The organism is Neobacillus sp. SRL179 (assembly GCF_984799095.1).
This window is the reverse complement of the sequence record NZ_OZ481792.1, coordinates 3,521,636-3,636,978: the sequence shown is the minus strand read 5'-3', so window position 1 is coordinate 3,636,978 and position 115,343 is coordinate 3,521,636. Positions and strand designations below refer to the sequence as shown.

General features: G+C 39.5%; 110 protein-coding genes, 1 tRNA gene, 1 riboswitch and 4 other annotated features (2 of these 116 running past the window's edge). Of the genes, 100 read left to right on the top strand and 11 right to left on the bottom strand.

What is annotated here, in order from left to right:
- From polA to AC4E8C_RS17955, 15 genes are all read left to right on the top strand, one after another.
- Positions 1–1,830: the 3' portion of a DNA polymerase I gene (polA, locus tag AC4E8C_RS18025; RefSeq protein ID WP_490208037.1), read on the top strand. The gene continues 807 nt to the left of window position 1, outside the view; 1,830 of the gene's 2,637 nt are visible here — the last part of the coding sequence; the start codon falls outside the window, past its left edge; the stop codon is at positions 1,828–1,830.
- Positions 1,831–1,845: 15 nt separating this feature from the next.
- Positions 1,846–2,673: a DNA-formamidopyrimidine glycosylase gene (gene mutM / locus AC4E8C_RS18020; protein WP_490208036.1), complete on the top strand. Its 828-nt coding sequence runs from the start codon at positions 1,846–1,848 to the stop codon at positions 2,671–2,673.
- A gap of 113 nt (positions 2,674–2,786) precedes the next feature.
- Positions 2,787–3,422 (top strand): sporulation membrane protein YtaF, encoded by a 636-nt coding sequence (gene ytaF, locus AC4E8C_RS18015; protein ID WP_490208035.1) that lies wholly within the window; start codon positions 2,787–2,789, stop codon positions 3,420–3,422.
- An 18-nt stretch (positions 3,423–3,440) separates the two neighbouring features.
- Positions 3,441–4,046 (top strand): dephospho-CoA kinase, encoded by a 606-nt coding sequence (gene coaE / locus AC4E8C_RS18010; protein WP_490208034.1) that lies wholly within the window; start codon positions 3,441–3,443, stop codon positions 4,044–4,046.
- 184 nt (positions 4,047–4,230) lie between these two features.
- Positions 4,231–5,262 (top strand): glyceraldehyde-3-phosphate dehydrogenase, encoded by a 1,032-nt coding sequence (locus AC4E8C_RS18005; RefSeq protein ID WP_490208033.1) that lies wholly within the window; start codon positions 4,231–4,233, stop codon positions 5,260–5,262.
- A gap of 138 nt (positions 5,263–5,400) precedes the next feature.
- The gene (locus AC4E8C_RS18000) at positions 5,401–5,799 is read left to right on the top strand and encodes a hypothetical protein (protein WP_490208032.1); all 399 of its coding nucleotides are present in this window, start codon (positions 5,401–5,403) and stop codon (positions 5,797–5,799) included.
- 185 nt (positions 5,800–5,984) lie between these two features.
- Positions 5,985–6,446, top strand: coding sequence for a transcriptional regulator NrdR (gene nrdR / locus AC4E8C_RS17995; protein ID WP_490208031.1), 462 nt, complete (start codon positions 5,985–5,987; stop codon positions 6,444–6,446).
- 120 nt (positions 6,447–6,566) lie between these two features.
- The gene (locus AC4E8C_RS17990) at positions 6,567–7,952 is read left to right on the top strand and encodes a replication initiation and membrane attachment family protein (protein WP_490208030.1); all 1,386 of its coding nucleotides are present in this window, start codon (positions 6,567–6,569) and stop codon (positions 7,950–7,952) included.
- A gap of 12 nt (positions 7,953–7,964) precedes the next feature.
- On the top strand, positions 7,965–8,891 hold the full coding sequence (dnaI, locus tag AC4E8C_RS17985; protein ID WP_490208029.1) for a primosomal protein DnaI: 927 nt from the start codon (positions 7,965–7,967) through the stop codon (positions 8,889–8,891).
- Between the two features lie 138 nt (positions 8,892–9,029).
- Complete coding sequence (gene ytxC, locus AC4E8C_RS17980; RefSeq protein WP_490208028.1) at positions 9,030–9,920, top strand: putative sporulation protein YtxC; 891 nt, start codon at positions 9,030–9,032, stop codon at positions 9,918–9,920.
- Between the two features lie 409 nt (positions 9,921–10,329).
- The gene (thrS, locus tag AC4E8C_RS17975) at positions 10,330–12,264 is read left to right on the top strand and encodes a threonine--tRNA ligase (RefSeq protein WP_490208027.1); all 1,935 of its coding nucleotides are present in this window, start codon (positions 10,330–10,332) and stop codon (positions 12,262–12,264) included.
- A 172-nt stretch (positions 12,265–12,436) separates the two neighbouring features.
- Positions 12,437–12,569 (top strand) — a sequence feature (ribosomal protein L20 leader region).
- Between the two features lie 139 nt (positions 12,570–12,708).
- Positions 12,709–13,212 carry a translation initiation factor IF-3 gene (gene infC / locus AC4E8C_RS17970; RefSeq protein WP_490212602.1) on the top strand — a complete coding sequence of 168 codons (504 nt, stop codon included), beginning with the start codon at positions 12,709–12,711 and terminating at the stop codon, positions 13,210–13,212.
- A 17-nt stretch (positions 13,213–13,229) separates the two neighbouring features.
- Complete coding sequence (gene rpmI / locus AC4E8C_RS17965; RefSeq protein WP_215044037.1) at positions 13,230–13,430, top strand: 50S ribosomal protein L35; 201 nt, start codon at positions 13,230–13,232, stop codon at positions 13,428–13,430.
- A 34-nt stretch (positions 13,431–13,464) separates the two neighbouring features.
- A complete protein-coding gene (gene rplT, locus AC4E8C_RS17960; protein ID WP_488326036.1) occupies positions 13,465–13,824 on the top strand; it encodes a 50S ribosomal protein L20 in 360 nt (119 codons plus the stop codon).
- Between the two features lie 58 nt (positions 13,825–13,882).
- A complete protein-coding gene (locus AC4E8C_RS17955) occupies positions 13,883–14,143 on the top strand; it encodes a DUF1294 domain-containing protein (protein WP_490208026.1) in 261 nt (86 codons plus the stop codon).
- A 20-nt stretch (positions 14,144–14,163) separates the two neighbouring features.
- Here AC4E8C_RS17955 and AC4E8C_RS17950 read toward each other — a convergent pair whose 3' ends face one another.
- On the bottom strand, positions 14,164–14,541 hold the full coding sequence (locus AC4E8C_RS17950; RefSeq protein ID WP_490208025.1) for a sigma-w pathway protein ysdB: 378 nt from the start codon (positions 14,539–14,541) through the stop codon (positions 14,164–14,166).
- Between the two features lie 102 nt (positions 14,542–14,643).
- Between AC4E8C_RS17950 and AC4E8C_RS17945 the strand changes: the two genes are divergently transcribed.
- Both AC4E8C_RS17945 and AC4E8C_RS17940 read left to right on the top strand, forming a co-directional pair.
- The gene (locus tag AC4E8C_RS17945; RefSeq protein ID WP_490208024.1) at positions 14,644–15,135 is read left to right on the top strand and encodes a dUTP diphosphatase; all 492 of its coding nucleotides are present in this window, start codon (positions 14,644–14,646) and stop codon (positions 15,133–15,135) included.
- A 71-nt stretch (positions 15,136–15,206) separates the two neighbouring features.
- Positions 15,207–16,292 carry a M42 family metallopeptidase gene (locus AC4E8C_RS17940; protein WP_490208023.1) on the top strand — a complete coding sequence of 362 codons (1,086 nt, stop codon included), beginning with the start codon at positions 15,207–15,209 and terminating at the stop codon, positions 16,290–16,292.
- Positions 16,293–16,414: 122 nt separating this feature from the next.
- Here the strand turns inward: AC4E8C_RS17940 and sspI are convergent, their stop codons facing one another.
- On the bottom strand, positions 16,415–16,621 hold the full coding sequence (gene sspI, locus AC4E8C_RS17935; protein ID WP_490208022.1) for a small acid-soluble spore protein SspI: 207 nt from the start codon (positions 16,619–16,621) through the stop codon (positions 16,415–16,417).
- Between the two features lie 122 nt (positions 16,622–16,743).
- Between sspI and AC4E8C_RS17930 the strand changes: the two genes are divergently transcribed.
- The 4 genes from AC4E8C_RS17930 (at position 16,744) to AC4E8C_RS17915 (ending at position 22,730) form a co-directional block, all read left to right on the top strand.
- Positions 16,744–17,493: a TrmH family RNA methyltransferase gene (locus AC4E8C_RS17930; RefSeq protein WP_490208021.1), complete on the top strand. Its 750-nt coding sequence runs from the start codon at positions 16,744–16,746 to the stop codon at positions 17,491–17,493.
- 60 nt (positions 17,494–17,553) lie between these two features.
- Positions 17,554–17,794, top strand: a binding site (T-box leader).
- 148 nt (positions 17,795–17,942) lie between these two features.
- The gene (gene pheS, locus AC4E8C_RS17925; protein WP_490208020.1) at positions 17,943–18,980 is read left to right on the top strand and encodes a phenylalanine--tRNA ligase subunit alpha; all 1,038 of its coding nucleotides are present in this window, start codon (positions 17,943–17,945) and stop codon (positions 18,978–18,980) included.
- Between the two features lie 73 nt (positions 18,981–19,053).
- Complete coding sequence (pheT, locus tag AC4E8C_RS17920) at positions 19,054–21,468, top strand: phenylalanine--tRNA ligase subunit beta (RefSeq protein WP_490208019.1); 2,415 nt, start codon at positions 19,054–19,056, stop codon at positions 21,466–21,468.
- Positions 21,469–21,722: 254 nt separating this feature from the next.
- A complete protein-coding gene (locus AC4E8C_RS17915) occupies positions 21,723–22,730 on the top strand; it encodes a nuclease-related domain-containing protein (RefSeq protein WP_490208018.1) in 1,008 nt (335 codons plus the stop codon).
- Positions 22,731–23,037: 307 nt separating this feature from the next.
- On the opposite strand, the gene rnhC is transcribed toward AC4E8C_RS17915, so the two are convergent.
- The gene (gene rnhC, locus AC4E8C_RS17910) at positions 23,038–23,997 is read right to left on the bottom strand and encodes a ribonuclease HIII (RefSeq protein ID WP_490208017.1); all 960 of its coding nucleotides are present in this window, start codon (positions 23,995–23,997) and stop codon (positions 23,038–23,040) included.
- Positions 23,998–24,152: 155 nt separating this feature from the next.
- Between rnhC and zapA the strand changes: the two genes are divergently transcribed.
- The 13 genes from zapA to AC4E8C_RS17845 all read left to right on the top strand — a co-directional run bounded on the left by zapA (position 24,153) and on the right by AC4E8C_RS17845 (position 39,156).
- A complete protein-coding gene (zapA, locus tag AC4E8C_RS17905) occupies positions 24,153–24,413 on the top strand; it encodes a cell division protein ZapA (RefSeq protein WP_490208016.1) in 261 nt (86 codons plus the stop codon).
- A gap of 5 nt (positions 24,414–24,418) precedes the next feature.
- A complete protein-coding gene (locus AC4E8C_RS17900; RefSeq protein ID WP_490208015.1) occupies positions 24,419–24,961 on the top strand; it encodes a CvpA family protein in 543 nt (180 codons plus the stop codon).
- A 126-nt stretch (positions 24,962–25,087) separates the two neighbouring features.
- Positions 25,088–26,806 (top strand): DNA polymerase/3'-5' exonuclease PolX, encoded by a 1,719-nt coding sequence (gene polX, locus AC4E8C_RS17895; protein ID WP_490208014.1) that lies wholly within the window; start codon positions 25,088–25,090, stop codon positions 26,804–26,806.
- A 14-nt stretch (positions 26,807–26,820) separates the two neighbouring features.
- Positions 26,821–29,178: an endonuclease MutS2 gene (locus AC4E8C_RS17890; RefSeq protein ID WP_490208013.1), complete on the top strand. Its 2,358-nt coding sequence runs from the start codon at positions 26,821–26,823 to the stop codon at positions 29,176–29,178.
- A 19-nt stretch (positions 29,179–29,197) separates the two neighbouring features.
- Entirely contained in the window at positions 29,198–29,605 is a 408-nt protein-coding gene (locus AC4E8C_RS17885; protein ID WP_490208012.1) for a DUF350 domain-containing protein, read from the top strand.
- 279 nt (positions 29,606–29,884) lie between these two features.
- The gene (locus AC4E8C_RS17880; RefSeq protein WP_490208011.1) at positions 29,885–31,591 is read left to right on the top strand and encodes an AMP-binding protein; all 1,707 of its coding nucleotides are present in this window, start codon (positions 29,885–29,887) and stop codon (positions 31,589–31,591) included.
- A 197-nt stretch (positions 31,592–31,788) separates the two neighbouring features.
- Positions 31,789–32,373: a fatty acid metabolism transcriptional regulator FadR gene (gene fadR, locus AC4E8C_RS17875; RefSeq protein ID WP_490208010.1), complete on the top strand. Its 585-nt coding sequence runs from the start codon at positions 31,789–31,791 to the stop codon at positions 32,371–32,373.
- 24 nt (positions 32,374–32,397) lie between these two features.
- Entirely contained in the window at positions 32,398–33,171 is a 774-nt protein-coding gene (locus AC4E8C_RS17870; RefSeq protein WP_490208009.1) for an enoyl-CoA hydratase, read from the top strand.
- A gap of 110 nt (positions 33,172–33,281) precedes the next feature.
- Positions 33,282–34,055, top strand: a complete 774-nt coding sequence (locus tag AC4E8C_RS17865) for an electron transfer flavoprotein subunit beta/FixA family protein (RefSeq protein ID WP_490208008.1) — start codon at positions 33,282–33,284, stop codon at positions 34,053–34,055.
- Positions 34,056–34,093: 38 nt separating this feature from the next.
- Entirely contained in the window at positions 34,094–35,071 is a 978-nt protein-coding gene (locus AC4E8C_RS17860) for an electron transfer flavoprotein subunit alpha/FixB family protein (RefSeq protein ID WP_490208007.1), read from the top strand.
- 231 nt (positions 35,072–35,302) lie between these two features.
- Positions 35,303–35,617, top strand: a complete 315-nt coding sequence (trxA, locus tag AC4E8C_RS17855) for a thioredoxin (protein ID WP_490208006.1) — start codon at positions 35,303–35,305, stop codon at positions 35,615–35,617.
- A gap of 148 nt (positions 35,618–35,765) precedes the next feature.
- The gene (uvrC, locus tag AC4E8C_RS17850) at positions 35,766–37,541 is read left to right on the top strand and encodes an excinuclease ABC subunit UvrC (RefSeq protein WP_490208005.1); all 1,776 of its coding nucleotides are present in this window, start codon (positions 35,766–35,768) and stop codon (positions 37,539–37,541) included.
- A 65-nt stretch (positions 37,542–37,606) separates the two neighbouring features.
- A riboswitch (Lysine riboswitch) is annotated at positions 37,607–37,784 on the top strand.
- 157 nt (positions 37,785–37,941) lie between these two features.
- Positions 37,942–39,156, top strand: a complete 1,215-nt coding sequence (locus AC4E8C_RS17845; protein WP_490208004.1) for an aspartate kinase — start codon at positions 37,942–37,944, stop codon at positions 39,154–39,156.
- A gap of 67 nt (positions 39,157–39,223) precedes the next feature.
- Here the strand turns inward: AC4E8C_RS17845 and AC4E8C_RS17840 are convergent, their stop codons facing one another.
- Positions 39,224–39,685: a YslB family protein gene (locus AC4E8C_RS17840; protein ID WP_490208003.1), complete on the bottom strand. Its 462-nt coding sequence runs from the start codon at positions 39,683–39,685 to the stop codon at positions 39,224–39,226.
- Between the two features lie 413 nt (positions 39,686–40,098).
- Between AC4E8C_RS17840 and AC4E8C_RS17835 the strand changes: the two genes are divergently transcribed.
- From AC4E8C_RS17835 to AC4E8C_RS17810, 6 genes are all read left to right on the top strand, one after another.
- Positions 40,099–40,710, top strand: coding sequence for a succinate dehydrogenase cytochrome b558 subunit (locus AC4E8C_RS17835; RefSeq protein ID WP_490208002.1), 612 nt, complete (start codon positions 40,099–40,101; stop codon positions 40,708–40,710).
- 52 nt (positions 40,711–40,762) lie between these two features.
- The gene (gene sdhA / locus AC4E8C_RS17830; RefSeq protein WP_490208001.1) at positions 40,763–42,514 is read left to right on the top strand and encodes a succinate dehydrogenase flavoprotein subunit; all 1,752 of its coding nucleotides are present in this window, start codon (positions 40,763–40,765) and stop codon (positions 42,512–42,514) included.
- Between the two features lie 21 nt (positions 42,515–42,535).
- A complete protein-coding gene (gene sdhB, locus AC4E8C_RS17825; protein WP_490208000.1) occupies positions 42,536–43,297 on the top strand; it encodes a succinate dehydrogenase iron-sulfur subunit in 762 nt (253 codons plus the stop codon).
- A 163-nt stretch (positions 43,298–43,460) separates the two neighbouring features.
- Positions 43,461–44,042 carry a class D sortase gene (locus AC4E8C_RS17820; protein WP_490207999.1) on the top strand — a complete coding sequence of 194 codons (582 nt, stop codon included), beginning with the start codon at positions 43,461–43,463 and terminating at the stop codon, positions 44,040–44,042.
- Between the two features lie 178 nt (positions 44,043–44,220).
- On the top strand, positions 44,221–44,445 hold the full coding sequence (gerE, locus tag AC4E8C_RS17815; RefSeq protein WP_160722067.1) for a spore germination transcription factor GerE: 225 nt from the start codon (positions 44,221–44,223) through the stop codon (positions 44,443–44,445).
- Between the two features lie 368 nt (positions 44,446–44,813).
- A complete protein-coding gene (locus tag AC4E8C_RS17810) occupies positions 44,814–46,664 on the top strand; it encodes a PAS domain-containing sensor histidine kinase (protein ID WP_490207998.1) in 1,851 nt (616 codons plus the stop codon).
- Between the two features lie 60 nt (positions 46,665–46,724).
- On the opposite strand, the gene AC4E8C_RS17805 is transcribed toward AC4E8C_RS17810, so the two are convergent.
- Complete coding sequence (locus tag AC4E8C_RS17805) at positions 46,725–47,024, bottom strand: HesB/YadR/YfhF family protein (protein ID WP_490207997.1); 300 nt, start codon at positions 47,022–47,024, stop codon at positions 46,725–46,727.
- A gap of 244 nt (positions 47,025–47,268) precedes the next feature.
- Between AC4E8C_RS17805 and AC4E8C_RS17800 the strand changes: the two genes are divergently transcribed.
- The 13 genes from AC4E8C_RS17800 (at position 47,269) to yihA (ending at position 61,642) form a co-directional block, all read left to right on the top strand.
- Positions 47,269–47,718 (top strand): MarR family winged helix-turn-helix transcriptional regulator, encoded by a 450-nt coding sequence (locus tag AC4E8C_RS17800; protein WP_490207996.1) that lies wholly within the window; start codon positions 47,269–47,271, stop codon positions 47,716–47,718.
- 14 nt (positions 47,719–47,732) lie between these two features.
- Entirely contained in the window at positions 47,733–48,527 is a 795-nt protein-coding gene (gene racE, locus AC4E8C_RS17795) for a glutamate racemase (RefSeq protein WP_490207995.1), read from the top strand.
- A 219-nt stretch (positions 48,528–48,746) separates the two neighbouring features.
- Positions 48,747–49,817 carry a GerMN domain-containing protein gene (locus AC4E8C_RS17790; RefSeq protein WP_490207994.1) on the top strand — a complete coding sequence of 357 codons (1,071 nt, stop codon included), beginning with the start codon at positions 48,747–48,749 and terminating at the stop codon, positions 49,815–49,817.
- 101 nt (positions 49,818–49,918) lie between these two features.
- Entirely contained in the window at positions 49,919–50,674 is a 756-nt protein-coding gene (gene rph / locus AC4E8C_RS17785) for a ribonuclease PH (RefSeq protein ID WP_490207993.1), read from the top strand.
- A 244-nt stretch (positions 50,675–50,918) separates the two neighbouring features.
- Complete coding sequence (locus AC4E8C_RS17780) at positions 50,919–51,530, top strand: XTP/dITP diphosphatase (protein ID WP_490207992.1); 612 nt, start codon at positions 50,919–50,921, stop codon at positions 51,528–51,530.
- Positions 51,527–52,036, top strand: a complete 510-nt coding sequence (locus tag AC4E8C_RS17775) for a metallophosphoesterase family protein (protein ID WP_490207991.1) — start codon at positions 51,527–51,529, stop codon at positions 52,034–52,036. Before AC4E8C_RS17780 ends, AC4E8C_RS17775 begins: the two co-directional genes overlap by 4 nt.
- A 111-nt stretch (positions 52,037–52,147) precedes the next feature.
- Positions 52,148–52,224: transfer RNA gene (locus tag AC4E8C_RS17770), tRNA-Arg, on the top strand.
- A 165-nt stretch (positions 52,225–52,389) separates the two neighbouring features.
- Positions 52,390–53,418: a tetratricopeptide repeat protein gene (locus tag AC4E8C_RS17765; RefSeq protein ID WP_490207990.1), complete on the top strand. Its 1,029-nt coding sequence runs from the start codon at positions 52,390–52,392 to the stop codon at positions 53,416–53,418.
- 168 nt (positions 53,419–53,586) lie between these two features.
- The gene (tig, locus tag AC4E8C_RS17760) at positions 53,587–54,864 is read left to right on the top strand and encodes a trigger factor (protein WP_490207989.1); all 1,278 of its coding nucleotides are present in this window, start codon (positions 53,587–53,589) and stop codon (positions 54,862–54,864) included.
- Positions 54,865–55,287: 423 nt separating this feature from the next.
- The gene (clpX, locus tag AC4E8C_RS17755; protein ID WP_490207988.1) at positions 55,288–56,547 is read left to right on the top strand and encodes an ATP-dependent protease ATP-binding subunit ClpX; all 1,260 of its coding nucleotides are present in this window, start codon (positions 55,288–55,290) and stop codon (positions 56,545–56,547) included.
- Positions 56,548–56,827: 280 nt separating this feature from the next.
- A complete protein-coding gene (gene lonB, locus AC4E8C_RS17750; RefSeq protein ID WP_490207987.1) occupies positions 56,828–58,495 on the top strand; it encodes an ATP-dependent protease LonB in 1,668 nt (555 codons plus the stop codon).
- Positions 58,496–58,736: 241 nt separating this feature from the next.
- The gene (lon, locus tag AC4E8C_RS17745; protein ID WP_490207986.1) at positions 58,737–61,064 is read left to right on the top strand and encodes an endopeptidase La; all 2,328 of its coding nucleotides are present in this window, start codon (positions 58,737–58,739) and stop codon (positions 61,062–61,064) included.
- Positions 61,061–61,642, top strand: a complete 582-nt coding sequence (gene yihA, locus AC4E8C_RS17740; protein ID WP_490207985.1) for a ribosome biogenesis GTP-binding protein YihA/YsxC — start codon at positions 61,061–61,063, stop codon at positions 61,640–61,642. Before lon ends, yihA begins: the two co-directional genes overlap by 4 nt.
- A gap of 165 nt (positions 61,643–61,807) precedes the next feature.
- On the opposite strand, the gene AC4E8C_RS17735 is transcribed toward yihA, so the two are convergent.
- The gene (locus AC4E8C_RS17735) at positions 61,808–62,296 is read right to left on the bottom strand and encodes a LiaI-LiaF-like domain-containing protein (protein WP_490207984.1); all 489 of its coding nucleotides are present in this window, start codon (positions 62,294–62,296) and stop codon (positions 61,808–61,810) included.
- 266 nt (positions 62,297–62,562) lie between these two features.
- On the opposite strand from AC4E8C_RS17735, the gene hemA reads away from it, so the two are divergent.
- The 8 genes from hemA (at position 62,563) to ysxE (ending at position 71,318) form a co-directional block, all read left to right on the top strand.
- Positions 62,563–63,906, top strand: a complete 1,344-nt coding sequence (gene hemA / locus AC4E8C_RS17730) for a glutamyl-tRNA reductase (RefSeq protein ID WP_490207983.1) — start codon at positions 62,563–62,565, stop codon at positions 63,904–63,906.
- A 14-nt stretch (positions 63,907–63,920) separates the two neighbouring features.
- Positions 63,921–64,754, top strand: coding sequence for a cytochrome c biogenesis protein CcsA (ccsA, locus tag AC4E8C_RS17725; RefSeq protein WP_490207982.1), 834 nt, complete (start codon positions 63,921–63,923; stop codon positions 64,752–64,754).
- A 14-nt stretch (positions 64,755–64,768) separates the two neighbouring features.
- The gene (gene hemC, locus AC4E8C_RS17720; RefSeq protein ID WP_490207981.1) at positions 64,769–65,704 is read left to right on the top strand and encodes a hydroxymethylbilane synthase; all 936 of its coding nucleotides are present in this window, start codon (positions 64,769–64,771) and stop codon (positions 65,702–65,704) included.
- Positions 65,701–66,480, top strand: coding sequence for a uroporphyrinogen-III synthase (locus tag AC4E8C_RS17715; protein WP_490207980.1), 780 nt, complete (start codon positions 65,701–65,703; stop codon positions 66,478–66,480). The genes hemC and AC4E8C_RS17715 overlap by 4 nt, the downstream gene beginning before the upstream one ends.
- Positions 66,481–66,664: 184 nt before the next feature.
- Positions 66,665–67,645 carry a porphobilinogen synthase gene (hemB, locus tag AC4E8C_RS17710; RefSeq protein ID WP_490207979.1) on the top strand — a complete coding sequence of 327 codons (981 nt, stop codon included), beginning with the start codon at positions 66,665–66,667 and terminating at the stop codon, positions 67,643–67,645.
- A gap of 25 nt (positions 67,646–67,670) precedes the next feature.
- Positions 67,671–68,957 carry a glutamate-1-semialdehyde 2,1-aminomutase gene (hemL, locus tag AC4E8C_RS17705; RefSeq protein WP_490207978.1) on the top strand — a complete coding sequence of 429 codons (1,287 nt, stop codon included), beginning with the start codon at positions 67,671–67,673 and terminating at the stop codon, positions 68,955–68,957.
- A gap of 121 nt (positions 68,958–69,078) precedes the next feature.
- A complete protein-coding gene (gene spoVID, locus AC4E8C_RS17700; protein ID WP_490207977.1) occupies positions 69,079–70,194 on the top strand; it encodes a stage VI sporulation protein D in 1,116 nt (371 codons plus the stop codon).
- 86 nt (positions 70,195–70,280) lie between these two features.
- The gene (gene ysxE, locus AC4E8C_RS17695) at positions 70,281–71,318 is read left to right on the top strand and encodes a spore coat protein YsxE (protein WP_490207976.1); all 1,038 of its coding nucleotides are present in this window, start codon (positions 70,281–70,283) and stop codon (positions 71,316–71,318) included.
- Between the two features lie 20 nt (positions 71,319–71,338).
- Here the strand turns inward: ysxE and AC4E8C_RS17690 are convergent, their stop codons facing one another.
- Entirely contained in the window at positions 71,339–71,533 is a 195-nt protein-coding gene (locus tag AC4E8C_RS17690; protein WP_490207975.1) for a hypothetical protein, read from the bottom strand.
- A gap of 215 nt (positions 71,534–71,748) precedes the next feature.
- Here AC4E8C_RS17690 and AC4E8C_RS17685 point away from each other — a divergent pair, with 215 nt between their 5' ends.
- From AC4E8C_RS17685 to AC4E8C_RS17655, 7 genes are all read left to right on the top strand, one after another.
- Positions 71,749–73,095 (top strand): O-antigen ligase family protein, encoded by a 1,347-nt coding sequence (locus AC4E8C_RS17685; protein ID WP_490207974.1) that lies wholly within the window; start codon positions 71,749–71,751, stop codon positions 73,093–73,095.
- A gap of 86 nt (positions 73,096–73,181) precedes the next feature.
- Positions 73,182–73,416, top strand: a binding site (T-box leader).
- A gap of 51 nt (positions 73,417–73,467) precedes the next feature.
- Positions 73,468–76,110 (top strand): valine--tRNA ligase, encoded by a 2,643-nt coding sequence (locus AC4E8C_RS17680; RefSeq protein WP_490207973.1) that lies wholly within the window; start codon positions 73,468–73,470, stop codon positions 76,108–76,110.
- Positions 76,111–76,177: 67 nt separating this feature from the next.
- Positions 76,178–77,500, top strand: a complete 1,323-nt coding sequence (locus tag AC4E8C_RS17675) for a bifunctional folylpolyglutamate synthase/dihydrofolate synthase (RefSeq protein WP_490207972.1) — start codon at positions 76,178–76,180, stop codon at positions 77,498–77,500.
- Between the two features lie 162 nt (positions 77,501–77,662).
- Positions 77,663–79,384, top strand: a complete 1,722-nt coding sequence (locus tag AC4E8C_RS17670; RefSeq protein ID WP_490207971.1) for a sensor domain-containing diguanylate cyclase — start codon at positions 77,663–77,665, stop codon at positions 79,382–79,384.
- Between the two features lie 241 nt (positions 79,385–79,625).
- Positions 79,626–80,063 carry a prepilin-type N-terminal cleavage/methylation domain-containing protein gene (locus AC4E8C_RS17665; protein WP_490207970.1) on the top strand — a complete coding sequence of 146 codons (438 nt, stop codon included), beginning with the start codon at positions 79,626–79,628 and terminating at the stop codon, positions 80,061–80,063.
- Complete coding sequence (locus AC4E8C_RS17660; RefSeq protein ID WP_490207969.1) at positions 80,054–80,464, top strand: PilW family protein; 411 nt, start codon at positions 80,054–80,056, stop codon at positions 80,462–80,464. Before AC4E8C_RS17665 ends, AC4E8C_RS17660 begins: the two co-directional genes overlap by 10 nt.
- Positions 80,465–80,473: 9 nt before the next feature.
- Positions 80,474–81,898: a pilus assembly PilX N-terminal domain-containing protein gene (locus AC4E8C_RS17655; RefSeq protein WP_490207968.1), complete on the top strand. Its 1,425-nt coding sequence runs from the start codon at positions 80,474–80,476 to the stop codon at positions 81,896–81,898.
- Between the two features lie 121 nt (positions 81,899–82,019).
- Here the strand turns inward: AC4E8C_RS17655 and AC4E8C_RS17650 are convergent, their stop codons facing one another.
- Genes AC4E8C_RS17650 through AC4E8C_RS17640 form a run of 3 tightly spaced genes read right to left on the bottom strand, consistent with a single transcriptional unit; the run spans position 82,020 to position 84,329 of the window.
- Complete coding sequence (locus AC4E8C_RS17650) at positions 82,020–83,393, bottom strand: hypothetical protein (protein WP_490207967.1); 1,374 nt, start codon at positions 83,391–83,393, stop codon at positions 82,020–82,022.
- Positions 83,393–83,887, bottom strand: a complete 495-nt coding sequence (locus AC4E8C_RS17645; protein ID WP_490207966.1) for a prepilin-type N-terminal cleavage/methylation domain-containing protein — start codon at positions 83,885–83,887, stop codon at positions 83,393–83,395. Before AC4E8C_RS17645 ends, AC4E8C_RS17650 begins: the two co-directional genes overlap by 1 nt.
- A 13-nt stretch (positions 83,888–83,900) precedes the next feature.
- Complete coding sequence (locus AC4E8C_RS17640; RefSeq protein ID WP_490207965.1) at positions 83,901–84,329, bottom strand: type IV pilus modification PilV family protein; 429 nt, start codon at positions 84,327–84,329, stop codon at positions 83,901–83,903.
- A 245-nt stretch (positions 84,330–84,574) separates the two neighbouring features.
- On the opposite strand from AC4E8C_RS17640, the gene AC4E8C_RS17635 reads away from it, so the two are divergent.
- The 28 genes from AC4E8C_RS17635 to pheA all read left to right on the top strand — a co-directional run bounded on the left by AC4E8C_RS17635 (position 84,575) and on the right by pheA (position 109,911).
- On the top strand, positions 84,575–85,594 hold the full coding sequence (locus AC4E8C_RS17635) for a hypothetical protein (protein WP_490207964.1): 1,020 nt from the start codon (positions 84,575–84,577) through the stop codon (positions 85,592–85,594).
- Between the two features lie 28 nt (positions 85,595–85,622).
- Positions 85,623–86,936 (top strand): G5 domain-containing protein, encoded by a 1,314-nt coding sequence (locus tag AC4E8C_RS17630; RefSeq protein WP_490207963.1) that lies wholly within the window; start codon positions 85,623–85,625, stop codon positions 86,934–86,936.
- A 16-nt stretch (positions 86,937–86,952) separates the two neighbouring features.
- The gene (locus AC4E8C_RS17625; protein ID WP_490207962.1) at positions 86,953–88,617 is read left to right on the top strand and encodes a GspE/PulE family protein; all 1,665 of its coding nucleotides are present in this window, start codon (positions 86,953–86,955) and stop codon (positions 88,615–88,617) included.
- A gap of 10 nt (positions 88,618–88,627) precedes the next feature.
- On the top strand, positions 88,628–89,680 hold the full coding sequence (locus AC4E8C_RS17620) for a type IV pilus twitching motility protein PilT (protein ID WP_490207961.1): 1,053 nt from the start codon (positions 88,628–88,630) through the stop codon (positions 89,678–89,680).
- Positions 89,673–90,878 carry a type II secretion system F family protein gene (locus AC4E8C_RS17615; protein WP_490207960.1) on the top strand — a complete coding sequence of 402 codons (1,206 nt, stop codon included), beginning with the start codon at positions 89,673–89,675 and terminating at the stop codon, positions 90,876–90,878. The genes AC4E8C_RS17620 and AC4E8C_RS17615 overlap by 8 nt, the downstream gene beginning before the upstream one ends.
- A 143-nt stretch (positions 90,879–91,021) precedes the next feature.
- Positions 91,022–91,444 carry a prepilin-type N-terminal cleavage/methylation domain-containing protein gene (locus AC4E8C_RS17610; protein ID WP_490207959.1) on the top strand — a complete coding sequence of 141 codons (423 nt, stop codon included), beginning with the start codon at positions 91,022–91,024 and terminating at the stop codon, positions 91,442–91,444.
- Positions 91,444–92,199: a prepilin peptidase gene (locus AC4E8C_RS17605; RefSeq protein WP_490207958.1), complete on the top strand. Its 756-nt coding sequence runs from the start codon at positions 91,444–91,446 to the stop codon at positions 92,197–92,199. The genes AC4E8C_RS17610 and AC4E8C_RS17605 overlap by 1 nt, the downstream gene beginning before the upstream one ends.
- Positions 92,200–92,215: 16 nt before the next feature.
- Positions 92,216–93,199 carry a type IV pilus biogenesis protein PilM gene (gene pilM / locus AC4E8C_RS17600; protein ID WP_490207957.1) on the top strand — a complete coding sequence of 328 codons (984 nt, stop codon included), beginning with the start codon at positions 92,216–92,218 and terminating at the stop codon, positions 93,197–93,199.
- A complete protein-coding gene (locus AC4E8C_RS17595; protein WP_490207956.1) occupies positions 93,199–94,104 on the top strand; it encodes a PilN domain-containing protein in 906 nt (301 codons plus the stop codon). The genes pilM and AC4E8C_RS17595 overlap by 1 nt, the downstream gene beginning before the upstream one ends.
- On the top strand, positions 94,101–94,886 hold the full coding sequence (locus AC4E8C_RS17590; protein WP_490207955.1) for a pilus assembly protein PilO: 786 nt from the start codon (positions 94,101–94,103) through the stop codon (positions 94,884–94,886). The genes AC4E8C_RS17595 and AC4E8C_RS17590 overlap by 4 nt, the downstream gene beginning before the upstream one ends.
- 132 nt (positions 94,887–95,018) lie before the next feature.
- The gene (locus AC4E8C_RS17585) at positions 95,019–96,089 is read left to right on the top strand and encodes an SPOR domain-containing protein (RefSeq protein WP_490207954.1); all 1,071 of its coding nucleotides are present in this window, start codon (positions 95,019–95,021) and stop codon (positions 96,087–96,089) included.
- Between the two features lie 211 nt (positions 96,090–96,300).
- Complete coding sequence (locus tag AC4E8C_RS17580) at positions 96,301–96,879, top strand: Maf family protein (RefSeq protein WP_490207953.1); 579 nt, start codon at positions 96,301–96,303, stop codon at positions 96,877–96,879.
- Between the two features lie 31 nt (positions 96,880–96,910).
- On the top strand, positions 96,911–97,600 hold the full coding sequence (gene radC, locus AC4E8C_RS17575) for a RadC family protein (protein WP_490207952.1): 690 nt from the start codon (positions 96,911–96,913) through the stop codon (positions 97,598–97,600).
- A gap of 165 nt (positions 97,601–97,765) precedes the next feature.
- A complete protein-coding gene (locus AC4E8C_RS17570; protein WP_490207951.1) occupies positions 97,766–98,785 on the top strand; it encodes a rod shape-determining protein in 1,020 nt (339 codons plus the stop codon).
- Positions 98,786–98,868: 83 nt separating this feature from the next.
- Positions 98,869–99,747, top strand: coding sequence for a rod shape-determining protein MreC (gene mreC / locus AC4E8C_RS17565; protein WP_490207950.1), 879 nt, complete (start codon positions 98,869–98,871; stop codon positions 99,745–99,747).
- Positions 99,747–100,265 carry a rod shape-determining protein MreD gene (mreD, locus tag AC4E8C_RS17560; protein WP_490207949.1) on the top strand — a complete coding sequence of 173 codons (519 nt, stop codon included), beginning with the start codon at positions 99,747–99,749 and terminating at the stop codon, positions 100,263–100,265. The genes mreC and mreD overlap by 1 nt, the downstream gene beginning before the upstream one ends.
- Before the next feature lie 172 nt (positions 100,266–100,437).
- Positions 100,438–101,118: a septum site-determining protein MinC gene (minC, locus tag AC4E8C_RS17555; RefSeq protein WP_490207948.1), complete on the top strand. Its 681-nt coding sequence runs from the start codon at positions 100,438–100,440 to the stop codon at positions 101,116–101,118.
- Position 101,119: 1 nt separating this feature from the next.
- Positions 101,120–101,923, top strand: coding sequence for a septum site-determining protein MinD (gene minD, locus AC4E8C_RS17550; RefSeq protein WP_490207947.1), 804 nt, complete (start codon positions 101,120–101,122; stop codon positions 101,921–101,923).
- A gap of 107 nt (positions 101,924–102,030) precedes the next feature.
- Entirely contained in the window at positions 102,031–102,825 is a 795-nt protein-coding gene (locus tag AC4E8C_RS17545; protein ID WP_490207946.1) for a peptidoglycan DD-metalloendopeptidase family protein, read from the top strand.
- Positions 102,818–103,684: a M50 family metallopeptidase gene (locus tag AC4E8C_RS17540; protein ID WP_490207945.1), complete on the top strand. Its 867-nt coding sequence runs from the start codon at positions 102,818–102,820 to the stop codon at positions 103,682–103,684. The genes AC4E8C_RS17545 and AC4E8C_RS17540 overlap by 8 nt, the downstream gene beginning before the upstream one ends.
- 45 nt (positions 103,685–103,729) lie before the next feature.
- Positions 103,730–105,193, top strand: coding sequence for an Rne/Rng family ribonuclease (locus tag AC4E8C_RS17535; RefSeq protein WP_490207944.1), 1,464 nt, complete (start codon positions 103,730–103,732; stop codon positions 105,191–105,193).
- 66 nt (positions 105,194–105,259) lie between these two features.
- Positions 105,260–105,344, top strand: a sequence feature (ribosomal protein L21 leader region).
- A gap of 14 nt (positions 105,345–105,358) precedes the next feature.
- On the top strand, positions 105,359–105,667 hold the full coding sequence (gene rplU, locus AC4E8C_RS17530) for a 50S ribosomal protein L21 (protein WP_490207943.1): 309 nt from the start codon (positions 105,359–105,361) through the stop codon (positions 105,665–105,667).
- A 16-nt stretch (positions 105,668–105,683) separates the two neighbouring features.
- Positions 105,684–106,025 (top strand): ribosomal-processing cysteine protease Prp, encoded by a 342-nt coding sequence (locus AC4E8C_RS17525; RefSeq protein WP_490207942.1) that lies wholly within the window; start codon positions 105,684–105,686, stop codon positions 106,023–106,025.
- A 1-nt stretch (position 106,026) separates the two neighbouring features.
- Complete coding sequence (rpmA, locus tag AC4E8C_RS17520; RefSeq protein ID WP_101652028.1) at positions 106,027–106,320, top strand: 50S ribosomal protein L27; 294 nt, start codon at positions 106,027–106,029, stop codon at positions 106,318–106,320.
- 216 nt (positions 106,321–106,536) lie between these two features.
- The gene (locus AC4E8C_RS17515; RefSeq protein ID WP_490207941.1) at positions 106,537–107,067 is read left to right on the top strand and encodes a Spo0B C-terminal domain-containing protein; all 531 of its coding nucleotides are present in this window, start codon (positions 106,537–106,539) and stop codon (positions 107,065–107,067) included.
- Positions 107,068–107,104: 37 nt separating this feature from the next.
- The gene (obgE, locus tag AC4E8C_RS17510) at positions 107,105–108,394 is read left to right on the top strand and encodes a GTPase ObgE (protein ID WP_490207940.1); all 1,290 of its coding nucleotides are present in this window, start codon (positions 107,105–107,107) and stop codon (positions 108,392–108,394) included.
- Positions 108,395–108,474: 80 nt separating this feature from the next.
- Positions 108,475–108,924: an ACT domain-containing protein gene (locus AC4E8C_RS17505; protein WP_490207939.1), complete on the top strand. Its 450-nt coding sequence runs from the start codon at positions 108,475–108,477 to the stop codon at positions 108,922–108,924.
- A 132-nt stretch (positions 108,925–109,056) separates the two neighbouring features.
- The gene (gene pheA, locus AC4E8C_RS17500; protein ID WP_490207938.1) at positions 109,057–109,911 is read left to right on the top strand and encodes a prephenate dehydratase; all 855 of its coding nucleotides are present in this window, start codon (positions 109,057–109,059) and stop codon (positions 109,909–109,911) included.
- A gap of 332 nt (positions 109,912–110,243) precedes the next feature.
- On the opposite strand, the gene AC4E8C_RS17495 is transcribed toward pheA, so the two are convergent.
- Positions 110,244–110,777, bottom strand: coding sequence for a transcription repressor NadR (locus AC4E8C_RS17495; protein WP_490207937.1), 534 nt, complete (start codon positions 110,775–110,777; stop codon positions 110,244–110,246).
- Positions 110,778–110,990: 213 nt separating this feature from the next.
- Between AC4E8C_RS17495 and safA the strand changes: the two genes are divergently transcribed.
- The 4 genes from safA to AC4E8C_RS17475 all read left to right on the top strand — a co-directional run.
- Positions 110,991–112,955, top strand: a complete 1,965-nt coding sequence (safA, locus tag AC4E8C_RS17490; RefSeq protein ID WP_490207936.1) for a SafA/ExsA family spore coat assembly protein — start codon at positions 110,991–110,993, stop codon at positions 112,953–112,955.
- Positions 112,942–113,931 carry a phosphotransferase gene (locus tag AC4E8C_RS17485; RefSeq protein ID WP_490207935.1) on the top strand — a complete coding sequence of 330 codons (990 nt, stop codon included), beginning with the start codon at positions 112,942–112,944 and terminating at the stop codon, positions 113,929–113,931. Before safA ends, AC4E8C_RS17485 begins: the two co-directional genes overlap by 14 nt.
- 91 nt (positions 113,932–114,022) lie before the next feature.
- A complete protein-coding gene (locus AC4E8C_RS17480) occupies positions 114,023–114,697 on the top strand; it encodes a YhcN/YlaJ family sporulation lipoprotein (RefSeq protein WP_490207934.1) in 675 nt (224 codons plus the stop codon).
- Positions 114,698–114,829: 132 nt separating this feature from the next.
- Positions 114,830–115,343, top strand: partial view of a BofC C-terminal domain-containing protein gene (locus AC4E8C_RS17475; RefSeq protein WP_490207933.1) — the 5' portion only. 41 nt of this gene lie beyond the right edge of the window; the window shows 514 of its 555 coding nt (coding positions 1–514); its start codon is at positions 114,830–114,832; the stop codon falls past the right edge of the window.

Below are 115,343 nucleotides of genomic sequence, written 5' to 3'. Positions count from 1 at the left end.
TTAGTCTCTTTATTTAAAGAATTAGGCTTTAACTCTCTCTTGGACAGACTGGGCGAAGATACAACAGAAATTGTGGAACAAGAGCTTACTGAAATTGAATATGTGACTCCAAAAGAAATAACAGAAGCAATGTTTGCTGATACCAATTATTTTTATGTGGAAATGCTCGATGATAATTATCACTATGCGGACATTATTGGTTTATCGCTTGTCAATGAGACAGGTAATTATTATTTACCTACAGAAATGGTACTTGAATCTTCTGTATTTAAAAGATGGGCCGAGGACGAGAATAAAAAGAAAATCGTGTATGATGCAAAGCGTACTGAGGTATCGTTACGAAGATATGATATCCACTTAAAAGGAGCTAATTTTGATATTCTTATGGCTTCTTATCTTATCAATCCCTCAGACAACTTTGAGGATTTAGCAGCGATTTCCAAACGATACGAGATTCATAATATTCAATCAGATGAATCGTTTTATGGAAAAGGCGCGAAACGAAAGGTTCCTGAACCTTCAAAATTGGGAGAACATCTAGTTCGGAAGAGTCTTGCAATGGCCAACTTAAGGGACAAACTAGAAGATGAATTAAGAACAAATGAGCAATATGAATTATTTACTGAACTTGAAATGCCTTTATCTTTAATATTAGCGGATATGGAATCATGTGGAATTAAAGTGGAACGCGAACGACTTCAAATGATGGGGAAAGAACTCAATGAACGCCTCGCTGAAATCGAAGAAAAAATTTGTGAATTAGCAGGTGAAAAGTTTAATATTAATTCACCTAAACAACTGGGCGTGATTTTATTTGAAAAGTTGGGACTTCATTCCTTTAAGAAAACCAAGACAGGCCATTCAACCTCCGCAGATGTTTTAGAAAAATTAGCGGATGACCATGAAATCATTGAGTATATTCTGCTATACCGACAACTTGGAAAACTTCAATCAACTTATATTGAAGGGCTGCTTAAAGTCATTAATCCTAAGAATGAAAAAGTTCATACACGCTATCAACAAACGTTAACTGCCACTGGCAGATTAAGTTCCATTGATCCAAACCTGCAAAACATCCCTATCCGCCTTGAAGAAGGAAGGAAGATTCGCCAGGCATTTGTCCCTTCAGAAGAGGGCTGGGTTATTTTTGCGGCGGATTATTCACAAATTGAACTTCGGGTGCTGGCCCACATTGCCGGTGATGAAAAACTGATTGATGCCTTTCAACATGACATGGATATTCATACGAAAACAGCGATGGAGGTTTTTCATGTTGAGAAGGATGAAGTAACCTCTAATATGAGGAGACAAGCAAAGGCGGTCAACTTTGGTATTGTTTACGGAATTAGTGATTATGGTCTGTCACAATCTTTAGGGATTTCCCGAAAAGAGGCTGGTCAATTTATTGACCGATACCTGGATACTTATCCAGGTGTAAAAGAATATATGGATGACATCATTCATTCAGCTAGACAAAAAGGATATGTAACTACCTTAATGCAAAGAAGACGATATCTGCCTGAAATTACGGCCCGTAACTTTAATTTAAGAAGCTTTGCGGAAAGAACCGCTATGAATACACCTATTCAAGGCAGTGCTGCTGATATTATTAAAAAGGCCATGATCGATATGGACGAAGCCTTAAAAGATAAAGGCTTAAAAACACGCTTATTACTTCAAGTGCATGATGAACTTATCTTTGAAACTCCTGAAGATGAAATTGAAATTCTTAAGGAGTTAGTTCCAGCTGTGATGGAGAATGCCCTTGAATTAAAAGTTCCGCTAAAAGTGGACTATGCTTATGGGCCAACCTGGTTTGATGCTAAATAAAAAGGGGGATCTAAATTGCCAGAGCTTCCTGAAGTAGAAACGGTAAGAAAAACATTAAAAAAACTTGTCCTCAATAAGACCATTAAGGATATTACAGTTTATTGGCCCAAAATCATCAAGAATCCAGTTGAGGTCGAACAATTTATCGATGCCTTAAAAGGGGAAACCATTGTTGATGTTGGCCGGAGAGGAAAGTTTTTAATTATTTATACAGAAGTGTTCGCTTTAGTGTCTCATTTGCGGATGGAAGGCAAATACGGATTGTATCCAAAAGAAGAGCCTTTTGATAAGCACACTCATGTTATTTTTCATTTCACAGATGAAACAGAACTGAGGTATCGAGATGTGCGTAAGTTTGGGACGATGCATCTTTATAAAAAAGGAGAAGAATTCCTAAAGCCCCCCTTGCTTGAACTGGGCCCGGAACCTTTTTCAGAAGAGTTTACGATAGAGTATTTAGCGGAGAAATTAGCGAAGACCAATCGAAAAATTAAAACCGCATTATTAGACCAAAAGTTGTTTGTAGGACTAGGAAATATTTATGTCGATGAAGCGTTGTTTCGCTCAGGGATTCATCCAGAGAGGATTGCTAGTACCCTGAATGATCAGGAAATTACAGTTCTCCACCGCGAAATTGTTGCTACCCTAAGTGAAGCAGTAAAAAAGGGCGGCAGCACCATCCGGTCTTATGTGAACTCCCAAGGGGAAATCGGAATGTTTCAATTGGAGTTATATGCCTATGGCCGTAAAGGTGAGGCATGTAAAATTTGCGGAACTCCCCTCGAGAAATCAACAGTAGGGGGCAGAGGGACGCATTATTGCCCAAGCTGTCAAAAAATATAATTAAAGTATCACCACTGACCATGGCGCTTGCGCTTTTCTAATAATTGAATAACATTGGATGGGCTCCTGCCATATACTATCGTAGTATTTCGGAGGAAGGAGTCCCAGACATTATGGTTCAATTGTTCTCACTTCTCATCTTAGCGTTTGCCCTTAGCCTTGACAGTTTCAGTGTCGGGTTTACTTATGGATTGAGAAAAATGATATTGCCTATTAAATCGGTTTTCATTATTGCAACCTGTTCGGCCGTTTCTTTAATAATTGCCGTGTCAATCGGACATGGTCTAGAAAAAGTTCTTTCACATGGAATCACAGCTCGTCTTGGTGGATTCATTTTGATCGCCCTTGGTTCCTGGGTGTTGTATCAATTTTTTCGACCTGAGAAGGAAAAAGAAATGCTAAAACATGAAAAGATAATCGTCAACTTTGAGATTCAATCTTTAGGTTTAGCGATCAACATATTAAAGAAACCAATGTCTGCCGACTTTGATCAATCTGGTACGATAACGGGGATTGAAGCCATGATGCTGGGCTTTGCCCTGTCATTAGATGCTTTTGGAGCAGGGATTGGGGCAGCCATGCTTGGTTTCTCACCTATTTATTTAGCTGTCACGGTTGCAATTATGAGCTCCTTATTTGTTGTTTTTGGGATTAAAACCGGAGCGTTTTTTCATAAATTTGAATGGATTCAAAAGTTCACCTTTTTACCAGGAATCTTACTAATCATGATTGGGATATGGAAATTATAAGCGGGGAAGGAACATAGCATGACATTAGTTATTGGGTTAACCGGCGGAATTGCCAGTGGAAAAAGCACTGTATCAAACATGTTTAAAAAAATGAATATTACCGTAGTTGATGCAGATATTGAAGCACGTCTAGCAGTTAAGAATGGTGAACCTGCTTATTACCGAATTATTGAGGAATTTGGTCAAGATATTTTAATTGAAAACGGGGAAATTGACCGGCCAAAACTTGGTTCAATCATATTTCATAACGAGGAAAAGCGACGGGTCTTAAATGAAATTACACATCCTGAGGTTCGGAAAAGGATGCTTGCGCAGGTGGAAAAAGCAACGAAAAACAACGAAAAAGTGGTTGTTCTCGATATCCCTTTATTATTTGAAAGTAAACTAACCTATATGGTCAATAAGACCCTTTTGGTCTATGTTGACCTTGACACACAATTACGGAGATTAATGGAAAGAAATAATTTATCTAGTGATGAGGCTAAGGCAAGAATTCAATCCCAGATGCCACTTGAGGAAAAGATCAAGCTTGCTGACGCAGTGATCAATAATAATGGATTAGTAACGGATACACAAAGACAGCTTGCTCACGTATTAGCTGGATGGGGAGTAAATATCAAATAATCGGAGAAGGCGGCTGCCTTCTCTTTTTTTTGAATGGATTGAACCTGCGAACAAGGAAATATTTATAAAAACGTAAAATATTAAAAATTCCGCCATTAATTCATCACAATTAAACCTAAATATGTTATACTATTTACAATAATACAAGTTAAAAGTATAACATTAATACGGAAGGGGCCGTAAAATGAAGGCGAGAGTAGCAATTAATGGTTTTGGGAGAATCGGAAGGATGGTTTTTAGAAAAGCAATCCTTGATCGTACGCTTAATATTGTAGCTATAAATGCAAGTTATCCAGCTGAAACGTTAGCACATCTAATTAAATATGACACAAATCATGGACCATTTCAGGGCGAAGTGATCCCTTTAGATAATGAATTAATCGTTAATGGAAAGAGAATTAAGTTACTCACTAATAGAAATCCTGAGGATTTGCCATGGCGGGAACTAGGGATTGATATTGTTATTGAAGCAACAGGAAAATTTAATGCCCGTGAAAAGGCTGCCCTACACTTATCAGCGGGTGCTAAGAAAGTCATTTTAACGGCCCCAGGAAAAAATGAAGATGTTACCATAGTGATGGGCGTTAATGAAGAAATGCTTGATATTAATCAACATGATATTATCTCGAATGCTTCTTGTACGACGAACTGTCTCGCACCGGTTGCGAAGGTATTAGATGAGAAGTTTGGCATCGAAAGTGGTTTAATGACGACCATTCATGCATATACAAATGATCAAAAGAATATAGATAATCCACATAAAGATTTGCGGAGAGCCAGAGCATGCGGACAATCAATTATTCCAACAACTACAGGTGCGGCGAAAGCAATCTCACTGGTGTTGCCGCAGTTAAAAGGGAAATTACATGGCATGTCACTGCGTGTACCGACACCAAACGTCTCATTGGTTGATTTAGTCGTTGATCTTAACCAAGATGTGACTGTGGATGAAATTAATCATGCTTTTATGGAAGCGGCCCATGGATCGTTAAAAGGGATCCTGGATGTGACGATGGAGCCGTTAGTCTCAGTTGATTTTAATACAAATGATCATTCTGCCACCATTGACGGGTTATCAACCATGGTTATGGGGACGCGTAAAGTAAAGGTACTAGCCTGGTATGATAACGAATGGGGATATTCGTCACGAGTGGTGGATCTTGTTCAATATGTTGCCGCTGAAATAGCTAAGTCATCTCAAGTTAAGGTTGGCTAAAAGCAGTCTCGTTTGCCCAATAAAATGATAAAAACTCGGGTTGTTCTGTCAAGAGGTGTACTAATTGTACACCTCTTTTTATATTTTTATGGTAATGTTGTAAAATAAGGGGTAAGACATATATTTGGAGGATTTAAAATGGCTAGTTTAATGGATATGTTTACTCGGTTTCAAAAACAAGTGGAAACTTCAGACCAAAATAAAGATGATGCATTGAAAACTCATTATTATAAAGCAACATTTAATCAACTGTTTCAATCAGTAGAAAAACTATTTCATGAAGATGCGGATTGTCGAGTCACCACTATATCAAAGGAGCATGGTGAAATTGCAGTGGAGATCAGTAAACCGATTCCCTGCTTCTTGATTGCTACCATAGTTTCCGTCAAGCCGATGGAGACAGCAGTGGATTTTAATATCTCATCAGAAAGATTTTCGTTACTAGGAAACTATCCTGACTTAAAAAAACGGATCATTTACTACTACGGGCAAATTGGTAAGTTACATAACCTTATCGGAATAAAGAAAAACTTGTAACACTTCTACTTGTGAAAAGGTCAGCTTTTTTATAAGATAAAAGTAGGAATTTAGTTCGGGTTTTTGATTAAGCAGATCATCCTTTCATAAATTTTAATGATTTAGTTCAAATATGCCTCTGTCTTCGCCCTTTAGGGTTCGTCAGTCGGTCAGTTTTCTCTATCAGATTTGGAGTTGATTTAACAATGAAGTGCCCTTCATGTCAAAACTATGGTACACGTGTCCTTGATTCCCGGCCTGTCGATGAAGGACGTGCAACACGGAGAAGAAGAGAGTGCGAGGAATGCGGATATCGTTTTACTACCTTTGAAAAAATTGAAGAGATCCCCTTAATTGTTGTGAAAAAAGAAGGAACAAGAGAGGAATTCAGCCGTGATAAAATTCTAAGAGGCTTAATAAAGGCTTGCGAAAAACGGCCTGTTGCCTTAAAGGAATTAGAAGATATTACACATGGTGTGGAAAAGGATCTTCGCAGCCAGGGGATATCTGAAATAAAAAGTGAAGCGGTAGGCGAAATGGTTATGGACAGGCTGGCACATGTAGATGAGGTCGCCTACGTGAGGTTCGCCTCGGTATATCGTCAGTTTAAGGATATTAATGTTTTTATTGAGGAATTAAAAGAATTAATCGAAAAAGAAAAATCTTGAGGAGCTAAAGGGGTTGTCCTTAGCTCTTTTTGTTAGAAAAGCAGAGGCATCCGGCTAGTTGCGAACTCTTAGCAGGGTGCAAATAGCTAGACAGTAACATGAAAGAAAGGTTGAATGGATATGACTCAGCATTGGCAGGAAATTCTTCCTATCGACCATTATATTGTAGCGGCTAATGGGCTGCTTCATGAGTATGACCGAAAAGTGCTGACGTTTTTATATCAGCCCTTACTTGGATCGACTTGTTTTAGTTTGTATATGACACTTTGGGCAGAGCTTGAAGAAAATAGGCTTTGGTCCGAGTCGTCGACACACCATTTACTTATGAACCTTATGGGATTGAACTTAAAGGATATTTATGAAGCCCGCCTGCAACTGGAAGGTATTGGTTTATTAAAAACCTATGTCAAGACGGATGAGGGGGGACGATCCTTTATCTATGAACTTTATCCTCCTTTAAATCCTAAGCAATTCTTTTTAGATGGTATGTTAAATATTTATCTTTATCGGAAAATAGGAAAAAAACACTTTGCCCGTCTAAAGCGATTTTTTACAGATCAAGAGAAACCTGCAGAAAACGAATATCATGATGTGACGAAGGCATTTCAGGATGTGTTTTCTTCAGCAACGCCAGGTAGTCTTCAATATATTCAAGATTTATCCGAGGAACTTGAACCAGGGGAAGATCAACAGTTTGTCGGTCGAAAAGAAACAAAGCCCATTCAGGTTGAACCTAGCACCTTTGATTTTGAATTGTTAATCGATGGTTTGAATGAGTCCCTTGTTCCTAGAAAGTCGCTAACAGCAAAAGTAAAGAATGTGATTAGTAATCTTGCATTCCTGTATAATATTGATGCCATTGAAATGAAAAATTTTATATTAGGTGCCATTAACGAACATGATGAAATCGATATAGAGGAATTGCGGAAGGGTGCTCGTGATTGGTATCAATTTGTTAATTATGACCAACTTCCAAGCCTCATCAATCGTACTCAGCCAGTTGCGCAGCATGTACAATTAACTGAGCCGAAAACAGAGGAAGAAAAGTTAATTAGATATTATGAAACGACCTCCCCGTTAACCGTCTTTAAAGTATTGTCAGGTGGAGTAGAACCTTCAAATGCGAATTTGAAAGTTTTGGAAGAAATTATGATTAAATATAAACTTCCTCCTGGTGTGGTAAATGTATTAATTGAAGTGATCTTACGAAAATATGATATGAAATTTACTAAGGGAGTAGTGGAGTCAACTGCTAGTCATTGGGCCCGAAAACAATTAAAGACGGTAAAGGACGCCATGGAGTTTGCGAAGAAAGAAGAACGAACAATAATCACAAAAGCTGGAAAAACATCGAATAAAAAGCCGATTAGAACGGAACCAATACCGGATTGGTTTGAAGAAAGCTCCAGTGCAAAAAACGGTAAAGAAACCGTACTTGAAAACCCTACGGAAGATGAAGCGAAAAAGCAAGCTATTAAGGAAAAATTAAAGGCCTTTAGGAAGTAGGAGGTGATTGGGATGGAGAAAATTAATAGAACGTTACAGCGGCTCGCATCGAATTCAAACTTTCAAAAACGCTATCAGGAGCAGCGCCAAGCTGTACTGGAAAATCGGGAAATTAAAGCATTTATAGCCGAGCATCAAGATGAAATAACGCAAGATATAATAGAGAAAAGCATGAGTAAACTTTATGAATTCACAAACCAAAGTAAGAATTGCGAACGCTGTCCAAGTCTTGAAGGATGTATTAATTTTATGAAAGGGTATCATCCTGATTTGGTTTTAACAAGAAACTCCATTGATGTAGTCTATAAAAAATGCCCGAGAAAAATGATCGCTGATGAAAAAAAGAAAAATGAAAAGCTCATTAAAAGTCTTTATGTACCAAGAGATATTTTGGAAGCAACCTTTGAGGATTTTGAAGGGGATACAGGGAGATTGGATGCAGGCGATAAGGCTGCGACGTTTTTAATGAATTATGAAGCAGGCAAAAAAGTAAAAGGTCTATATTTATATGGAAAATTTGGTGTGGGGAAATCCTATATTTTAGGGGCAATTGCTAATGAATTGGCCAACAAGCAGATTTCCTCGATGATTGTCTTTGTACCTGAATTATTAAGAGAAATGAAGAGTTCTATTGCGGATAACACGCTAAATGAGAAAATTGAAGCATTGAAAAAAGAGCCTATTTTAATGTTGGATGATATTGGTGCGGAGGCAGTATCAAGCTGGACAAGGGATGAAGTTTTAGGGCCAATCCTGCAGTTCCGTATGCTCGAAAGTCTGCCGACATTTTTTACTTCAAATTTTAATTTTCAGGAACTAGAGCATCATTTAACCTACAGTCAACGTGGAGAGGAAGAAAAAATGAAAGCTCGTCGGATTATGGAAAGAATCCGAACGCTGAGTGAGCCTGTTTTAGTTGATGGGCCCAACCGAAGATAATAAGTAATTAAGAATTGCCACTAAAATGGCAGTTCTTTTTTTATTTTATAATGCAAAAGCATGTCTCTCCTCACTTCTATTTTGGCCAAGTCCCCCATATATATTTAAAACAGAGATTTGCTCAAAGGGGGGATTTGGTTGACGGAAATCATCTTCCAAAGCAAGATGGATGCTCGTAAGTTTTATAACCACTTGCTGAAGTATGTTAAGTTTAATCCAAATGAAGACTTTATTCTTCTAATCGAAGATCGACATATAGTAAAAATCGTAGATGGAAGCTTTTCTATTGATTGTTTTCATCTGATAAAAAAAGCGTTTAATAAGTTTATTACCACAATAAAGCGTGACGAATGGCTAAGAGAAATTATTAAGAATCAATATTATTTTCAGGACGTGGATGAACAACAACAAATAATGGATATCATTTATTCTGTACTGGAAGGTCAGAGGGAAGATCTGGCTATTTTCTTAAAAGAAACAAAAGATGAGGCTGAAATGATTGAGGCGGCCATTCAGCCAGTTTTTCAGGAAAATGTCTCGTTTACTTTTGATTCTTTACTTAAATTTCGCTTACGGCCATACCTTCAAATGCTTGAAGAGTATGTGGAACTAGCTATAGATGAATATAAAATGGAACAAGAATATCAAATGTTTGTGCACATGCTTCGTGAGTTTTTAATCAACCGTGAACCTAAAATCAATACGCTCCATTTATTATTTGATGAGGAAATTACTTTTTATAATGAACAATTTGAAGAAATAAAGCGAGCTGAATTAACAAGAATGATTGACCGAAAATTGTTAGTCAACCATCCTGTTTATGTTGATTCTGCTTCCATTGCTCCGTTATTATCGCTTGCTCCAACGAGTATTATGATTTATACAAATGATTCGGATGAACCACTTGTAAGAACCATTAAAAATATCTTTGAAGAACGTGTTACAATTAAGACATTTGCAGCTCTACAAGAGGTTAAGAAATCAATATCTGCAAAGAAAGACATGGAACATCAAACAAAAAAAATATAATTATGTCAATATTTAGTTTAATGGACCTTGCTTTTTTTAAAGTAAATCATTATAATAACGTACATAGCAAAATCAATCGCAAAAGTAATGATGAGGACAACAGTATTTCTGATCCAGTTTTAGAGAGGGAGTCCACCGGCTGAAAGTCTCCTACCACGGAAGAATTACTTACCACCTTTAAACTTCAACAGTGAACACTTTATTTTGAAGTTAGTAATTGTTGACGGTCTACAGCCGTTACCTGACCAAAGTCATTTTCAGTGGGTTACAAGGAAAATGAAAAATTGGGTGGAACCACGTGTTAATCATAACTCGTCCCTATTCCAGGGACGGGTTTTTTTATTTTTTAAAAAGCTGCTTTTAACGACATAACAGTTCAAGGCACGCTTATATTAAAGGAGGAGTTATTATGTCAGACGTTGTTAAGATTTCGTTTCCTGATGGGGCAGTAAAGGAGTTCCCAAAAGGTACAACAACCGAAGATATTGCCGCTTCCATCAGCCCAGGCCTTAAGAAAAAGGCAATTGCCGGCAAATGGAACGGACAAATGTATGATCTTCGCCGTCCTATCGTGGAAGACGGTTCTATAGAAATTGTAGTACCTGATTCAAGTGATGCTTTAGAAGTATTACGTCACAGTACCGCACACTTAATGGCACAAGCCGTTAAAAGGCTTTATCCAAAAGTAAATCTTGGTGTCGGTCCAGTTATTGAAGGTGGTTTCTATTATGATATGGATCTTGAAGAATCCTTATCACCCGAAGACCTGCCAAAGATTGAAAAAGAAATGGCGAAAATTGTGAATGAAAATCTTGAGATTATTCGTAAAGAAGTAAGCCGTGATGAGGCAGTCCAACTATTTAAGGAAGCGGACGATCCATACAAGCTTGAATTAATTGAAGCTATTCCTGCTGAGGAAACGGTGACGATTTATGAGCAAGGTGAATTTTTTGACCTTTGCCGTGGCGTCCACGTCCCGTCTACTGGGAAAATTAAAGAGTTTAAATTATTAAGTATTGCGGGTGCTTACTGGCGGGGGAATAGTGACAATAAAATGCTTCAGCGCATTTATGGCACGGCCTTCTTTAAGAAGGAAGACTTAGCTGAACACCTGCGATTACTTGAAGAAGCAAAAGAACGTGATCACCGTAAAATTGGTAAAGAATTGAGCCTATTTACGACTTCGCAATTAGTAGGACAGGGGTTGCCGCTTTGGCTTCCAAAAGGCGCAGCCATTCGCCGCGTAATTGAACGCTACATTGTCGATAAAGAAATTCGTCTCGGTTATGATCATGTGTATACACCAGTGATGGGAAGCGTGGACTTATATAAAACTTCTGGACACTGGGATCATTATCAGGAAGATATGTTCCCTATCATGGATATGGACAACGAACAACTAGTACTGCGTCCAATGAACTGCCCGCATCATATGATGATCTACAAAAATAGCATCCACAGCTATCGGGAACTGCCAATTCGTGTAGCTGAACTTGGTTTAATGCACCGTTATGAAATGTCAGGTGCTTTAGCCGGATTGCAGCGCGTTCGCGGGATGACATTAAATGATGCACATATTTTCGTCCGTCCAGATCAAATTAAGGATGAATTTAAACGAGTTGTTAATTTAATTCTTGATGTATACAAGGATTTTAATATTAACGATTATTCCTTCCGTCTTTCCTACCGCGATCCACAGGATACGGAGAAATACTTTGATGATGATGCAATGTGGGAGAAAGCACAAAGCATGCTGAAGGAAGCAATGGATGATTTAGGTCTAGATTATTTTGAGGCGGAAGGCGAGGCAGCTTTCTACGGACCTAAGCTCGATGTTCAAGTTAGAACAGCGTTAGGTAAGGACGAAACATTATCAACTGTACAATTAGATTTCTTATTACCAGAGCGCTTTGATTTAAATTATGTGGGTGAAGATGGTAAGCAGCACCGCCCGGTTGTTATTCACCGTGGTGTCGTATCCACAATGGAACGGTTCGTTGCCTTCTTAATCGAAGAATACAAAGGGGCATTCCCTACATGGCTTGCTCCCGTACAGGTTCAAGTCATTCCTGTATCACCAGGTATCCATTATGATTATGCGAAACAGGTTCAAGACCAGCTGAAAGCTGAAGGCTTCCGCGTGGAATTGGATGGCCGTGATGAGAAAATCGGTTATAAAATTCGTGAGGCCCAAATGCAAAAAATACCATATATGCTGGTGGTTGGTGACAAAGAAGTGGAAGACCAAGCCGTTAATGTACGGAAATATGGGGAACAAAAATCTGAAACTAAGCCATTTGCAGAGTTCTTAGCAGGAATTCAAGCTGAAGTAAAAAGAGGATAAACCTGACAAAGAGAGAGAGGAGTTCTCTCTCTTTTTGTATAGAAATAAAAATTAACTATTGAATAATTTGTTGTTTCTTGTTACAATAAGTTTCGTTGTCAAAGAAATAGTTCATTTGACAACACATCTTTGCTTATGATATAGTAACAAGGTGAAAATTGAATACTTGTTTTTGAAAAAGAAGAAGCACCCGCTTCTCACCTGATTGACGCAACGATCGCAGTTGGCAGGTTTTACGTGAACTTTTTGTTTATTACTTTTGTTTCGTAAAGTGTGGGTGTATTCATCCGCACTTTTTTGTTTGTGTACGTAAGCAATAGCACTTATAAAAAGTAATTCATACCTGTCGATTCAACTGTGTTGTCAACTAAAGGTGAATCCTTCTTTGAACTAGACGTTGTATTCGAGAAAAAACCTTGGAGGTGGCTAATTATTAGCAAAGACATGTTGTTAAATGAGGGCATTCGCGCTCGTGAAGTTCGTTTAATTGATCAAAATGGCGAACAATTAGGAATTAAATCCAAAATAGAAGCGTTGGAGATTGCTGGACGGGTAAATCTTGATTTGGTACTTGTTGCACCAAATGCAAAGCCTCCAGTAGCCCGAATTATGGACTATGGCAAATTTAAATTTGAGAATCAAAAGAAAGAAAAAGAAGCTCGAAAGAACCAAAAAGTCATTACGACTAAAGAAGTGCGTCTCAGCCCAACGATTGATGAGCATGACTTTAATACAAAGTTGCGCAATGCCATTAAGTTCTTGGAAAAAGGCGATAAGGTAAAAGCTTCAATCCGTTTTAAGGGCCGGGCGATTACCCATAAAGAAATCGGTCAACGTGTATTAGACCGTTTTTCCGAAGCGTGCAAGGAAGTTGCGACGATTGAATCACATCCTAAGATGGATGGACGCAGCATGTTCCTAGTTTTAGCACCTAAAATCGAAAAGTAATAAGGAGGACAATCACAATGCCAAAAATGAAAACTCACCGCGGCGCTGCAAAGCGTTTTAAGAAAACTGGTTCTGGTCAACTTAAGCGTGACCATGCTTATACAAGTCACTTATTCGCTAACAAATCTACAAAAGCTAAGCGTAAGCTTCGCAAATCAGGCCTTGTTTCAAAAGGCGATTTCAAACGCATTCGTCATTTATTAACTTACGTAAAATAATCAATTCGTGATCGATTTATAGGAGGGAAATTACATGCCACGTGTAAAAGGCGGTACTGTTACGCGCAAGCGTAGAAAAAGAGTTCTTAAATTAGCAAAAGGTTATTACGGTTCAAAACATACATTATATAAAGTTGCTAACCAACAGGTTATGAAATCATTACAATATGCATTCCGTGACCGTCGTCAAGTAAAACGCGACTTCCGTAAACTTTGGATTACTCGTATCAATGCAGCAGCTCGTATGAACGGTCTTTCTTACAGCCGTTTAATGCATGGCTTAAAACTTGCTGGTATCGAAGTAAACCGCAAGATGCTTTCTGAATTAGCAATCAGCGATGCAAATGCTTTTGCTGAATTAGCTAATGTTGCAAAACAACAATATAACAAGTAATAACTAAAAAGCCATTCTCATTGTGAGAGTGGCTTTTTCTATAAAGGGGATAGTATAGATGGCCATTTTGTTAGGGGCTTTTTTAATCATGAATATAATCGGACTTCTCATAATGGGAGAGGATAAGAAGCGGGCAATAAAGCATCAATTTAGAATTCGGGAGCGGACTTTGTGGCTTGTAGCCATTTTTGGAGGCGCAATTGGTACAACAGCGGGTATGCAGTATTATCGTCATAAAACCAAGCATATGTCCTTTAAAATTGGTTTCCCTGTTCTGGCCTTCGTGGATGTTATTTTGTTGCTAAAGTTTTTATTATAAAAAGCCGCATATCATGGCGGCTAATCCTGTAGGAATTCTTTTACTGGACTTTTCCAGTGTATTTCAGCATTATGGTAATGCTCGAGGATCATTTGATTGATATAAAAGAAATCTTCTTTTACTAATCCTTTAAGGGCAGCTGTATCTTCTGGCCAAATGGAGATGGAGACCACGTCAAACATGTTATTCGCTGTACCCATATATTTTTCGCCCATAAACACAGCGCCTTTATAGGTAACAACAAAATTTTTTCTGACGTCTTCCTCATCAATGAATAAAAATCGTTTCTGTTTTCTGGCTGCTTCAAGTTTTCGAGTTGATGTAAAAAAGTATTTTACGCCGATGTAGAATAAAAAGATAATCATAAATAACAAGATGAAGCACAGCAACCAAACCATGGTTAATCCTCCTACACCTATTTTCCTTCTAATACGAATCAGCAGGAAAAAAGTTTCAACCATGTTTGCTTTTGATATAATTTTTCCATGGGAGTGATGATGATGAATCTTGAAAAACTGTTTCAGATGCAAAAGGCATTGGATGGCCATATTGAACAGAAACACGGTCTTAAGGACGAGGATTTATTTGGCCGGAAAATTCTTGCTTTGCTTGTGGAACTTGGTGAATTAGCGAACGAAACGCGCTGCTTTAAGTTTTGGAGCATAAAGCCTGCTTCCGACAGGGCGGTAATTTTAGAGGAGTTTGTTGATGGCATCCATTTTATTTTGTCGTTAGGAATTGAGCTCGGCTTTAATCAAAAGAAAATGAATGTAATGGCGACAGAGTCCGCTTTAAGTGTGACTGAGCAATTTATTCATGTTTATGAGAAAATACATATTTTTCAAAAGAGCAAGCATTATGAGGATTATATAGAAGTATTTGAATCCTATTTGCAATTAGCCGCCCTTCTCGAGTTTAATTCTACGGAAATTGAAGAAGCATATTTTGATAAAAATGAAGTAAATTATCAAAGACAGCAAAACAACTATTAGCTGAAAGTTTGTAATGATTAGACGATTATTTGTATAATGAAGGGTGTACATACAGATTTGGGGGCGAACCTATGGTAAAACTAGATGAAACATTAACAATGTTAAAAGACTTAACGGATGCTAGAGGAATAGCCGGTAACGAGCGTGAAGTACGCGAGGTCATGACTCGATACATAACTCCATACGCTGACGAACTATCAACGGATGGATTAGGAAGTTTAATCGCAAAAAAAGTGGGCAAGGCCGATGGCCCGAAAATTATGGTCGCAGGGCATTTAGATGAAGTAGGCTTCATGATTACAAAAATTGATGACAAGGGATTCCTTCGTTTTCAAACGGTCGGCGGCTGGTGGGGCCAAGTAATGCTCGCACAGCGTGTAACGATCGTAACACGTAAAGGTGATGTAACCGGTATTATTGGTTCAAAACCACCACATGTTTTATCAGCAGATGCTAGAAAAAAACCAATTGAAATTAAAGATATGTTTATTGATATTGGTGCTTCAAGTCGGGAAGAAGCGGCTGAGTGGGGCGTTTGTCCTGGAGATATGGTAGTCCCATACTTTGAATTTACGGTGATGAATAACGAAAAAATGCTATTGGCCAAGGCTTGGGATAACCGCATTGGCTGTGCCATTGCAATTGATGTGTTAAAACAATTGCAGGGTGTTGATCATCCTAACGTGGTTTACGGAGTAGGAGACGTTCAAGAAGAGGTTGGATTAAGAGGAGCAAAAACAGCTGCCGCAAAAATTAAACCAGACCTTGCCTTTGCAGTCGATGTAGGTATTGCTGGGGATACCCCTGGAATTTCCGAAAAAGAAGCAATGAGTAAAATGGGGAAAGGACCGCAAGTAGTCATTTATGATGCATCGATGATTGCACATAAGGGCTTGCGCGATTTCGTAACGGACACTGCGGATGAATTAAACATCCCGTATCAGTTCGAATCCATTCCTGGTGGCGGTACCGATGCAGGCTCCATCCATTTGACTCATAATGGTGTGCCTGCCTTGGCCATTACGATTGCGACCCGTTATATTCATTCGCATGCCGCTATGCTCCATCGCGATGATTATGAAAATGCAGTGAAATTAATTGTCGAAGTGATTAAGCGTTTAGACCGTGAAACAGTAGATAAGATTACATTTGAATAATTGTTGGAAATCCCCGGTTTGATACCGGGGATTTTTTTAACAATAGTAGTTCTTGCGGCGCTCCGCCTCTTTGCCAAAGAAAAAGCTGCCGATGAGAGCTCGGGCAGCTTAATCAACTATTATTACTTCAAACCATTTTCTAGTGTGGACAGCATTTCTTTTTTCTCGTCTGCAGAGGAATTATTCCAGATCACTTCAAACAGGACGCCAAGTCCCGGAAGCATTTTTTCCTGGCCATTTTGAATCGCATCTACAATCGTATCTTCTAATTGGTCTTGCGTATTCCCAGAAACGTTTTGAATTATGGCATTGCGTAAATTTAAATCCATACTACACACTCCTTTTGTTTACCTTCATTCCTTACTATCATTTCTAGTTTTTGGTTTTATTATGTATGAAAAATGGGCTATAATGAGAAAATCAACACAGCAATTTAAAAGGAGAACCGGTTTTGAAATATATTGAATCTGTCAATAATCCTAAAGTAAAACAATGGAAAAAACTTTTAACGAAAAAAGAACGGGATAAGACTGACTCGTTTTTGGTGGAAGGTTTTCATTTAGTAGAGGAAGCGCTGAAACAAGGCGAGCAAATTATCGAAATCATTATTTCTGAAAAAGTAGAAATACCGCCGCGTTGGGATATTGGCTCAACACTTGTTACTTCGGTTACGGAGGAAATTTCAGACCTTTTATCGGATACAGAAGCCCCACAGGGCATTTATGCTGTATGTCGGCAGCCAAATCCAAAAATTCACGACGCAAAAACCTATCTTTTCATCGATGCCGTTCAAGATCCAGGTAATCTGGGGACCATGATTCGAACAGCTGATGCCGCCGGGATTGAAGCTGTGGTAATTGGTCAAGGAAGCGTTGATATTTTTAACTCAAAAGTGCTAAGGTCGGCTCAAGGCAGTCATTTTCACCTTCCCATTATTAGAGGCAACCTTCATGAATGGATCGAAAAACTTCAAGAAAAAAATATACCTGTTTATGGAACAGCTTTAGAAGGGGCCTCTGTCTATACAGATATTACTCCTGAAGATTCGTTTGCCTTGATTGTCGGCAATGAGGGCAATGGTGTTGGCAAAGATATCCTTGCTAGTACCACAACCAACCTTTATATTCCGATCTTCGGTAAAAGTGAGTCACTTAATGTAGCCGTAGCAACGGGAATCTTACTCTATTATTTAAAAAAATAGGCGAAAGCACGTTTGACCTTTTAAGGAAAAATATTATATAATAGTGAACAATTGATTATAGTAAATACAATGACGGAGAAAAGTACCTTATCATGACCATTTAGGGAGAAAGTGCCTGGACTGGAAGCACTTTTATGGAATGGGTAAGCGAAGTTCACCTCCTGAGTAGGCATCGGGACCATTTGTTATAAATGTAAAGATGCATCGGCATAAGCCGTTATCCGAATGAAGCGAACACAATATCTTTATACATATCGTGTTTACAAGGGTGGTACCGCGAATAGTAAACCTCGTCCCTTTCCAGGGATGGGGTTTTTTTGTTTTTCGGTGCCTGACACCCTTTCTACTGCATTCAGGTTATTAATGGTGCCTGACACCCTTTCTACTGCGTTCGCGTTATTAATGGTGCTGACACTCATTCTATCGATAAAAATTAAGGAGGAATAGACATGCAAGAACGTTTAAAGGAATTGCAAGGAGAGGCTATTCAAAAAGTTGAACAGTCGACTAGCTTAAAAGAATTAAATGAAATTCGTGTGGCGTATTTAGGGAAAAAAGGTCCGATTACAGAAGTATTGCGTGGAATGGGCAAGCTTTCTGCAGAGGAGCGTCCGGTTATGGGGGCGCTCGCGAATGAAGTTCGTGAAGCAATCGCAGTAAAGATCGAATCAAAACAAAAGGGATTAGAAGAAGCAGCTGTTCTTGAAAAATTAGCATCTGAAAGCATTGATGTGACCCTGCCTGGCCGTCCAGTGAAAGCTGGAAACCATCATCCGCTCACAAGAATTATTGAAGAGATTGAAGATTTATTTATTGGAATGGGCTATCAGGTTGCTGAAGGACCAGAAGTAGAGCAAGATTATTATAACTTTGAAGCTCTTAATTTACCGAAAGGGCATCCAGCTCGCGACATGCAGGATTCTTTCTATATCACAGAAGACATTCTTCTTCGTACCCATACATCACCCGTTCAGGCTCGGACGATGGAAAAGAACCAAGGAAAGGGTCCAATCAAAATCATTTGCCCTGGTAAGGTATACCGTCGTGACAATGATGACGCGACACACTCACACCAGTTCATGCAAATTGAAGGCCTCGTTGTCGGTGAGAACATTCGCATGAGTGATCTTAAAGGAACACTAGAGATTTTTGCTAAAAAGATGTTTGGTGAAGATCGTGAAATCCGCTTAAGACCAAGCTTTTTCCCATTCACGGAACCATCTGTTGAAATGGACATCTCTTGTAAAATTTGTGGTGGTCATGGCTGTAATGTTTGTAAACAAACAGGCTGGATTGAAATTCTTGGTGCAGGGATGGTTCATCCAAACGTACTTGAGATGGCAGGTTATGACTCTAAAAAATACACAGGTTTTGCCTTTGGAATGGGACCTGAGCGAATTGCTATGTTGAAATACGGTGTTGATGACATCAGACACTTCTATACAAATGATGTTCGTTTCTTAAAACAATTTTCAAAACACGAGTAAGTTGAACGGCTGAAGCGGAATTTTTTACAAGAGGCTTCAGTTTTATAAAGGGATAATAAAGGAGGATGACGACATGTTTGTTTCGTACAAATGGCTCGAGGATTATATCGATTTAACTGGAGTAACAGCAACAGAGTTAGCTGAAAAAATCACCAAAAGCGGGATTGAAGTTGAGGGAGTAGAAGTTCTTAATGAAGGTATTAAAGGTGTTGTAGTCGGTCACGTATTAGAGCGTGTACAGCATCCGAATGCTGATAAATTAAGTAAATGTCTTGTCGATGTAGGCGAAGAATCTCCCGTTCAAATTATTTGCGGCGCACCGAATGTGGCGCAGGGACAAAAGGTTGCCGTTGCGAAAGCCGGAGCGGTATTACCAGGTAATTTTAAAATCAAACGGGCAAAATTGCGCGGAGAAGAATCAAACGGAATGATTTGTTCTTTAACTGAACTTGGTATGGAAGGAAAAGTGGTACCAAAGGAATACTCGGAAGGAATCTTTGTTTTCCCTGCGGATGCTGAGGTCGGAGTAAATGCTCTTGAACTTTTAGGCAGAGATGATCAAGTTTTAGAGCTAAGCTTAACACCAAACCGGGCGGATTGTTTAAGTATGCTGGGTGTAGCCTATGAGGTGGCAGCAATCCTCGGCAGAGAAGTAAAACTTCCTGAAACGAACCTAAATTCTGCAGCTGAGAAAGCAACTGATTACGTAAGTGTTGTGGTGGATTCACCAGAAGATAACCCGCTATATATTGCAAAAGTGATTAAAAATGTAAAAATTGGCCCATCACCGCTATGGATGCAAACGCGCTTAATGTCAGCTGGAATTCGTCCACATAATAATGTAGTTGATATTACCAATTACATTTTATTAGAATATGGCCAACCGCTTCATGCGTTTGACTATAACCGTTTGGGCTCCAAGGAAATCTTGGTTCGACGTGCGGCAGATGGTGAAAAATTTGTAACACTTGATGATGTGGAACGGACATTAACATCCGATCATCTTGTAATTACAAATGGTAACGTTCCAGTAGCACTTGCAGGTGTAATGGGTGGAGCCAATTCAGAGGTAACTTCTGACACAACTACTGTTCTATTGGAATCAGCCTATTTTGCTGGAGGCACGATTAGAAAAGCATCAAAAGACCACGGTTTAAGAAGTGAAGCAAGCGCACGTTATGAAAAAGGTGTTGATCCAAACCGGGTACGTGCTGCCGGTGAACGTGCTGCCTACTTAATGGCAAAATACGCTGGCGGTGAAGTGTTAGAAGGAGAAGCTGTGGTTGATACCCTAAAGGTAGAACCTGCTGTAGTTTCGATCACATTAGAAAAAATCAATCGTGTACTTGGTACTGAGTTGCAAATGAACGATGTTAAAGAAATTTTTGACCGTTTGCAATTTGCAGCAAGTGTTGAGGGAGACTCAATCACGGTAACGGCTCCTACACGCCGTGGCGATATCAGCATTGAAGAGGACCTAATTGAGGAAGTGGCTCGACTTTACGGATATGACAACATTCCTACGACATTACCATTTGGCTCAACCACTCCTGGAAAGTTGTCTGAGTATCAAAAGAAACGCCGCGTTGTGCGCCAATACCTTGAGGGGACAGGCTTGTATCAAGCAGTAACCTATTCGCTGACGAGCGAGGAAAAGGCTGCCCAATTTGCCTTAGAAAAGCGCGACACAATCCGTTTAGCGATGCCAATGAGTGAAGAGCGCGGTATTCTTCGTTTAAGCATTTTGCCACAGCTTTTAGAGGTAGTAAAATACAACGGTGCCCGGCAAAATGACAGCTTAGCTGTATATGAAACCGGAGCTGTCTTCTTATCTAATGGGGAAGAAGCACTTCCTGTTGAAAAAGAACATTTAGCTGGGGCTATTACCGGCCTTTGGCACAGCCATTCTTGGCAAGGGGAGAAGAAAGCAGTAGATTTCTACGTTATGAAAGGTATTTTAGAAGGTATGTTTGCAAAACTTGGACTGCTTGAAAAGGTACAATTTGTTCAAGCACAGGTAGAGGGCATGCACCCAGGTCGTACAGCTGAAATTCTTTTAAACGGTGAAAAAATTGGCTTCGTTGGTCAAGTGCACCCTACTGTGCAAAAAGAGCTTGATTTAAAAGACACATATGCCTTTGAACTATCATTAAAAGCTGTACTTGAAGGAGACACAACAGCCTTACGCTATCAATCCATTCCACGCTTCCCATCCATCACAAGAGACATTGCCCTTGTGGTAAACAGAGAAACGGTGTCAGGCACCCTACAAGAAATTATCTTAACTGCCGGTGCGCCGCTTCTGAAGGAAGCTGATGTGTTTGATTTGTATGAAGGTGACAAAATGGAGGAAGGTAAGAAATCCCTTGCTTTCTCTTTGAAATATTTAGATCCTGAGCGTACTTTAACGGATGAAGAGGTAACAAAGGTTCATGAGCGTGTGCTTGCAGCCTTGAAAGAAAAAGCTGAAGCTGTGCTAAGAGGATAATTATTAGGTGAGAGGCTGGCTCGAGTGGTTCGAGCTGGCCTTTTTATTTAGAAACAACCGCTGGTGGGGAAAAAATTACGATTCGCTGATAAAACGAAAAATTCGCTGATAAATGGTGGAGAATCGCTGATATCCATCGCCAAAGCGCTGATAAAAGGAAAGAGTCAAAAATTATCCGCAATTTCCGCCATAATTCGGCAGGATTCCAGCACGGATATTAGAATTTTATTAGAAAATAGAAGGGAGTGATAAATTTGATTATAAAAGAAAGGAAAATTCCAATAGCTATTCTTATTTTAGAGGCATTATGCCGGCGTTTGCCCATAAATCACCATAAATATCAACAGATTTTAGAGGAGTTGGGAAGAAGGCAAGCGGGTTACCAAGGGGAGGTAGCTCTTGATTATTATTTACGTCTCCTGCCGATTAAAAGATATTTAATCCTCCATGATTTAAACCTTCCAGATGGTGATTATAATTGCCAGATCGACACCCTCCTTTTAACAGAAGAATTTGCCTTAATAGTAGAAGTTAAAAATATGGCAGGTAAATTAATATTTGATACCGAAAACGAGCAGTTTTTGCAAATAAATAATGAAAAGGAAAAAGGTTATAACTACCCCATTGCTCAGGCAGAATGGCATCAGTTTTATTTGAAAAAACTGATGGAGGAACATAATTTCCCCACACTTCCTGTGGATTATTTACTTGTCCTCAGTAATGGATATGCTTCCTATGTTATTTCCGGAAAAAACACTCATAAAGTGAAACAACGGGTTTGCAAGGCTGATGTATTCCTCAATAAAATTCAGTATTTTGAAAGACTATATCCAAATCCACTACTCAATACAAAAGACCTCCGAAGACTGAGCCGCCTACTAGTAAAAATGAATTCAATCCCAACTAGTTATCTTTTAAGTAAATATGGAATTAAAAAAGAAGATATCCTCACAGGTGTTTATTGCCCCACCTGCAAACATCTTACATTAGTAAGAGAGAAGCAGAAGTGGTACTGCAGCCCCTGTAGAGAATTTTCAAAGGATGCTCATATTGCAGCCCTTAAGGATTACTTCTTACTAATCGATTCGAAAATTACAAACCAACAGTTTCGGAAGTTTTGTCATTTACATTCTATCGATACTGCTGGGAGATTGTTGCGTGCTATAAATCTGGTTAGCTCTGGATCAAAGAAGATGCGCACATACGCTCCAGCAAGATTTCCCCTTAAAGATTTAGAACCAAAAATTCCGATTCGCAAATAAAACAGGGGAATTCGCAAATAAAAGTATAAAAGTCGCAAATAAAACAAGGGAATTCGCAAATAAACGTATAAAAACCGCAAATAAAAAGTTTTTTAATTATGTTTTTTTGATAAAAAAACGAAAAATTATAGATTGAATCGTAAAAAACCAACAAAATTAGCAGTTGATTTCCTTCTAAACAAAAAAGAGGTCGCCCCAACACCAAATCAACGGGGCAACCTCGCATTTATTCCATATTTTCGTAACGTTTTCATGATTTTCACAAACATCCTAAATAAGTCGACCGCAATCCCATAAAAACCCGCAATCACTTTCGCTTTTTATTAGCAATTGCCATGGCTTTATCCGTATTAGCAAAGTGCAGTTTGACAAAGGAAGGGAGTGCGTCACGCCCCTTACTCAAGATAAGCTTGGCTGCTGCCACATCCACCTGTGCTCCGGCCCCTTTTGGGATTTTAAAGCCTGCAGTTTCACTCATCTTATCGATATACTGAATAAAGGCATAGCGGGCGAGGATGCTGGCGGCAGCAACCGCAAGATGAATTCCTTCTGCTTTCGTGCTGAAATAAACATCTTGATTCGCAATAGCCCTCTGTCCTTTTATATGTTGAAAATAGGTACTCGGCTGAACGAATTGGTCTATAAGAATCGCTTCAGGTTTTACAGGGGATATTTTTTCTAACACATTTAAAATCGCTTGATTATGAAGAAGAGCCTTCATTTTCCCCTGAGACATCCCCGCACGCTGGACCTGGTTATATTTTTCGTTTCGTAAGGTCATTAAGCTAAAGGGGACGATATCCTTGATTACCTTGGCAATCGCAATAATTTTTTCATCGTTTAAGTCCTTAGAATCCCGAACGCCTAATTCCTTTAGCAGTGGAATATCTTCCTTCTTCACATAAGCTGCCACAACCGTAATCGGACCGAAGAAGTCGCCTGTCCCCACTTCGTCCGAACCGATGACAGACATTCCGCTAATACCCGCAGGGACATCTCCTTTTGCAACAGATTTTCCTTTTATAGAAGCGGTTTTTTTACTGGATGCCGGAGCATTCACGCTGCTGCTGCCCCATTTTCCCGCCTCTTTTTCACAGTCATTCCCTTGAAATAGGACTTTACCGGATTTATAAGCGGTAATCATACAAGTTGGGGTTTTTGCAGCGAACACACTTCCAGGTATGTTTTTATTCAAGAGCTGATTTTCGTAATATTTTTTCATTTCGTTCATCTTAGACATATCCAAATTGAGAACAACATTTCCCATTAAAAAACACCACATTTCTACAATAATTAATTCGCTTCTTTTGAAAAATTAAGGCTGTAATAAGGCTGGTACCGCTTTTTTAATTTGTTTGACTTTTCGACTTATGTCGGTTCATGTTATGATAGAGAGTAGGATTCCGGAATGGAGGCATAACGTTGTCAAATACAGAAAAAAATCGAACAACCGTTGATATATACGGGCAACAGTACGTTATTATGGGAACGGAAAGTCCAAGTCATATTCGTCTAGTCGCATCATTAGTTGACGACAAAATGCGTGAAATCAATTCAAAGAATCCAATGCTAGACGTAAATAAACTTGCCGTTTTAACAGCAGTAAACGCAGTCAATGATTATATTAAAATAAAGGATCAACTAGAACGGCTGCAAGCTGAAATACAAAAGGAAAAGGACTAAAAAATATGTTAGACTTAGCCATTATCATTTTATTAATATTTGGATTCTTTGTCGGCCTTAAACGAGGCTTTATCCTCCAGCTTTTACATTTAACAGGTTTTATTATTGCATATGTAGTCGCTACTTCCTACTACGAAGAGTTAGCAACAAAACTAATACTGTGGATTCCTTATCCAAACTTTGGGGATGCCACAACATTAAAGATCTTAACAGGATCAAACAACATGGAAACAGCATTTTATCGTGCTGTTGCGTTCGTGATTATCTTTTTTGCAGTAAAAATATTATTCCAAATTATTGGATCCATGCTGGACTTTATTGCCCATTTGCCTGTATTACGGCAGCTGAATGTGTTAGCAGGCGGGATTTTTGGATTTCTTGAGGTCTATTTAATCATCTTTATTTTATTATACATTGGTGCCCTAATACCAATAGATTTTATCCAAAACGCATTGGATCAATCCGTATTGGCTAAGGCCATTGTCAATCACACACCTATCCTTTCACAGCAAATCAAAAGCTTGTGGATCGAATATACAGCTGCTTGAACTTCTCTGTAGCAGAGAAGTTTTCTTTATTTCAATGCTTTAACCATAAAAGTGAGAATCGGTTTTATCATTCCCTAATTTAATAAGGTAAAATGAAGATGCTAAACTTGAGGGCAGGTGGATGTTATGGAAATCAATAAAAAGGAAATTATTCGTTTATTAGAAACGATAGCCATATATATGGAACTAAAAGGGGAAAACCCGTTTAAAGTCTCCGCATTCCGAAAGGCGGCCAATGCATTGGAAGCGGATGAGCGCACCTTGGCAGAAATTGAAGACTTTACATCGATATCAGGAATTGGCAAAGGAACCGCTGCAGTTATAGAAGAGTATATAAAAGAAGGCACATCCGCAGTATTAAATGAACTGAAGGAAGAAGTTCCGAGCGGATTAATCCCTCTGTTGCAGCTTCCGGGTCTTGGTGGAAAGAAAATAGCCAAGTTATATAAAGAGTTAGGGATTGTTGATGTTATCAGTTTAAAAGAGGCTTGTAAGTCGGGAAAAGTACAAGCACTAGCTGGGTTTGGTAAAAAAACGGAAGAAAAAATCTTAAGTGCCATTGCCAATGTAGGAACAAGACCGGATCGTCTTCCAGTCGCCTACATGCTCCCTATTGCTGAGCAGATTGAGGCAGCTTTGGCTGAAGTTCCGGATATTGACCGATTTTCAAGAGCGGGAAGCTTGCGTAGGATGAGAGAGACTATAAAAGACCTGGATTTTATCATAGCCACTCACCATCCAGAACGGGTAAGGGACCATTTATTAAAGCTGCCTAACATTAAAGAGGTAATTGGGGCTGGAGATACAAAGGTTTCTGTTGTTTTTGGTCTTGATTATGATATTTCTGCAGATTTCAGACTCGTTCAACCAAAAGAGTTTTTCACGACCCTGCATCATTTCACTGGCTCCAAAGAACATAATGTGCGGATGCGGCAATTAGCAAAAGAACGCGGTGAGAAAATTAGTGAATATGGCGTAGAAAATGTTGAAACAGGTGAGGTTCTTACTTTTTCATCGGAAGAAGAGTTTTATAAGCATTTTGATCTTCCGTTTATTCCGCCAGAAATCAGGGAAGACGGCAAGGAAGTGGAGACCTTTACTGCGAACGAACAGTTAATCGAACTGGAAGATATTAAAGGTGATCTTCACATGCATACCACCTGGAGTGACGGTGCCCATACCATTGAGGAAATGGTCGAGGCCTGCCGTAAGCGTGGATACCAATACATGGCGATAACAGATCACTCCCAGTATTTGAAAGTAGCTAATGGATTAACGCGGGAGCGGCTGTTAAAGCAGAAGGAAGAAATAAAAAAACTAAATCAAAAATACGATGATATTCTCATTCTTTCCGGAGTGGAAATGGACATTTTACCTGATGGCACATTAGACTTTGATGATGAGATGCTAGCCGAAATGGATTTCGTGATAGCTTCAATTCATTCTGCTTTTTCCCAGCCGCGCGAAAAAATTATGGATCGGTTAAGGACAGCACTTGAAAATCATCATGTGGATTTAATTGCGCACCCAACAGGAAGAAAGATTGGACGCCGTGAAGGGTATGATGTAGACGTAGACCTGCTTATTCAGCTTGCTAAAGAAACCAATACGGCTTTGGAGTTAAATGCCAACCCCAATCGATTAGATCTATCAGCCGAATATTTACGAAAAGCCCAAGATGCTGGGGTAAAGATCTTAATCAATACCGATGCCCACAAACTGGACACATTAAAGCACATGGAGATCGGTGTGTCTGCAGCGAAAAAGGGCTGGATTAAAAAATCAACTGTGTTAAACGCAATAGACAAATATGACTTACTAGAATATCTGCACAATAGAAAATGAGGAGGATTAACTCCATGCATGAAAGAACCATCAAGGTACTAGAATTCACAAAAGTGAGAGACCAGCTGATTGAACATGCTGCGTCCTCGCTAGGCAGGGATAAAATTAACAAGTTGGTACCATCCACCGATTTTGAAGAAGTTGTTCGTCTGCAAGCAGAAACGGATGAGGCGGCAACTGCTTTTCGTATAAAAGGAAATGTCCCTTTGGCAGGGATTCATGATATCAGGGCTCATATTAAGCGCTCGATCATAGGCGGTGTTCTTAGCCCGCATGAACTCTTTCAAATCGCTAGTACGATTCATGCCAGCCGTCAGATGAAACGATTTATTGAGGAACTGGCTGAGGAGCGGACAGAATTGCCTATTTTAGTAGAGCAAGTGGCTCGAATTATTCCTCTTACCAACCTAGAGCAAGAGATCAAACATGCGATCGATGAAAGCGGTGAGGTGTTAGATAGTGCAAGTGATCTGCTCCGCGCATTAAGAAGTCAGCTAAGATCAAATGAGTCGCGGATTCGTGAAAAATTAGAGAGCATGATTCGATCATCGAATGCTGCCAAAATGCTTTCTGATGCGATTGTGACAATTCGAAATGACCGCTTTGTTATACCTGTTAAACAGGAATACCGCAGTCATTACGGCGGCATTATTCATGACCAAAGTTCTTCAGGGCAAACGTTGTTTATTGAGCCCCAGGTTATTGTTCAACTGAATAACCAACTCCAAGATATCCGCGTCAAGGAGCAGGTTGAAATCGAGAGAATTTTATCAGAGCTATCCGCAAAGGCAGCAGAGTTTGAAGGTGAGCTCCAAGTCATTGTAGAAGTCCTCGCCAATTTAGATTTTATTTTTGCAAAAGCCAGATATGGTAAAAAAATAAAAGGCTCTATGCCGATTATGAACAATGAGGGAAGAATCGCTTTATATAAAGCCCGGCATCCATTCATACCGATTGACGAAGTGGTGGCCAACGATATAATGCTTGGCAATGAGTTTACAACGATTGTTATAACCGGTCCCAATACCGGCGGTAAAACGGTAACATTAAAAACGCTTGGGTTATGTACGTTAATGGCTCAGGCGGGCTTACAGATTCCAGCACTGGATGGATCCGAGCTGGCCGTTTTTGATTCAGTCTATGCCGATATTGGCGATGAACAGTCGATTGAGCAAAGCTTAAGTACATTTTCGTCCCACATGGTAAACATCGTCGAAATTTTGAAGAGGGTCGATTTTAATAGCCTGGTTTTATTTGATGAGCTTGGAGCTGGAACGGATCCACAAGAAGGCGCCGCCTTGGCAATTTCGATTCTAGATGAAGTCCATAAACGGGGGGCAAGGGTAATTGCGACCACTCACTATCCTGAGTTAAAAGCCTATGGCTATAACCGGGAAGGTGTCTTAAATGCGAGTGTTGAATTTAATGTCGAGACATTAAGTCCAACCTATAAGTTGCTGCTTGGCGTTCCGGGCCGAAGTAATGCCTTTGAAATCTCGAAGCGATTAGGTTTAAATGAACGAGTCATTCAAGCCGCTCGTTCCCATGTAAGCGAAGATACCAATCAAATAGATAAGATGATCGCCTCATTGGAAGAAAGTAAACGGCAGGCGGAGATCGAACAGCAAGAAGCGCGGGATTATTTAAAGCAGGCTGAAAAACTTCATCAAGATTTGCAAAAGCAAATGATGGAGTTTTACGATAAAAAAGATAGTATGCTTGAAAAGGCGGCTGAAAAAGCGGCTGACATCGTCGATGAAGCGAAACATGAAGCCGAGCAAGTTATTCGTGATCTTCGTAAAATGAGAACCGAAAAACATGCGGAAATTAAAGAGCATGAATTGATTGATGCGAAAAAACGTCTTGAAAGTGCTGCACCGGAAATTAAGAAGTCAACTAAGCCGTCAAATAAAAAAACAAAGCAGCACGTCTTAATGCCCGGAGACGAGGTGAAGGTGCTTACCTTTGGTCAGAATGGAACGCTTGTTGACCATGTTTCAGACAATGAGTGGCAGGTTCAGATTGGAATCTTAAAAATGAAGGTAAAAGAAAAAGATCTAGAATATATCGGTACCCCGAAACAAGTGGAAACAAGACCAATGGCTATTGTAAAAGGGCGCGATTCCTATGTTAAACTAGAGTTAGACCTTCGCGGTGAAAGATATGAAAATGCACTAATGAAAGTGGAAAAATATATTGATGATGCCCTTCTCTCTAATTACCCACGAGTATCCATTATCCACGGGAAAGGTACGGGTGCTTTAAGACAGGGAGTACAGGAATACTTAAAAAACCATCGTTCCGTCAAGAAAATTCGTTTTGGTGAAGCTGGAGAAGGTGGTTCAGGCGTAACCATAGTCGAATTTAAATAAAGTCCGGGGAGTAACATAAATGAACCAGTTTTGGGAGAACGAGTATACTCAGATTGCAGCCTATTATAGTGTGGTTATATTATGCATCGTTGTTTTTCTTGCCATTTTTGAAGCGGTAACCAAATATAAAAATTGGGAAGAAATAAAAAAAGGAAATCTAGCCGTGGCGCTGGCAACAGGCGGTAAAATTTTGGGGGTAGCCAATATTTTTCGTGCTTCCATTGAAAAACACAATTCTTTACTTGAAATGGTTGGCTGGGGAATATACGGATTCTTGTTATTATTAGTAGGCTATTTTATCTTTGAATTTTTAACGCCAAAATTTAAAATTGATGAGCAAATCCAAAATGATAACCGAGCAGTTGGTTTCATTTCCTTCATTATCTCAATAGGTTTATCTTTTGTGATTGGTGCAGGGATTTCGTAAGGGGAGAATAAACAATGGAGACATTAGCAAAGATCCTTATGGGATTATGCGGCTTATTTTTACTAATTGGAATTATTTATCTGGTGTTTTTTGTCTAAAAATAATCATCGCTGAGTCAATCGGCGGTGATTTTTTTTTTATTCCATAAGTAAGGTACTCAAATAATTCCCGGCACTAGGAGTGTGCGCTTTTCCTCATTGAGAATTGTGATGGACTGTACTATAATAAAAGAGTATTTAGAATTTTTATAATAATACACACGAATAAGGGAGGTTATGTATGTTGGAGTCAAAACCATGGTTGGAACTTTACCCTAAAGAAATTCCTGCCACACTTGAATACTCATCAGAGCCTGTACAAAATTACTTGGTCAATACAGCAAAGAAATTCCCGGAAAAAATAGCCATTCATTTTATGGGAAAAGAGATGACATATCAACAGCTTTATGAAGAGGCATTAACTTTTGCTAGTTACCTTCAAGGATCGTTAAATATTAAAAAGAATGACCGCATCGCCATCATGCTGCCCAATACTCCACAGGCGGTAATTAGCTATTTTGGTATCTTAATGGCTGGGGGAATTGTTGTTCAAACCAATCCATTATATACAGAGCGCGAACTTGAGTACCAAATGCAGGACTCAGGAGCTGTTGCCATTATCACCTTAGACATCCTCTACCCGCGAGTCTCAAAAGTTATGCCGCAGACAAATTTGCAACATATATTTGTAACCGCTATCAAAGACTACTTGCCGTTTCCAAAAAATCTTGTTTATCCTTACATTCAAAAAAAGCAATATGGGATTGTGGTAAAAGTAAAACATGAAGGAAACACCCACTTGCTTACTGAAGTCCTAAAAAATATGCAGAATGAGTTAACCCCATATGAATTCAATCCTGATGAAGACCTCGCCTTATTACAATATACAGGTGGTACGACGGGTTCACCAAAGGGGGTCATGCTGACACACAAGAATTTAATTGCCAACACAACTATGAGTCAAGCGTGGATTTATAAAGCTAGACCAGGGGAAGAGTCGATGCTTGGGATCGTTCCGTTTTTCCATGTTTATGGAATGACAGTGGGTATGATTTTATCGGTTAAGATGGCATGTAAAATGATTATCCTGCCAAAATTTGATGCGTTAACGACTTTAAAGACGATTCATAAACAACGCCCGACCCTTTTTCCAGGCGCGCCAACCATTTATATAGGTTTATTAAATCATCCTGATTTAAAAAAATATGATCTTTCTTCAATTGATTCGTGTATTAGTGGTTCGGCACCACTTCCAGTGGAAGTACAACAGAAGTTTGAAGAAGTGACGGGGGGAAAGCTTGTTGAAGGCTATGGTTTGTCAGAAGCGTCGCCAGTTACACATTCCAACTTCCTATGGGATGCCCCAAGAATAAAGGGAAGTATTGGAGTTCCGTATCCGGATACCGATGCAGCCATTCTTTCTATAGAAACAGGCGAACCCATGCCGATTGGAGAAATTGGTGAAATTGTGATAAAGGGACCGCAAATTATGAAGGGCTATTGGAACCGTCCTGAGGAAACAGAGGAAGTATTAAAAGACGGCTGGCTCTATACCGGTGACTTGGGTTACATGGATGAGAAGGGATATTTTTATGTAGTGGATCGCAAAAAAGATATGATTATTGCAGGCGGCTATAATATTTATCCTAGAGAGATAGAAGAAGTGTTATATGAACATCCGGATGTCCTTGAGGCAGTGGCGGCTGGGATTCCAGATCCATATCGCGGAGAAACCGTTAAGGCTTATATTGTCTTAAAGGAAGGATCATCTGTAACGGCAGAGGACATGAATAAATTTGCAAGAAAATATTTGGCTGCTTATAAGGTGCCAAGACTATATGAATTTAAAAAGGAATTGCCTAAGACTGCAGTGGGGAAAATTTTAAGAAGAATGTTGGTGGATGAGGAAAAACAAAAAATAGAAGAAGAAAGCCAAAAACATGCCTAAAAGCAAAAAAGTATTTTTTTTGAGCAGGATGGCTTGTCCTTCAATTAAAATAAGAATAGGATAAAAGAGTTGGTCAGAATTTCTTGACAGAAATAAAATTAAAATCTATTATAAAAATATGAATGATGATTCATTCATATTTTTTCTTTTTTTGAATAGAGAATAAAACCGATTTTCTTCAAGAGGGTGGAATGGATTTGAAAAAGAGTAAACCAAAATATATGCAAATTATAGATGCTGCAGTGATTGTCATTGCCGAAAATGGGTATCATCAAGCCCAGGTTTCGAAAATTGCCAAACAAGCAGGCGTAGCTGATGGCACTATTTATCTTTATTTTAAAAACAAGGAAGACATCCTAATCTCGCTCTTTGAAGAAAAAATGGGAGAATTCGTTGAAAAAATAGAAGAAAAAATAGCAGGAAAAGAAGCCGCGGGAGAGAAGTTATTAATGATGATAGAAACGCATTTCCAGCTTCTTTCAGATGACCATCACATGGCGATTGTAACACAGCTAGAATTACGCCAATCCAATAAAGAACTTCGCTTAAGAATTAATGATGTTCTGAAAGGATATTTACATGTGATTGATCAAATCATTATTGATGGAATAGAAACAGGAGAATTTTCAAGCAGCCTCGATGTTCGCCTTGCCAGACAGATGATCTTTGGGACAATTGATGAAACTGTCACATCATGGGTGATGAACGAGGAAAAATATGATTTGCTTGCACTTGCAGCCCCAGTCCATCGTCTCTTAATCAATGGATGTGGAAGCAAGTAAATTTTACAAAAAGGGGGAGTTTGATTGGAATACCTGAAATGGTCTAATCAAGACAGTATAGCGACTATTACGATTCAACGTCCTCCGGCAAACGCTCTTTCATCAGGCCTGCTGCAGGAACTTTCGGCCGCACTTGATGAAATTGAGCCAAACCGTGAGATTAGAGTGATCGTTATTCATGGAGAAGGCCGCTTTTTTTCAGCAGGTGCTGATATTAAGGAATTTACCACGGTTACTTCATCAGAAGCATTTTCTAACCTAGGCAAATTTGGGCAAGATTTGTTTGACCGGATGGAAAAATTCCCAAAACCGATTATTGCCGCCATCCACGGCGCAGCTCTTGGCGGTGGCCTTGAATTGGCAATGGCCTGTCATATCCGTTATGTAAGTGAAACAGCAAAATTAGGACTCCCAGAATTACAGTTAGGTCTGATCCCAGGATTTGCAGGTTCACAGCGTCTGCCTAAATATATTGGAGTAGCACGTGCAGCGGAAATGCTATTTACAGCTGAGCCCATCACTGGAGTAGAGGCAGTTCAGTTCGGACTAGCCAATCGAGCTTTCCCAGAGCAAGAAGTATTAAAAGAGGCCTATAAGCTTGCTGGAAAGATTGCTAAGAAAAGTCCTGGCGCACTTCAGGCAGCAATTGAATTGTTAAACTATGCAAAAAACGAAGAATTCTATCAAGGCAGTAAACGGGAATCTGAGTTATTTGGTCAAGTTTTTGTTTCAAATGACGGCAAAGAAGGCATTCACGCCTTTCTCGAAAAAAGAGAGCCGAATTTTAAGGGTGAGTAACTTCAAAGGTGAAAATGCATCTTAAGAAGTTTTATAGTATATTTTTTTCAAAAAAATTTTCTCAATCTTTCGAACTGCGATAATGTTTGAAATTTACTAGGAGGGTATGTATGAACATTTATGTCTTATTGAAAAGAACCTTTGATACCGAAGAGAAAATATCCATATCAGGTGGAAAAATCAATGAGGATGGTGCAGAATTTATCATCAATCCTTACGATGAATATGCGATCGAAGAAGCTATTCAAATCCGCGATGCAAAAGGTGGAGAAGTTACAGTCATTTCTGTTGGCAATGAGGAAACAGAAAAGCAATTGCGTACTGCTCTTGCAATGGGAGCAGACAAAGCCGTTCTTATTAATATCGAGGATGATGTGGAAGACGGTGATCAATTTACAACAGCAAAAATCCTTGCAGAATACTTAAAGGACAAAGAAGCGGACTTAATCATTGGTGGAAATGTTGCCATTGACAACGCCTCGGGTCAAGTTGGTCCACGGGTTGCTGAATTACTGAATATACCTTACGTCACTACTATTACGAAGTTAGAAATTGACGGAACCAATGTTACGGTTACGCGTGATGTAGAAGGGGATTCAGAAGTGATTGAAACTAGCCTGCCACTTTTGGTTACAGCTCAACAAGGCCTAAACGAGCCTCGTTATCCATCATTACCAGGAATTATGAAAGCGAAGAAAAAACCGCTTGAAGAATTAGAATTAGATGACCTTGATCTTGAGGAAGACGATGTGGAAGCGAAAACAAAGACCATTGAAATATACTTACCGCCCAAAAAAGAAGCTGGAAAGGTTCTTGCTGGTGATTTAAGTGATCAAGTAAAAGAACTTGTACAACTTCTTCATACGGAAGCAAAAGTAATTTAAGCTCATACACATAAAAATTGTTTTCAGGAGGTAATAGAATGTCAAGAAAAGTATTGGTGTTAGGAGAAGCACGGGATGGATCATTACGGAATGTTTCTTTCGAAGCAATCGCAGCAGCTAAAACAGTTGCAGAAGGCGGAGAAGTAATAGGAGTTCTTATTGGTGAAGGTGTAAGCGCTTTAGGGAATGAACTCGTACAATATGGTGCTGACCGTGTAGTGGTCGTCGAAAATGATAAGTTAAAACAATATACCTCAGATGGTTTTGCTCAAGCACTAACAGCAGTTATTGAGCAAGAAAAACCGGAAGGACTTGTTTTAGGCCATACAGCTCTTGGAAAGGATTTGGCTCCAAGAATAGCAGGTAAACTTTCCTCCGGCTTAATCTCTGATGCAACAGCTGTTGAAGTAGCTGGCGGAAATGTCGTATTTACCAGACCTATCTACTCAGGTAAAGCTTTTGAAAAGAAAATTGTCACGGATGGGCTAATCTTTGCCACGGTCCGTCCGAATAATATTGCTCCATTAACTAAGGATGAAAGTAGAACGGGAGAGGTCTCCTCTTTGTCTGTTGAGATCAAAGACCTTCGTGCCATCATCAAGGAAGTCGTTAGAAAGGCAAGTGAAGGTGTTGATTTAAGTGAAGCAAAAGTGGTTATTTCAGGCGGCCGTGGTGTAAAAAGTGCGGAGGGTTTTGCACCATTAAAAGAATTAGCCCAAGTTTTAGGCGGAGCAGTAGGTGCCTCCCGTGGTGCCTGTGATGCCGATTATTGTGATTATTCATTACAAATTGGCCAAACAGGAAAAGTGGTCACACCAGACCTTTACATTGCCTGCGGTATATCAGGAGCAATTCAACACTTAGCAGGGATGTCCAATTCCAAGGTAATTGTCGCGATTAACAAAGACCCAGAAGCGAACATCTTTAAAGTAGCTGATTATGGAATCGTTGGTGACTTGTTCGAGGTTGTGCCAATGTTAACGGAAGAATTTAAAAAGCTAAAAGTTCATTCTTAAACTGATTAGTTGTTGTCAAATAGGTTCATAATAAAGCGAGCGAAGCATTCTGCTCGCTTTTATTTATGTTCAGCTCCAGCGACCGTGGCGCTTCCGTTTTTCTTACCTTTGCATAGAATATTTATATAAAAAATGGGTATATTACATGCTGAGACATATTATTCGCATGATTTGGCAATCGATGGTATACTTTCCGTAGTATTTCAGTTATTTATTAGGAGGTCAATCAATATGGCTATTTCACATGTAACAGATCAAACTTTTGCTACTGAAACAGGCTCTGGCTTAGTGCTTGTAGACTTTTGGGCACCATGGTGCGGCCCTTGTAAAATGATCGCTCCCGTTCTAGAAGAACTTGACTCAGAAATGGGCGATAAAGTAAAAATTACGAAGCTTGATGTGGATGATAACCCACAAACAGCATCTAATTTCGGTGTTATGAGTATTCCAACTTTGTTGGTACTTAAAGATGGCGAAGTGGTTGATAAAGTAGTCGGCTTCCAACCTAAAGATGCGTTAGCAAGTGTATTAAATAAGCACGTATAAGCTGCTTAATTAGGTAATAAAAACCTTAGCTAGAATTCAATCTGGCTAAGGTTTTTTTATGATTACCAATCAAACTTACTTTTCTTTATGGGCAGTATGCTTTAAAATTTTAAAAGACAGATAAAAAAAGACGGAGGGAGCGGCCGGAATGAATGAAACTATAAAGCAAAAACTGACCCTGCTGCCTGATCAACCTGGCTGCTACTTAATGAAGGACCGTCAGGGAACCATTATTTATGTAGGAAAAGCAAAAGTCTTAAAGAACCGGGTGCGTTCCTATTTTACTGGTTCGCACGATGGGAAGACATTACGACTTGTGAATGAAATAGAGGACTTTGAATACATTGTTACCTCTTCTAATATAGAAGCGCTGCTGCTTGAATTAAACCTGATTAAGAAGCACGACCCCAAATACAATATCATGTTGAAGGATGATAAGACCTATCCGTTTATTAAACTTACAGCAGAAAGACATCCGAAACTTATTATTACAAGAAAAGTAAAAAAAGATAAAGGCAAATATTTTGGTCCATATCCAAACGTCATGGCGGCCAACGAAACAAAAAAATTGCTTGACCGGATTTATCCGTTACGCAAGTGCTCGACATTACCAGACCGTGTCTGCTTGTATTATCATTTAGGTCAATGCTTGGCGCCTTGTGTGAATGAAGTGAGTGAAGAACAGTACAAACAAATGACCGATGAAATAAGCCGTTTTTTAAATGGCGGCTACAAGGAAATCAAAAAAGAACTTACCGAAAGAATGACTGCTGCGTCTGAAGAATTGGATTTTGAACGTGCCAAAGAATACCGCGATCGAATTGTTCATATTGAGACAATTATGGAAAAGCAAAAGATCACCATGACAGATTTTACAGACAGAGATGTCTTTGGGTATGCGGTCGATAAAGGCTGGATGTGTGTACAGGTCTTTTTTGTCCGTCAAGGGAAGTTGATTGAGCGGGATGTATCCATGTTCCCCATTTACAATGAGCCAGAGGAAGAAATATTAACATTCCTTGGTCAATTTTATACAAAAACAGAGCACTTCAAGCCTAAAGAAATTCTGATTCAAGATGAAGTCGATCTTCATTTGGCTGAACAACTGCTGGAAGTAAAAGTATTGCAGCCGCAGCGGGGTCAAAAAAAGGATCTTGTCAAAATGGCGATTAAAAATGCGAAGATTGCCTTGAATGAAAAGTTTTCTTTGATTGAAAAAGACGAAGAGAGAACCATTAAGGCAATAGAAAACCTTGGTGAGCTTCTTGGTATTTATACTCCGCACCGGATTGAATCATTTGATAACTCCAATATTCAAGGGACTGATCCTGTTTCGGCTATGGTTGTATTTATTGACGGTAAGGCAAATAAACGAGAATATCGGAAATACAAGATTAAGTCTGTTAAAGGCCCTGATGATTACGAATCGATGCGAGAGGTAACTAGAAGAAGATATTCACGGGCGTTGAAGGAGAACCTGCCACTGCCAGATTTAATCATTATTGATGGTGGTAAAGGTCATGTGGAGGCAGTTCGAGATGTTTTAGAAAATGAACTTGGGTTGGATATCCCGCTCTCAGGTCTTGTAAAAGATGAAAAACACCGGACCTCCCAGCTTCTTTATGGAAACCCGTTGCAAATTGTTCCTTTAGCAAGGAACAGTCAGGAGTTTTACCTGCTACAGCGAATCCAAGATGAAGTTCACCGGTTTGCGATTACCTTCCATCGTCAAATTCGGGGAAAAAGTGCGTTCCAATCCTTGCTTGATGATATTCCAGGCATTGGTGAAAAACGCAAAAAGTTATTATTGAAACAGTTTGGCTCAGTGAAGAAAATGAAGGAAGCTAGTATAGAAGAATTTACTGGTTTAGGTATTCCGTTAAATGTAGCAGAGGAATTAATCGATAAACTTCATTCAGAATGATTGTCAAGAAAAAAAGTCCATGCTATAATAAATGAAAATTTAAATCTATCACTTTATAGTACTAAAGTGTAGGTAGAGGTGCGAGCTTCAATAGTAGTGGTTCTGAGAAGGATGAGCTTCAAGGAAGAATCATGAAAGGGAATGTTCGCCGAAGTAAAGAAGGTCTCATTTCTTTCTTTGCTGGTTCTGTATTGAACAAATCCAGAATTGTCAAGACCTGTGTCTTGGAGAGCTATCTTACGTTGTTTGTACAGGAATTTATTTCTTCGTGTTCAAAAAGCAATGAGATGCCCTTCTCATTGCTTTTTTTATTGGTAGGGAATGCATCCTTTTTTAAAGTAAACTAAACGTAAAAGCTTGTGCAGGTAATTTTCTAAAGAATTCGAAAGTAGGGGAAAAGATGGGTTTAGTTGTTCAAAAATTTGGAGGAACCTCAGTTGGCAGTGTAGAACGAATCCTAAATGTCGCACAATGTGTAAAAGAGGAAACACAAAGAGGCAATAATGTGGTGGTTGTTGTTTCCGCAATGGGAAAATCGACCGATCAGCTTGTAAGTTTAGCTAATGAAATTTCCAGCCAGCCGAGCAAACGCGAAATGGATATGCTCCTCTCAACCGGAGAGCAGGTGACCATTGCGTTATTGTCTATCGCCTTAAACCAACAAGGGCTAAGTGCTGTTTCCTATACTGGCTGGCAAGCGGGGATCATTACAGAACCGGTCCATGGCAATGCCCGAATTGCTCAAATAAAAACGGAAGCGATTCAAGCGCAGCTCTCCGAAGGTAAGGTTGTCATTGTGGCTGGATTCCAAGGAATTACTGAGAATGGGGAGATTACCACACTTGGACGGGGTGGTTCAGATACAACAGCAGTGGCTTTAACTGCTGCCTTACATGCGGATAAGTGTGATATTTATACAGATGTAACTGGAGTTTTCACAACGGATCCAAGATATGTTAAAGCAGCACGCAAATTACAATCCGTTTCATACGACGAAATGCTCGAACTTGCTAATTTAGGTGCTGGGGTGCTGCATCCTCGAGCAGTGGAGTATGCAAAAAATTATCAAGTAAAGCTTGGTGTCAGATCAAGCATGGTGAAAGAAGAAGGAACAGTCATAGAGGGGGAAGCAACAATGGAGCAAAATTTAGTTGTCCGTGGTGTGGCATTTGAAGATGAAATTACTAAGGTTTCCATCTTAGGACTAACAGACTCATTAACAAGTTTATCAACCATTTTTACTACATTGGCACAAAATCATCTTAACGTCGATATTATTATTCAAAGCACTACGGAGGGCGGCACTGCTAACCTGTCATTCTCCATCCACACAAATGATTTAATGGAAACATTAAAAGTACTAGAGGATAACAAAACGGCACTAGGTTATGAACAGTTAGATGCTGAAAATAAATTAGCTAAGGTCTCCATTGTGGGTTCAGGAATGATCTCCAATCCAGGAGTAGCGGCTAAAATGTTTGAAGTATTAGCCAATAACAATATCCAAATCAAAATGGTCAGTACTTCGGAAATAAAAGTATCTGTCGTTGTCGAAGAAAAAAACATGCTAAAAGCTGTAGAAACACTACACGAAGCATTTGAACTAGGACAATAGCAAATAAGGTGTCAGGCACCGTTGGTGCCTGACACCCTATTTACCATAATGAACGTGAAATGCTTCATTACCCCTTTTTAATTGGGTCTTTTGTGTCCCATTTGACCGTGAATTGAACTTTATTTGACTTTTTGACGGGGTGCTCAAATGCTTCAGTGCTCGCTTCTTTTAGAAATTCAATTTGCTGTGCAAGGAAACCGGCTTCGAGCTGGAAAAAGTGCTCCGCTTTTGATTTTACACGCGAGACAATAAGAGGACTAGTTAATTCTATCTCCATTTCATTTTTGGTTTCCTTTACTAATTCAAGTTGACCCCAAGATGCAGTGTTAAAAAACTCAGCTACTTGAGTGATATCTGTGAAAGGAAATTTCCGGGCTAGACGCTTTCCTGCCCAATATAATATTTCGGGTGCATCTTTTCCAAGAATTTCGGGCAAAAGGATTTCTCTGATCAGTTCATATCCGAAAATGGATATGGTTCTTGGTTCAGCTTCATTCATATTCAGATTAACGGCTGTACTTTCTTTCACATGTTTCCCCTCTTTCTATCATTCTATTATATACAATTTTATGGATGTTTCAGTATAAAAACCAATGTTATTGTGCAATATCTAAATTATTTTTAATCATAATTATGATTACCTAAAAAGTGAAATAATCAACAGTTAGATGTTGGTAATTTCATGAGAATTTATGGATGTTTTCTCGGTGAGAACTAATGGAATTGATTTGTCAATCGACTTTAGTATAATATCAATATATTTTAAAAATTTTCTTTTTTTAATAAAGTTTGTGTATACGTTTTCTTGACGCTCTAGTTTGATGGGAGTAAAATGGACATGTCACATAATTGTCACAGTGATAATAGGTTAAGAATCTTTACGGGGAATTTAAGAGAAGAAGCTTAACTTTACTTTTTTAAAATTTAAAGGGGGGTAAAATAATGGCGGGTAATCGAGAGTTTGTAAATCGCAGATTGCATTCATTGCTGGGAGTTATTCCAATTGGTTTGTTCCTGATTCAGCACCTTGTAGTCAACCATTTTATCACAGGAGGACCAGATTCCTTCAATAAAGCTGCAGGCTTTATGGGAAATCTTCCATTTCGTATTGTCTTGGAAACTGTAATTATCTTTTTACCATTGTTATACCATGCAATCTATGGACTTTATATCGCTTTTACTGGCAGCAGCAATGTTAATAGGTTCGGAACCTACAGAAACTGGATGTATTTAATTCAACGAATCACAGGCGTAATCACCTTGATTTTTATTGCGTGGCATGTTTGGGAGACGCGTGTGGCCGCTGCATTTGGTACCGAGGTAAACTATGAAATGATGCATGATATTCTATCATCACCATTTATGTTTGTATTCTATTTAGTTGGTATTCTATCTGCGATTTTCCATTTTGCTAATGGATTATGGTCATTCCTAGTCAGCTGGGGTATCACTGTGACACCTCGTTCACAAGTTATTTCTACATATGTAACGATCGGTATTTTCGTGGTTCTAGCTTTTATCAGCGTACAAACTTTGGTTGCATTTGTTTCATAAGAGGTCGAGTTTGGAAAAAATATTGTAATTGGATTGAGGGAGTGAGTCACGAATGGGTAAAGGTAAAGTGATTGTAGTCGGCGGCGGCTTAGCTGGCTTAATGGCTACCATCAAAGTTGCAGAAGAAGGAACACCGGTTGAGTTATTTTCACTTGTTCCGGTTAAACGTTCTCACTCTGTTTGTGCCCAAGGCGGTATCAATGGAGCGGTAAATACAAAGGGTGAAGGAGATTCCACGTGGATCCACTTTGACGATACTATTTATGGCGGAGACTTTTTGGCTAATCAACCGCCGGTAAAAGCAATGTGTGATGCAGCACCAGGTATTATTAATCTATTTGACCGGATGGGTGTAATGTTTAACCGAACCCCTGAAGGTTTACTAGATTTTCGCCGTTTTGGAGGTACACAGTATCACCGTACAGCCTTTGCTGGTGCAACAACTGGACAGCAGTTACTATACGCACTTGATGAACAAGTTCGTCGTCATGAAGTAGATGGTCTGGTTACGAAATATGAGGGCTGGGAATTCTTAGGTGCCGTCGTGGATGATGATGGTGTTTGCCGTGGAGTTACCGTTCAAAACTTAAAAACGATGGAAATTAAATCGTTCTCTGCAGATGCTGTCATTATGGCAACAGGCGGTCCTGGGATTATTTTTGGTAAGTCAACTAACTCTATTATTAATACAGGTTCTGCTGCATCAATCGTGTACCAACAAGGTGCCTATTATGCAAATGGCGAAATGATTCAAATTCATCCAACTGCTATCCCTGGAGATGATAAGCTTCGCTTAATGAGTGAATCAGCACGGGGTGAAGGCGGCCGTATTTGGACATACAAAGACGGAAAACCTTGGTACTTCTTAGAGGAAAAATATCCTGCCTATGGAAACCTTGTACCACGTGATATCGCAACGCGTGAAATTTTTGACGTTTGTGTTAATCAAAAACTTGGTATTAATGGTGAAAACATGGTATTCCTTGATTTATCTCATAAGGATCCACATGAATTAGATGTAAAACTAGGCGGAATTATCGAAATTTATGAGAAATTCATGGGTGATAATCCAAGAAAAGTACCAATGAAAATATTCCCTGCGGTTCACTATTCAATGGGTGGACTTTGGGTTGATTTCGACCAAATGACGAATATCCCAGGTCTATTTGCTGCAGGTGAGTGCGATTATTCACAACATGGTGCAAACCGTCTTGGTGCCAACTCATTACTTTCAGCTGTTTATGGTGGTATGGTTGCCGGACCGAATGCAGTTAAATATATCGAGGGACTTGAAAAGAGTTCTGACGCTGTTTCTTCTACTGTTTTTGATCGTCATGTGAAAGAACAAGAAGAAAAATGGAACTCGATTATGTCTTTAAATGGTACTGAAAATGCCTATGTACTTCATAAAGAGCTTGGCGAGTGGATGACAGATAACGTAACCGTTGTTCGTTACAACGACAAACTATTAAAAACGGATGAAAAAATTCAAGAATTACTCGAACGTTACCAACACATCAACATTAATGATACGTCTAAATGGAGTAATCAGGGAGCAACATTCACAAGACAATTACAAAATATGCTTCAATTGGCCCGCGTTATTACGATTGGTGCTTATAATCGAAATGAGAGCCGTGGTGCTCATTATAAACCAGACTTCCCTGAGCGGAATGATGAAGAATTCTTAAAAACAACTATGGCCAAATTTGTAGATTCTACATCTGCTCCAGCTTTCCATTATCAAGAAGTCGATATCTCGTTACTTCAGCCTCGGAAACGCGATTACACTACAAAGCACTAATAGGAAGGGGAGTAGGTAAGAATGTCTGAAAATAAAACAGTAAAATTTAAAATAATGCGTCAAGATAACCCAGATTCTGCTCCTTATGAAGAGGAGTTTGATGTTCCATATCGTCCGAATATGAATGTTATTTCGGCTCTGATGGAAATTCGTAAAAATCCTGTTAATGCGAATGGACAATCCACTACCCCAATCACTTGGGAAATGAACTGTCTTGAGGAGGTTTGCGGTGCTTGTTCTATGGTCATCAATGGCAAACCGCGTCAATCCTGTTCAGCGCTAGTGGATCAATTAGAACAGCCAATTCGCTTAGAGCCAATGCGGACATTCCCTGTTGTTCGTGACCTTCAAGTCGATCGCAGCAGGATGTTTGATTCCTTAAAAAAGGTTAAGGCATGGATTCCAATTGATGGAACATACGATTTAGGTCCTGGACCGCGTATGCCAGAGAAAAAACGGCAATGGGCTTATGAACTTTCGAAATGTATGACTTGCGGGGTTTGTTTAGAGGCTTGTCCGAATGTAAATAGCAAATCTAATTTTATGGGACCTGCTATTTTTAACCAAGTTCGTTTATTTAATGCGCACCCAACAGGAGAGATGAATAAAGCAGAACGATTAAATGCCTTCATGGATGATGGTGGTATGCAGGGGTGTGGTAATTCCCAAAACTGTGTCCAAGCATGTCCAAAAGGAATTCCAATTACCACTTCGATTGCAGCGGTTAACCGTTCTGCAACCATGCAAGCATTTAGAAATTTCTTTGGTAGTGACAATGACTAACAGAACGATAATTGGCGTGTTATTTGTGCCAACTTCATTTACCTTCTTTTCTAAACAGAAAAGAAGGTTTTTGTCGTTTTTACACTAAATGTTTTTCGTAGTCCTGTCTACAGCCATTTGGTATACTTAATATTATGTCGATGGAAAAGGAGGGGACTATAAGGTGAAATCTAAACTTCCTCTTTTAATTATTATGATGGGTTTTATTCTTATGGGTATTGGTCTTTGGCAATACATGGGTATGAAGGTCCAAACAAAGGCATCCCTCCACCAAGCAAAAGAATTGGTTGCCAAGCAGCCAGCCAACAATTCCAAACAGAAGCCAACAAACAGTCCGCCACCCAAAATGGGCGATACATTCGGACTGCTTACGATCCCAAGGATTAAAGCGGAGCTGGCCATTGTTGAGGGGACCGATCCAGATGATCTTGAAAAGGGTGTAGGACATTATAAGGGCTCTTATTTTTCCGGTGAAAAAGGGCAAATTGTCCTGTCAGGTCATCGCGACACAGTCTTTCGTAAATTAGGTGAGCTGAAATTGGGGGACTCCCTAACTGTAAAGATGCCTTATGGCTCTTTTACATATGAAATTATCCATACCAAGATTGTAAAGTCAGATGATACAAGTATTATTACCTTACAACATGAGCATGAAGAATTAATTTTAACTACTTGTTATCCATTTAGTTATGTAGGAAATGCTCCAAAACGATATATTATTTATGCAAAGCTTAAAAGTTCCTAAGTGGTGGAATTTTTAAGCTTTTTACCTTTAAAGGGGAATATTTTATTTTTAATAATAAATTCATTTTCCTTAAAGTAAATATAGTCACTTCATTTGTATCCTTAACATAAGATATGGTGACTAAATATATACCCACCCCACGATTCATTACTGGCGAAGGCAAGGAGGGTTACAATACTTGAAGGAGAATGAATATAATCACAAGCCATTACTCACCAAACGAGAAAGAGAAGTATTCGAACTACTAGTACAAGACAAAACAACAAAAGAGATCGCTGGTGAATTATTTATAAGCGAAAAGACAGTTAGGAACCACATATCCAATGCAATGCAAAAGCTTGGTGTTAAGGGGCGTTCACAAGCTGTTGTAGAGCTCCTTCGAATGGGAGAGCTTGAACTATAAAGATGACCGGCTTCCAATTTGGAGGCCGGTTCATTTTTTTTCAATCCACATAGAGGAATGATTTCTTGAAATAATAAAAATATTTATTAAACACAGAAATAGGTCTCTTAATAAAAACAGAAGTGTTAATAAAGTACTATTAAACGTTATATTAGTTTATGGGAAATAGTAGAAATATATTGAAAGTTTTATCAGTAAAACTTACAATGAAATTAAAAGCAGGTTTTTTTTCATACTATCTTCAACTATATATAGATAGAAATGAGTTAGTTAATTGAGATAGACACAAGCCAAGATGGAAGTCTTACTCATCTTGGCTTTTTTCATAGGGATTCAATTTTGGGGGAGAAAGGAACTGAAACAGAGAGATGAACGGTCCTGTTGAAGCAATCAAAAATGAAAAGAGAATACTTTTACAGCAATATATAAATGATAATCTCACTAAATCTGAAACGCTGTTCTATTCCAACCAAGATTGTATGCTCCTATTAGACATTGATGGGCATATTATACTGGCAAATCCGGCTTTTGAAAATATAATCGGATACCCATTAGCCGAATTGAAAAAGATGAAGCTCCAATCTTTCTTGCCAGTTGCTAGCTTAAATAAGGTTTTTCAGTATTTTTATAAAGCTGTATTAGGTCAATTTGAAAATTTCGACGATAAAATGATAGATAGAACAGGTCAGGTCATTGAACTGAATATAACGACTATCCCGATAAGTGTGGATAACCAAATTGTAGGAGTTTGTACTGTTGCCAGAGATATAACGGAATTAAAACGAAGGAAAGAAGAAATCAGAAAGTTAGAAGAAATGCAACGGATCTTGACAGATCATGTTTTAGATCTAATTATCAGCACCAATATGCAGGGCGAAATTCTCTATGTATCTCCTTCTTGTGAACATATACTTGGATATCATCCTAGTGAGTTAATCCAACATGAGGTTTTATCTTTAGTTCATCCTAATGATGTGGAAAAGGCCTATAAAAACCGTATAGAGGTACTGAATAGTCAGGAAAATGGCAGGTGCTGTTTTCGGATACGTAAAAAGAACGAGGAGTATGCATGGGTAGAGTCATTATGTAAACCCATCATAGATCAGGACACCCATCATGTATTAGAGGTTGTCAGTGTGATTCGCGATATTACAGAGCGAACACGTGTGGAGGAAGAAGCAAAAAAACGAGAGGATAATTACCGAGATTTGGTCGAGTATTCACCTGATGCTGTTGTTATTGCAAAAGGGAGTAAGATTCTGTTTATTAATGAAACAGGTGCAAACTTATTAGGAGCTAAATTTAAAGAAGAGATTCTCAATAAGGATATTTTAAGTATGATTCATCCAGACTTTCATGAGACGGCTATTAATCGGGAAAATATGATTATGGCTGGTGCGGTCACTGATTTTTTTGAATATAAACTAATTCGTATTGATGGTACTCCGTTTGTGGCTGAAGTGAAAGGAATGCCTACTATATACAACAATGAACCAGCCCGCCATATTATCATTCGTGATATAACTGAACGGAAAATGACACAGGAGCTCTTACTTAATTCGGAAAAATTAAATGTGGCCGGGCAGCTGGCAGCCGGTATTGCTCATGAGGTTCGAAATCCACTTACTTCAATAAAAGGGTTTCTGCAGTTAATCGAAGCACAATTAGGCAGCAATAAGTCCTATTTTGAAATTATTCAGGCTGAAATCGATCGAATTGAGTTGATTTTAAGTGAATTATTGGTTCTGGCTAAGCCCCATGAATTAAAATTTGAAACAATAGACATAATCACACTTATTGAAAACGTAAGAACATTACTCGATACCCAGGCAATTATTAATGGCATCCACATTAAGACGATTTATCACAGTAATAATTTAATGATTCGATGTGATAAAAATCAGATAAAACAAGTCTTTATCAATCTTTTGAAAAATGCTATTGAAGCCATGCCTGACAGTGGTTCCATTACGATTGAGATGAAAAAACATAGTTTTAATAAGGTGAAGTTAATTTTCAAAGATACCGGTAAAGGGATGCCTCCACATATTTTAAAACGGATTGGTGAACCATTTTTTACAACAAAAGAGGATGGTACAGGGTTAGGAATCATGATCTCTAAACAAATTATCGAACATCATGATGGGACAATTCATTTTTGGAGTGATCATAAGGGAACTATTATTGAAGTGATTTTACCTTTGGCAAAACCTAATTGAAGCGCTAAAGAAAAGAAGGGATGAAACCGGCGGTAAAAGCCGGTTTTCATCATGTTATGGCTATTCTGGTTTTGTATAACTAAATTCCAATTCATCCTTTTGCTCATCGAAATGAACATGTAAATCATGGCCATTAAAAAACCATAAATCCGTTCCTTCTATAAAAAAGGTAAGCCCTGCGATTTCTGTTTTAACAGACATATCGATGGGTTCATTATCTACGGTAAATCCAAGTGCAAAATTTTCTTGGACAGGACTACTTCCGTATATTTTGGCAAAAAATTTTACCTTATCCCCATCCTTTAATTCAACCTCATCTTTAAACCATTTTATTGCCGCATCGCTAATTGTAATTTTCATAATAATCTTATTCCCCTTGATTTGTTTTCGGAAACCTTCTTTTTATTATTTGTTAAAATAAATTTTATTATAGCATTGAATTGGTGGTAAAGCTTTTATGAGGTCTTATGAATTTAATAAGCTTCAGCTTGAAATTTTCGTAAAAAAAGTAGAAAATAAAAACAAGCATAACTAGTAAAGACGAATCATGTTATTTAAATGAGGTATATCTTGAGGAGAAGCCTATATAATGGGGTGTTAATGAATGGAACTCGAAAGTGCAGAACAAGTTACCGTCAATATTTTTGCAAATATTGAAAAAGATTTACGATATATATCTGGAATTATTAAGCAAAAAGGAAGAGAAATGCTTAGTAATTATAAAATCACAACGCCGCAATTTTTGGCTTTACAATGGCTGTTTGAAGATGGAGATATGACAATCGGAGAGCTTTCGAATAAAATGTATTTAGCTTGCAGCACAACGACAGATCTTGTTGACCGAATGGAAAAAAATCTGCTTGTGGAGCGGGTAAAGGATCAAAGTGATCGTCGTGTAGTCAGGATTCACTTACTAGAAGAAGGTAAACGTATCATTGATGAAGTGATTAAAAAGCGCCAAGTATACTTAGAGGAAGTATTAAAGAACTTTTCGGCGGAAGAAATTCTCCTCCTTCAATCCAGCTTAATGAAACTACATCAGGAAATGCGCTAAAAGAGGCGAGATGTTTGAAACAACCAATAGGTGTTATCGATTCTGGTGTTGGTGGATTAACCGTTGCCAAAGAGGTCATTAGACAGCTTCCAAATGAAAAAATCATCTATTTAGGAGATACAGCTCGTTGTCCATACGGACCGAGAACAAGGCATGAAGTGAAGAAATTCACATGGGAGATGACCGCATTCTTATTAGAAAAAAATATAAAAATGCTGGTGATTGCTTGTAATACAGCTACAGCTGCCGCACTGGACGAGATACGTAAGGAATTGTCCATCCCTGTTATCGGAGTCATTAATCCTGGTGCACGTGCAGCTATTAAGCATACGAAAAACTATCGAGTAGGCATTATTGGAACAGATGGAACGATTAAAAGTGGAGCTTACGAAAGGGCGTTAAAATCGTTGAACAGCCGTCTTTTCGTAACGAGCCAGTCCTGCCCAAAATTTGTCCCATTGGTCGAGAGCGGCGAAAATGATGGTCCCATTGCAATGCGGATTGTGTTGGAAGCCTTGAGACCTCTATTGGATCAAAATTTGGATACATTAATTATGGGCTGCACTCATTATCCATTGCTTGAGCCACTCATTAAAAATGTAATGGGTGAGAAGGTCAGTGTCATTAGTTCAGGTGACGAAACGGCTCGAGAAATAAGTGCTATTCTCCAGTACAATGGCCAGCTCGAAACATGTGAAGATGAACCCGAACATGAATTTTACACAACCGGCTCAAAAAGACTTTTCTCAAAAATCGCATCCCAATGGATGGGAACCCCAATTACCAACGTAAATAAAATAAAACTATGAAAATGGAGTCCTTCTAATTAAAAGCGGGACTCCTTTTTTATGTATAGGTGTTGTTAATGGTGCCTGACACCATTATGAATACTACCATCTTATTAACTATGTTTAAGCTGGGTATGAAAAAACTTTTAAATTTTATTCTATTTTTCTTTGTTCAAGCGGTCTAATTTCTCTTAAGGCTCGTATACATGATAGTACAAACTGTCTTAGGGGGGAAATAATGTGTCTAAAAATACAGTAAAAATAATTGGTGTAACCATGCTTTCTTCAACCGTTCTTCTTTCAGGCTGCGGGTTGTTTGGCACTGAAACACAAAAGAAAATCGATCCGCCAAAAACGGTTGTGGTTGGCGAAAAAAAAGCAAGTAAAGAAACAACTGCAAAGGAAACAACAGCTAAAGAAAAAGGTCAAGCCCAGAATACAGTTCAAACGGAGCTTTATTTAATCGATAAGGATGGCTATGTGGTGCCGCAAACATTGGCACTTCCAAAAACAAAATCCGTAGCTAAGCAGGCGCTTGAATATTTAGTGGCCAATGGCCCTGTCACGAACATGCTCCCAAATGATTTTAGAGCTGTTCTCCCTGAAGATACAGATTTTACGGTTAGTATTGACAAGGATAGCGGCGTTGCAACGGTCGACTTTTCAAAAGAGTTTAAAGACTATAAACCTGAAGATGAAATGAAAATTCTTCAATCGGTTACTTGGACACTGACTCAATTTGATAATGTAAAGTCAGTTCATTTGAAAATGAATGGTCATGAGCTAACAGAAATGCCTGTCAACGGTACTCCTATTAGTGCGAACCTTTCAAGGGCCACTGGGATCAATTATGATACAACGGATGTAGTTGATATTACTAACACAAAACCAGTAACAGTTTACTATATTGGAGGCGAGGAAGGTTCTTACTACTACGTCCCAGTAACACGCCGGGTCAGCAACAATGAGAAGGACAATATTATGGCTGTTGTAAATGAACTTATTAAAGGACCAAGTCAAAAATCAAGTCTGGTGTCGGAATTCATGTCTGACGTGAAACTGCTAGAGGCGCCAAAATACCAAAATGGAACAGTCACTTTGAATTTTAATAAAAATATTTATGGCAGCTTTGAAGAAAAAGAGATTTCACAATCGCTCTTAGATGCGCTCGTTCTTTCTTTAACTGAACAGCAGGGAGTCGATAAGATTGCCGTTCAAGTGGATGGAAAAGCGGAAATTAAAAACGATAAAGGAAAAAAACTTTCCGAACCAGTAACCCGCCCAGAAAAAGTCAATACAGGTAGTTTTTAAAAAACAATTTTTGATATACTATATAGTGACAATAGTAGAGGTTGGCTCAGGTAGCCGCCTCTTCTTTATTTACCAAGGGGTATTTATAGGAGGGAAGCTTGGTGCGAGTTGATGGAAGAGAGCCATTACAATTACGACCACTACATATTGAAACAAATTATTTAATGCACCCGGAAGGTTCTGTCCTTATTTCTGTAGGGAATACAAAGGTAATTTGTACCGCCAGCATTGAAGATAAAGTCCCGTTCTTTATGAGAGGGGAAGGGAAAGGCTGGATTACAGCCGAGTACTCGATGCTGCCTAGGGCAACAGAAACGAGGAATATGCGCGAATCTACAAAAGGGAAGGTAACAGGCCGAACCATGGAGATTCAGCGTCTAATTGGCCGTGCCTTGCGTTCGATTGTGGATTTAAGTTCTATAGGTGAAAGAACAGTTTGGATTGACTGTGATGTGATTCAAGCTGATGGCGGGACACGAACAGCCTCTATTACAGGAGCGTTTGTCGCAATGACTCTAGCATTAAATGGTTTAGCAGAACGGAAATCATTTTCTAAGTTTCCCATTACCGATTATTTAGCAGCTACAAGTGTTGGTATTTTACAAGGTGAAAAAATTGTCCTCGATTTAAATTATGCCGAAGATTCCAAGGCCCAGGTTGATATGAATGTAGTCATGACTGGGAATGGTGAATTTGTAGAATTACAAGGGACAGGTGAGGAATCAACCTTTTCTTATGACCAGCTGCAAGGCCTGCTCCATGCAGCACAAGAAGGACTTATGGAGCTTTTTGAAGCGCAAAAGGCTGCTTTGGGTGAAGAAATCACTAGAAAAATTGAGGGTAGACGAAAGAAATAGCCTGTTGTATGTGTAGAAGGAGATTACTCTCGGATGGAGAGGAAATATTCTCGGATAGAAGTGAAATACTCTCGGATAGAGCAAAATACTCTCGGATAAAGCAGAAATACTCTCGGATAAAGCAGAAATACTCTTGAGCCGAGCAAATACTCCCTGATAGAGGAGAAATACTCTCGCATAGCAAGCAAATACTCTCGGATAAAGCAGCAACACTTAAATAAAGAAAAATTAAGAGGCGATTACGATGAAAGAAGTTATTATTGCAACTAAAAATCCTGGCAAGGCACGAGAATTTGATCACATTTTTTCCGCAAGAGGAGTGCAGGTCCGGACGTTACTAGACTTCCCTGACATACCTGAGGTAGAGGAAACAGGAACAAGCTTTGAAGAAAATGCCGTTCTTAAAGCAGAAGCTGTATCCCAAGCGCTCAATAAAATGGTGATTGGCGATGATTCTGGATTAATAATTGATGCCCTCGATGGCAGACCAGGTATCTTTTCTGCCCGCTATGCTGGTGAACCAAAGAACGACCAGAATAACATCGATAAAGTACTCTCCGAATTGGAAGGCGTTCCCGACCAAAAGAGGACTGCTAGATTTTACTGTGCCCTAGCTATCGCTGTGCCAGGTCAGGAAACGAAGACGGTGTCAGGCACCTGCGAAGGCCGAATCCTTGAGAAACGTCAGGGTTCGAATGGTTTTGGCTATGATCCTGTGTTTTATGTACCTGACAAAGGAATGTCAATGGCAGAGCTGTCTTCAGATGAGAAAAATATGATCAGCCACAGGGCCAACGCCTTAAAAAAGCTTGATGTTATTCTAGATTCTATTTTAGAAAGAGTGGCGGAGTCATGACAAAGGTCTTAATTATTAGTGATAGTCATGGGTTAACAAAAGAACTTGAAATCATTCGAGAGCGGCACCTAAATGAAGTCGATTTAATGATTCACTGTGGGGATTCGGAACTGACGCCTGATGATCAAGCGATAGCCGGTTATGTAACGGTGATGGGGAATTGTGATTATGGCGGCTACCCATTGGAAACAACGGCAGAGGCTGGGGGAAGAAAATTTTTTATCACGCATGGACACCGATACTCGGTGAAATCGACCTTAATGAATTTAAAATACAAAGCGCAGGAAGTTCATGCGGATATCGTCTGCTTTGGTCACTCGCATTTACTGGGTGCGGAAGTCATTGATCATACCTTATTTTTAAACCCAGGCAGCATCCGTCTCCCGCGGGAGCGATTAGAAAAAACATATGTCATTCTAGAAGTGCAGAATAATAAAATTGCCATGAGGGTGTATGAGGCCTCAGGACAGGAAATAGTAGACTTAGCGCGCGAATTTGTGCTGTGATTAAAAGGGGGAACTCGTTTCCCCTTTTAAGAAAAGAAAAATAATCCAAAAAAGATGTTGACTTTTAGGTATTAGGATAATATAATAAATCTTGTCTTTGATAAACAAATTGTCCCAGTAGCTCAGCCGGATAGAGCATACGCCTTCTAAGCGTACGGTCGGGAGTTCGAATCTCTCCTGGGACGCCATTACTTGTACCATTTAAACTACATATCAAAATTTCAAGCTCACCAGTGTTCTGGTGAGTTTTTTTGTTTTTCCTTTCGCACACTTCCCCTGCTGGATCACAAGTTTTCTTTATCCAAGAATTGTGCTACACTATTTTCCAATGACAAATCGAAGGACGGATTTCAATGAAGAAACGGGAACAAGTAAAAAGAAAAGATAATGTAATCTTCTTTCCCGGGCTCGAAAAAAGATTAACAGACAAAGGGCTGGAAAGCCTTGAACAGAAAAAGTTTACTGAAGCTATTCCGCTATTGGAAGAAGCCCGGGAACTTGATCCGGATAATGACAATATATTAATTGGGCTGGTCCTTGCTTATTTTGAAGCGGGCTCTTTTCAAAAAGCAAAAACACTTGCCAAAGATATGCTGCATAAAGGAATCGGTGACTATTTTCAGATGGTAGATTTATATTTGACCGTCCTAATACAACTTCACGAATACCAAGAAATTGTGACAACTATTGAGGCGCTGTTAGATGAAAAAGAAATACCACCAGACAAACATGACCATTTTTTAACCATTCTTCAATTTAGTCAAAGGATGGCCGAAATGCACAAGGCCGGAAATGAAGAAGAGAATGAAGATTTTTTCCAAGAAAACCAAGGGCTGGATCTCTTCTCTAATAAAAGTTTAAATGAGCAAATGCTCACGATTGCAAGTCTAGCAGAAAAAAATATTCGCCCCTATGTCGAAGAAATTGCGGATTATTTGCAATCTGAAGAGGGCCATCCATTTTTAAAAACAATTCTGCTTACACTGTTAAAAGAACAGGAAATTGATAGAGAATTAGCCATTCGGAAACTCGGATTAGAAGCTCGAATTATACCGACAAAGCTGCCAGAGGTTAGAGAGCAGCCGAAAATGTTAGAAATAATAGAATTAATAGAGGGGCAAATGGCCAGCAACAATCCAGGGTTATATGATAATACTGTTGGAATGGTGGAACGGACATTTTTTATCAGTTATCCTATGGCAATTGCACCAGAGTCCTCCGCTGCATGGGCTGCTGCCTTTCATATGCTAGCACAAGAATATCTAGGATTTGAGATGAATATAAGCGAGTTAGCAGGGGAATATGGAGCTGACATGGATGAAATAGAAGCAGCAAGGGCTCTAATAGTAGAGTTGGAGGAAATTTCTTATCCTAATATTTAGGTCTCGCTGTTGAAAGAAAACAAACCTATGATATAATGTAGGGGTTGCATTGTGTAAAAAACTATCTTTTACATCTAAAAAATGGAAGAATGACTTGATGCAAGACATATTCCGACTCTAAAATTCGTTACGAATGAAATGAGAATAGATTTGTTGGAGGGAAAAAGTATGACAGCAAAATGGGAAAAATTAGAAGGAAACCGCGGCGTTCTTACTGTTGAAGTAAGTGCTGAAGAAGTAAACAAAGGTCTTGACGCGGCATTCCAAAAAGTTGTTAAGCAAGTTAATGTACCAGGATTCCGTAAAGGTAAAATGCCTCGTGGAATGTTTGAAAAACGTTTCGGCGTTGAATCACTTTACCAAGATGCATTAGACGTAATTCTTCCAGAAGCATACAGCAATGCGATTGACGAAACTGGCATTGAGCCAATTGATCGTCCTGAAATTGACGTGGAGCAAATGGAAAAAGGTAAAGAACTTGTTTTCAAAGCAACTGTACAAGTTAAGCCTGAAGTAAAGTTAGGCGAATATAAAGGTCTAGAAGTAGAAGCATTTGATACTACTGTAACTGACGAAGATGTTGCTAATGAATTAAAAACAATGCAAGAGCGTCAAGCTGAGCTTGTAGTAAAAGAAGACGCACCTGCTGAGAACGGTGATACAGCAGTGATCGACTTTGAAGGATTCGTTGATGGCGAAGCATTCGAAGGCGGAAAAGCTGAGAACCATTCATTAGAACTTGGTTCAAACTCTTTCATTCCAGGCTTTGAAGAGCAATTAGTAGGCGTAAAAGCTGGTGAATCTAAAGACGTGGAAGTAACATTCCCTGAAGAATACCATGCTGCTGAACTTGCTGGTAAGCCTGCAGTGTTCAAAGTAACCGTACATGAAATCAAAGGGAAAGAACTTCCTGCATTAGATGACGAGTTTGCAAAAGATGTTGATGATGAAGTAGAAACATTAGATGCTCTAAAAGAAAAAATTAAAACTCGTTTAGAAGACGGCAAAAAACATGAAGCAGAACATCACCTACGTGACACTGTTGTGGAAAAAGCCGCTGAAAATGCCGAAGTTGAAGTTCCAGACGTAATGGTTGAAAACGAAGTAAACCGTATGCTTCAAGAGTTTGAACAACGCTTGCAAATGCAAGGAATGAACCTTGAACTTTACTTCCAATTCTCTGGTCAAGACGAAGCTGCATTACGCGAACAAATGAAAGAAGAAGCACAAACTCGCGTGAAAGTGAACTTGACTTTAGAAGCAATTGCGAAGCAAGAAAATCTTGAAGTAACAGAAGAAGAAGTAGACGCTGAACTTGAAAAAATGGCTGGTATGTACAATATGCCAGTTGATTCTATTAAACAAGCGCTTGGCGGTGTGGATGGAATTAAGGCAGACCTTCAACTTCAAAAAGCTGTTAACTTCCTTGTAGAAAATAAAAAGTAATTTTAAGCAGGGCCAAGGCACGATTTTTATCGTGCCTTGTTTTATACATTTTTTCAATTACATATTATAATAAGGACAGGGAAACCTTTTTATTATCCAGCGATAGTTTGTTTGCAGGGTGATTCCCTTTTTTATTAACAATGGGCAGGAATATAAACGACCGAAAGCGAATATTAAATTCCAAACACTTTTAAGGACTTAATTTTGCTAAGAATGGTTAAGATTAATGAGTACATATGTTTTTGGTTGATTTACACAAACAAATAATCACATAATAATTTAAATCGTTTTAGTTCCAGTCCATTGGCTAAATGTGTTACAATGCAAAATACATACCAAAAGAAGTTTAGAGATACTCAAATTTTGTTTGTGTAATTCACATGCTTTAATAGGGGTTTTAACACGTTTTAAGGGGTGAAAGAATTGTTTAAATTTAATGATGAAAAAGGACAGTTAAAGTGTTCCTTCTGTGGCAAAACACAGGATCAAGTTCGTAAATTAGTTGCCGGGCCAGGAGTATATATATGTGACGAATGCATCGAGCTTTGCACAGAAATCGTTGAGGAAGAACTTGGAACAGAAGAAGAAGTAGAATTTAAAGACGTTCCAAAGCCGAAAGAAATCTGTGAAATACTTAATGAATATGTTATTGGCCAAGACCAAGCAAAGAAATCGCTATCTGTAGCGGTATACAATCATTACAAACGAATCAATTCCAATAGTAAAATTGATGACGTTGAGCTTTCAAAAAGTAATATTTGTATGATTGGACCAACTGGTAGTGGTAAAACATTGTTAGCGCAAACATTAGCGCGCATTCTAAATGTGCCATTTGCGATTGCTGACGCTACTTCCCTTACTGAAGCAGGGTATGTAGGTGAAGACGTAGAAAACATTTTGTTAAAACTAATCCAAGCTGCGGATTATGATGTGGAAAAAGCGGAAAAAGGTATTATTTATATTGATGAAATTGATAAAATTGCCCGTAAATCTGAAAATCCTTCCATCACAAGAGATGTTTCCGGTGAAGGCGTTCAGCAGGCACTATTAAAAATTCTTGAAGGTACTGTTGCAAGTGTTCCGCCTCAAGGAGGCAGAAAGCATCCGCATCAAGAATTTATTCAAATTGATACTACTAATATCTTGTTTATCTGTGGTGGAGCGTTTGACGGAATTGAACCGATTATCAAGCGCCGCTTAGGCCAAAAAGTTATTGGTTTTGGTTCAGATGTTAAGCAAGTTGATGTTGATCAAAAAGAACTTTTATCAAAAGTATTACCTGAAGACTTACTTCGTTTTGGGTTAATTCCTGAATTCATCGGTCGTCTTCCTGTGATTGCCAGCCTTGAGCAATTGGATGAAGCGGCATTAATTGAAATCTTAACAAAGCCAAAAAATGCGCTTGTAAAGCAATATCAAAAGATGCTTGAAATTGATGAAGTGGAGCTTGAATTCGAAGAGGGTGCACTTACAGAAATTGCTAAAAAAGCAATTGAACGAAAAACAGGTGCCCGTGGTTTACGTTCGATCATTGAAGGAATCATGTTAGATGTTATGTTTGACCTTCCTTCACGTGAAGACATTACCAAGTGTATTATTACGAAGGAAACTGTTGCGGAAAATAGCGTTCCTAAACTAGTTTTAGAAGATGGAACGGTTATCGCTGAAGAAAAATCGGCATAAATAATGCAAAGACCCGGCCTTGTGCCGGGTCTTTTTTTAGCATAGAATTCCTCCCAAATTATGCACTTTCTAGATTTTATCAGCGGATTTTCCGAGTTTATCAGCGGATTTTTAATTTTATCAGCGAATCCATTATATTTATCAGCGAATTTCACAATTTATCAGCGAATCGTTATCTCCCTGTCCCGCGCTAACTGTTTTTATAGTTTGTGGTTTATTCCCATCCTCTACAGGAAATACTTATTACTATATCTAGTATTTAGTAGTAGGAGGGAAAAAAATGAGTTGGACGGGGATTGCCTTATTTATACAGCTATTTTTCGGTATCATCATCGGGCTGTATTTCTGGAACTTGCTAAGGAGCCAGCGCACACAGAAAGTGTCTATTGACCGAGAATCTCGAAAAGAAATGGATCAGCTTCGCAAAATGAGATCCATATCCTTAACAGAGCCATTATCCGAGAAAGTCCGCCCTACAAGTTTCAATGATATTGTAGGACAAGAAGATGGAATAAAATCATTAAAAGCTGCATTATGTGGACCGAATCCACAACATGTGATTATTTATGGACCGCCAGGAGTCGGCAAAACAGCAGCAGCTAGGCTCGTATTAGAGGAAGCAAAAAAGAATCCGAAATCGCCCTTTAAAAAATCATCCGTTTTTATTGAATTAGATGCAACAACTGCCCGGTTTGATGAAAGAGGGATTGCCGACCCTTTAATTGGTTCGGTTCATGATCCCATTTATCAAGGTGCTGGTGCAATGGGACAAGCAGGAATTCCCCAGCCAAAACAAGGGGCCGTTACCAATGCCCATGGCGGCGTCCTGTTTATTGATGAAATCGGCGAATTACATCCCATTCAAATGAATAAATTATTAAAAGTGTTAGAAGATCGCAAGGTTTTTCTCGAAAGTGCCTATTATCATGAAGAAAACAACCAAATACCCACCCATATTCATGATATCTTTAAAAATGGTCTCCCAGCCGACTTCCGCTTAATTGGAGCGACCACAAGAACACCAAGTGAAATTCCACCGGCTATCCGTTCCCGTTGTATGGAGGTTTTCTTCCGGGATTTAAATCAGGAAGAGATTGTTACGGTTGCTAAAAAAGCAGCCGATAAAGTGAATATGCAAATAAATAAAACGGGTGTTGACACCTTATCTACATATGCAAGAAACGGCCGCGAGACGGTCAATATGATTCAAATTGCAGCAGGCCTCGCGATTACGGAGGATCGCAATTTTATCAAGGATGAAGATATTGAATGGGTAATCCATTCAAGTCAAATGACGCCGCGAATGGAAAGAAAAATCAACGACATATCACACGTAGGGCTTGTAAACGGCTTGGCAGTATATGGCCCGAATTCTGGGGCGTTGCTTGAAATTGAAGTCACCGTCATCCCAGCGAAAGACAAGGGCTCGATTAATATTACAGGGATTGTCGAAGAAGAAAGTATTGGCGGACAAGGAAAATCGATTCGCCGTAAAAGTATGGCCCGGGGCTCGATTGAAAACGTTATAACCGTGCTGCGGTCGATGGGTGTACCAGCCAATGATTATGATATTCACGTTAATTTTCCTGGCGGTGTTCCCATTGATGGTCCATCGGCCGGAATTGCGATGGCAACGGGAATATACTCGGCGATTTATAAGATCCCGATTGATAACACGGTTGCCATGACGGGTGAAATTAGTATCCACGGTAATGTGAAACCGATTGGCGGCGTCTATCCAAAGGTGAAGGCAGCGAAAAAAGCCGGGGCCAAAACCGTCATTATTCCGGAAGAGAATATGCAAACAATCCTAAATGAAATCGGCGGAATTACCATTGTCCCTGTTACCCATTTGCATGAAGTATTTGAAATTGCTTTAGTGAATGCCTATCCAAAACCTGAGGTCATTCCAGCATCAATCGAATTAACAAAAAAAGAGTCTATTTAAAACCAAAACTTCGGTTTGTCTAAAAAAACAAGCCGAAGTTTTCTTTGTATATATAAAGCTGAGACAATTTTTGTTTTATAGGAAGGAAAACGGTATCATTGGGGAAAATAATTATATTGAAAAGAGTTTAGGCAGCATCTCTAAAAATAGACACGAAAAACTAAATAAGATAGAATTGTACAACAAAGACTATTCTGCTTTGCAGTAGAAAAAAAGAAATTGCATGTGGAGGTGCATTATTATGGCGAAACAGAACGAATTGATCGTCCCCCTCCTGCCGCTTCGAGGATTGCTTGTTTATCCCACCATGGTCCTTCATTTAGATGTAGGCCGTGAAAGATCTGTGCAGGCACTGGAAAAAGCAATGGTAGATGACCACCTAATTTTTTTAACCACTCAAAAGGATGTCTCTATTGATGAGCCAACTGAAGAGGACTTATATAAACTGGGAACATTAACAAAGGTGAAACAAATGCTTAAACTGCCAAACGGAACCATTCGTGTATTGGTAGAAGGCTTGAATAGAGCGGAAGTGGTTTCTTTTTATGAAGAAGAGGACTATTACTCCGTTAGTATTGTGACCTATGAGGATCCTAAACACAAGGATGTAGAAGATCAAGCTTTGATGAGAACCATGCTTGATTATTTCGAACAATACATAAAGTTATCGAAAAAAATCTCCGCAGAGACCTATGCCACTGTGGCGGATATTGAAGAACCAGGCCGGATGGCAGATATTATCACTTCTCATTTGCCAATTAAACTCAAGGAAAAACAAGAGATTCTTGAATTGATTGATATTAAAGACCGTGTTAACCGTGTCATCGATACGATTCATAATGAAAAAGAAGTCCTTAATCTCGAGAAAAAGATTGGTCAACGTGTCAAACGTTCGATGGAAAGGACACAAAAGGAATATTATCTTCGTGAACAAATGAAGGCAATTCAAAAGGAATTGGGCGATAAAGAAGGAAAAACCGGCGAAATTGCTGAATTGACGGAGAAAATAGAACAAGCGGGTATGCCTGAACATGTCCATAAGGCAGCCATGAAAGAGCTGGACCGCTATGAAAAAGTGCCATCCAGTTCAGCGGAAAGTGCTGTGATCCGTAACTATATTGACTGGTTGATTTCCCTCCCGTGGTCTTCCAAAACGAAGGATGACATCGATATCCTTCGTGCAGAGAAAATTTTAAATCATGACCATTATGGTCTTGAAAAGGTCAAAGAACGGGTTCTTGAATATTTAGCGGTTCAAAAGTTAACTAATTCCCTAAAAGGACCAATCTTGTGTCTTGTGGGACCACCAGGGGTTGGGAAGACGAGTCTTGCACGTTCGATTGCCACCTCGCTTAATCGTAATTTTGTCCGTGTTTCACTCGGTGGTGTAAGAGATGAATCAGAAATCCGTGGTCATCGCCGTACCTATGTTGGGGCAATGCCAGGCCGGATCATTCAAGGAATGAAAAAAGCAGGAACGATTAATCCAGTCTTTTTATTAGACGAAATTGATAAAATGTCCAGCGATTTCCGCGGTGACCCATCCAGCGCCATGCTTGAAGTATTGGACCCAGAACAAAATCATAATTTTAGCGATCATTATATAGAAGAAACGTATGATTTATCAAAAGTCATGTTTATCGCGACAGCTAATAACTTATCGACTGTCCCTGGCCCGCTGTTGGATCGGATGGAGATTATATCGATTGAGGGTTATACCGAAATTGAAAAAGTTCACATCTGCCGTGATCACTTGCTGCCAAAACAGATCAAAGAAAATGGTCTAACAAAAGGGATTCTTCAAGTACGTGATGATGCCATTTTGAAAATCGTCCGTTATTATACGCGCGAGGCCGGTGTTCGGAGTCTTGAACGACAGATGGCAAAGATTTGCCGAAAAACAGCCAAAATTATTGTGGCTGGAGAGAAGAAGCGTGTCATTATTACCGAGAAGAATGTGGAAGAATTTTTAGGCAAACCAAGGGTTCATTATGGAATGGCCGAAGCGGAAGACCAAGTAGGTGTTGCAACTGGATTAGCCTACACGACGGTTGGCGGAGATACCTTGCAAATTGAGGTTTCTTTAGCGCCAGGTAAAGGCAAACTCGTGTTAACAGGTAAACTTGGTGATGTGATGAAGGAATCAGCCCAAGCTGCCTTCAGTTATGTCCGTTCAAAAGCAAGCACGCTTGGTATTGACGAAGATTTCCATGAAAAATATGATATCCATATTCACGTTCCAGAGGGCGCCGTTCCAAAGGATGGCCCATCCGCAGGAATTACGATGGCTACAGCACTTGTGTCCGCTTTAACTGGTAGAGCCATTCGGCGTGAAGTCGGCATGACAGGCGAAATAACGCTAAGAGGCCGAGTTCTTCCAATCGGCGGGTTAAAGGAAAAATCGCTAAGTGCTCATCGGGCCGGGTTGAAGACCATCATCATTCCAAAAGATAATGTAAAGGACTTGGATGATATTCCTGAAAGCGTTCGGAATGAATTGGAATTTGTCCCTGTCTCCCATGTAGATGAAGTGTTGAAACGTGCCCTATTAGAAGGGAGTACTCAATGAAGGTAGTTAGTTCAGAAATTATCATCAGTGCAGTGAAACCGGAACAATATCCGGAGACAGAACTGCCGGAATTTGCTCTTGCAGGACGCTCAAACGTGGGCAAATCTTCTTTTATCAATAAATTGCTTAACCGAAAAGGGCTAGCGAGAATTTCATCTAAGCCTGGTAAAACGCAAACATTGAATTTTTACCTTATTAATGAAATTCTGCATTTTGTTGATGTCCCTGGGTATGGCTACGCAAAGGTCTCAAAGGCTGAACGGGCTGCTTGGGGAAAGATGATTGAAACGTATTTTACTACACGTGAACAGTTGCGGGCGGTTGTTTTGATCGTCGATTTACGCCATCCACCCACAAATGATGATGTGATGATGTATGATTTTCTTAAGCATTACGAAATTCCCGTGATCATCATCGCCACGAAGGCGGATAAAATTCCAAAAGGGAAATGGCAAAAACATTTGAAGGTAACCCGCGAAACCTTAGACATCGATGCCAACGACCATATTGTTCTGTTTTCATCTGAAACAGGTCTAGGGAAAGATGAGGCATGGTCGATTCTTAAAAGCTATATGTAAATGGGTTTTTCGTGATTCGCAAATAAACGGGTTAGATTCGCAAATAAACCACTCAAATTCGCAATTAACGGTCAAGATTCGCAAATAAACCCTTAAAAGTCGCAAATAAAAACCTAACATGATAAAAAAATAACCGCTTTGCGCAGCTGTTTGTGCGCAAAACGGTTATTTTTTCTTTTTTAGTAAAAAATAAATACCAACAACAATTAAGAGTGCGGGCCAGAATCTCCAAATAAAGCTCATCCCATTTTGTAACAGACCAAAATAGCCGGCTATTTTATCATAAAATAGCAGCAGTACCGCTATAATGAGAAAAAGAAACGCTTGGAATAAACCATTGTTTGTTTTTTGAAAACGAAGGAAAAATCCTACCGAGATGATAAGGATTAACATCCCAATCATATTAGTAGGCCAAAAGGATGCGTGGCCGGAAAGATGAAAATGAAGACCAAATCCACTCATAATCACCCCAGGAAGAATGGCTTCGTATTCCCTTGCCGAATAGCCCTGACCTAAAAAGGCTGCCCCTACAATGATAAGCAATGTTGGCCATGTATAAAAATTTTGAAAAAGTGTAATGCCGCTTTGCTGCAATAAAAAGTAAGCCCCAAATCCAATCAAAATGATTCCTGGGAAAATTCGTTGATTTTTCATTGATAACACCACTTCCAGTAAGGTTCACTTGAATCTAGTCCATTTTTTTGGTACTGTACATAGGGAAGTATTTTAAAAAATTATATTAAAATTATCTCTTAAGAAAATATAAAGGAAACCATGCTAACGTTAATTAATCATCAAGATGATATTATATTAGCACATTGTTTCATTTTATGTTCACATTTTCGAGCAAAAGTCGAATTTGCTCGTGATATAATTTACCTAGATCAAACTGTAATCTTATTGGGGGTGTCATTAACTAAATGCATATTGTAGTCATCGGTCTTAACTATAAAACTGCCCCAGTAGAAATCCGTGAGCGGTTGACCTTTAATGAAACCGACCTTGTGGATGCCATTAAAAAGTTAAACTCTAAAAAAAGCATCCTAGAAAATATTATCCTGTCTACATGTAATCGTACAGAAATCTATGCCGTTGTAGATCAACTACATACAGGCCGTTATTATATTAAAGAATTTCTGTCCGAATGGTTTGGGTTAGACCAAGCTGAATTTTCCCCGTTTCTATTCGTAAATGAAGACGATGGAGCGGTAGACCATTTATTTAATGTAACGTGTGGTCTTCAGTCAATGGTATTAGGTGAAACGCAAATCCTTGGTCAGGTGAGAACAAGCTTTATGTTGGCACAACAAGAGGAGACAACTGGTTCTGTATTTAACCACTTGTTCAAACAAGCGATTACCATTGCGAAACGTGCCCATTCTGAAACAGAAATTGGTGCGAATGCCGTTTCGGTCAGCTATGCAGCGGTGGAACTGGCAAAGAAAATTTTCGGTTCATTAGAAAATAAGCATGTGTTAATTTTTGGAGCAGGAAAAATGGGCGAGCTTGCAGCTCAAAACTTGAGCGGTAACGGTGTTAAACAGGTAACAGTCATCAATCGTACGTTTGAAAAAGCAAAAGACCTAGCAAGCCGTTTTAACGGACAGGCAAAAGCTGTTACGGAATTAGAAAAATCACTTGTAGAAGCTGATATCCTTATCAGTTCAACTGGTGCAAAAGATTTTGTCATATCAAAAGAATTGATGGCAAAAGTGGAGAAAAAACGCCGTGGCAAACCATTGTTTATGGTTGATATCGCCGTACCGCGTGACTTGGATCCGAGAATTGCCGAACTTGAAAATATCTTTTTATACGATATTGATGATTTAGAGGGAATTGTTCAAGCGAACTTGCAAGAGCGTCAAAAAGCAGCGTCAAAAATACGGTTAATGATTGAAAAGGAAATTGTGGATTTCAATCATTGGCTGGGGATGCTTGGCGTGATTCCTGTCATTTCAGCATTGCGGGAAAGGGCCCTTGCCATTCAATCGGAAACCATGGTGAGTCTTGAAAGAAAGCTGCCAAATTTATCTGATCACGACTTGAAAGTATTAAATAAACATACGAAGAGCATTGTCAATCAGATGTTAAAAGATCCGATTTTACAAGCGAAAGAATTAGCGGCAAGACCAGATGCAGTTCAGGCAATGAATTTCTTTATGAAAATCTTTAATATTGAAGAGCTTGTTCAAGAACAACATTCGAAAACAGCCGAAACCAGAAAAATGCCGGTTGGAGAAGTTCAAGCTTCTTTTCAGTCATAGGGGTTGTTGCTGCTATGGTTGACACTCTATTGACGAGGCTTCATGAATTAACAGTTGTTCTATATGCCTTCAGTGTGTTGTTATACTTTTTTGACTTCATTCACCATAACCGGAAGGCAAACCGTATTGCCTTCTGGTTACTTGCATTTGTGTGGATTTTACAAACGGTTTTTCTCTTTTTCTATATGATGAAAACTGGCAGGTTCCCTGTACTTACCATTTTTGAGGGGCTCTATTTTTATGCCTGGGTATTAGTAACATTGTCAATTGGGATAAATCATTTACTAAAAGTGGATTTTATCGTCTTTTTTACCAATATACTTGGTTTTACGGTCATGGCCATTCATACCTTTGCCCCGATGCAATATCATTCCCACATCATGGCAAAGCAGCTTGTGTCCGAACTGTTGTTGATTCATATTACCATGGCCATTCTATCTTATGGGGCCTTTTCTCTATCGTTTGTTTTTTCAGCATTGTATCTACTACAATATGATTTATTAAAAGGAAAAAAATGGGGCAAACGGCTGATTCGCCTGGCTGATTTAGAAAAACTCGAAAAATCTTCATACATATTGGCTGTTATTGGTGTACCCATGCTCCTCCTTAGCCTGATTTTAGGTCTACAGTGGGCATTTCTCAAAGTTCCTGGGATGCCGTGGTACGATATGAAAATAATTGGGTCATTCTTGTTACTTACGGCCTATAGCATTTATTTATATTTACGGATTGTAAAAAATCTTTCTGGCCGAAAATTGGCCATTTGGAATACCGCATCATTTTTAATCGTTCTAATTAACTTTTTCCTATTTGGTCGATTATCATCATTTCATTTATGGTATGCATAACCTAGGAGGCAATCATGAGAAAAATTATTGTCGGTTCAAGACGCAGCAAACTAGCATTAACACAAACAAATTGGGTAATGGAACAGCTTAAGAAGCTTGATCCTAATTTCGAATTTGAAGTAAAAGAAATTGTCACAAAAGGTGATAAAATCCAAGATGTAACCCTGTCAAAGGTCGGAGGTAAAGGGTTATTTGTCAAGGAAATCGAGCAAGCTATGCTTGATAAAGAGATTGATATGGCCGTTCATAGTATGAAAGATATGCCCGCCGTTCTCCCTGAAGGTCTAACCATTGGCTGTATCCCTTTCCGTGAGGACCACCGTGATGCTTTAATTTCAAAAGGCCATGTGAAATTAAACGATTTAAAGCCGGGGGCTATTATTGGTACAAGCAGTTTGCGCCGCAGTTCACAGTTATTAATTCAGCGTCCAGATTTAGAGATTAAATGGATTCGCGGAAATGTTGATACCAGATTAGCAAAATTAGAAACAGACGAATACGATGCGATTATTTTAGCAGCTGCCGGTCTTTCCCGCCTTGGCTGGGCAAAAGAAGTGGTGACTGAATTTATTGATGCCGATAAATGTATACCTGCTGTTGGTCAAGGGGCATTATCAATCGAATGCCGTGAAGATGATAAAGAATTACTTGAGCTATTTGAGAAATTCACTTGCAAGAAGACGGAAAGAGCCGTTCGTGCTGAACGTGCATTCCTTCAAAAAATGGAAGGCGGCTGCCAAGTACCAATTGCCGGTTTTGCACGTGTGGAAGAAAATGATGAATTGGTCTTAAACGTCCTCGTTGCTTCTCCAGAAGGGCAAGAGGTTTATAAAGAAGAACTTAGAGGTCAAAACCCAGAAGAGCTAGGAAACCAGGCGGCTGATTTATTGATTCAAAAAGGAGCCAAAGACTTGATTGAAAAGGTCAAACGGGAGCTTGAAGGGAAATGATCCATTCAACCCCTTTGCTTGATAAAAAAGTTCTTGTTCCACGAGGAAAAGATCAAGCGAAATCCTTTTCACAGCTGGTTGAAAGGTATGGAGGGATTCCAATTGAAATCCCTCTAATTGCTTTTCGTCCAATTGAAAATAATCAGCGCCTTCAAGATTGTTTGAAGGCAATCGATACATATGACTGGATTATTTTTACGAGTAATGTAACGGTTGAAACCTTTTTTTCTTTTTATCATGGAGTGGAAGCGGATCTTCCTAAGATCGCAGTGATTGGGAAAAAGACGGCGGAAGGTTTGCTGGAGAGAGGACTTCAGGCTTCATTTGTCCCCTCGGCCTACGTGGCAGAAGTGTTTGTCGAGGAGTTTTTGCCAAAGGTCGTGAGTGGTTCACGGGTATTGCTTCCTAAAGGGAATCTTGCCCGTGAGTATATTGCTGACTCTTTAAAAGAGAAAGGGACAGTAGTCGATGAAGTCGTCATCTATGAAACCTATATGCCTGAGGATAGCCGCGTAAAGCTGGCCCGAATGATCGCTAATCGGGAACTCGATATTCTAACTTTTACTAGTCCGTCGACCGTTGACCATCTCATGACGGTGGTTGCCGAGTTCGGGTTGGACGAGCAACTGAAAGATTGCATCATTGCCTGCATAGGTCCAGTCTCCGAGGATAAATTGCGGTCTTATGGATTGCCAGTCCATGTCTCCCCAAAGGAGTACACAGTCAAGGGTATGATTGAAAGCACAATCGTTTATTTAGAGAAAAGTTATGTTTGATTTGATAACCGCTCGTGCAGCTATCTGCGAATAAATTGCCCTATTCGAGAGTAAAGGGCAGCTATCCGAGAGTAAATGGTTGTTATCCACGAGAAAGGCTGCACTATCCGCGAGAAAAAGCACGCTATCCGCGAGTAAGTTGCACGAACCAAGAGTAAAAAACAACAATTGGGGGTAAAAGATAATGGATTTACAATTTGATCGTCACCGTCGTTTACGTTCAAGCGCCAGCATGCGTGCGCTTGTGAGAGAAAATCACTTAAGACCAGAGGATTTTATTTATCCGCTATTTATATATGAAGGCGAAAATATCCGTCAGGAAGTTTCATCGATGCCTGGAGTATTCCAAGTGTCAATGGACAATCTCCATGCTGAAATGGAAGACATCGTTGCCCATGGCATTAAGTCCGTCTTATTATTTGGAATTCCGAAAACAAAGGATGCCTGCGGTACCCAAGCTTTTCATGACCATGGAATCGTTCAGGTTGGTACACGTTACATAAAAGAACACTTTCCAGAAATCATCATCGTTGCAGATACATGTCTTTGCGAATATACCGACCATGGACACTGTGGTATGGTCGAAGGAGATAAAATCCTAAATGACCAATCCCTCGACTTGCTTGTAAAAACAGCTGTCGCTCAAGCACAGGCGGGTGCAGACATTATTGCTCCATCGAATATGATGGATGGCTTTGTTGCTGCGATTCGTGCTGGATTAGATGAAGCAGGATTTACAGAAATTCCAATCATGTCATATGCCGTTAAATATGCATCAGCATTCTACGGACCGTTCCGTGAAGCAGCAGAGGGCGCACCACAATTTGGCGACCGTAAAACGTATCAAATGGATCCTGCCAACCGGATGGAAGCTTTTAGAGAAGCAGAATCTGATATTGCTGAAGGTGCAGACTTCTTGATTGTTAAGCCAGGTATGCCTTACTTGGACATTCTTCGTGATATGAAAAATAACTATAATTTACCTTTAGTCATCTATAACGTTAGTGGAGAGTATGCCATGATTAAGGCAGCAGCTCAAAACGGCTGGATTGACGAGAGAAAGACTGTGCTTGAAATGTTAGTAGGTATGAAGCGTGCAGGTGCTGATTTAATCATTACCTATCATGCAAAAGATGCTTGCCGTTGGTTAAAAGACGAGGAATAGACCATATTTGAAACGAGGGAATAAAATGCGTTCGTATATAAAATCCATTGAAGCATTTAAAGAAGCTCAACCCTTGATGCCTGGCGGTGTAAACAGCCCGGTTCGTGCCTTTAAATCCGTAAATATGAGCCCTATTTTTATGGAAAGAGGAAAAGGGTCAAAAATTTACGATATTGATGGAAACGAATATATTGATTATGTGCTTTCATGGGGCCCGCTCATCTTAGGTCATTCCAATGACCGTGTGGTGGAAGCCTTGAAAAAAGCAGCTGAATTCGGAACTAGCTTTGGTGCTCCAACTTTATTAGAAAATAAACTAGCCCAACTGGTAATTGAACGAGTACCATCGATTGAAGTCGTGCGGATGGTAAATTCGGGCACAGAAGCAACGATGAGTGCCCTTCGGTTAGCCCGCGGTTACACAGGCCGTGACAAGATACTAAAATTCGAAGGCTGCTACCATGGCCATGGTGATTCATTATTGATCAAAGCCGGCTCAGGTGTCGCTACACTTGGTTTGCCTGACAGCCCTGGTGTCCCAGAGGGTCTCGCAAAAAATACCATTACCGTTCCTTATAATGACTTAGAAAGTGTTAAGTTAGCCTTTGAACATTATGGCAAGGATATCGCATGTATCATTGTTGAACCTGTTGCAGGTAACATGGGTCTTGTTCCACCGCTCCCTGGCTTCTTAGAAGGTCTTCGGGAGGTTACGACTGAAAATGGATCATTACTCATTTTTGATGAGGTTATGACCGGTTTCCGTGTAGGTTACAACTGTGCACAAGGCTATTTCAATGTCACACCTGACCTGACTTGTCTTGGTAAAGTAATCGGCGGAGGCCTGCCAGTTGGTGCATACGGCGGTAAAGCAGAAATCATGCAGCAAATTGCTCCAAGCGGTCCAATTTATCAAGCTGGCACCTTGTCTGGTAACCCACTTGCGATGACAGCAGGGCTTGAAACATTAAGTCAGTTAACTCCAGAGGATTATAAGGAGTTTATCCGTAAAGGTGACATGCTTCAAAAAGGCTTTGAAGCTGCAGCTGAAAAATATGATATTCCGATTTCCTTTAACCGTGCCGGTTCAATGATTGGCTTCTTCTTTACTAACGAAGCAGTCATCAACTATGATAAAGCCAAGACGTCTAATTTGGACTTCTTTGCGGAGTATTACCGCGAAATGGCGAACCAAGGGGTATTCTTACCACCTTCCCAATTCGAAGGGTTATTCCTATCGACCGAGCATTCTGATGAGGATATTGAAAAGACCATTCAAGCAGCTGAGGTTGCTTTCTCGAAACTTAAATAATTGATCCATCGGCACCCACTTTGAATAGTGGGTGTTTTTTTTATCATAAAAAATAGCTTTGGTTCATAAAGTGTAAGTGACATAGTGATTTTGCGTGGAGGATACGAAAGGAGGAGTCGCTTTGTCCCAGGAGAATCAATCGTGCCTGCGGTTTTCCTTGGAGGAGTCGTTGTGGTTTAGAAAAGGACAGGAAGTCGAAGAGCTTATCTCGATTTCTCTAGACCCAGACATTACCATCCAGGAAAATGATCAGTACGTAACCATACGTGGTTCGCTCGAACTTACCGGTGAGTATAAAAGCTACGATGCAAACGAAGTAAGCGAAGAAGAAGGGGTGGCCTCTCAAAAATTTGTCGAGAGGGTAGCAGAGGTCGATGAGGAAGGAAACTGTGAGTTTTCACATCGGTTCCCTGTCGATATCACGATTCCAAATAATCGGATTCAAAGTATCTACGATATTGACGTGCTCGTAGAATCATTTGATTACTCAATTCCTGAACGCAGCTGTCTCAAGTTATCAGCTGAGTTAACTATCAGCGGTCTATACGCTTCTGAAAAGCAACTGGACCAACCAGAGCTGGAGGCAGAGGAAGAAGAAGTTTACGAGGCTCTTCATCGTGCTGAAGCGGAATATGAAGAGGCTGAAGAAGAGCAAGAAATTGAAATTGAAGTAGAACAACCACAGATTCAGAGCAGCTTTGAAAATAACTTCTTGTTTGAAGCAGAGGCTCGAAAACAGCAAGAAGAAGAACCAGTCGAAGTGTTACCGAAGTTCCCAACTTTCAATTATCAGCCACAGGTGGAGTTGGAAGAGGAAGAATACGAACCAGAATGGGACTTACAAGAGGCAAGAAGTGAAGGCCACCATGAGGAAGAAGTAGAGGTGGTCTTTTTAGAAGATCATGTCCCTCACGGCCACCATGAGGAAGAAGTATTAATTATTGAAGAAAGTTCATCCTCTTCATCAGAGGAAGAGCCTCCGAAAAAAGAGAAAAAGAAGAAGCCAGTTAAAAAGAAAAGTATGACCTTAACGGAGTTTTTTGCCCGTAAGGATGAAAGAACAGCGCAAACGAGATTAACCATTTGTATCGTTCAAAAAGGTGATACCGTATCAAGCGTGGCCGATCGCTATGATGTTTCAGTTCCAAATCTCCTTCGCGTCAACAATCTAGAACTCAATCAAGACGTTTACGAGGGGCAAGTATTATACATTCCTAATACTCTTGCAAAAAAATAATTCTATAACGAAAAGGATGAGCGGGTTTCTTTGACCTGCTCAGCTTCTTTTTATTTCGTTTTTCTCTGAAAGAAGGTTGAGTTACTATGAATGACTCGAATCAGCTAGAAGCGGTTAGACCGATATTAAGGAATTATTTTATTGAGCCTTATTTTGTGGAGGATTACGGGATTGTGCAAAAGGTTTATTCGAATAAAGGAACCTTTGCCTTGAAAAGGATCCCACCTACTACGGGGACGGATTTTATCCGCCATGTTCACCTTCTATACCAGAAGGGCTTCAATCGGATTGTTCCCATATATCCGACAATGGACGGACGATATGCCGTGCTGCATGAAAATAACCTTTATTATTTAATGCCCTGGATGCCAAATGATCAAAAAGAGGATCGTAATCACAAACATCATCAGTTGTTTCGTGAATTAGCCAGGCTTCATACCCTCTCCGCAAAGGAAGTCGCCGTCAGCAAGGAAGAACGAACAGAGCATTATGAAAAAACGATTCAGGAGATGGAGAAGCAGCAAGAATTCTTGGATGGTTTTATCGATGAATGTGAGAAGAAGACGTATATGTCACCCTTTGAATTGCTCTATTGTTTATATTACAACGAGATTAGCCAGGCACTGCGGTTCTCAAAAGCTAAATTTGAAGAATGGTACGAGATTAACAAAGAACTAGAAAAGGCCCGAATGGTCATCACCCATGGGAAGTTGTCCTCGGAACATTTTCTTTATGATGATCGTGGCTATGGCTTTTTTATCAATTTTGAAAACGCTCGTTATGGTTCACCGATACATGATCTTCTGCCCTATTTATCACGAGCCCTAGATACCACTCCCCAGCGGAATGATACAGCGATTGATTGGGTGTACCATTACTTTAAGTATTTTCCTTTTAAAGAGGATGAGAAGCTATTATTCTACAGCTATTTAGCATTGCCGATTCCCATCATGCAAGTGGCAGAAAGTTATTATCGCAAACAAGGCAAAAAGAATGAAATAAAATTTGTTCGTCAGCTGCAGCACCGCTATTGGCATTTGAAAAACTCTGAATATGTGGTGATGCGCATAACAGAAATCGAAAAACAACAGAAGCAAGCAAAAGAAGGAGCCCAGCCGCAGTAAAAACCTGCAGAAAGGGCTCCTTAAATAATTTCAAAATAGATGGAAACGGCAATCACTAGGAAAATGGTTAATAATAATATATCTAAAATGGTGGGTAAAAAAAGTGTTCGGATTAATTGAAAAATACTAAATGGTACAATAAATTGAGCGGCTATTCGGCGTGAGGTAATGAACCAGGGACGGAATTTATATTTGTGGAAATTATTGCGCTTCACCTAAGAACCTCCCCAAAGGAATATGGCATTTATTTATGTATATTCATTTCACCCAGTTTGTTCCCAGATTATTATAAATTCTCCTCACTAAAACAAAAGACCCCATAAATTTCTGATTGAAAAGTCCCATAACTCATGGAATAATTGAGAAGGAATTGATTTTCCAGTTACTTTTGGATTATTTTTCAAGATACATAATAAAGGGAGTTAATTTAATGTATTGGTTTATCATACTTTTTCCACTTTTGATTTATCCTTGGGGATTTGATCCGTACTATACAACAATAAAGACGGACTACCTTTATCTATTTGTACTAGCTGCCTGGCTATACCTTATTTTTACAAAAAAATATCGAATGCTTTTACCTGAAAAAAGGAATTCCTCATTCGAGATTATTTTACTCATCTTATTAACCTTAATTGAAATTTCCACCGCTTTTTCTGATTATACATACACGGCTGTACATGGTACATTGGACCGGTGTGAAGGGCTGATTACCTATTTTTGTTATTTTAGTATTTTGCTGTTTTCCTATCGATTAATAGATGTGAAAAAGATGAAAAAAGTATTATCAGGAATCGCCGTTGTTTCGATCATTGTTTCGATCTATGGAATTTTACAGCACTATTCATTAGATTTTCTTCCGAGGAACAGCGCCATGCGGGGTTACACGGGAACCTATACATTTTTTGATAACCCTAACTTCTTTGGATCGTATCTTGTTATCGCCTTGCTAGTTGCACTGACCATGTATTTAACAACGAACAATAAAAAGACTACTTCCCTTTACTTTATAACGACCTGTTTAGCTTTTATGGCACTTATTTTTTCAAGTACAAGAAGTGGTTATGTGGGAGTTTTTTTCGGAGCTGCTTTTTTAACGATTTTTGTCGTTTTGAAGAGAAAATACTTGTGGAAAAGGTGGATTTTATTATTATTTACCCTAGGCTGTTTACTTTTAGCAATTAATATGTCTGAAAACGGGTTTTATACTCAACGGATTCATTCAGTTGTGACCGACTCGGTTAGCATTGCAACTAATCAAAGTACTGGCCATGAAGGGTCTTCACGATTTTTTATCTGGAAAAAATCATTACCACTTGTAAAGGATTATTTCTGGATTGGTTCTGGTCCTGATACCTTTGAATTTGTGTTCCCGGCTACCCCAAGTGAACTTCAGGAATTCTTAGGCAGCCCCAACACGAAAGTGGATAAAGCCCATAACGAATATATACAAATTGCGATTACCTTAGGAACGCCGGCATTATTGACCTACTTACTCTTGTTATTTGTGGTAATCAGGAAAACCTTCCAAGCTGTAAAAAGAACGCAAGGCAATGAGGCAATTATTCTTTATGGATTACAAGCAATTATTTTTGGCTATTTAGTGCAGGCATTTTTTAATATAAGCACTGTCCCTGTTGCCCCTTTATTTTGGTCCATCTTAGGGATTTCCATGGGACAAGCACATTTACCCCTTAGTCAAGCAAGAGTGGAAAAGTCGATAAGTGTAGATATCTCTAATAAAATTGCATCGAATCAGGCGACATTACCATTCTAAGCACATATAGTATAAAAAATAAAAAATTTGGCCATCATGATTGACGACCATCCCCTTTTTTGGGTAGTATAACATTATAATTTAAAAATAAAGCAAAGACAGGGAAGAGTACGATGCACTCCTGCTTAAAGAGAGGGAAATCATGAGCTGGAAGATTTCCTAAGCAGAACATCAGAAGGTCGCCCAAGAGCTTCTTCTGTGAACAGAGCAATCTTAGTAGTGGAAGACGGAGGAAATCCGTTATCTGATTTGAGCGCCAATCAAATGTTATTTGATTGGAAAAAAGGTGGTACCGCGAAGCAAACTCCATTCGTCCTTTTATGACGAATGGAGTTTTTTGTGTTGTTGCAGGTACAAGAAGGAGGAATATAGATGGAAACAAAAGAATTAACGATGCCGACCAAATATGATCCGCAATCGATTGAAAAAGGACGGTACGAATGGTGGCTGAAAGGGAAGTTCTTCGAGGCAAAGGACGATGAAGGAAAACAGCCCTATACGATTGTCATCCCGCCGCCAAACGTTACGGGAAAACTGCACTTAGGTCATGCCTGGGATACAACCTTACAAGATATTCTGACCCGCATGAAACGGATGCAAGGATACGATGTCCTCTGGCTCCCTGGGATGGATCACGCCGGGATTGCAACACAAGCAAAGGTTGAAGAAAAACTCCGCAAAGAAGGCACGAGCCGTTATGATTTAGGACGTGAAAAGTTTGTTGAGGAAACATGGAAGTGGAAGGAAGAGTATGCCTCCCACATCCGTGAGCAATGGTCAAAATTAGGCTTAGGCCTTGACTACAGCCGTGAGCGCTTCACTCTTGACGAAGGCTTATCAGATGCGGTTCGTGAAGTGTTTGTTACTCTTTATAATAAGGGCCTGATCTATCGTGGCGAATATATTATTAACTGGGATCCATCTACGAAAACGGCCATATCCGATATCGAAGTTATTTATAAGGATATTCAAGGTGCTTTTTATCATTTAAGATATCCACTTGCAGACGGCACTGGCTCAATTGAAATTGCTACAACGAGACCAGAAACCATGCTTGGTGATACGGCTGTTGCTGTTCACCCAGAGGATGAACGTTACAAGCATTTAATCGGCAAAACGGTAATCTTACCAATTGTTGGCCGTGAGATTCCAATCGTTGGTGATGATTATGTGGATATGGAATTTGGTTCTGGGGCAGTGAAAATTACCCCTGCACATGACCCGAATGACTTTGAGGTTGGTAATCGTCACAATCTAGAGCGCGTTCTTGTAATGAACGAAGACGGCTCGATGAATGAAAAAGCAGGCAAGTATCAAGGACAAGACCGATTTGAATGCCGCAAGCAAATTGTTAAAGATCTGCAAGATTTAGGCGTTCTGTTCAAGATTGAAGACCATATGCATTCCGTTGGACATTCTGAACGCAGTGGAGCGGTTGTAGAGCCGTACCTGTCTACTCAATGGTTTGTAAAAATGCAGCCACTCGCAGATGAAGCCATTGCCCTGCAGAACAAAGATAATAAAGTAAACTTTGTTCCAGACCGTTTTGAAAAAACGTACTTGCGCTGGATGGAAAATATCCGCGACTGGTGTATTTCAAGACAGCTATGGTGGGGTCACCGTATTCCAGCTTGGTATCATAAGCAAACAGGTGAAGTGTATGTTGGAATTGAAGCACCAGCAGATGCTGAAAACTGGGAGCAAGATAAAGATGTATTAGATACTTGGTTTAGTTCAGCACTATGGCCATTCTCGACCATGGGCTGGCCAAATAAAGAAGCAGCCGATTACAAACGTTATTTCCCTACTGATGCCCTTGTAACAGGCTATGATATCATTTTCTTCTGGGTATCAAGGATGATTTTCCAAAGCATTGAATTTACAGGCGAACGTCCATTTAAAGATGTACTGATTCACGGTCTGGTTCGTGATGAGCAAGGACGTAAAATGAGTAAATCGCTTGGCAACGGCGTGGATCCAATGGATGTGATAGAAAAATATGGTGCCGATGCCTTACGATACTTCTTATCTACTGGAAGTTCACCAGGTCAGGATTTACGTTTCAGTTATGAAAAAGTGGAATCAACTTGGAACTTCGCTAATAAAATTTGGAATGCCTCTCGGTTTGCGTTAATGAATATGGACGGCATGACGTATGAAGAAATTGATTTTAGCGGTGAAAAATCTGTTGCAGATAAATGGATTTTGACCCAATTAAATGAGACAATTGACCATGTAACCAAACTTTCTGAACGCTATGAGTTCGGTGAAGTAGGCCGTGCTTTATATAACTTTATCTGGGATGACTTCTGTGATTGGTATATTGAAATGGCGAAGCTTCCATTATATGGGGAAGATGAAGCAGCGAAGAAAACAACACGATCCATTCTTGCCTATGTACTGGATCAAACCATGCGTTTATTACACCCATTCATGCCATTTATCACCGAGGAAATTTGGCAGAACCTCCCACATGCAGGCGAGTCCATTACGACTGCGTCATGGCCAGTGGTAAAACCAGAGTTCTCCGATGAGCAAGCGGCGCAAGACATGAAACTATTAATGGAAATGATTCGCTCTGTCCGTAATATTCGTGCTGAAGTGAACACACCAATGAGCAAGAAAATCAAAATGCTGGTTAAGGCAAAGGATGAATCCGTTCTAAAAACGGTCGAAAATAACCGTACCTATATTGAACGCTTCTGTAATCCGGAAGAATTGCAAATGGGAATTGACATAGAGACCCCTGAAAAGGCCATGACTGCCGTTATTACAGGTTTGGAAATCATTCTGCCGCTTGAAGGCTTGATTAACATTGACGAAGAAATTGCTCGTCTTGAAAAAGAATATGAAAAGTTAAATAAAGAAGTAGACCGTGTTCAAAAGAAATTAAGCAATGAAGGCTTCATGAAAAAGGCCCCTGAAAGCGTTGTGGCAGAAGAGCGTGCTAAGGAAAGTGACTATCTCGAAAAGAGAAGTATTGTGGAAGCAAGGATTAAAGAATTAAGAGGATAAACAGCTAAAAGTGAGGCGAATTCAAATCTGGATTCGTCTTGCTTATATTAAAAGGGGTGTTACCAAAATGTTTACAACCTATCAAGAAGCCCTAGAATGGATTCATGCGAGATTAAGGCTTGGGATTAAACCAGGGTTAACAAGAATGGAATGGATGATGGACAAGCTTGACCATCCTGAAAATAAAATCAAATCAATCCATGTGGGGGGCACTAATGGCAAGGGCTCAACCGTTACCTTCTTGCAGTCGATTCTCCAAGCGGGGGGATATACGGTCGGAACGTTTACCTCACCTTATATTGAGCAATTTAATGAACGAATTAGTGTTAATGGAAAACCAATCACTGATAAAGAGATTTTACAACTAACTAATGTGATTAGACCGCTAGCAGATGAATTAGAAGAAACGGAGCTTGGAGGACCGACTGAATTTGAGGTCATCACGGCCATGGCCTTCTATTATTTTGCCCATTTAAGTAATGTGGACATTGTCGTTTATGAGGTTGGGTTAGGGGGTAGGTTTGATTCAACTAATATTATTCATCCCTTAGTCTCTGTCATTACAAACATAGGATTAGACCATACCAATATCCTCGGTAATACGTATGAGGAAATTGCCTTTGAAAAGGCAGGCATAATCAAAGAGTCTACGCCCGTCTTTACAGCAGTTAAACATCCTGGGGCATTACGTGTAATCGAGGAGCAGGCTTCAAAGAAATCTGCACCTATTTATAGATTAAATAAAGAGTTTTCAATAGGTGAACATGTATCACATGCAAAGGGTGAAAAATTCACAATCAATCATTCGCTTCATCCATTAAATCAAGTAGAAATTAATATGATCGGCCAGCATCAAACAGAGAATGCTACATTAGCTGTTCTTGCTGCCCAATATTTAAATCAACATACCCCTTATAACATTACAGAACATGCCATCAGGCAGGGCTTAAGAAATGCCTATTGGCCGGGCCGGTTTGAAATTCTTTCTGAACAGCCACTTGTGATTATTGACGGGGCTCATAATAAAGAAGGAATTACGGCACTCACCCATGAACTATCAAATCGGTTCTTGGATCGAAATATCCAAATTGTATTTGCGGCATTAAGGGATAAGAAATTAGATGAGATGATTGCGAAACTTGATAAAGTCGCCGATCAAATCACATTTGTAAGTTTTGACTATCCACGGGCAGCTAGAGCGGAAGACTTGCTGAATATTAGCCAATCACCCAATAAACTTGCCGTTGATGACTGGCCTTCTTATCTATTAGAAGAAATAAAAGATTTAGGAGATAACGAAATGCTGGTGGTGACGGGTTCTCTATATTTTATTTCCGAAGCAAAACCAGTTATTTGTAAATATTTGAAAAATATTAACATTTCCTTATGACAAGCTATAGTAAAAATGGTAAAATAATGTTATCTCGAATTCATAGTTTTAACTAAAATGTAGTAAATACTTCCTATATTTTTTGTGGTTTTATTTTAAGAAACTTATTTCCGATTAATTGAGTTTTAACTACCATGCTATTGTTTGGAGAGGAGGATAAAAATGGATGTAAAACCGCAAGTGAAACGAGCAATTTTTCTTGTCTGGATCCTATTGGTTCCAGCAGGATTGTGGTACACCTATAAAACTTATCCTCCTGAACTTTCTGGACATTGGTTAGATGTGTTAGCCTTTTTTCTGTTAACGTCTGTCGTGGCTGCAACTCCGATTGTGATTAATGATATGTTTATTTTTTTAATTCAATGGGTGGCGCTGGCTACCTTTTTAATGTTTGGGCTTTTTGTAGAAATAATCTTCGCCCAAATCGCAGTTGTTGTTTTACTTCTTAGATTAAGGGTCCTTCGGAAGGGAGAATATTTCCGATTGCCGCTTAATTTGATTATGTTTTTTATCGTATCATTTTTTAGTGGTCTATTATACATCATATTTGGCGGGGAGCCTGGTCCTAACCTTGCAGATGACTCAAGGTCCTTATGGCTTGCCGTATTATACTTAATAACTTCCTATGTGGTGAACCAAATTATTTTCTCATGTAACCTCTATTTTATATACAAAATAAAGGAGTCCTATTTTGGAAAAGACTTCATCGTCGAGACCATTACTACATTTATCACACTCCCAATTGGTTTTGTGTTATACATTCTTTACAATCAGATGGAGATACATATATTAGCTCTTTTGTTTGTTGGAATCCCCTTTGTCAGTCTATCAATTATCTTTAATCTCTATTATTCTAGTGAAAAAATTAATGAATATTTACAAAAAGCTGCGGAAATTGGTCATCAATTGGCTGAACGTTTATATGTGGATGATGTCCTCAATTTGTTTATTCAGAAAATTAAGGAAATGATTCCTGTGGATTATGCTTATATATTGGAGGCAAAGGGGGATGAGCTGCAATTAATTCGGCAGATGGAAGCTGGGGCTATTATGCCGAATGAAAATCAGTCATTCCTGCAAAATAAAGGAATAAGCGGAATGGTTTTGGCGAAACAAAAATCCTTCTTATTTAATTCCAAGAAAGAGTGGCGCCAATTTGATATTGGTACCATTCCAAGGGACACAGAAAGTATTTTAGGTGTGCCCATTATAAGAAGTAATAAATTGATCGGTGTCTTAATGCTAGCATCCAAGCGAAAACGTGCCTACCATAAATCACAGCTGATGATTATTGATATACTTTGTTCGCATCTTGCCGTAGCAATTGAAAACGCCAACAATTTTGAGCAAACAAAACGACAAAGTGAACGGTGCGCCTTAACAAATTTATATAATTACCGCTACTTTGAAGGCATGCTCACAAGGGAATTCGAAAAGTTAGCAAGCTTTGAACGTCAAATGCTTTCACTAGTCATCTTAGATATTGATCACTTTAAACAAGTAAATGATACCTTTGGACATCAAAGTGGAAATGAAATTCTTCGTGAAATGGCGAACAGACTAACGAAGTTAATGGGAGGCAGAGGGACAGTTGCTCGCTATGGCGGAGAGGAATTTGTTGTTCTCTTACCGGATGTAAGTAAGGAAGAAGCCTATAAAATGGCAGAACTAATTAGACAATCCATTGCGAATTGGCCATTTACGATTCGTGAGTCCTTAGACCTAATGCAGCAACAAGTAATGATTACCGCTTCTATTGGAGTTGCGACTGCACCAGAGGATGCGGAAGATTCATTGGCATTGATACGACATGCAGATCGTGCGTTGTATGTGGGAGCGAAAAGGGCGGGCAGGAATCGGGTGGCAGAGTATTCGTCTTGTTAAATAGTTATATTAATAAAGCATTAAAAAGGGACTTACTATTAGTTGGATTTTAACGACTGGTAGTAAGTCCCTTAATTGTGTCTTTTAGATTCAAATTTATGACTAATTTTTTATGATGGTACTATATTTGTATTGCTTACTAAAAAGAATGCTGATAAACTACTATTAAAATTTTGTAGAAATATGTAGAAATCTGGTGTTTTATTACTAATTAATCAATATAAAAGGATGATTAAGATATATGAAAAACCCTTCTTCACGGTTCTCCTCTCAAGAAGGTTTAACTTTAATTGAAATACTAGCTTCAATGTTAATCCTGTCGATTATTATTATCTCTCTTCTCTCCTTCTTTACACAGTCTACAAAGGTTAATAAGGTTTCCAAGAATATTACTGACACTACCTATTTAGCAGAAACGCAAATGGAGGAAATTTATAATTGGAATAAATCCTTATCTGTACCTTCCTTGGCAAACTTATCAACCCTTATTCAAGCAAAAAGCTTTAAACCCGATAGTTCTTGCAGCAATTGTTTTGGACTTACCAAATCTGGTTTTTATGTGTTCGTTGAATTAAAAAATGTCTCCTCTGGTTTAGGAAAAGTCATTGTTAAGGTCTTTAAGGATGATAAAAAAATTGATCAAGAAGCCCAAATGGAAATGTTATTATCGTGGAAATAGGTGAGTCGATGAAAAATAATGAAAATGGTGTGACATTAGTTGAAGTTTTAGCAGCCATTACTCTGCTATCAGTCATCCTGCTTGTAGCAAATTCTGTGCATTTATTTGGACAATCGCAAATGAAAGCTCAATCAAATGAAATACAGACACAATCAAATGATCGACTAGCCATCAATCTTATAACAAAAGAAATTAGAAAGGCGAATAAGATTGAAGTTAATGCTGTAAATGTATTAACGATAAATGGAATAGATGTTTATAAGCTAGATGGTACCAATCTAAAAAAAAATAACGAGACCTTTTTTTCAAATATTAACAAATTTTCCGTGTCCAAAAGCGGCAATCAAATCAACTTATCAATTGGATCTATTCCTGAAACCATTATTTATATTAGAGACTAGGGTGATTTTATGAAGGAAAGGCTTAAAACAATCATGTTATCAAATAATGAGAAGGGCGCTGCCCTGCTTATCGTAATCATGATTTTCGTAGTTATTTCAATTTTAGGACTAGCCATTTCAGGGCTTGCGATCAATAATATGAAAATGAGCTCTGGTGAACAAAACTACCAATCTTCCTATTATATAGCTGAATCTGGTATTACCTATAAAATGAACGATATTCAAAAAAGTATCACTGATCTTAACAAGGGAAGCGATATGAATAAATTTTATAATGATGCTGAAGGAATTTTTAAATTAGATCAATGGACACCCGTTCCTGATGGGATTTTTGAAACCTCATTTGGTCAGAAACCGACCGCAAAAGTTAAAATATCTAAAGGACCATCTTATAATACAAATTCCGGGACCAGAGACTACATCATTACCTCTGAAGGAACAATCGATCATCGTTCAAGGACTGTGGAAAAGACATTTAATATAATCTGGAATCCTGGAAAAACGGTTAAGGCAATGCTTAATACAGCTGTATTGGTAGATAATTTAATCGATATGTCCGGCAAAGGGGGGCAAACTATTTATGGAGCTGTAGGGACTAATTCATCTACAGCTAGATCCATTGTCCTCGGCGGGAATGCCAATATTACGGGAAATATTTACGTAGGTCCAGACGGGAAAAGTGATGTGATTTATAATTCGACATCTAATGTTTTAAAATCCCCGACACCGGTACCGAAGACCTCATTTATTATGCCAGAATTTCCCCAGACTTTTCCGATTGGGATCAATAAAGGTGTAATTAATAAATCTTCCGGTAGTCTTTCTTTAACTATGGATCAGGATATGAAATATTCATCCATTACACTCGATAGAGGCGCGATCTTAAATATAAACATTGGCAGCAGTAATCGGAATTTAATTGTGGACCAGTTAAATTTGCCTTATGGATATATTAATATTATTGGAACTGGAAAACTTAAAATTTATGTGAATAATCAATTCACAATGAGTTCTGGGAGTATCATTAATAGTTCTGATAAAACGGATAAACTGGAGATTTTTTATAAGGGGTCAACAGCTTTAAATTTTGGTGGCAGCACAAAGGTATACAGCTCTTTATTTGTAGAGCAAGCAGATGTAACATTTACGAATGGTGCAGGGTTTCAAGGTCACATCGTATCTCTAGGAAAGAATTTAACCTTTTCTGGTGGGACCGTTGTAAATATTCGCTTGGTGTATGCCCCAAATGCGAATGTAATCTTCTCGGACGGGGCAAAACTATCAGGATCTGTTGTCTCAAATTCAGTTCAAGTTTCCGGAGGCAGCAGTATTACTTACGGCATGCCAATTATTGATGATTTATCCTTTTTTGAAACGAGCGGAACAGCTTCGACGGCTAATTTCAGTGATGTAACAGCGGTTAGGGAAAAATAACAACTGACGGTCATTGGGCAGTATTCTTCGTATTATAGGATAGGTTAACAACAATAAAAAACAGACTGTTTTATACCAAAAAATAAGGTTCAGCAGTCTGTTTTAAATTTTGCATATACTATTATTGATAAACAACATCATTAACCATTGTATTTGTTAAACTTCCCCAATCAATGGAGTTTGTTGATGCATCTTCAAAAGTATTAAGACACTGTTTTTGAAAGGAGTTTTGGTTACTACTATTTACAATTACAGGCGGTTTCCCCATCAAAGCTGTATTATAAGGTGTTGTTCCATCCAAGTTATAGATCTTTCCTCTAATAATAAATTCTCCGTTATTATTTATTGAACTAACCTTTATATCACCATTCACACATACAGCAGAAGTACTATCAATGTCCAATTCTTTCGTAATTTTCGAGACAATTTTATTGTTAATCTCCTCTTGAGTTCTAGTTCCCCTTATTAGTATATGAGATTCTTTTTGTAAATTAAGTTGTCCTTCACTAAAAAAAAGTCCACCCACATAAAAATTCAATTTATTTACATTATTCCCATTAATATTACTGCCGATAGAGAGATTTTCTTTTGTTTCAACTGTTACACCTGATGGATTATTGAAGTTTTGGCCAATCTTAAGTGATTTTGCGTAAATGTCTATTGAACCCGAATTGTTTAAGTTGCTTGTAAAAATCAAATCTATGATTGAGTATAAACTTGAAACATCTACACTATTATTTTCTGTATAAGTTCTACTTCCATTGGCAGTATTGGGTGTGTCTATATAAACACCGGGACATGTGAAGTTTAAATCACTATTACCGCTTTTTCCATTACCACTATTACCCGTTTCTTTGTTAAGATCCTTGAACGAAGTGGGGTTATTGCATCCTACGTTAATTTTATCTGGTTTTGTAACTTTACCAAATGAAATTTCAGGCGGGTTCTCAGGTGCTGTAGTCACAATATCTATATCAGAAAGGTTATTAATCACCATTTCTACATCCAGTTTAGTATCATCGTCTTTTTTTAAGCCGATAACTATTAAATTTATTTTTAGTAGATTTCCAGATGTAGTAACCTTTATCTTATCAGTTGCTTCATCAATACTATTCTGATCACTTACACTTTTTTCAATTGTAAAAGATGCTCCATCATCGATTGAATCAGATGTTGGGGGAATATTTTTTATTCGGGTTCTTAATTCTGTTTTCAAGTAATCAATAATTTGTGACTCTTCTATAAAGGTTTTATTTTCAACTTTTTCTTTAACTTCACCTTTTAGATCTTCGAAAATTTTTTGGATGGCAACATCATAATAGGAAACACCCATTTCTGCTAATGCTACGGATTGTGATGATTTTTCAACTGTTTGGTTTTGTTTTACACTGTTAAAGGCTTGACCCATAAAGGCAAGAAACAAAATCGTAAACACTGTTACAATAATCATTACGGTTACAAGGGCATAACCTTGTTCACTCGTCTTATTGTTCACTAATAACCAACCCCCTTTAATCGATAGAGATATGTGTCCGTTTTTACCTTATTTTCAGAATGATTTTTGTCCTTGGCAGTAATAGTGAGAGAAACATCATTTTTATTTGGCAGGATTAAATCCGGATCTATGTTTTCTTCAGTATTCTTAATATCAAAAACTAAATCGAAACATATTTGGGAATGGCTCAAAACCTGGTTGGGTTGGGCGACATTCTTATTCGACGCTTTATCCCACTTTTTAGAGGTTATGGTAATTTCACAATTATTAACACCAGAGGGTATGATTTTATACTCACTGGAAGTTTGATGGATTTTTGTTAAATTGGTAACGAGAAGGTTTGTTTCTTGGATCATTAAATTTTTTGAAACTGCTTTTTGAGAAAAATTAAAGCCTTGAAAAAAGACACTCCATATAATGACACTTACAATCGAAAAAATGGTTAAAGTGGCTAAAACCTCTATTAGCGTTAAGCCACGCTCGGCTTGATTCAATAACGTCATCTCCTTACTTTATTTTAACGTAACCGTAAGTTTGACTTACAACAGAATCTCGTTTATCCAATTTATACAATTTAACATTTATGAGATGCGTGTTATAAATACTCGACCGACTACTTGGATTTATTTTAATAGTTATTTTTACAAAAAAGTCCCCTTTAGTAGTTTCAAAAAGATAGTTATCTCCCTCAATTTGTTTATACTCAGGGATAATTAGTACATCAGGGGTATTAAAAAAGTCATCCAATTCTTTCTTCTTTTGCCAGTCGAGCAGAATATCCTTTGCAGTATTAATACTTTGAGTCTTTACATGGTTTTGGGTATTCAGGAGTCCCATTTGTGGAAAAAATTTCATAGTTGTTAAAAGTATAATAGAAAGTATAACAATTGATAAAAGTACCTCTATTAACGTAACCCCTTTTTCATTTTGATTCATGATCACCTTAACCGTCCCTTCAGGGGAAATATCAATTTCTACTAATTTAATCATATAGAAATAAAAATTATTAGTAAGTTTTACCCATAAATGATTCCAGTTCTTTTAAAATACTCAATTGTATTATACAATATTTAGTAGACGAATTTTGTCTAATTTTAGAAGATAACAATAAAAAATATAACTGTTTGAAGTAAAATGTAGTTTAATAGTACTAAACATTAATAAAAAGGCGGAGTGAATGGATGCAGTCAATGATATGGGCCTTAGGTTCTATGCTTGTACTAACGTTAATAATATCTTTTTTACCTTTGGGATACACCCTTAAGGGGAAGTTCCTAGTTGTATTAGCTAGTTTTTTAGTGGCGCTTGGAGGACTAGCTGCAGTGTCGACTTTTCCTTTATGGCAAACAGCATTAATCATTTTGGCGCTCGTCTTTTTTGTTGCCTACTTTATGAATAGTCGTTTGGGATCGTTCCTTAATAAGGAGAATTCAGGACCTGAGCAAGTAATAGATGAAGATTTACATGACTTTAACCTTAAGCACGAAAAAGAAAGCATAGAAGATAGTAATTTGCTTGTAATGGATGATAATTTATTAGTAAGTACTGCCGCTACTATTCATTTAGAAAAGGATCTATTACCGATAAACTCTGATATGGAAGAAAACATTAATGTTGAAGAACTTCTAGTACTACCTGAAAAAGAAAGTGAAGTAGAGGTATCTCAACAATTAGTAGAAGATATACAGCAAGAAGATGGCTATTTGGCGGAACATGAAAGTTTACTTGAAGCTGAAGAAAAGACAGTCCTAATAGCTGAAAATGTATTTGAAGAAAATGACGAATTACCTCTTATTATGGTAAATAAGAAAATAAACAGTAACAGCGAACCTGATACAATTGATGAGGACCTTTCATTTCTAACCGAAAGAGATCATGAAATAGAAGTAGTCGAAAATATGGAAATAGACACAAAGCAAGAAATTGGTTATTTATCGGAACTTGAAAGTTTACTTGAATTTGAAGAACAAGAAGAAATTAAAGAAGAAACAGGATTATTGGAGGAAGATGACGTTCTTGAAGTAATGAATGTAATCCCAACCATTAATGAGGAAGAGAGAGATGCTGCCCCATTCGCTGACGAAGATTTCTTGGACGACGACTTATTCGACTTTCTACTTGCTGAAAAAGAAGCCGCAGTTGATCGTGAAGAATTATTGGAAGAAACCAATACGAAAAAAAAGGTTAGCTTGCAAAAATAACTTTTAGTGGTTTAGGGAGGCAAATATATTGGGTAAGAATCAGCAAATGATAAAATTATTTGTTGTATTGTTTTTCAGTACAGCATTTATCTTTAGCTTTTCTCATTTTGGCGCAAGAGCCTATGAAAATATAAAAAATGCCGATGGGAAATTTTCCACGGGTACGACGATTGGAACATTGGATGTTACAGGGAAAACAGAAGATGAAGCTAAAAGCTTGTTGGAGAAAGGTTATGTCACATGGCTTAAAGATACTTCCATCCAATTGCAGTACGGAGAAAAAACGGCTGCATTTGATTTAAATCAATTTCATATAGATTCACAACAAACTATTTCTTCTCTTAAAGATGGACAAAAAAATACTGCGTTCATAACAGTTGAGAAAGTACAGGTAGAAGAGCAAATAGAAATTTTATTTCCAGAAATTAAAACTAGCGATCTTGATCTAGATAAACTCATGAATCAATTAAATGAAACAGCATCACTATTTGAAGCAGGTGCACATAGTTTTAACCTTCATGATGAATTCTTGCTTGCAAGTAAGGTCAAGAAGGATGAGGTCTTAAATACGGCTGTGATTACCATGAAGGATGTCCCAACGGACTTGCAAACCGTTGTTCAGAAAAATCCTTCGATTGAGATACAGCCAGAATCGACATTTTCATTGTTAAAGTTTGCCGAGGAACATAAAATTACTAAAAGTAATGCCCTGAGTGCTATGGCTACTGGAATCTATCAAGCTATATTACCTTCTAATTTTTCAATAGATGAGAAGAATATTAGCAACACGCTTCCGGATTATGCAGCCTTAGGATATGAAGCCATGGTGAATCAAAGTAATAACGCTGATTTGGTGATAACCAATCCTAATAATGGTAAATATGTCCTTGAGATGAAACTAGAAAATAATCAATTAAAGGTAACCTTAAAAGGTGAAAAGTTCCTATACGGTTATAAAGTGAATGTGAAAGACGAACAAAAGTTACCGACAAAGACGATTGTTCAATATAGTCCGCAGATCCTTACAGGAAAAACAAAGGTTGAAACAATCGGGGCTGATGGATTAAGCATTAAGGTCTATAGAGATGTCTATCAAGGTGAAAGTTTTATAAAGAGTGAATTGATTTCAGAAGATTATTACCCACCCGTTTATCAAGTAGAATTACATGGTTTAGGAGGCAGTACGCAGACTACAACCCCTGCTGCTGGTTTAACAACAACTCAGACAGATAGTAGTAACCAACCTACAACTACGACCGATAATCAAAAAACCTCTACTACTGAAACAGGAGAAAATAGTGACAGTGACATATGGGGGAAACCTAATGAACAACCAAAATAAAAAGCAGGGATCATAAATGAGACAATCACGAAAAAAACTTGGTGATCTATTAATTGAAGAAGGATTAATTACACCTGAACAGCTTCAGTCAGCATTAGATGAAAAAGGTCCGAATCAAAAGCTGGGAGATGTTCTTTTACAAAGGGGCTATTTAACAGACCAACAATTAGTGGAAGTCCTTGAATATCAATTAGGTGTCCCGAGTATTAGTCTTTTCCAATACCCCTTTGATACAAGCCTTTTTTCACTTGTTTCAAAGGAAACAGCGCGGCGCAATTTGATTATTCCTTTAAAAAAAGAAGGAAATAAGCTTTTTGTTGCCATGGTAGACCCCATGGATTTTATCGTCATCGATGATTTGCGCTTATCAACTGGATTCCAAATTGAACCAGCCATTGCAACAAAAGAAGATGTCTTGCGGGCGATTAATAAATATTACAATATCGATGAGGGATTAGAAGAATTATTTGATGAACTTCCAGCTAATGAGCGCGGCGGCAGGGAAGACGATTTTACTGACCAGGATTCACCAATCGTTCGTTTGGTGAATTTGCTTTTAACCAATGCCGTGATTCAAAAGGCGAGTGATATTCATATTGACCCCCATGAGACGAAGGTTGTTGTCCGTTACCGAGTGGACGGTGTTCTTAAAGTGGAACGGGTCTTACCTCGTCATATGTTAAGTGTGTTAACGGCCAGAATAAAGATTTTAGCGAATCTTGATATCACCGAACATCGGATCCCCCAAGATGGACGGATCAAATTTAATCTTGAATATCATCCGATTGACCTTCGTGTTTCGACCTTGCCAACCGTATACGGCGAGAAAATTGTTATGCGGCTTCTCGATATGGGAGCGGCCTTAAATGATTTAAGTAAAATTGGCTTTAACACACTCAATTTCAAACGGTTTAATGAATTAATTGAACAGCCGACAGGGATTGTCTTGATTACTGGGCCAACAGGTTCGGGTAAATCATCGACCCTTTATGCGGCGCTAAACAAATTAAACAGCGAACAAGTCAATATCATTACGATTGAAGATCCTGTTGAGTATCAGTTAGAGGGAATCAATCAAATACAAGTGAATCCCAATGTCGGGATGACCTTTGCGGCCGGTCTTCGTTCTATTCTCCGTCAAGATCCCAATATTATCATGGTGGGGGAAATCCGTGATAAAGAGACGGCAGAAATTGCCATCCGTGCCTCCCTAACAGGACACTTAGTATTGAGTACGTTACACACCAATGATTCATTGGGTACAGTTACAAGACTGGTTGATATGGGCGTAGAACCATTTATGATTGCCTCTTCAGTAACGGGCATTGTTGCCCAACGCTTAGTTCGTAAAGTTTGCCGTGATTGTGCTGAGGTGCAAGAACCAACCAAGCGGGAAATTGACATTTTCGCCAGACGGGGCATGAAAATAGATAAAATAACAAGGGGTAAAGGCTGTTCCTCTTGTAATATGACCGGTTATAAAGGAAGGATTGCCCTCCATGAAGTGCTTGTTTTAAGTGATGACATGCGGCGGGTGATTATGAATGATGATTCCTTCCAAAAGTTAAGAGAACTTGCTATCAAAAACAAAACTATTTTTTTAATTGATGATGGATTATTAAAAGTGAAACAAGGTTTAACAACAACCGAAGAAGTCTTACGTGTAGCTATTCTGGAGTAGGAGTAATGGGATGAAGAGTGAAAAAATTGACAATATACTACGTGCGGCCCTTGAGTTTAAAGCATCCGATATTCATTTAACAGTAGGAAGCGCTCCGGTCTTCCGTATAAACGGGGACATAAAACGATATGGGAAAGAAATACTGCTGCCAGCTGATACAGAAGAAATGGCGAGAGTAATTGTCCCAGAACATATGTGGGATTTATTTATCGAGAAAGGGGAGCTTGACTTCTCCTATGGCCTCCCAGGAGTTTCGCGTTTTCGTGTTAATGCCTATCATCAGCGGAAGAGTATTTCCATTGCCCTCAGGGTAGTAGCCTCTAAAACCCCAACCATCGAGGCGTTGGAATTACCAAATATCGTGGCTAAACTTGTGGAGAAACCGCAAGGGTTGATCCTTGTCACGGGACCAACAGGAAGCGGAAAATCTACCACACTTGCTTCGATGATTGATTATATGAACAGAACGATGCGCAAGCATATTATTACCTTGGAAGACCCAATCGAATATCTTCATAAACATGGCAATTCCATTATCGACCAGCGTGAAGTCGGTTTTGATACAAAATCGTATGCAAGCGGCTTAAAAGGGGCTTTACGCCAAGACCCAGATGTCATTCTTGTCGGTGAGATGCGGGACTTGGAAACGATGTCAATTGCAATCACGGCAGCAGAAACGGGTCACCTTGTGTTAGGAACCTTGCATACTTCGAGTGCACCATCAACGATTAACCGGATCATCGATGTGTTTCCATCCGCACAACAGCCGCAAATACGGGTGCAGCTTGCCTCTGTATTGGTCGGTGTAATTTCCCAGCGCTTGTTTCCGACAGCTGATAAAAAGGGGAGACGTGCTGCAACAGAAATTATGGTGAACAATCCGGCGATTGCCAATTTAATTAGAAATGAAAAGATCCATCAAATTGAAAGTACGATGCAAACCTCACGTGCCCAAGGAATGCACACGTTAGAAATGAGTATTAGAGATTTATTGGACCGGGGTATTATACAAAAAGATTCGGCCACTCAATATCTCCATGAAAAGATGATGCAAAATGGCTAGATTTAAATATGAAGGACGAAATCGGAACGGAAAAACACAGGGCACCATCAATGCAGCTTCACGACGAGAAGCAATGGTCAAGCTAAAAGAAGATGGCATCAGAGTTATCGAAATGAATGAAGTACCGGAAACCCTGATGACAATGGATATTACCCTAGGAAATCCAGTTAAACTGGAGCATTTTGTTATTTACCTAAGACAATTTTCTACCCTTTTGAAAGCTGGCGTTACGATCGTCGAAGCTACTTCCATTCTTGCTTTCCAAACTGAAAGTAAAGGCTTAAAAAAGGCATTAATGGCGATTGACCAAGAATTACGGGAAGGAAATCAATTTTCAGATGCTATTTCGAAACACAAGAAGATTTTCTCGCCTATGTTCATTAATATGGTAAAAGCAGGCGAAGTCAGTGGTAACATGGATGAAACACTTGAAAACCTAGCAGATGATTTTGAAAAACAACATTACACTAGGCAAAAGATCGTTTCTGCTTTAACCTATCCAGCCGTAATTGGCTTACTTGCGATTGGTGCAGTTATCTTTTTGCTAGTATCAGTAGTACCGACATTTGTGACCATGTTTGCGGATATGGGCGCAGAATTGCCATCTATTACAAAATTTGTGTTAGCCTCTAGTGAATTTATGCAAAAGTCTTGGTGGCTGGTTTTACTCATGGTCATTGTTCTTGTGCTATTTTTTGTCTATATTAAAAAAAATAAACAAACCAAATACTACTTGGATTATGCATTATTAAAAATGCCAATCTTCGGGAAAATGATGCAAAAAGCGGCATTAGCCCGAATGATGAGAACACTTAGCACGTTATTTTCAAGTTCTGTGCCGATTCTCCAAGCAATGTCGATCGTTGAAAAGGTTGTCGAAAATGAAGTGATTTCTAAAGTCATTCGCCAATCTAGAGATTCACTTGAAAAAGGACGGTCGATGACAGAGCCAATGACAAGTCACTGGGCCTTCCCGCCATTGGTAACGCAAATGATTTCAATCGGTGAGGGAACTGGGGCATTGGATGCGATGCTATCTAAAATTGCCGAATTCTATGAAAAGGAAGTAGAGCAATCTACTGACCGGCTTAAATCGTTAATTGAGCCAATCATGATCGTATTATTAGCAGGCGTTGTCGGTGTCATCGTCTTATCTATTATGATGCCGATGTTCTCCATGTTCGACCAAATGAGCTAAAAGTTTCAATTATAGCCTAGAATCTACAAAAATGTAAAATTTGGGACAAAATCTGCTAAAAATTATCTTTTCAATAGATGTCATTTATTGTATACTCATAGAGAAATAATACTAGGTTCATAGAACCACAAGGAGATGGAAAAATGGTAGAAAGCTTACGTTTAAAACTTAAAGAACAAAAAGGTTTTACGTTGATTGAATTATTAGCAGTTATTGTTATTTTGGGGATTATTGCGGCAATTGCGATTCCAGCAATTTCAAGTGTTATTAGTAAATCAGACGATAAGGCAACTGCACAAGAAGGAGTACAAATCATTAATGCAGCAAAGATGTATGTTGCAAATGAAAATGTAACGGTTAGTTCCACATTGGAAATAACTAATGCTAACCTAAAAAAATATCTTGAACGCTTTGATGCACCAGCCACCTTTACAGTTGTTGTAACTAAGGATGCAACAGGGACTTTCACCTATTCATTAAAAGGACACCCCGCTGTAGCTATTGCAAATACTACATCAGGAGCTACGGAAGCAACTGAGCAGCAACTTATTGCAGCAGCTAAGTAATGATTAACAGTCTAATTTTTATCTATGGTCTCCTCTTAGGCTCCTTCTACAACGTAGTGGGCCTGCGAGTACCATTAAAACAATCAATTGTAAAGCCAAGGTCGGCATGTCCGACCTGTGGCCATCAATTGAAACCATATGAACTTATTCCGGTAATTTCATATTTGCTACAAAAAGGGAAATGCCGCGGCTGTCAGTCGCGGATTTCTCCTATTTATCCGATTATGGAATTACTAACTGCACTTTTGTTTGTGACAGCACCTTTAGTTATTGGATGGTCTGGAGAATTATTAGTTGCACTATCACTAATATCGATGCTAATGATTATCGTTGTTTCCGATATTAACTATATGATCATCCCTGATAAAATTCTGATTTGGTTTGCAGGGATTTTTTTATTGGAACGGATTTTTTGGCCGCTTTCTCCTTGGTATGACAGCCTGATCGGAGCAGTTACCGGTTTTCTTCTTCTCTTTGTCATCATGTTCGTCAGCAAGGGCGGGATGGGCTTTGGCGACGTGAAACTATACGCCCTCCTAGGGTTTGTATTAGGCTTTAAACTTGTTCTTTTATCATTTTTCCTCTCTACCTTATATGGTGCAGTGATCGGCGGATTGGCACTGCTGCTTAAACTTGTTAAGAAGCGCCAGCCCATTCCCTTTGGACCCTTTATTGCCGCTGGAACTTTGACAGCTTATTTTTGGGGATATGACTTAATCAATTTATACTTACGTTTCCTTAATCAAGGATTATAATTAAGGGGTTTTTTAAATGGCTTTTTCCCTATTTACACCCAAAAACCGAATCATTAATCTGGTTTTAAATGACCATTCCATTCGTTTTGTCGAATTGAAACAAACTGATCCTCCATCTGCGCAAAGATGGAATGAACGTTTTCTCCCACCAGGGATTATTCATGATGGGAAAATTACGGATGCAGAGTCCTTAACAAGTATCTTGGAGGAATGTATCGATGAATGGAAGATGCGGAGACGATCGATTCGCTTTATCGTGCCTGATCCGCTTGTGATTATTAGAAAAGTCTCGATTCCTGTTGAAATTCAGGATGATGAAATAAAAGGATACTTGTATCTAGAGTTAGGATCAAGTATCCATTTACCTTTTGAAGAACCAGTGTTTGATTTTTATCCACTTTCAGATAATGAAAAAACGAGGGATCTCCTTCTTTTTGCGGCCCCAGAACAACAGGTCATGGAATATGCGGAGTTATTTTCCAGTCTTAAGCTAAATCCGGTGGCAGCTGATATATCACCGCTTGCTCTTTATCGTTTATACCATCAGCTAGGACAGGCTGATGAACCGGAAACGCTTTTTACAGTTCAATTCGATTTGACGAGTGTAAATTTGTGTATATTTGAAGGCAGTGTACCAGTGGTGATGCGCCCATTTGCACTACCATTTGATATGGATAAATGGGAGATTAAAAAGGACACCCTTGGCCTGATGACTTGTAAATTTACAGGTGAAGCAGATGAATTGGTGATCCAGTTTGAAGAGATATTCAGAGAGATTCTGAAACTAGTCGACTTTTATCGATATAGTCTAAATAATGAAAAACAAGATATTTCAAAGTTTCTTTTAAGTGGCGATCATCCCATGCTTTCAGCCATCATGGATGAAATGAGGGATCGCTTTGAGGTCCCAGTTGAATTGCTCGCTGTGGATGGTAAGTCAGGAAGCATACCGGCTAATTTAATCCTTCCATTAGGGCTCGCTTTGAAAGAGGTGCAATAATGTTAGTCGAAATTAACCTGCTTCCACAGAAAGAACCGAAAAAGTTTAGTTTTCTTATTACCATCTCAACTTTTCTAGTACTCTTTCTCTTAATCGGTGGCTTTTATTACTATCAAACTCAATCGATAAAAGATCAACTATCATCATTGGACAGCCAAATATCGATGACAAAGAAAGTTGCTCAAAAACAAGAAGAAAACAGTAAAACCGTAGAAGCAACGAACTCCGTCAGCCAATTAAAAAGCGCGATTGACTGGGCGAATGACTACCCAATTCAAACGATACCTGTTATGCGTCATCTAACTTCACTATTGCCAGAACGCGGTTTTATCCAAAGTTTTGGTTATACAGAAGCCGGGACCATAACATTAACCGTTCAGTTTGATAGTGCTCGAGAAGCGGCTTACTTTTTAGATAGTCTCAATGAGTCAAAGTGGATTTCTGAAGCCAGTCTAAGCTCGTTAGCGGCAGCGGCTCCAGCTGATTCGAGTACAGAGGCAGCAACAACAGCTCAAACGGCAACAACATCTGCTGCAACTACTCAAACAAATACAGCTAGTACAACAGTACAACCAAACACAGCAACGACAGCTCAAACGCCAACAGGGCAGGTTTCACCGACAACTGGGACAACTGCGAACAGCAGTAACTCAACAAGTACGACGACGAATCCTACAGTGAGTCAAAGTACAACTGCTAATCAAAGTACCACAACGAATACACAAACCAATAGTACGACAGGGAATACTACAACTGCGGCACCAAGCACGGCAGCCGGTACAAATACAGTCACAAATATTCTCCCTCGGTACACTGGTCAATTTGAAATAAAGCTCAATACAGAGTACGTCAAAAAAACGATAAAAAAGAGCAAAAAAGATGAGAAGGGAGTGACGGGTTCATGAAGCTTCAACTCTCAAAACGAGACAAACTGATTCTTGGAGTCGGCGCTCTTTTATTAGTGTTACTCATCGTTTATGCTCAATTTTTTTCTCTCTCGCCCTTAAAGTCAGATTTAGCAGCCAGGGAGCAATCCTTAACAAATGAACAAAAACTGCTCGATACGATCAGTCAAAAAAAGGCAGAAGACACAACCAAAACGGCAGAGGACACCAAGGAACTACAGAAGATATTACCTGTAAAGCCGCTTCAGGAACAAGTCATCCTAGATCTTGAAAAGGCAGAAACCCTCTCTAATAGTAAAATCAGCTCCATGGGGTTTACAAAGGATGCGGATGTGAATACGGCTGCAGAGCAGGCGAATGCGCAAACGACCAATGGTCAGCAACCTACGACAGATGCTTCCGCTAATCAAGCGGCAGCAACGGAACAACAACCAGCTAATGGCCAACAACCAGCCCAAGCTCAAACGGTTGCCCTAAAAAAGCTGACTGTATCACTAAGTGTCGAATCTCCAACCTATAAGGATTTCGAAAAGTTTATTGAAACGCTAGAATCCTTACAGCGGATTGTTGTGGTAGAATCGATTAGTTATTCAGGTGGTCAAGAGATTACTAGTTTGGATCAAGAAGCCAAGCCATTAACATACAGTTTGACGGTTTCCGCTTTCTACATGCCGACTTTAGCTGATCTTGCGGTACAACTGCCGAAGATTGATGCACCAGCGCCGGCTGGTAAGGATAATCCCTTAAGTCAATTTCCAGCGACAGCGACCACACAGCCTTAATAACAACATGACGAACTTACAAATAATTTGACGAAAGCATTCGATAACAAGACGACAAAAGTCTTGTTATTTTTTTTTGCCCTTGTGTTAGGATGAAGCCATTAGCTATCGGTAGAGAGAGGAGTACGATTAGTGGACAAGCCTAAAGGCGGCAATACAATTAAAATTAAATTAAACGGTGAACACACGACCTTTCAAGAAGAACCTACACAAGTAGAACCAAAAAGCGACACCAGTCCAAGAGTCATCAAAATAAATACAACGGAAGTAGATTCTGATGTGTTTTTAGAGTCAGCGGCAGCGAAGGAACCCATCGATGAAAGTTTTGATTGGATCATCCCGGAATCCTCCGAACAGGATATAGAGGAATTTAAAATTGTCAGTCATAAAAGTTCAAAAAAAAGCAGTCTTCCGAAAGTCGTCTCTTTTTCAAGTCATTCTAACAAGAAAAATGGTCGCCCATTTGGAAGCATTCTACTATCTTTTACCTTTGCCATTCTGATTGGGACAACCATTGGTGTTGTCATGTTGAAGTTGGTGATGACAGGACCTGCAGAGAAGACAGGAACAAGTACCCTGCCAACAACAGTTACGGAAGAAAAAAACGACCCGGACACCCAGGCATCCACAGGCACCTCGGCGGCAATCGGTCCGCTCTCCGTCAATGTCATCCAAGGCGGGCTGTTTACGTCGAAGGAGGGTGCCAAAGAAGTATCTACACAGTTACAAGCAAAAGGGCTGCCATCGCAAATATTCGAAATAAATGGTAAATACTTAATATTTTTAGGAATAGCCGATTCTATTGAAACCGCTAAATCTTTAAGCACACAATATAAAAATAATGGGGCCGAAGGAGCATTTGCCAAACCACTAGTAATTAATGAAAAGAAAGTTTCTACTCTCACAGATAAAGAAAAGACTTTTCTCGAATCAGTACCGTCCATCTATCAAACTCTTTCTTTAGCCACATCTAGTGCGCTAGTAACAAAAGCCATTCCTGAAGACGCTGTTAAAGCCATAAAAGAGATCGAAGCGCAATTAAAAGATAACAGTGTAAAAAACGAACAGGTTAAAAAAATAAAGACAGAATTAACAAGTGCTGATGAAAAGGTAAAGGAATATCAAAAATCAAAAGCTGCTAAAAGCATCACTCAAGCCCAGCAGCATTTATTGAACTTTTTGGCACTTTACAATGCTTTATAATCGACAAAACCCGATATTTTCTGGGAAATAGTCAATCCTGCCTAGCTTGTCTTATTAGAAGATAAGCTTTTTCATTTTTCAGAAAACATTACTTTGCATAATATGACAACTTTCTTCAAATTTTAAGCATATTAAAATTGTTTGCTTCTAACATTTCTGATACGATGAACATGTATCTCCCTATACAAATGTAAAAAGGTAAGGTGATGAAATGCAAGACCTCATTTTAGCCTCTTCTTCTCCACGGCGAAAAGAACTTCTAGAAAATCTCCACTTAACATTCACGATTTCAAGCAGTGAAGTTGATGAAAGCTTTGACCCAGCTCTTTCTCCGCAGGAAGTTGTGATGGAGTTGGCCGAACGAAAGGCTCAAACCGTTTTTACAAAAAACCAGCAGGCTTTCGTTATTGGTTCGGACACAATTGTGGTTGCGAACCAGCAAATATTAGGAAAACCTAAGGATGAAGCAGAAGCATTTAAGATGTTAAAAAGTTTATCTGGCCAACAGCATGAAGTATTTACTGGTGTGGCCATTGTATCACCAACGAATACGATCCGGTTTTATGAAAGAACGGAAGTATGGTTTTGGGAGTTAACCGACAAGGAAATTAACGCTTATGTGCAAAGTGGTGAACCGTTTGACAAAGCAGGAGCGTATGGCATTCAGCAGCTTGGAAGTATGCTCGTTAAAAAAATCCATGGAGACTATTTTGCGGTTGTCGGCCTGCCAGTTGCAAGAACAATCAGGGAACTGAAAAAGGCAGGCTACCATTTGCCGTATGAAACATGATTAACTCCCAATTAAAAAGGGAGGAAACAAAGTGTCAACCAATACATTGATGATCCGTGATTTTCCACAAGATGAACGGCCGAGAGAGCGATTTATCCATCATGGCCCGCAAAGCTTATCAAACCATGAATTAATCGCGATTTTGCTCAGGACCGGAACGAAGGATGAATCGGTGCTGCAATTATCGAATCGACTGCTTACCCATTTTGAAGGGCTTAGAGAGCTGAAAAACGCCACTCTAGAAGAAATGACAGAGATCAAAGGAATTGGATCAGCTAAGGCCATTCAAATTCTGGCAGCGGTCGAAATTGGCAGGAGAATTGCCAACAGTAATAATACCGACCGCTATGTGATCCGCTCACCAGAAGACGGTGCCAAGTATGTCATGAACGATATGCGCTTTCTCACCCAAGAGCATTTTGTCTGTTTGTATTTAAACACGAAAAATCAAGTCATCCACAAACAAACGATTTTTATCGGAAGCTTAAATGCCTCCATAGTACATCCTAGGGAGGTCTATCGTGAGGCTTTGAAGCGTTCCGCCGCCTCCATCATTGCCCTGCATAATCACCCCTCCGGAGACCCGACTCCGAGCCGCGAGGACATTGAGGTGACCAAAAGGCTAGTCGAGTGCGGAAAGATTATTGGTATCGACCTTCTCGACCACCTGATCATCGGGGAAAATAAATTTGTATCTCTAAAGGAAAAAGGGTATTTATAACACTAGGATATTATTTGACGTTGAGCTATAATATTGGGTATGATTTTTTAGGATTGATTTTAATATTGCTATATTTAATTAGTACGAAAATAGACATGATAATTAAGGTGATTAACCTGCCTATAGCATTTGTGCATTTCGTATCAGAAAGGGAGATACAACATTATGTTTGGAATAAGACCTCGAGATCTTGGAATTGACTTAGGGACAGCTAACACGCTTGTCTTTGTAAAAGGAAAGGGAATTGTATTGCGTGAACCATCAGTGGTAGCCATGCAAACAGATACAAAAAATATTGTGGCAGTGGGGAACGATGCCAAGAATATGATTGGACGGACACCAGGAAATGTCATCGCCATGAGACCGATGAAGGATGGTGTCATTGCTGATTTTGAAATTACGGCAGCCATGATGAAATACCACATCAAACAAGCCCAGAAAAGTTCTCTTTTTTCCGGCAAGCCATATGTAATGGTTTGTGTTCCATCCGGCATCACAGCGGTGGAAGAGAGAGCGGTCATTGATGCAACAAGACAAGCTGGGGCAAAGGATGCCTATACGATTGAGGAGCCGTTTGCGGCCGCAATTGGCGCTAATTTACCTGTGTGGGAGCCGACCGGCAGTATGGTGGTGGATATAGGCGGCGGAACGACTGAAGTAGCGATTATTTCTTTAGGCGGGATCGTCACAAGTCAATCGATTCGCGTAGCCGGGGATGAAATGGACGAGTCGATTATTTCCTACATCCGCAAAAATTATAATTTAATGATTGGAGAACGGACCGCTGAAACCATTAAAATGGAAATTGGCTCTGCCGGAATCCCTGAAGGAATTGACAATATGGAGATTCGCGGACGTGATCTCTTGACAGGTCTGCCAAAGACAATAGAAATCACGGCCAAAGAAATTGCGACCGCCTTAAACGATACGGTTTCTGCGATTGTTGATGCTGTAAAAAATACACTCGAAAAAACACCGCCAGAACTTGCTGCCGATATCATGGACCGCGGCATTGTTTTAACGGGTGGAGGCGCACTGCTTCGCAATTTGGACAGGGTGATTAGTGAAGAAACAAAAATGCCTGTTTTAATTGCGGAAAACCCGCTTGATTGCGTGGCCATTGGTACGGGTAATGCCTTAGACCATATCAATTTATTCAAAAACAGAGCGAAGGATTCACGTTAATTAGGCTGCTGTTTAATAGGACGAGCTAGACAGTAATTAAAATTTAGAGATTTGTAATTTTAGAAAAATAGAGGTGTATAATCATGCCACAGTTCTTTTTGAATAAACGACTGATTGTTTTGCTTGTCAGCATTATTGTTCTCGTGGCATTGATTGGGTTTTCTTTAAGGGAGAGAGATAAACTAACTTGGCCGGAGCAATTTGTGAAAGATACAACCGGCTGGGTTCAATCCCTGGTTTCAAAGCCGTCCAACTATGTGGCAGGCTTTTTTGAAAATCTCCAGGACTTAACAAATACATACGAAGAGAATAAAGAATTAAAATCGCGAATCGAAAATGTAGCCAGCCTTGAAGCACAGGTTCAAGAGTTGAAAAAGGACAATAAAGAATTGCGTGACGTTCTCGGTGAAAAAAAGACCCTGCGAGATTTTGAACCACTTCCAGCTACTGTGATTGGTAGAAACCCTGATCGTTGGCATGAAATGATTATTATCGACAAAGGAAAATTAAACGGTATTGAAAAAAATATGGCTGTTGTCACAGCGAACGGCCTGATTGGAAAAGTAAAGAATGTTACACAATTTAGTTCTACTGTTCAGTTATTAAGCTCCATGGATCCAAAAAACCGGGTTTCGGCGATTGTCCAAGGAGACACAGACGTCTATGGACTTGTGGAAGGCTATGATAATGAGAAAAAATTATTGATGGTCAAGGCCATTCCATCTGGTGCGAAAATTGTAAAAGGTCAGACCGTCATCACCTCAGGATTAGGCGATGTCTTCCCAAAAGGGCTTATGATAGGGAAAGTAGTAGAAGTGAAGCAGGATCAATATGGACTAAATCTAACAGCACTCGTCAAACCTGGGGCAGACTTTTATGATATTAAAACAGTCATGGTTACAAAGAGAATTATGGCCCAGCCTGCTGATAGTAAAGTAACCGATGGGAAGGAGGAGGAATAATGAAAAAATTCCTTCTTCCTCTTTTGTTTCTGTTTTTATTTATCTTGGAAAGTTTGTTTGTTCAGTATGTACCCGCAGACATGTTAGGACATAATCGAATCCTCGCGCCCCATTTTCTATTTGCGGCCCTATTGCTTCTAACTATTTATGTTAGTCGGAAACAAGGTATAATTTATGCGGCGATTTTTGGTCTTTTGTTTGATATTGTCTATATTGAAATAATCGGTATATACTTTTTCCTTTTTCCGTTTGTTGCCTATTTGGCAGCCAAGCTAATGAATATCATTCAATTAAATATTATTGTTGCCTTCCTAGTCTCCTTACTTGGGGTTGCCCTATTAGAAGTGGGAGCCTATGAAATGGATCATTTAATTCATATCACCAGCCTTGATTTTAAGAGTTTTCTTGATCTGCGTTTTTATCCAACGTTGATGATAAATGCCATCTTCATTTTAATTACAGTCTATCCTTTAAAGCGGCTATTCGAAAAGCATGCGGAAGGGCTAAGAGACGAATGATGTGAGCCGCAGTTCCCCGATAGCTTTTCTTTTAAAAAAAAAGGAGAATGGACGCATCGTGTCGAATTTTTAATAAATGTCTGTTTTTCATTCGGAAAAGGTCTGCAAGCAAGCATCCAACTTGCTAAACAGGTTCCGAAATTGTTTTTTTATTATGAGGTGAAAATTCTCCATGAAAAAGCGTCAAAATGTTACAATAAAAGGAACGAAGGAAGGTCTTGTCCTTCATCTTGATGATACATGTTCTTACACGGAACTTAAAAAAGAACTGGATCAAAAGCTTTCCGTTAACGCCCGGACACAAGAAGATCGGAATGTCATTTCCGTCAAAGTGGATGTGGGCAACCGTTATTTAACGGACGAGCAGCGGGAAGAATTAAAAAGTTTAATTCGGCAAAAAAAGAATCTAGTGGTCGATGATATTGTTTCAAATGTCGTCACCAAGGAAGAAGCGGCACGGCTAAAGGCTGAAAATGAGGTCCTGACCGTCACTAGAATCATTCGTTCTGGACAAGTCCTAGAAGCGCGCGGGGATCTGCTATTGATCGGAGATGTCAATCCAGGCGGAACCGTCATTGCCGGCGGTAATATTTTTATTATGGGAGCCTTAAAAGGAATGGCACATGCTGGCTGTTTTGGAAACGAGGAAGCCGTCATTGCGGCCTCCAGTATGAAACCATCGCAGCTTAGGATTAGTGATCATATAAATCGAGCCCCAGATATAGTCGAAAACAATGAAAAACGGGAAATGGAATGTGCTTACATAGATGATGACCAAAAAATCATTGTTGATAGATTACAAGTTTTAATACATTTAAGACCTAATTTAAACAGATTCGAAGGGGGACTTTAAGGTGGGAGAGGCAATTGTAATAACATCCGGTAAGGGCGGAGTAGGGAAAACGACAACTTCTGCTAATATTGGGACTTCTTTAGCCCTTCAAGGTAAAAAAGTATGCTTAGTAGATACTGACATCGGTCTTCGAAATTTGGATGTCGTCATGGGACTAGAAAACAGGATCATTTATGATCTTGTCGATGTCGTGGAAAAAAGATGTAAAATTCATCAAGCCTTAGTCAAGGACAAACGCTTTGATGGTTTATTGTATCTGCTGCCGGCAGCCCAGACGGTTGATAAATCAGCGGTTAAGCCTGAACAGATGAAAGAACTGATAACTGAGTTAAAACAAGACTATGATTATATTATTATTGATTGTCCTGCAGGAATTGAGCAGGGCTTTCAAAACGCTACTGCCGGTGCTGACAGGGCCATTGTAGTAACAACTCCTGAAGTCTCAGCTGTCCGTGATGCCGATCGAATCATTGGTTTGCTAGAAAAACAAAAGAATATGGAAGCCCCCAAATTAGTCGTGAACCGTATTCGCAATCATATGATGAAAAGCGGTGATATGCTGGATATCGACGAAATCACCCAGCATTTATCAATTGAACTGATTGGGATTGTCGCTGACGATGAAGAAGTTATTAAAGCCTCCAACCATGGTGAGCCGATTGCCTTAAATCCAAATAGCAAAGCATCCATTGCGTATCGGAATATTGCGAGGAGAATTCTTGGTGAATCTATTCCCCTGCAGCCTCTAGAGGAAGCAAACAAAGGTGTTTTCACAAAACTTAAGAAGTTTTTTGGTGTTCGATAATAGAGCAGCCTGTCCTAACACGTAGGACAGGCTTTTTTTAATGTTAAGTCATACTCTTTCTTTTTCACTCATAGACTTGTACAAAAAGTGGGAAAAGGGTTGATGATATGGCGCGGTCTACACCGGAAGAAATACGGCGGCGAATCGCCAAAAGGAAAAAGGAACAAGGGGCACAGACTACAAGTACGGAACGAAGATTAGCTTGGCCGGGTAATGATGATGATGAGCACTATGACTTCCATTCGATTCGTCCGTCTAATCATTCAAATGATGATGGCGGGCACCCCTTATTCAAAAAAGAAGTATTCTTTTTCAAAATCTTAGCGTCGGTCCTCTTGTTCTTGGTTGTGGCTATTTTGTTTCGCAACCAATCGGCGACCTTTGCGCCGGCTCGGGATTTCGTGACAAGTCAAATGGACAAGGATTTTAAGTTTGCTACAGTGTCTAATTGGTACGAAGACAAATTTGGCAAACCACTGGCTCTGCTGCCATTTTCCAGTGAGGATCAAGCAGGCAAAAAAGAGATGGTGCAAAATCAGAACTTTTCCGTTCCAGCGATGGGAAAGATAACCGAAAACTTTGAAAAAAATGGCCAGGGTATCATGATTGAAACAGGTAAAGGGGCGGCAGTCCAAACCATTAACGACGGCTTAGTCACGTTTGCCGGCGTCAAAGAAGGCATCGGAAAAACGGTGATTATTCAGCACTCTGATGAATCGGAAACCTGGTACGGAAATTTGGAAGATATTAAAGTGAAATTATACGATTATATTGATAAAAGAACAGTAGTTGGGACTGTCTCCGCCTCAACCAACGAAGATAAATCCAAAGGCCAATACTATTTTGCCATTAAAAAAGGCGATGACTTTATTGACCCGATTCAGGTGATTCGCTTTGAATAGAGCGATTACACTTTTACGTCATGTTTATATCCATCCATTGTTGTGGATTGTTATTGCCATATCAATTGCGACAGCGCATTTCCTGGAAGTTTGTCTGCTGCTTGGGATCATTTTTATACATGAGATGGGGCATGCTGCAGCGGCTTCTTTTTTTTCATGGCGGATTAAAAAAATTACCCTTCTCCCGTTTGGCGGGGTGGCTGAAATGGATGAGCATGGAAATCGGCCCCTAAAGGAAGAGACCATTGTGGTCCTTGCCGGGCCGCTTCAACATGTATGGATGGTGGCACTTGCCTATCTGTTATTCTCTTTCCAAATAGTGCCTGAAGATTTATTTACCCTGTTTATCCATTACAACGTTATGATCTTTCTGTTCAATCTATTTCCTATGTGGCCGCTTGATGGCGGCAAGCTCGTCTTCTTACTGCTCTCATTAAAAAAATCGTTTCCAAGTGCGCATCGCCAGACCTTATTGATTTCATTTTTTTGTTTAAGTGTGTTCTCCATTATTATTTTGCTGACCGCACCTTCGCATCTGAATGTATGGGTGGTGATCGCCTTTTTGCTTTTTTCACTCTACCATGAATGGAAGCAGCGGCGGTTTATTTTTATGAGATTTTTATTAGAGCGTTACTATGGAAAAAAATCGAATTTGGATGTGTTAAAACCGATACAGGCGGATGAACAGGAGCTGCTGATTCACGTATTAGAAAAATTTCAACGTGGCTGCAAGCATCCGATCATTGTCGAGGCGGGCGGTAAAGAAACAGGCACATTGGATGAAAACGAGCTGCTGCATGCTTACTTTACCGAGAAACGGCTTACCGATAAAATCAGTGACCTTCTCTTTTCCTATTAATTCGCTATAATAGAACCATCTAGGAAAAAAGTGAGGAAGCATGGTTTGGAAACATTAATTGTAAATTACACAGCACGGGAAAAACGATTTGCCTACCTGCGGGACAACCGTGTTGAACATATTGTCATGGACCGACCAGAACATCGTTCGCTGGTCGGTAATATTTATTATGGGACCGTAACTAAGGTATTACCAGGGATGAATGCGGCCTTTATTGACATAGGTGAGGGGAAACATGCCTATCTGCACCGCGACGTTCTCCCGGCCTATGTTTTAGCTGCGGATAAACAAAAGAATATTTCTTCTTATGTTCATCAAGGTGAAAAAATGCTAGTTCAAGTCGATAAGGATGCGACGGGCACCAAAGGTCCAAAAGTGACGGGCGTTATTGAAATTCAGGGGAGTCAGCTTATTTATATGCCCCAGGGACGCTACGTGGCTGTTTCAAAAAGGATAGCTGCCGAATCGAAAAAAACAGCGCTTCGTCAAATTGGAAACCGGTTGAAGACGGAAGAGGAAGGCCTCATTTTTCGAACGTCTGCCATCTACAGTGATGAAAATGAAATTCTTGCTGAGCTGACTAGTTTGCGGGAGCAATATCAAGAGCTGTTGCAAAAAACAGTCTCGTTAAAAAAGCCTGGGATCATTTTTCAAAAAGATACGTTTATTGAAATGATTATGGAACATGTGAGCAGAATGAAGTCTGGTGAAGTGATCGTGGACGATGCTGCGGTCAAGAAAATACTTGAGCCCGTTAATGCAAAAGTGAGGGTTACCTATTACCATGCTAAAGAGAATATTTTTTCTGCCCATCAAGTGGAGCATGAAATTGACAAAGCTCTAAAACGGATTGTATGGCTTGATAAAGGGGCATACCTTATTTTTGATGAAACGGAAGCTCTGACGATTATTGATGTGAATACAGGGAAATTTTCAGGCAAGGCGGATTATCAGGATACCGTCCTGAAAACGAATCAGCTGGCCGCTAAGGAAATTGTCCGGCAGCTTCGTCTTCGTGATATTGGCGGGATTGTTCTGATTGATTTTATTGATATGAAACGTGATCAGGACAAGCAGGCGGTTCTTGATACGGTGGAGCGTGAATTGAGTAAAGATGAGAAGCGGACGAAGCTGATTGGGTTTACACCGCTTGGCATCCTGCAGCTGACAAGGAAGAAGACAAAGGTTACCCTGTCAGAGGCTCTGCAGGTGAAATGTCCGGTCTGCGAGGGGACAGGGCGCATCCTTAGTGCAGAGACGATTGCCTTTCGGCTGGAGAGAGAGCTGTTAGAGCACCGCCATGCCGATTTCGACGCCATCCTTATTGAGACTACGACTGAAGTGAAAGAGGCACTATTAGGAACAAATGAAGCCCATAGAGAGGTGCTGGAAGATCTTCTTCATTTAAAGCTTTATTTTTCGATAACCTCTACGGCTAAGCCTTATTATTTATTGAAGCAATTTGGTGATGATGAGGAGATTTCGCAAAAAGAGTCGACTGTTTTGTGATTTGCCTAAGTTTTTATTGACACATTCGCTAAAATTATGTATGATTTTAATGTTATGTTTGTAGCACCCGTGCTACAACCGCACAGAACAGGTACTAAGCTTTTGCGTTCTTTGCGCAAGACGCCTGTGTATGGCGAGTCTGAGTCTATTAAGGAGGTGCAGTTCATGTACGCAATTATCGAAACTGGCGGGAAACAAATTAAAGTCGAAGAAGGCCAAGCTATCTACATTGAAAAATTAGATGTTGAAGCTGGTGAAACAGTTACTTTTGACAAGGTTCTTTTCGTTGGCGGTGAAAATGTAAAAGTAGGAAGCCCTGTTGTTGAAGGTGCTACTGTTACAGCTAAAGTTGAAAAACAAGGCCGTCAAAAGAAAATCATTGTTTTCAAGTACAAAGCGAAGAAAAACAACCGTAAGAAGCAAGGTCATCGTCAACCTTACACTAAAGTAGTCATCGAAAAAATCAACGCGTAAGGTGCCTGAGTCCTAGATGATTAATGTTACGATTACTCGTATCGAATCCGGATTTATTCATTCGTTTAAAATAAGTGGTCATGCCTTTTTTGCTGATCGAGGCAAGGATATTGTCTGTGCAGGCGCATCCGCTGTCTCTATCGGTGCAATTAATGCGGTACATGCTTTAACAGGCGTTACACCCGTGATTGAGCAAGGAGATGGCTTTCTCCGCTGTGTCATTCCTGATCATCTCAGGGAAGATATATTTGAGAAAGTGCAGCTTCTTCTTGAAGGGATGATTATTTCATTACAAACGATAGAAGAAGAATACGGAAGTCACATAAAAATAACCTTCAAAAAGCAGGAGGTGGAATAACATGTTATTAAAATTAGATCTTCAGTTGTTTGCATCTAAAAAGGGAGTAGGTTCTACAAAGAACGGACGTGACTCTATCGCAAAGCGCCTTGGTGCTAAGCGTGCAGATGGTCAATTCGTAACTGGTGGTTCAATCCTTTACCGTCAACGCGGTACAAAGATTTATCCAGGTGAAAACGTAGGCCGTGGCGGAGACGACACTCTATTTGCTAAAATCGACGGCGTTGTGAAATTTGAACGTTTAGGTCGTGACCGTAAACAAGTAAGTGTTTATCCAGTAGCTCAAGAAGCTTAAAGTTAACATCAAAAGGAAACTCTAACCTGTTTGGTTAGAGTTTTCTTTTTGAATAGCGAATGTGTACCTTCGATTTATACTCCAGGGAAACTACTTCGTAAAAGCTCACTTTTGCCTCTAAAACCAACTCAATTGTTAAAATTAGCTTACTCACCAAAGTTTTTTTGATATACTTACAGCAAACAGTGTCCAACACTTTAATGTGGGAGTGTATGTATGGGGAAAGAATGGGATATCGTCGAGGTGCTTCGGCACTCACGGCATGATTGGTTAAACAAGCTGCAGTTAATAAAAGGGAACTTGGATTTAAATCGGATTGACCGAGCTAAACAAGTCATTGATGAAATTGTAATCGAATCTCAGCATGAGACAAAGCTTTCAAATTTACATATGCCCTTGTTTGCTGCGCTGCTCCTAAGATCTAATTGGGAAAATTATTCCTTTAAACTAGAATATGAAGTACTTCTTGACCCTGAATCGGTCATGGTGGATGATGTGATCATGACAAATTGGACAACCTCCTTTTTTTCATGTTTGCATCAAGCCATTGAGCAGTTTCAAGAGAATAATTTATCGATTACCATTGAACCGCAATCAAATGGTGTTCGTTTCTTTTTTGATTTTAGCGGGATAATAATAAAAAAGGAACTGATTGATGCATTTCTTACAAAGTCGTCAATCGACGTGCTGGTGAAGGAGTTCTTGGAAAACGAATTCACCTTAGAGGTGTTTATTCCTGCCCATTAAATTTTTTAGTTCATATATGTAAGACTGGAGGAATTAGATGTTTGTCGATCAAGTCAAAATTTATGTAAAAGGCGGAGACGGCGGCAATGGTATGGTCGCGTTTCGTCGTGAAAAATATGTTCCAAATGGTGGTCCGGCCGGCGGAGACGGCGGTAAGGGCGCTAATGTTGTGTTCGAAGTGAACGAAGGTTTGCGGACTTTAATGGATTTTCGTTATCAGCGCCATTTTAAAGCACCACGCGGAGAGCATGGTATGTCAAAGGGCATGCACGGTCGCGGCTCACACGACATGATTGTTAAGGTGCCGCCCGGTACCGTCGTAATGGATGCAGAAACGAATGAGGTTATTGCTGATTTAGTCGAGCACGGACAGCAGGCTATTATTGCTAAAGGCGGTCGAGGCGGCCGAGGCAATACTCGGTTTGCCACACCTGCAAATCCAGCACCAGAGTTTGCTGAAAATGGTGAACCTGGTCAAGAACGTGATGTTATTCTTGAATTAAAATTGCTCGCTGATGTCGGTCTTGTTGGATTTCCAAGTGTCGGAAAATCAACTTTGTTATCAGTTGTTTCATCAGCAAAGCCTAAAATTGCAGACTACCACTTTACGACGATTGTGCCAAACCTTGGTATGGTCGAAACGGAAGATGGCCGAAGCTTTGTTATGGCCGATCTGCCGGGATTAATTGAAGGGGCTAGCGAAGGCGTTGGCCTTGGTCATCAATTTTTACGGCATATTGAACGAACAAGAGTCATTGTCCATGTGATTGATATGGCGGGAATAGAAGGCAGAGACCCATTTGAGGATTATCTGACCATTAATAAAGAATTAAAAGAGTATAACTTGCGGTTGACAGAGCGTCCGCAAATTATTGTCGCCAATAAAATGGATATGCCTGATGCGGAAGAAAACTTGAAAAAGTTTAAAGAACAGCTGGAAGAAGATTTCCCTATCTTCCCAATTTCTGCTTTATCTCGTAAAGGATTACGCGAATTATTATATGCGGTTGCCGATAAAATTGAGGAAACTCCTGAATTTCCGCTTGAGCATGAAGAAGAGGAAACCGGTGTTCATCGTGTATTATATAAACATGAGGCAGACCCTGATGCGTTTACCATTACAAGAGATCCGGACGGCTCTTTTGTTCTTAGCGGCGAAAAGTTAGAAAGATTGTTTAAGATGACTGATTTTTCAAGAGAAGAATCTGTTCGCCGATTCTCACGTCAGCTGCGTGGTTTTGGGGTAGATGATGCCTTAAGACAGCGGGGCGCAAAAGATGGGGATATCGTCAAATTAATGGAATTTGAATTTGAGTTTATTGAGTAGTCAAAAGGGCGGGGTGCCGACTAGCGAATAATCTACTTATACGCCTGTTACGTTTTTTTAGAGATCGAGGTAGAGTGTAAATGGATAATTTTGATAAAAAATTTTATTTGGTCCGTGAGGATGTTTTGCCGGAAGCGATGAAGAAAACGCTTGAAGTAAAGGAAATGCTCGAAAGGGGAAAGGCGGAATCAATTGCGGATGCCGTTCTTAAAGTGGATTTGAGCAGAAGTGCCTTTTATAAATACAGAGACACGGTGTTTCCTTTTTCAACCATTCAAAAGGAGAAAATCATCTCCTTATTCTTTCATTTGGAGGATCGCTCTGGTACATTGTCATGCTTGTTAAGTGTGGTGGCGGGGTCAGGCTGTAATGTCCTGACCATTCACCAAACAATACCGCTTCAAGGCAGGGCCAATGTGACATTATCTTTAAACACATCGAATATCACTACAAAGCTCGATGATTTACTTGTGGAATTAAGAAAACTTGAATTTGTCGAGAAGGTAGAAGTGCTGGGAACAGGTGCATAGCGGTGAGAATCCGCTTAGCCTGCTCTCAGCTTTCTTTTTAAGAAAAGCCGACGTACACTGACTGGCGGCATATGGCCTGGAGCTCGACATTTATCAAAGTCAAAATTTTTAAAAAAGGGGAGTGGGGAAGAAATGAAAGTGGGTTATTTAGGTCCCAAAGCAACATTTACAGAATTGGCAGTGAGTAAAGTTTTTCAAGGATATGAACAGGTACCGTTTCAAACTATTCCTGAAAGTATGGATGCCATAGGTGACCATAAGGTAGATTTAGCTGTGGTTCCAGTTGAAAATGCCCTTGAAGGTTCCGTCAACATTACGCTTGATTATTTAACTCACGTTGTGCAAATTCCAATCGTGGGAGAAATTACACTCCCTATCAAGCAGCATTTAATGGTCCATCCGGATAACAAGGATAACTGGGGGAAGGTAAGCAAGGTATATAGTCATTCCCATGCGATCGCCCAGTGCCATAAATTTTTACATAATCATTTTAAAGGTGTTCCAATTGAAAGTGTTTATTCTACCGCTGCGGCAGCGAAAATGGTGATGGAACAGCCGGATCAAAACGTCGCAGCCATTGCGAATGAACTAGCTGCAAAAGAATATGGTTTGACCATTGTGCAAAAGAATATTCATGATTTTGACTATAACCATACAAGCTTTTTTGTTTTATCGGAGAATGATTTTGATTTTGAAGCCATCAGCGGTTCATCTCGCTATAAAACCACATTGATGATCACACTGCCTTCAGACCAAGCTGGTGCCCTTCATCAAGTGTTATCTGCTTTTGCCTGGAGGAAATTAAACCTTTCTAAAATTGAATCACGGCCGATGAAGACAGGTATTGGTAATTATTTTTTCATTATCGATCTTGAAATGAAGCTAGATGACGTATTAATTCCGGGGGCGATTGCCGAGTTAGAAGCACTTGGCTGCGGCGTAAGAGTTTTAGGAAGCTATCCTTCTACGATGGTGAATCTGGATTAATTGTGCCCGCCCAACTGATTTTTTAGAGGTGCACGGTCACAAAAAAAGATAATTCTGCCCGTCGAGTCGATTTTTAGAGGTGGACGGTCACAAAAAAAGGTAATTCTGCCCGCCAAGTCGATTCTTAGAGGTGGGACGGTCACAAAAAAAGATAATTGTGCCCGGCCAGTCGATTTTTAAAGGTGGACGGTCACAAAAAAAGATACTTATGCCCTTCAACCCGATTTTTAAGAGATGCACGGTCATAAAAAAAGATACTTATGCCCGCCTGTAACGTTTTAGGATGAGTTTCGGGCAAAAAAATGACCTGGAATTGCTCCAGGTCATTTTCCTTATTCAATCAAAATTCCTTCTGTCTTTAGTGAGGCCTCTGCTTTATCAAGTGCTGCTTCACTAGAGGCGGAAAGAGTATGTAAATGATAGCCGCCGGTTAACTCTGATAATAACGAAGCCTTAGTCGTTTGCAGCCTTTTTAAAAATTGCTTTACTTCCTGGCGATTGGACACCATAATAGAGGCGGTTAAATCTCCGTAAACCGCATGTTCAATTTTTACATCTTTAACTAAAACGCCATGATCGACTAGTAAATTGAGTTCTCTCTCTGTCTCCTTTGGGGTGTGTTGACAGGCAATCGTCCGCTCAAAAACTGGCATGTTCGAACTCTGTTTTAAATAAATATACCCTTGGCTAGTGGCAATAATCGGTTCACTTTTTGCTTTTAAGAGGGTGATATCTCCGACAATGACTTGTCTGCTTACATTCGTTTGCTCCGCTAATTCACTCCCTGTAATGGGGACAGGGCTTTCTTTAAGCAATTGCAAAATAAACTTTCTCCGATCTTCCCCAAGAATCTTTCTCTGTTCCATATGTAAAAAACGCTCCTCATTCGGTATGATACTTCATTTTATCATACAAAAAAATAAATTTAAAATTTGTCCTTATTGATATAGCAGCTCTTATTTGGACGGTTTACAAATCATATTTTTAGGAAAGCTAGCATAAGTTTTTTTGAAGAATGTTAGCACTTTGCCCATTTTCACATACACTATATGGACTTATGCCATAGGAGGGAAATCAGAGTGAAGATCCATATCGTACAGAAAGGGGATACTCTTTGGAAGATCGCCAAGAAGTACGGCGTGAATTTTGAAGAGCTGAAAAAGATGAATTCACAGCTCAGCAACCCTGATATGATTATGCCCGGAATGAAAATAAAAGTTCCAACGACAGGCGGTTCCATAAAAAAAGAAGTACCGCTTGGTTCTCACCCGGGAACGTCAATCAACTTAGGAGTCAAGAAAGAAAAGCCCATTGCTGAGCAACCGTTTGTTAAGGAGAAACCTGTTAAAGAAGTACCAATTAAAGAAGCACCAATTAAGGAGGCACCTATTAAAGAGGCGCCTATTAAAGAGGCACCTATTAAAGAAGCACCAATTAAAGCAGTACCTATTAAAGAAGCACCAATTAAAGCAGTACCTATTAAGGAAGTACCTATTAAAGAAGTACCTATTAAAGAAGTACCTATTAAAGAAGTACCAATCAAAGAGGTACCCATTAAGGAAGTACCTATTGCAAAGGAACAACCAATCAAAGAACAACCTATTAAAGAAACACCAAAAACACCTTATACTCCAAAAATGCCGCTGCAAATCATTCCAGAAATCGACATTAACAATTATTATACAACAAACATGACTAACATGGTCCCCCCACCAGCTAAAGAAATGCCAATAGAGACACCACCGCCGCCGCAGGATTATTGTGTCCCTGTGACACCTGTTATGCCTGGTCCTGGTTTCTGCCCGCCATTTGGTGGAGGAATTCCGATGCAGTCATTTATGCCATGTCCGCCAATGCCAATGCCATATCAGCCAATGACTGGGGCAGCTTTTGCACAACAGCCTGGTATGATTCATGGTACTCCTGGAATGGCACCACAAGTGGCAGGAGCATCCGTGATGCCAGCACAATTTTTCCATGATGAATCATCATCGTATATGCCGCAAATGCCTGTTATGAATCCGGCCTACGCTCCTGGAACCATGATGGGTGCACAAAATCCAGGATTCCAACAGTCAATGATGGATCCAGCGGCCTATGGTCAAATGCCAATGGGCTACGGCCAAATGCCGACAGGAACTGGTCAAATGCCAATGGGCTACGGAGAAATGCCGACAGGAACTGGCCAAATGCCAATGGGATATGGAGAAATGCCGACAGGGACAGGTCAAATGCCAATGGGCTACGGAGAAATGCCGACAGGGACAGGTCAAATGCCAATGGGCTACGGAGAAATGCCGACAGGGACAGGTCAAATGCCAATGGGCTACGGAGAAATGCCGACAGGAGCAGGTCAAATGCCAATGGGCTACGGAGAAATGCCGACAGGAGCAGGTCAAATGCCAGTGGGCTATGGCCAAATGCCAGGAGGTTATGGTCAAATGCCAATGGGATATGGCCAAATGCCGATAGGAACAGGTCAGATGCCAATGGGATATGATCAAATGCCAGCCGGTTATCATGGAAACCCTGGAACAACAGGTTTTCCGATGGCGGGGTCAGGAGGTGCGTATCCATCCCAAAATCCAGTTGAGATGAACCAGCCTATGTCTGGAATGCCTGGAATGATGTATGGAACACCTAGTATGGGCAATCCATATGGAATGGGAGGAACCGGTGGAACGCCTTACGGTTATCCACAAATGGGTGGTTCTGGACCACAAGTGATGGGCGTACAAGATTTTGAATCATCCGATTTAATGAATCCAGTTGCCGGCGGTCAAGTGCCGTTTATGCAAAGCTATCCAACACAAAGTATACCAACAAGTTCAGGTGGAGATTGTGGTTGTGGAGAGATGCAGCCAGCAGGAATGGTTCCAAATCCGGCGCCAACACCTTTTGTGCCGCCGACACCACCGATATATAGTGCCCCATATACGGGACCAGCTAATGTAGCACAACCACCATATATGAATCCATATGGTATGGGACCATCGGGCACCAATCCTTTCGGAATGCCGGGTTACCGTGATGAAAGCAATTAATAGACCCATCAACCAAACAGGAGACGATGATTTCTTTGATCGTCTCCTCTCTTATTTTCAGCTGCAATTTTATGAACCCATCCTCGAGCTGGTTCCAATAAGGTCATCCGTGTTTCTCCTTAAAACAGATCAAAATACTTACATGGTAAAAGGGTATCCCAACAATAAACGGCTTAGACTCCAAGAGGCTTTTACTGCAACACTAAAAAAAGAAGGATTTTCAAAAACCTATTTGTTTTTACAGCACCCTGTAAAAGAACAACTATTTTTTGAAGGCATCTACTATGGATGCATGGAATACATCCCTCCAAATAAGACAGCCTTTTCCTTCCATACTCATAAAAATCGTCAAGAAGGAATCGATCTGTTAGACCATTTCCACCAAACAACAGGAACATTTGAAAGCCGGTATCGAACCTTGCTCCCCAAAGGTCATCTAATGGCAAAATGGGCTGAGAGACTCCATATTTTTAAAAAGAATCTGCCCTTTTTACACTATTTTGTCAATGAACGATTACTCTCAGAAATGGTGGCTTGGGCAAACTGGTCGCTGAATGGTATGGAGAAAAAAAGAAGTTTTTTTCAAAAAGAACCATTTGTTATTCTTCACGGTGATGTTGCCCATCATAATTTTTTAAGGGACAGGAATGGAGATTTACATTTAATTGATTTTGACTTAATTAGTATTGGTCCGCCATCTTTTGATTATTTACAATATGCCAATCGTATTCTGCCCTATATGGAATGGTCATTTGAGAAGCTCGAAAGGTTGAAACAAATGCGAAATTATTTACAGGAAGATGCCTTTTTATATGCATTAGCCTATCCAGCTGATATTTTTCGTGAATGGAATCGGCTCATACGCGAAAAATCTTATAATGACCAAGTGAAATTACGACAAGTTCTGGATCTATCTGTTAATCAGTTTTACACACGGAAAAAATTTATTAAACAAGTACAGGAAAAAGTTAAATAATTTATGACCGAATGAAAACCTTTCGAAATTAACACCCTATAAACGAGCATGTAATTTTGCTCAAAGGATGTTACTCGAGGGGGTTTTTCGCTTGATCAAGAAACAGTGGATGATTCCTCTTTCCGCGGCATTAATTTTCGGTGTAGCGGGATGTGCTAATGGTAAGGGTGTGAGTAATAATTCGGTACCAATGGGTTATTACTCGAATGAAAACCATCCTAATAATGATTATGAGCTGTTAAGGGATAATGATGGTGCTGTAACGGATATAATGGACCACAATCTAGGTGATGAAGACAGGTCCATAACTGAACAAAATAGAAGACAAATGCAAACCAGAGATGAAAATGGCAATCCCAAAAATCCAACGACCCCAAGGGCATCTAAGGATCAAAACTTTTTCCAGCGGGATAATCGGTTTAGCACAAGTGATATGAATTACCATGGTCACTTGAGTACTAAAAATGGAAAAAATGGTGTGGCAACGAATCCGAACTTTCAAGATCATGTTACTGAGAACATAAGAAACACTGTTGCTGATATCAACAATGTTCAGGATATTAGATCAGTGGCATATGGAAATACGGTAATCGTGTCAGTAAAGTTACGCGATCCAGACAAGGCAGCTGAAACAAAAAGCGCCATTAAAAAAGCGGTAAAGCCTTATGCCAATGGACGAACAGTAACCGTCCTTACGGATGAAGGAACACTAGGCCGTGACCGAAACAATCATAATGATTTTCAGCGAGAAAAGGGTGGCAGTTAATCTGACCTTATTTTGAAGAAGGCAAAGCTTCGGGCTTTGTCTTCTTTTATTTATGGTAGGATAAAAAGGCAAAATAAGGCTAAACTAGTACTGTAAATATTGTTCAATTATTAACAATAAGAGGTGAGTAACATGAGGGTCAATTGGATAGCAATGGTTCGGTTTGCCGTAGCCGTATTTGCTGTTATTCTCTTCATGTTTATTGGTAGAGTACCTGGAAGTTTTATAACAGGCTCTGCTGCCCAACAGGAAAATGGTCAAACACAGCCAGACAAGCAGCCACTAAACATGACGGTTATTTTAGAAAGGGTATATCTTGATGGAGAAATCAGTCAAGAGGTAGTTCACGAAACGTGTTGGACGATGGAAAACTTTTGGGCAAAATATGACCAATGGCGGCTTATTGACATTGAGGATTCGACGTTTGTCTTTCGAAAACAAGTGGACGATATATCCCCATTGCTGAAATCTCATGGATTTTTTGGCGTAACGGATGATGGGATATTGACGATTTTCAATGGCAGGCCAGGACAATCAAGAATTATTCAATCCTTTTTTCAAATAGATATCAAAAAGTTAGAAAGTAAAAAACAAGAGGAGCTCATTCAGGGCATCCCGATTAAAACAAAAGATAATTATGTTGAAG

Coding starts and splice junctions, on each gene's coding strand:
- ytaF (WP_490208035.1), top strand. CDS start 2,787: ATGGTTCAATTGTTCTCACTTCTCATCTTAGCGTTTGCCCTTAGCCTT.
- coaE (WP_490208034.1), top strand. CDS start 3,441: ATGACATTAGTTATTGGGTTAACCGGCGGAATTGCCAGTGGAAAAAGC.
- AC4E8C_RS18005 (WP_490208033.1), top strand. CDS start 4,231: ATGAAGGCGAGAGTAGCAATTAATGGTTTTGGGAGAATCGGAAGGATG.
- AC4E8C_RS18000 (WP_490208032.1), top strand. CDS start 5,401: ATGGCTAGTTTAATGGATATGTTTACTCGGTTTCAAAAACAAGTGGAA.
- nrdR (WP_490208031.1), top strand. CDS start 5,985: ATGAAGTGCCCTTCATGTCAAAACTATGGTACACGTGTCCTTGATTCC.
- AC4E8C_RS17990 (WP_490208030.1), top strand. CDS start 6,567: ATGACTCAGCATTGGCAGGAAATTCTTCCTATCGACCATTATATTGTA.
- dnaI (WP_490208029.1), top strand. CDS start 7,965: ATGGAGAAAATTAATAGAACGTTACAGCGGCTCGCATCGAATTCAAAC.
- thrS (WP_490208027.1), top strand. CDS start 10,330: ATGTCAGACGTTGTTAAGATTTCGTTTCCTGATGGGGCAGTAAAGGAG.
- infC (WP_490212602.1), top strand. CDS start 12,709: ATGTTGTTAAATGAGGGCATTCGCGCTCGTGAAGTTCGTTTAATTGAT.
- rpmI (WP_215044037.1), top strand. CDS start 13,230: ATGCCAAAAATGAAAACTCACCGCGGCGCTGCAAAGCGTTTTAAGAAA.
- rplT (WP_488326036.1), top strand. CDS start 13,465: ATGCCACGTGTAAAAGGCGGTACTGTTACGCGCAAGCGTAGAAAAAGA.
- AC4E8C_RS17955 (WP_490208026.1), top strand. CDS start 13,883: ATGGCCATTTTGTTAGGGGCTTTTTTAATCATGAATATAATCGGACTT.
- AC4E8C_RS17950 (WP_490208025.1), bottom strand. CDS start 14,541: ATGGTTTGGTTGCTGTGCTTCATCTTGTTATTTATGATTATCTTTTTA.
- AC4E8C_RS17945 (WP_490208024.1), top strand. CDS start 14,644: ATGAATCTTGAAAAACTGTTTCAGATGCAAAAGGCATTGGATGGCCAT.
- AC4E8C_RS17940 (WP_490208023.1), top strand. CDS start 15,207: ATGGTAAAACTAGATGAAACATTAACAATGTTAAAAGACTTAACGGAT.
- sspI (WP_490208022.1), bottom strand. CDS start 16,621: ATGGATTTAAATTTACGCAATGCCATAATTCAAAACGTTTCTGGGAAT.
- pheS (WP_490208020.1), top strand. CDS start 17,943: ATGCAAGAACGTTTAAAGGAATTGCAAGGAGAGGCTATTCAAAAAGTT.
- pheT (WP_490208019.1), top strand. CDS start 19,054: ATGTTTGTTTCGTACAAATGGCTCGAGGATTATATCGATTTAACTGGA.
- rnhC (WP_490208017.1), bottom strand. CDS start 23,997: ATGGGAAATGTTGTTCTCAATTTGGATATGTCTAAGATGAACGAAATG.
- AC4E8C_RS17900 (WP_490208015.1), top strand. CDS start 24,419: ATGTTAGACTTAGCCATTATCATTTTATTAATATTTGGATTCTTTGTC.
- polX (WP_490208014.1), top strand. CDS start 25,088: ATGGAAATCAATAAAAAGGAAATTATTCGTTTATTAGAAACGATAGCC.
- AC4E8C_RS17890 (WP_490208013.1), top strand. CDS start 26,821: ATGCATGAAAGAACCATCAAGGTACTAGAATTCACAAAAGTGAGAGAC.
- AC4E8C_RS17885 (WP_490208012.1), top strand. CDS start 29,198: ATGAACCAGTTTTGGGAGAACGAGTATACTCAGATTGCAGCCTATTAT.
- AC4E8C_RS17880 (WP_490208011.1), top strand. CDS start 29,885: ATGTTGGAGTCAAAACCATGGTTGGAACTTTACCCTAAAGAAATTCCT.
- AC4E8C_RS17865 (WP_490208008.1), top strand. CDS start 33,282: ATGAACATTTATGTCTTATTGAAAAGAACCTTTGATACCGAAGAGAAA.
- AC4E8C_RS17860 (WP_490208007.1), top strand. CDS start 34,094: ATGTCAAGAAAAGTATTGGTGTTAGGAGAAGCACGGGATGGATCATTA.
- trxA (WP_490208006.1), top strand. CDS start 35,303: ATGGCTATTTCACATGTAACAGATCAAACTTTTGCTACTGAAACAGGC.
- uvrC (WP_490208005.1), top strand. CDS start 35,766: ATGAATGAAACTATAAAGCAAAAACTGACCCTGCTGCCTGATCAACCT.
- AC4E8C_RS17845 (WP_490208004.1), top strand. CDS start 37,942: ATGGGTTTAGTTGTTCAAAAATTTGGAGGAACCTCAGTTGGCAGTGTA.
- AC4E8C_RS17835 (WP_490208002.1), top strand. CDS start 40,099: ATGGCGGGTAATCGAGAGTTTGTAAATCGCAGATTGCATTCATTGCTG.
- sdhA (WP_490208001.1), top strand. CDS start 40,763: ATGGGTAAAGGTAAAGTGATTGTAGTCGGCGGCGGCTTAGCTGGCTTA.
- sdhB (WP_490208000.1), top strand. CDS start 42,536: ATGTCTGAAAATAAAACAGTAAAATTTAAAATAATGCGTCAAGATAAC.
- AC4E8C_RS17810 (WP_490207998.1), top strand. CDS start 44,814: ATGAACGGTCCTGTTGAAGCAATCAAAAATGAAAAGAGAATACTTTTA.
- AC4E8C_RS17805 (WP_490207997.1), bottom strand. CDS start 47,024: ATGAAAATTACAATTAGCGATGCGGCAATAAAATGGTTTAAAGATGAG.
- AC4E8C_RS17800 (WP_490207996.1), top strand. CDS start 47,269: ATGGAACTCGAAAGTGCAGAACAAGTTACCGTCAATATTTTTGCAAAT.
- AC4E8C_RS17780 (WP_490207992.1), top strand. CDS start 50,919: ATGAAAGAAGTTATTATTGCAACTAAAAATCCTGGCAAGGCACGAGAA.
- AC4E8C_RS17775 (WP_490207991.1), top strand. CDS start 51,527: ATGACAAAGGTCTTAATTATTAGTGATAGTCATGGGTTAACAAAAGAA.
- AC4E8C_RS17765 (WP_490207990.1), top strand. CDS start 52,390: ATGAAGAAACGGGAACAAGTAAAAAGAAAAGATAATGTAATCTTCTTT.
- tig (WP_490207989.1), top strand. CDS start 53,587: ATGACAGCAAAATGGGAAAAATTAGAAGGAAACCGCGGCGTTCTTACT.
- lonB (WP_490207987.1), top strand. CDS start 56,828: ATGAGTTGGACGGGGATTGCCTTATTTATACAGCTATTTTTCGGTATC.
- lon (WP_490207986.1), top strand. CDS start 58,737: ATGGCGAAACAGAACGAATTGATCGTCCCCCTCCTGCCGCTTCGAGGA.
- yihA (WP_490207985.1), top strand. CDS start 61,061: ATGAAGGTAGTTAGTTCAGAAATTATCATCAGTGCAGTGAAACCGGAA.
- AC4E8C_RS17735 (WP_490207984.1), bottom strand. CDS start 62,296: ATGAAAAATCAACGAATTTTCCCAGGAATCATTTTGATTGGATTTGGG.
- hemA (WP_490207983.1), top strand. CDS start 62,563: ATGCATATTGTAGTCATCGGTCTTAACTATAAAACTGCCCCAGTAGAA.
- ccsA (WP_490207982.1), top strand. CDS start 63,921: ATGGTTGACACTCTATTGACGAGGCTTCATGAATTAACAGTTGTTCTA.
- hemC (WP_490207981.1), top strand. CDS start 64,769: ATGAGAAAAATTATTGTCGGTTCAAGACGCAGCAAACTAGCATTAACA.
- AC4E8C_RS17715 (WP_490207980.1), top strand. CDS start 65,701: ATGATCCATTCAACCCCTTTGCTTGATAAAAAAGTTCTTGTTCCACGA.
- hemB (WP_490207979.1), top strand. CDS start 66,665: ATGGATTTACAATTTGATCGTCACCGTCGTTTACGTTCAAGCGCCAGC.
- hemL (WP_490207978.1), top strand. CDS start 67,671: ATGCGTTCGTATATAAAATCCATTGAAGCATTTAAAGAAGCTCAACCC.
- ysxE (WP_490207976.1), top strand. CDS start 70,281: ATGAATGACTCGAATCAGCTAGAAGCGGTTAGACCGATATTAAGGAAT.
- AC4E8C_RS17685 (WP_490207974.1), top strand. CDS start 71,749: ATGTATTGGTTTATCATACTTTTTCCACTTTTGATTTATCCTTGGGGA.
- AC4E8C_RS17680 (WP_490207973.1), top strand. CDS start 73,468: ATGGAAACAAAAGAATTAACGATGCCGACCAAATATGATCCGCAATCG.
- AC4E8C_RS17675 (WP_490207972.1), top strand. CDS start 76,178: ATGTTTACAACCTATCAAGAAGCCCTAGAATGGATTCATGCGAGATTA.
- AC4E8C_RS17670 (WP_490207971.1), top strand. CDS start 77,663: ATGGATGTAAAACCGCAAGTGAAACGAGCAATTTTTCTTGTCTGGATC.
- AC4E8C_RS17665 (WP_490207970.1), top strand. CDS start 79,626: ATGAAAAACCCTTCTTCACGGTTCTCCTCTCAAGAAGGTTTAACTTTA.
- AC4E8C_RS17655 (WP_490207968.1), top strand. CDS start 80,474: ATGAAGGAAAGGCTTAAAACAATCATGTTATCAAATAATGAGAAGGGC.
- AC4E8C_RS17640 (WP_490207965.1), bottom strand. CDS start 84,329: ATGAATCAAAATGAAAAAGGGGTTACGTTAATAGAGGTACTTTTATCA.
- AC4E8C_RS17635 (WP_490207964.1), top strand. CDS start 84,575: ATGCAGTCAATGATATGGGCCTTAGGTTCTATGCTTGTACTAACGTTA.
- AC4E8C_RS17625 (WP_490207962.1), top strand. CDS start 86,953: ATGAGACAATCACGAAAAAAACTTGGTGATCTATTAATTGAAGAAGGA.
- AC4E8C_RS17620 (WP_490207961.1), top strand. CDS start 88,628: ATGAAGAGTGAAAAAATTGACAATATACTACGTGCGGCCCTTGAGTTT.
- AC4E8C_RS17615 (WP_490207960.1), top strand. CDS start 89,673: ATGGCTAGATTTAAATATGAAGGACGAAATCGGAACGGAAAAACACAG.
- AC4E8C_RS17610 (WP_490207959.1), top strand. CDS start 91,022: ATGGTAGAAAGCTTACGTTTAAAACTTAAAGAACAAAAAGGTTTTACG.
- AC4E8C_RS17605 (WP_490207958.1), top strand. CDS start 91,444: ATGATTAACAGTCTAATTTTTATCTATGGTCTCCTCTTAGGCTCCTTC.
- pilM (WP_490207957.1), top strand. CDS start 92,216: ATGGCTTTTTCCCTATTTACACCCAAAAACCGAATCATTAATCTGGTT.
- AC4E8C_RS17595 (WP_490207956.1), top strand. CDS start 93,199: ATGTTAGTCGAAATTAACCTGCTTCCACAGAAAGAACCGAAAAAGTTT.
- AC4E8C_RS17590 (WP_490207955.1), top strand. CDS start 94,101: ATGAAGCTTCAACTCTCAAAACGAGACAAACTGATTCTTGGAGTCGGC.
- AC4E8C_RS17580 (WP_490207953.1), top strand. CDS start 96,301: ATGCAAGACCTCATTTTAGCCTCTTCTTCTCCACGGCGAAAAGAACTT.
- AC4E8C_RS17570 (WP_490207951.1), top strand. CDS start 97,766: ATGTTTGGAATAAGACCTCGAGATCTTGGAATTGACTTAGGGACAGCT.
- mreC (WP_490207950.1), top strand. CDS start 98,869: ATGCCACAGTTCTTTTTGAATAAACGACTGATTGTTTTGCTTGTCAGC.
- mreD (WP_490207949.1), top strand. CDS start 99,747: ATGAAAAAATTCCTTCTTCCTCTTTTGTTTCTGTTTTTATTTATCTTG.
- minC (WP_490207948.1), top strand. CDS start 100,438: ATGAAAAAGCGTCAAAATGTTACAATAAAAGGAACGAAGGAAGGTCTT.
- AC4E8C_RS17545 (WP_490207946.1), top strand. CDS start 102,031: ATGGCGCGGTCTACACCGGAAGAAATACGGCGGCGAATCGCCAAAAGG.
- rplU (WP_490207943.1), top strand. CDS start 105,359: ATGTACGCAATTATCGAAACTGGCGGGAAACAAATTAAAGTCGAAGAA.
- AC4E8C_RS17525 (WP_490207942.1), top strand. CDS start 105,684: ATGATTAATGTTACGATTACTCGTATCGAATCCGGATTTATTCATTCG.
- rpmA (WP_101652028.1), top strand. CDS start 106,027: ATGTTATTAAAATTAGATCTTCAGTTGTTTGCATCTAAAAAGGGAGTA.
- AC4E8C_RS17515 (WP_490207941.1), top strand. CDS start 106,537: ATGGGGAAAGAATGGGATATCGTCGAGGTGCTTCGGCACTCACGGCAT.
- obgE (WP_490207940.1), top strand. CDS start 107,105: ATGTTTGTCGATCAAGTCAAAATTTATGTAAAAGGCGGAGACGGCGGC.
- AC4E8C_RS17505 (WP_490207939.1), top strand. CDS start 108,475: ATGGATAATTTTGATAAAAAATTTTATTTGGTCCGTGAGGATGTTTTG.
- pheA (WP_490207938.1), top strand. CDS start 109,057: ATGAAAGTGGGTTATTTAGGTCCCAAAGCAACATTTACAGAATTGGCA.
- AC4E8C_RS17495 (WP_490207937.1), bottom strand. CDS start 110,777: ATGGAACAGAGAAAGATTCTTGGGGAAGATCGGAGAAAGTTTATTTTG.
- AC4E8C_RS17485 (WP_490207935.1), top strand. CDS start 112,942: ATGAAAGCAATTAATAGACCCATCAACCAAACAGGAGACGATGATTTC.